General features: G+C 67.8%; 86 protein-coding genes, 1 tRNA gene and 2 pseudogenes (1 of these 89 running past the window's edge). 38 read left to right on the top strand and 51 right to left on the bottom strand.

Going from position 1 to position 113,672, the window contains the following annotated elements; genetic code table 11:
• Window positions 1-1,116: 1,116 nt before the first annotated feature.
• Entirely contained in the window at window positions 1,117-2,328 is a 1,212-nt protein-coding gene (locus JOE48_RS30020) for a hypothetical protein (RefSeq protein WP_210035477.1), read from the bottom strand.
• Window positions 2,329-2,439: 111 nt separating this feature from the next.
• Between JOE48_RS30020 and JOE48_RS30015 the strand changes: the two genes are divergently transcribed.
• Window positions 2,440-3,551, top strand: a protein-coding gene (locus tag JOE48_RS30015; RefSeq protein ID WP_210031638.1) for an IS3 family transposase whose coding sequence is annotated in 2 segments (ribosomal slippage) — window positions 2,440-2,689 and window positions 2,689-3,551 — 1,113 coding nt in all. Because the reading frame shifts where the segments join, the coding sequence is not laid out codon by codon here.
• A 23-nt stretch (window positions 3,552-3,574) separates the two neighbouring features.
• On the opposite strand, the gene JOE48_RS30010 is transcribed toward JOE48_RS30015, so the two are convergent.
• On the bottom strand, window positions 3,575-3,784 hold the full coding sequence (locus tag JOE48_RS30010) for a hypothetical protein (RefSeq protein ID WP_210035475.1): 210 nt from the start codon (window positions 3,782-3,784) through the stop codon (window positions 3,575-3,577).
• A gap of 171 nt (window positions 3,785-3,955) precedes the next feature.
• On the opposite strand from JOE48_RS30010, the pseudogene JOE48_RS30005 reads away from it, so the two are divergent.
• The 4 genes and pseudogenes from JOE48_RS30005 to JOE48_RS29990 all read left to right on the top strand — a co-directional run.
• Window positions 3,956-4,180: pseudogene (locus tag JOE48_RS30005) on the top strand (IS5/IS1182 family transposase); the annotation flags it as partial.
• A 371-nt stretch (window positions 4,181-4,551) separates the two neighbouring features.
• The gene (locus JOE48_RS30000) at window positions 4,552-5,829 is read left to right on the top strand and encodes a site-specific integrase (protein WP_210035473.1); all 1,278 of its coding nucleotides are present in this window, start codon (window positions 4,552-4,554) and stop codon (window positions 5,827-5,829) included.
• 862 nt (window positions 5,830-6,691) lie between these two features.
• Window positions 6,692-6,937: a helix-turn-helix domain-containing protein gene (locus tag JOE48_RS31325; RefSeq protein WP_210035471.1), complete on the top strand. Its 246-nt coding sequence runs from the start codon at window positions 6,692-6,694 to the stop codon at window positions 6,935-6,937.
• A gap of 36 nt (window positions 6,938-6,973) precedes the next feature.
• Window positions 6,974-10,369 carry a bifunctional DNA primase/polymerase gene (locus JOE48_RS29990; protein WP_210035469.1) on the top strand — a complete coding sequence of 1,132 codons (3,396 nt, stop codon included), beginning with the start codon at window positions 6,974-6,976 and terminating at the stop codon, window positions 10,367-10,369.
• 157 nt (window positions 10,370-10,526) lie between these two features.
• On the opposite strand, the gene JOE48_RS30970 is transcribed toward JOE48_RS29990, so the two are convergent.
• The 11 genes from JOE48_RS30970 to JOE48_RS29940 all read right to left on the bottom strand — a co-directional run bounded on the left by JOE48_RS30970 (window position 10,527) and on the right by JOE48_RS29940 (window position 20,760).
• Window positions 10,527-10,703: a hypothetical protein gene (locus tag JOE48_RS30970; RefSeq protein ID WP_312893399.1), complete on the bottom strand. Its 177-nt coding sequence runs from the start codon at window positions 10,701-10,703 to the stop codon at window positions 10,527-10,529.
• Window positions 10,639-11,445, bottom strand: a complete 807-nt coding sequence (locus JOE48_RS31125; protein ID WP_210035468.1) for a hypothetical protein — start codon at window positions 11,443-11,445, stop codon at window positions 10,639-10,641. The genes JOE48_RS30970 and JOE48_RS31125 overlap by 65 nt, the downstream gene beginning before the upstream one ends.
• Before the next feature lie 271 nt (window positions 11,446-11,716).
• A complete protein-coding gene (locus tag JOE48_RS31320; RefSeq protein WP_409518626.1) occupies window positions 11,717-12,028 on the bottom strand; it encodes an integrase core domain-containing protein in 312 nt (103 codons plus the stop codon).
• Window positions 12,029-12,109: 81 nt separating this feature from the next.
• Window positions 12,110-15,208 (bottom strand): type I restriction endonuclease subunit R, encoded by a 3,099-nt coding sequence (locus JOE48_RS29975; protein ID WP_210035467.1) that lies wholly within the window; start codon window positions 15,206-15,208, stop codon window positions 12,110-12,112.
• On the bottom strand, window positions 15,201-16,361 hold the full coding sequence (locus tag JOE48_RS29970; RefSeq protein ID WP_210035466.1) for an AAA family ATPase: 1,161 nt from the start codon (window positions 16,359-16,361) through the stop codon (window positions 15,201-15,203). Before JOE48_RS29970 ends, JOE48_RS29975 begins: the two co-directional genes overlap by 8 nt.
• Window positions 16,362-17,624 (bottom strand): restriction endonuclease subunit S, encoded by a 1,263-nt coding sequence (locus JOE48_RS29965; RefSeq protein WP_210035465.1) that lies wholly within the window; start codon window positions 17,622-17,624, stop codon window positions 16,362-16,364.
• The gene (locus tag JOE48_RS29960) at window positions 17,621-19,168 is read right to left on the bottom strand and encodes a type I restriction-modification system subunit M (protein WP_210035464.1); all 1,548 of its coding nucleotides are present in this window, start codon (window positions 19,166-19,168) and stop codon (window positions 17,621-17,623) included. The genes JOE48_RS29965 and JOE48_RS29960 overlap by 4 nt, the downstream gene beginning before the upstream one ends.
• Window positions 19,169-19,558: 390 nt before the next feature.
• Window positions 19,559-19,726: a hypothetical protein gene (locus tag JOE48_RS30730; protein WP_245253018.1), complete on the bottom strand. Its 168-nt coding sequence runs from the start codon at window positions 19,724-19,726 to the stop codon at window positions 19,559-19,561.
• Complete coding sequence (locus tag JOE48_RS29950) at window positions 19,723-20,004, bottom strand: type II toxin-antitoxin system ParD family antitoxin (RefSeq protein ID WP_210035463.1); 282 nt, start codon at window positions 20,002-20,004, stop codon at window positions 19,723-19,725. Before JOE48_RS29950 ends, JOE48_RS30730 begins: the two co-directional genes overlap by 4 nt.
• A gap of 18 nt (window positions 20,005-20,022) precedes the next feature.
• Complete coding sequence (locus JOE48_RS29945; RefSeq protein ID WP_210035461.1) at window positions 20,023-20,442, bottom strand: hypothetical protein; 420 nt, start codon at window positions 20,440-20,442, stop codon at window positions 20,023-20,025.
• A 105-nt stretch (window positions 20,443-20,547) separates the two neighbouring features.
• Window positions 20,548-20,760 (bottom strand): hypothetical protein, encoded by a 213-nt coding sequence (locus JOE48_RS29940; RefSeq protein ID WP_210035459.1) that lies wholly within the window; start codon window positions 20,758-20,760, stop codon window positions 20,548-20,550.
• 23 nt (window positions 20,761-20,783) lie between these two features.
• On the opposite strand from JOE48_RS29940, the gene JOE48_RS29935 reads away from it, so the two are divergent.
• On the top strand, window positions 20,784-21,434 hold the full coding sequence (locus JOE48_RS29935; RefSeq protein ID WP_312893432.1) for a zinc ribbon domain-containing protein: 651 nt from the start codon (window positions 20,784-20,786) through the stop codon (window positions 21,432-21,434).
• Between the two features lie 13 nt (window positions 21,435-21,447).
• Window positions 21,448-23,034, top strand: a complete 1,587-nt coding sequence (locus tag JOE48_RS29930; RefSeq protein WP_210035456.1) for a transposase — start codon at window positions 21,448-21,450, stop codon at window positions 23,032-23,034.
• A 501-nt stretch (window positions 23,035-23,535) separates the two neighbouring features.
• Here JOE48_RS29930 and JOE48_RS29925 read toward each other — a convergent pair.
• Entirely contained in the window at window positions 23,536-24,114 is a 579-nt protein-coding gene (locus JOE48_RS29925) for a hypothetical protein (RefSeq protein ID WP_210035455.1), read from the bottom strand.
• A 546-nt stretch (window positions 24,115-24,660) separates the two neighbouring features.
• Here JOE48_RS29925 and JOE48_RS29920 point away from each other — a divergent pair.
• The 6 genes and pseudogenes from JOE48_RS29920 (at window position 24,661) to istB (ending at window position 33,234) form a co-directional block, all read left to right on the top strand.
• Entirely contained in the window at window positions 24,661-28,083 is a 3,423-nt protein-coding gene (locus tag JOE48_RS29920; protein ID WP_210035454.1) for a caspase domain-containing protein, read from the top strand.
• A complete protein-coding gene (locus JOE48_RS31120) occupies window positions 28,056-28,748 on the top strand; it encodes a DUF1353 domain-containing protein (RefSeq protein ID WP_210035453.1) in 693 nt (230 codons plus the stop codon). Before JOE48_RS29920 ends, JOE48_RS31120 begins: the two co-directional genes overlap by 28 nt.
• A gap of 776 nt (window positions 28,749-29,524) precedes the next feature.
• Entirely contained in the window at window positions 29,525-29,875 is a 351-nt protein-coding gene (locus tag JOE48_RS29910) for a transposase (RefSeq protein WP_210035452.1), read from the top strand.
• Window positions 29,839-30,672: pseudogene (locus tag JOE48_RS29905) on the top strand (IS3 family transposase); the annotation flags it as partial. The gene JOE48_RS29910 and the pseudogene JOE48_RS29905, both read left to right, overlap by 37 nt.
• A 256-nt stretch (window positions 30,673-30,928) precedes the next feature.
• A complete protein-coding gene (gene istA / locus JOE48_RS29900; protein WP_409518549.1) occupies window positions 30,929-32,413 on the top strand; it encodes an IS21 family transposase in 1,485 nt (494 codons plus the stop codon).
• Entirely contained in the window at window positions 32,410-33,234 is an 825-nt protein-coding gene (gene istB, locus JOE48_RS29895) for an IS21-like element helper ATPase IstB (protein ID WP_053611553.1), read from the top strand. The genes istA and istB overlap by 4 nt, the downstream gene beginning before the upstream one ends.
• Before the next feature lie 125 nt (window positions 33,235-33,359).
• Here the strand turns inward: istB and JOE48_RS29890 are convergent, their stop codons facing one another.
• From JOE48_RS29890 to JOE48_RS29880, 3 genes are all read right to left on the bottom strand, one after another.
• Window positions 33,360-33,644 (bottom strand): hypothetical protein, encoded by a 285-nt coding sequence (locus JOE48_RS29890; protein ID WP_210035451.1) that lies wholly within the window; start codon window positions 33,642-33,644, stop codon window positions 33,360-33,362.
• Window positions 33,616-34,797: a DUF6538 domain-containing protein gene (locus JOE48_RS29885; RefSeq protein WP_210035449.1), complete on the bottom strand. Its 1,182-nt coding sequence runs from the start codon at window positions 34,795-34,797 to the stop codon at window positions 33,616-33,618. The genes JOE48_RS29890 and JOE48_RS29885 overlap by 29 nt, the downstream gene beginning before the upstream one ends.
• A gap of 301 nt (window positions 34,798-35,098) precedes the next feature.
• A tRNA-Glu gene (locus JOE48_RS29880) sits at window positions 35,099-35,174 on the bottom strand.
• 106 nt (window positions 35,175-35,280) lie between these two features.
• Between JOE48_RS29880 and cobU the strand changes: the two genes are divergently transcribed.
• From cobU to JOE48_RS29855, 5 genes are all read left to right on the top strand, one after another.
• A complete protein-coding gene (cobU, locus tag JOE48_RS29875; RefSeq protein WP_210035447.1) occupies window positions 35,281-35,823 on the top strand; it encodes a bifunctional adenosylcobinamide kinase/adenosylcobinamide-phosphate guanylyltransferase in 543 nt (180 codons plus the stop codon).
• Window positions 35,820-36,422, top strand: a complete 603-nt coding sequence (gene cobO, locus JOE48_RS29870; RefSeq protein ID WP_210035445.1) for a cob(I)yrinic acid a,c-diamide adenosyltransferase — start codon at window positions 35,820-35,822, stop codon at window positions 36,420-36,422. Before cobU ends, cobO begins: the two co-directional genes overlap by 4 nt.
• A 23-nt stretch (window positions 36,423-36,445) precedes the next feature.
• Window positions 36,446-37,888, top strand: coding sequence for a cobyric acid synthase (locus JOE48_RS29865; RefSeq protein WP_210035444.1), 1,443 nt, complete (start codon window positions 36,446-36,448; stop codon window positions 37,886-37,888).
• A gap of 78 nt (window positions 37,889-37,966) precedes the next feature.
• Window positions 37,967-39,313, top strand: coding sequence for an MFS transporter (locus JOE48_RS29860; RefSeq protein WP_210035443.1), 1,347 nt, complete (start codon window positions 37,967-37,969; stop codon window positions 39,311-39,313).
• A 101-nt stretch (window positions 39,314-39,414) separates the two neighbouring features.
• On the top strand, window positions 39,415-39,591 hold the full coding sequence (locus JOE48_RS29855) for a hypothetical protein (RefSeq protein WP_210035442.1): 177 nt from the start codon (window positions 39,415-39,417) through the stop codon (window positions 39,589-39,591).
• A 7-nt stretch (window positions 39,592-39,598) separates the two neighbouring features.
• On the opposite strand, the gene JOE48_RS29850 is transcribed toward JOE48_RS29855, so the two are convergent.
• Complete coding sequence (locus tag JOE48_RS29850; RefSeq protein WP_210035441.1) at window positions 39,599-40,513, bottom strand: NAD(P)-dependent oxidoreductase; 915 nt, start codon at window positions 40,511-40,513, stop codon at window positions 39,599-39,601.
• A 173-nt stretch (window positions 40,514-40,686) separates the two neighbouring features.
• Entirely contained in the window at window positions 40,687-41,682 is a 996-nt protein-coding gene (gene cbiB / locus JOE48_RS29845) for an adenosylcobinamide-phosphate synthase CbiB (protein WP_210035440.1), read from the bottom strand.
• On the opposite strand from cbiB, the gene cobD reads away from it, so the two are divergent.
• Entirely contained in the window at window positions 41,674-42,708 is a 1,035-nt protein-coding gene (gene cobD, locus JOE48_RS29840) for a threonine-phosphate decarboxylase CobD (RefSeq protein WP_210035439.1), read from the top strand. The genes cbiB and cobD overlap by 9 nt on opposite strands.
• Here the strand turns inward: cobD and JOE48_RS29835 are convergent.
• Entirely contained in the window at window positions 42,701-43,876 is a 1,176-nt protein-coding gene (locus JOE48_RS29835; RefSeq protein ID WP_210035437.1) for an MFS transporter, read from the bottom strand. The genes cobD and JOE48_RS29835 overlap by 8 nt on opposite strands.
• Window positions 43,877-44,232: 356 nt before the next feature.
• On the opposite strand from JOE48_RS29835, the gene JOE48_RS29830 reads away from it, so the two are divergent.
• Complete coding sequence (locus JOE48_RS29830) at window positions 44,233-44,424, top strand: hypothetical protein (RefSeq protein ID WP_210035435.1); 192 nt, start codon at window positions 44,233-44,235, stop codon at window positions 44,422-44,424.
• 250 nt (window positions 44,425-44,674) lie between these two features.
• On the top strand, window positions 44,675-46,084 hold the full coding sequence (locus JOE48_RS29825; protein ID WP_210035433.1) for a malonyl-CoA decarboxylase: 1,410 nt from the start codon (window positions 44,675-44,677) through the stop codon (window positions 46,082-46,084).
• Between the two features lies 1 nt (window position 46,085).
• Here the strand turns inward: JOE48_RS29825 and JOE48_RS29820 are convergent, their stop codons facing one another.
• A complete protein-coding gene (locus tag JOE48_RS29820) occupies window positions 46,086-46,658 on the bottom strand; it encodes a TetR-like C-terminal domain-containing protein (protein WP_312893398.1) in 573 nt (190 codons plus the stop codon).
• A 53-nt stretch (window positions 46,659-46,711) separates the two neighbouring features.
• Between JOE48_RS29820 and JOE48_RS29815 the strand changes: the two genes are divergently transcribed.
• Both JOE48_RS29815 and JOE48_RS29810 read left to right on the top strand, forming a co-directional pair.
• Complete coding sequence (locus JOE48_RS29815) at window positions 46,712-47,161, top strand: monooxygenase family protein (RefSeq protein ID WP_210035432.1); 450 nt, start codon at window positions 46,712-46,714, stop codon at window positions 47,159-47,161.
• A gap of 74 nt (window positions 47,162-47,235) precedes the next feature.
• Window positions 47,236-48,744 carry a malonyl-CoA synthase gene (locus tag JOE48_RS29810; protein ID WP_210035431.1) on the top strand — a complete coding sequence of 503 codons (1,509 nt, stop codon included), beginning with the start codon at window positions 47,236-47,238 and terminating at the stop codon, window positions 48,742-48,744.
• Window positions 48,745-48,890: 146 nt separating this feature from the next.
• On the opposite strand, the gene JOE48_RS29805 is transcribed toward JOE48_RS29810, so the two are convergent.
• The 4 genes from JOE48_RS29805 to JOE48_RS29790 all read right to left on the bottom strand — a co-directional run bounded on the left by JOE48_RS29805 (window position 48,891) and on the right by JOE48_RS29790 (window position 51,156).
• Window positions 48,891-49,700: a hypothetical protein gene (locus JOE48_RS29805; protein ID WP_210035430.1), complete on the bottom strand. Its 810-nt coding sequence runs from the start codon at window positions 49,698-49,700 to the stop codon at window positions 48,891-48,893.
• A 103-nt stretch (window positions 49,701-49,803) separates the two neighbouring features.
• Window positions 49,804-50,175: a DUF3618 domain-containing protein gene (locus tag JOE48_RS29800; RefSeq protein ID WP_210035429.1), complete on the bottom strand. Its 372-nt coding sequence runs from the start codon at window positions 50,173-50,175 to the stop codon at window positions 49,804-49,806.
• 5 nt (window positions 50,176-50,180) lie between these two features.
• Window positions 50,181-50,606, bottom strand: coding sequence for a phage holin family protein (locus JOE48_RS29795; RefSeq protein WP_210035428.1), 426 nt, complete (start codon window positions 50,604-50,606; stop codon window positions 50,181-50,183).
• 4 nt (window positions 50,607-50,610) lie between these two features.
• On the bottom strand, window positions 50,611-51,156 hold the full coding sequence (locus JOE48_RS29790) for a hypothetical protein (RefSeq protein ID WP_210035427.1): 546 nt from the start codon (window positions 51,154-51,156) through the stop codon (window positions 50,611-50,613).
• A 475-nt stretch (window positions 51,157-51,631) separates the two neighbouring features.
• Between JOE48_RS29790 and JOE48_RS29785 the strand changes: the two genes are divergently transcribed.
• The 7 genes from JOE48_RS29785 (at window position 51,632) to glgB (ending at window position 71,641) form a co-directional block, all read left to right on the top strand.
• Window positions 51,632-53,053: a trehalose-6-phosphate synthase gene (locus JOE48_RS29785; RefSeq protein ID WP_210035425.1), complete on the top strand. Its 1,422-nt coding sequence runs from the start codon at window positions 51,632-51,634 to the stop codon at window positions 53,051-53,053.
• Window positions 53,054-53,107: 54 nt separating this feature from the next.
• Window positions 53,108-55,225, top strand: coding sequence for a glycogen debranching protein GlgX (glgX, locus tag JOE48_RS29780; RefSeq protein ID WP_210035423.1), 2,118 nt, complete (start codon window positions 53,108-53,110; stop codon window positions 55,223-55,225).
• A 383-nt stretch (window positions 55,226-55,608) separates the two neighbouring features.
• Complete coding sequence (gene treZ / locus JOE48_RS29775; protein WP_210035421.1) at window positions 55,609-57,414, top strand: malto-oligosyltrehalose trehalohydrolase; 1,806 nt, start codon at window positions 55,609-55,611, stop codon at window positions 57,412-57,414.
• On the top strand, window positions 57,411-62,318 hold the full coding sequence (locus JOE48_RS29770; RefSeq protein WP_210035419.1) for a malto-oligosyltrehalose synthase: 4,908 nt from the start codon (window positions 57,411-57,413) through the stop codon (window positions 62,316-62,318). The genes treZ and JOE48_RS29770 overlap by 4 nt, the downstream gene beginning before the upstream one ends.
• A 235-nt stretch (window positions 62,319-62,553) precedes the next feature.
• On the top strand, window positions 62,554-65,934 hold the full coding sequence (locus JOE48_RS29765) for a maltotransferase domain-containing protein (protein WP_210035417.1): 3,381 nt from the start codon (window positions 62,554-62,556) through the stop codon (window positions 65,932-65,934).
• A gap of 146 nt (window positions 65,935-66,080) precedes the next feature.
• A complete protein-coding gene (treS, locus tag JOE48_RS29760) occupies window positions 66,081-69,359 on the top strand; it encodes a maltose alpha-D-glucosyltransferase (RefSeq protein WP_210035415.1) in 3,279 nt (1,092 codons plus the stop codon).
• The gene (gene glgB / locus JOE48_RS29755) at window positions 69,356-71,641 is read left to right on the top strand and encodes a 1,4-alpha-glucan branching protein GlgB (RefSeq protein WP_210035413.1); all 2,286 of its coding nucleotides are present in this window, start codon (window positions 69,356-69,358) and stop codon (window positions 71,639-71,641) included. Before treS ends, glgB begins: the two co-directional genes overlap by 4 nt.
• A 259-nt stretch (window positions 71,642-71,900) precedes the next feature.
• Here the strand turns inward: glgB and glgA are convergent, their stop codons facing one another.
• Window positions 71,901-73,439, bottom strand: a complete 1,539-nt coding sequence (glgA, locus tag JOE48_RS29750; RefSeq protein ID WP_210035411.1) for a glycogen synthase GlgA — start codon at window positions 73,437-73,439, stop codon at window positions 71,901-71,903.
• Window positions 73,440-73,885: 446 nt separating this feature from the next.
• Window positions 73,886-75,472: an alpha-amylase family glycosyl hydrolase gene (locus tag JOE48_RS29745; protein ID WP_210035409.1), complete on the bottom strand. Its 1,587-nt coding sequence runs from the start codon at window positions 75,470-75,472 to the stop codon at window positions 73,886-73,888.
• A 313-nt stretch (window positions 75,473-75,785) separates the two neighbouring features.
• Between JOE48_RS29745 and JOE48_RS29740 the strand changes: the two genes are divergently transcribed.
• Window positions 75,786-78,311 carry a glycogen/starch/alpha-glucan phosphorylase gene (locus JOE48_RS29740; RefSeq protein WP_210035407.1) on the top strand — a complete coding sequence of 842 codons (2,526 nt, stop codon included), beginning with the start codon at window positions 75,786-75,788 and terminating at the stop codon, window positions 78,309-78,311.
• A gap of 33 nt (window positions 78,312-78,344) precedes the next feature.
• Here the strand turns inward: JOE48_RS29740 and JOE48_RS29735 are convergent, their stop codons facing one another.
• The 7 genes from JOE48_RS29735 to thrC all read right to left on the bottom strand — a co-directional run bounded on the left by JOE48_RS29735 (window position 78,345) and on the right by thrC (window position 87,404).
• A complete protein-coding gene (locus JOE48_RS29735) occupies window positions 78,345-79,400 on the bottom strand; it encodes a hypothetical protein (RefSeq protein ID WP_210035405.1) in 1,056 nt (351 codons plus the stop codon).
• Between the two features lie 114 nt (window positions 79,401-79,514).
• Window positions 79,515-80,438, bottom strand: a complete 924-nt coding sequence (locus JOE48_RS29730; RefSeq protein ID WP_210035403.1) for a ferredoxin--NAD(+) reductase — start codon at window positions 80,436-80,438, stop codon at window positions 79,515-79,517.
• Window positions 80,439-80,467: 29 nt separating this feature from the next.
• Window positions 80,468-80,845, bottom strand: a complete 378-nt coding sequence (locus tag JOE48_RS29725) for a hypothetical protein (protein ID WP_210035401.1) — start codon at window positions 80,843-80,845, stop codon at window positions 80,468-80,470.
• A gap of 92 nt (window positions 80,846-80,937) precedes the next feature.
• Window positions 80,938-81,351: a globin family protein gene (locus JOE48_RS29720; protein WP_210035399.1), complete on the bottom strand. Its 414-nt coding sequence runs from the start codon at window positions 81,349-81,351 to the stop codon at window positions 80,938-80,940.
• A gap of 66 nt (window positions 81,352-81,417) precedes the next feature.
• Window positions 81,418-84,294, bottom strand: coding sequence for an EAL domain-containing protein (locus JOE48_RS29715; protein WP_409518651.1), 2,877 nt, complete (start codon window positions 84,292-84,294; stop codon window positions 81,418-81,420).
• Between the two features lie 307 nt (window positions 84,295-84,601).
• Window positions 84,602-85,897, bottom strand: a complete 1,296-nt coding sequence (locus tag JOE48_RS29710; protein ID WP_210035395.1) for a M16 family metallopeptidase — start codon at window positions 85,895-85,897, stop codon at window positions 84,602-84,604.
• Between the two features lie 94 nt (window positions 85,898-85,991).
• Window positions 85,992-87,404: a threonine synthase gene (gene thrC, locus JOE48_RS29705; RefSeq protein WP_210035393.1), complete on the bottom strand. Its 1,413-nt coding sequence runs from the start codon at window positions 87,402-87,404 to the stop codon at window positions 85,992-85,994.
• 216 nt (window positions 87,405-87,620) lie between these two features.
• Between thrC and JOE48_RS29700 the strand changes: the two genes are divergently transcribed.
• On the top strand, window positions 87,621-87,938 hold the full coding sequence (locus JOE48_RS29700) for a hypothetical protein (protein WP_210035390.1): 318 nt from the start codon (window positions 87,621-87,623) through the stop codon (window positions 87,936-87,938).
• A gap of 63 nt (window positions 87,939-88,001) precedes the next feature.
• On the opposite strand, the gene JOE48_RS29695 is transcribed toward JOE48_RS29700, so the two are convergent.
• Complete coding sequence (locus JOE48_RS29695; RefSeq protein ID WP_210035388.1) at window positions 88,002-88,412, bottom strand: DUF4864 domain-containing protein; 411 nt, start codon at window positions 88,410-88,412, stop codon at window positions 88,002-88,004.
• A 423-nt stretch (window positions 88,413-88,835) separates the two neighbouring features.
• Between JOE48_RS29695 and rutA the strand changes: the two genes are divergently transcribed.
• From rutA to rutD, 4 genes are read left to right on the top strand one after another with little or no spacing between them, the layout of a single operon-like run.
• A complete protein-coding gene (gene rutA / locus JOE48_RS29690) occupies window positions 88,836-89,930 on the top strand; it encodes a pyrimidine utilization protein A (RefSeq protein WP_210036127.1) in 1,095 nt (364 codons plus the stop codon).
• Window positions 89,930-90,667: a pyrimidine utilization protein B gene (gene rutB / locus JOE48_RS29685; protein ID WP_210035386.1), complete on the top strand. Its 738-nt coding sequence runs from the start codon at window positions 89,930-89,932 to the stop codon at window positions 90,665-90,667. The genes rutA and rutB overlap by 1 nt, the downstream gene beginning before the upstream one ends.
• A 43-nt stretch (window positions 90,668-90,710) precedes the next feature.
• Complete coding sequence (rutC, locus tag JOE48_RS29680) at window positions 90,711-91,097, top strand: pyrimidine utilization protein C (RefSeq protein ID WP_210035384.1); 387 nt, start codon at window positions 90,711-90,713, stop codon at window positions 91,095-91,097.
• Entirely contained in the window at window positions 91,094-91,885 is a 792-nt protein-coding gene (gene rutD, locus JOE48_RS29675; RefSeq protein ID WP_210035382.1) for a pyrimidine utilization protein D, read from the top strand. The genes rutC and rutD overlap by 4 nt, the downstream gene beginning before the upstream one ends.
• Before the next feature lie 7 nt (window positions 91,886-91,892).
• On the opposite strand, the gene JOE48_RS29670 is transcribed toward rutD, so the two are convergent.
• The 4 genes from JOE48_RS29670 to JOE48_RS29655 all read right to left on the bottom strand — a co-directional run bounded on the left by JOE48_RS29670 (window position 91,893) and on the right by JOE48_RS29655 (window position 95,567).
• Complete coding sequence (locus JOE48_RS29670) at window positions 91,893-92,846, bottom strand: DUF2142 domain-containing protein (RefSeq protein ID WP_210035380.1); 954 nt, start codon at window positions 92,844-92,846, stop codon at window positions 91,893-91,895.
• 157 nt (window positions 92,847-93,003) lie between these two features.
• Window positions 93,004-93,972 carry a glycosyltransferase family 2 protein gene (locus JOE48_RS29665; protein WP_210035378.1) on the bottom strand — a complete coding sequence of 323 codons (969 nt, stop codon included), beginning with the start codon at window positions 93,970-93,972 and terminating at the stop codon, window positions 93,004-93,006.
• Window positions 93,969-94,910 carry a glycosyltransferase family 2 protein gene (locus tag JOE48_RS29660; protein ID WP_210035377.1) on the bottom strand — a complete coding sequence of 314 codons (942 nt, stop codon included), beginning with the start codon at window positions 94,908-94,910 and terminating at the stop codon, window positions 93,969-93,971. Before JOE48_RS29660 ends, JOE48_RS29665 begins: the two co-directional genes overlap by 4 nt.
• 24 nt (window positions 94,911-94,934) lie before the next feature.
• Window positions 94,935-95,567 carry a PadR family transcriptional regulator gene (locus JOE48_RS29655; protein ID WP_210035376.1) on the bottom strand — a complete coding sequence of 211 codons (633 nt, stop codon included), beginning with the start codon at window positions 95,565-95,567 and terminating at the stop codon, window positions 94,935-94,937.
• Window positions 95,568-96,187: 620 nt separating this feature from the next.
• On the opposite strand from JOE48_RS29655, the gene JOE48_RS29650 reads away from it, so the two are divergent.
• Together JOE48_RS29650 and JOE48_RS30960 are read left to right on the top strand one after the other, a co-directional pair.
• Window positions 96,188-100,129: a glycosyltransferase gene (locus JOE48_RS29650; protein WP_210035375.1), complete on the top strand. Its 3,942-nt coding sequence runs from the start codon at window positions 96,188-96,190 to the stop codon at window positions 100,127-100,129.
• Window positions 100,126-100,845: a CatB-related O-acetyltransferase gene (locus tag JOE48_RS30960; protein ID WP_210035374.1), complete on the top strand. Its 720-nt coding sequence runs from the start codon at window positions 100,126-100,128 to the stop codon at window positions 100,843-100,845. Before JOE48_RS29650 ends, JOE48_RS30960 begins: the two co-directional genes overlap by 4 nt.
• 3 nt (window positions 100,846-100,848) lie before the next feature.
• Here JOE48_RS30960 and JOE48_RS29640 read toward each other — a convergent pair whose 3' ends face one another.
• From JOE48_RS29640 to uvrA, 12 genes are all read right to left on the bottom strand, one after another.
• Window positions 100,849-101,538 (bottom strand): hypothetical protein, encoded by a 690-nt coding sequence (locus JOE48_RS29640; protein WP_210035373.1) that lies wholly within the window; start codon window positions 101,536-101,538, stop codon window positions 100,849-100,851.
• Entirely contained in the window at window positions 101,535-102,719 is a 1,185-nt protein-coding gene (locus tag JOE48_RS29635) for a DegT/DnrJ/EryC1/StrS family aminotransferase (protein WP_210035372.1), read from the bottom strand. Before JOE48_RS29635 ends, JOE48_RS29640 begins: the two co-directional genes overlap by 4 nt.
• A 2-nt stretch (window positions 102,720-102,721) precedes the next feature.
• Window positions 102,722-103,474, bottom strand: a complete 753-nt coding sequence (locus tag JOE48_RS29630) for a glycosyltransferase family 1 protein (protein WP_210035371.1) — start codon at window positions 103,472-103,474, stop codon at window positions 102,722-102,724.
• A gap of 69 nt (window positions 103,475-103,543) precedes the next feature.
• Window positions 103,544-103,984 carry a hypothetical protein gene (locus tag JOE48_RS29625; RefSeq protein WP_210035369.1) on the bottom strand — a complete coding sequence of 147 codons (441 nt, stop codon included), beginning with the start codon at window positions 103,982-103,984 and terminating at the stop codon, window positions 103,544-103,546.
• A 78-nt stretch (window positions 103,985-104,062) separates the two neighbouring features.
• Entirely contained in the window at window positions 104,063-104,878 is an 816-nt protein-coding gene (locus JOE48_RS29620) for a glycosyltransferase family A protein (protein WP_210035367.1), read from the bottom strand.
• 566 nt (window positions 104,879-105,444) lie between these two features.
• Window positions 105,445-106,650, bottom strand: coding sequence for a Zn-dependent hydrolase (locus JOE48_RS29615; protein ID WP_210035366.1), 1,206 nt, complete (start codon window positions 106,648-106,650; stop codon window positions 105,445-105,447).
• Between the two features lie 49 nt (window positions 106,651-106,699).
• Window positions 106,700-108,127 carry a methylenetetrahydrofolate--tRNA-(uracil(54)-C(5))-methyltransferase (FADH(2)-oxidizing) TrmFO gene (gene trmFO, locus JOE48_RS29610; protein WP_210035364.1) on the bottom strand — a complete coding sequence of 476 codons (1,428 nt, stop codon included), beginning with the start codon at window positions 108,125-108,127 and terminating at the stop codon, window positions 106,700-106,702.
• Between the two features lie 75 nt (window positions 108,128-108,202).
• Window positions 108,203-108,349, bottom strand: coding sequence for a DUF1127 domain-containing protein (locus JOE48_RS29605; protein ID WP_192711280.1), 147 nt, complete (start codon window positions 108,347-108,349; stop codon window positions 108,203-108,205).
• A gap of 276 nt (window positions 108,350-108,625) precedes the next feature.
• Complete coding sequence (locus JOE48_RS29600) at window positions 108,626-108,886, bottom strand: GCG_CRPN prefix-to-repeats domain-containing protein (protein WP_210035363.1); 261 nt, start codon at window positions 108,884-108,886, stop codon at window positions 108,626-108,628.
• A gap of 166 nt (window positions 108,887-109,052) precedes the next feature.
• The gene (locus JOE48_RS29595) at window positions 109,053-110,027 is read right to left on the bottom strand and encodes a S1C family serine protease (RefSeq protein ID WP_210035361.1); all 975 of its coding nucleotides are present in this window, start codon (window positions 110,025-110,027) and stop codon (window positions 109,053-109,055) included.
• A gap of 247 nt (window positions 110,028-110,274) precedes the next feature.
• On the bottom strand, window positions 110,275-111,255 hold the full coding sequence (locus tag JOE48_RS29590) for a transporter (protein ID WP_210035358.1): 981 nt from the start codon (window positions 111,253-111,255) through the stop codon (window positions 110,275-110,277).
• A gap of 528 nt (window positions 111,256-111,783) precedes the next feature.
• Window positions 111,784-113,672: the 3' portion of an excinuclease ABC subunit UvrA gene (gene uvrA, locus JOE48_RS29585; RefSeq protein WP_210035353.1), read on the bottom strand. 1,279 nt of this gene lie beyond the right edge of the window; 1,889 of the gene's 3,168 nt are visible here — the last part of the coding sequence; its start codon lies off the right edge, out of view — the gene reads right to left on this strand; it ends in the stop codon at window positions 111,784-111,786.

Genomic DNA, 113,672 nt, shown 5'->3' with positions numbered 1-113,672 from the left:
GGCCCGAAAGGGCGATATTTATCAATTCAAGAAAAAACACATTGTATCTTGTATTTAAACGGCATATGATTGCCGGTCTTGATTTTCAGATAAATAGTTTTCGTTAGCGCATCGGTGACAACCGTGGTAAACATTGAGAAACTCGATCGTAATGCTGGCGACGAGACAGAGATTAGAGCGGCGGTACGCTCTCACGTCCGCACAGTTCTATCTCGGTCTTTAAGCAGGCTGTCCGGTGAAAAGACTGAACGAGTGCGGGCACAGCCACATCACACAGTGGCACCTCGGGTCGATTGAAACGAGCTTTGTCCTTGTCGGCCAGTCTACACTCGCAACTATCAGTTCCACTTGCCCCAGCACCCCCAAGACCGCCGCCCTCGTCCGGCGTGTTGCGGTGAATGGTGCCCTCACCTGAGAGCACACAGGTTGTGATTGTTGATCGCGCAGGCAAACGAATGACTAACCTCGTCGCCGTCAGACCGGACAAGCTCGGAGGCCCTACGTCACGGCGTGCGATTGCCCTCGACAACATCAGTCGGTTCCGCGCAACGGCGTCCCGGGTGCTCAGAGAAGGAGGACCAAAGGCCGAAGGGCAAGCAGCCAACGCCCGTTCCGTAGCTCGCGCCGTTTTACGTCAGCTTAAGCAACAGGCCCTCGACGCCCGAACAGCCCGCGAGGCCCTGATGGCCGATTTGTAGCGTTCCTACGGGGCCCCGCCTTCAGCGCCTCTTCCACGAGGCGGGGTGACATGGTGGGCCGGCAGGACTCGAGCCCCAAAGAAAAACCTATAAACGCTGCAGTCACTTAGCGATCTTCGACACCACCTTGTTATGCACTTTCGGCTGCTGCATCAAGGCAGAATAACTATTTTCCTGAAACAGCATCTTGGCTTCCTCATCGTCTGTGCGGGGCCTGATCGTTCTCGACCGAGGCTGTCGTCGGCTAATCGCCTCGCATAAATCGAATCCTTTTAGGGTTGCCGGGCTGTCGTTTGCTGGGAGCACGGTCGTCTTCGCGGTCGGCATGAGCCGCCGCATGACAGGTGAGTGGAACGGTAGGGGTGGGCTTTTACATCCCACGCGTGACGGTGGTTTTCTCGACGCTGACCGGACGATCTCACTCGACGGAAACTTTTACGTCGCCCGTTGCTGTTTTCCTGTTGCCGACATTGCCGCCGACCGAGACGTCGAGCTGGAACGTCGTTTCCACGCGGTAGATGCCGGGTCCGCGCGTCTGGAAACGGGTCTCCGACTGCTCCTGGCTCTGTACTATGACCGGCCCGGTGCCACCGGGGCCCTGAACGCCGGCCGGGTGCAGCGGCTCGTTGCGCCAGTCGACGACGCGGACCGTCGTGCCAGTCGGCAGATTGGCGTATGAGACGCGCAGCACCGGGGTGCCTTCCGAGCGCACCATCACGGCGACGACACCCGTCATGTCGGCGGTTGCCGTCGCGCTCGTATCGTGCCCGGTCTTGCCCACCACATGGCCCGCCAGGCAGCCGGCGGTGGTGACGTAGTGGCCGCCCCCGGCGGCGACCGTGTAGGTGAAGCGGAGAGCCCCCTCGCCGACTGCTTCCACCTTGGCGACCGCGCTGGCATCCGAGCGGCGGCGCTCGAAATTATCGTCGCATTCGCTGGTTTCACTGCCGGTGCGCTGCAGGCTGGCCTGCCTGCCCAGTGGCGCCTCGTCCTTGGCGTAAGCGCCGATGCTGCCTCGCCCCCCACCTCCCGTGACAGTCACCACGGACCGGCCGGATGCGCTGAAAAGGACCGGACTCATGCAGGTCGTCCGTCCCTGAAACAGATCCACCGGCATCAGCCGAACGCCGACCACGCGCGGCTCGGCCGACTTCACTGTCGCATCGGCCGATCCCGATACCCCGCTGCCGGCGCCCAGCGTATTGGCCAGCGCGCCGGTGCCGACCGCGACATCAAGGGACAGCGCCTGATTCTGGCTGTTGAACATCTTGTAGTTCAAGCCTCTGGCCACGATGGTCGTGCCGACGACCCGGTAATTCTGCCGGGTCAGGCGCTCGACGCAGCTCAGCTTGACCTGACAGCTCTGCAGCGCATCCGCTGCGCGGTTTTCGTCGAGCATCGTTGCCCAGGCAGCATCGGTCGCCAGCTCAAGCTTCGTGACCTGCTTGAAGTTTGGTCCTGCTTTGAGATGCGCGCCGTCGATTTGTGGCACGGCGAGGTCGACCCCAGCCTGCAGATTGCGATCCACCGCATATGTGAAGCTCGGGATCGAGATGTCCTGGGCTCGGCCGATCTCGGCCTGGATCCCTTCGCCCTCGCTGCCGGGTACCAGACAGGCCGGACCCAGCAAGTCGCCCCGCGGGAGCGGTACCCGGTCCTGCTGGCCAGGTGCCGGGCTGTGACCTTGCCCCCTGGATTGCCCTCGATCTGAAGCTAGGGTCCGTCGATCAGGAGACGGACGATGAAGAAGAGCCGGTTCAGTGAAGAGCAGATTATCGGCATCCTGAAGGAGCAGCAGGCTGGCCTGCCGGTCGCCGATATCTGTCGCCGCCACGGCATCAGCGACGCGACGTTCTACACATGGCGTTCGCGCTACGGTGGCATGGAGGTCTCGGATGCGCGGCGTCTGAAGGCGCTCGATGAGGAGAACCGCAAGCTCAAGAAGCTCCTGGCCGAGGCGATGCTCGACGTGGCCACGCTGCGCGAGGCACTGGGAAAAAACTTCTAACGCCTGGAGCACGGAGAACAGCCGTGAGCTGGGCCATCGAGGAGAAGGGCTATTCGCAGCGTCGCGCCTGTGGGCTGATCGGCCTGGAGCCGAAGACATACCGCTACGCCCCGACCCGTGATGATGATGCGGCCGTGCGGGTACGCCTGCGCAGCCTGGCCGGCGAGCGTCGTCGCTTTGGCTATCGGCGCCTGCTTATCCTGCTGCGGCGGGAGGGCCTTAAGCTGAATCACAAGAAGCTGTTCCGGCTCTACCGGGAGGAGCGGCTGTCGGTGCGCAGGCGGGGTGGGCGCAAACGAGCCCTAGGGACGCGGGCACCGGCCGCCGTGCCGCAGGAGCCGAACCAGCGCTGGAGCCTCGACTTCGTCTCCGACACGCTCGACGACGGACGGCGCTTCCGCATCCTCGTCGTGGTCGACGACTGCACGCGGGAGTGCCTGGCGCTCGTGGTCGACACGTCGCTGTCCGGCCAGCGGGTCGCGCGCGAACTCGACCGGATCATCGCGGATCGGGGCAAGCCGGTTATGATCGTCTCGGACAACGGCACCGAGCTGACCTCGCACGCCATTCTTCGCTGGCAGGAGGAGCGTGCGGTCGCGTGGCACTACATCGCTCCCGGCAAGCCGCAGCAGAACGGCTTCGTTGAAAGCTTGAACGGGCGCTTGCGCGACGAGTGCTTGAACGAGCATCTCTTCCGGAGCCTGTCGGCGGCTCGGACCATCATCGAGGCGTGGCGGGTGGACTACAACACCTGCCGCCCTCACACGAGCCTCGGCGGACTCACCCCGAACGCGTTTGCAACCCGGTCCAAACAGGACCAGAACCAGAACGGACTCTGGTTATGAACGGGGGCAAACAGGGGGCAAGGTCACGGGCTGTAATCCACGATGGCGCCGGGCTTCATGAAGGAATCGCTGGCCAGCACGGCCACGCAATCCATCTTCTGTTCCTTGCGGACGAACTCGCAGAGATGATCTACGACCACGACTGGCGGATTGGGTGAACGCCAGTAGAACAACCCGGCGCCCGCGACCAGGACAACCATGACAACGGCAACGGCGACCGGCTGCCTGCTCATCCGCCACTCCATCCAGGCGCCATTGCGTATGCGCGAATAGCGATGACGTGACTCAGCCGTGGGAATCAATGTCCACGGTGCCGCTCAAGCCAAGCAGGCTGTTGAAGAAGTCCGTGACGTGGCCGCGCCGGGCATGGTCGCCTCCTTCTCGGAAACGCCCGGGGCAGGTGGATGCGGAGTTCGGACCCCCGTTCGGGGGCGTTGTTCTCCTATGTGGACCTGGAAGCGTGGGGCCAGCCCGACAATCAGCTGCGCACAATCCGGCAGTTCACGGTTGTGGCACTCGCAGTGATGAACTGGGACTTCTCTGCGCTCTATGCAGCTCGGATGGTTCGTCGGTCGATCCAGCCTGAGATGCTGCTGCAGGCATTCTACGAGACCAACCACAAACGACAGCGGCATCGTGGTCGTGTGAAACCGCGAGGTTCCCGCCACTGCCTGGCCGGCCACGCTAGCAGCGTCTCACTCGTCGACGCGCGCAAGCTGCAGCCGCACCTGCTGTCGATATCGAGCTATGTGAGATGCCAGTGTGAGCCGCGCCAACAAATTCAGCTAAGCTCTTGATTTTGTTGGCGCGCCCTACGGGAATCGAACCCGTGTTTTCGCCGTGAAAGAGTGTTAACCGCTCGATTTCCGTACAGAGACGAGCTACGGCGTACGAGTAACACGTTGTGAGCAAGCACTATTCCGTGCTTGCGCATCCGCCCGTGTTCGTCCACGTCTTTTCCGTACGATTTCCGTACGTAGGAGCGCAACGGCGTAGCACGATGGCGCGCACTGTACGCAATGCGAAGCTCGACACCCGCTCGGGACGAGCCAAACTCGCGGTCCGCCGTGAGCCGTATTGGACGGTCATTTCGGCCGGCTGCGCAGTTGGCTACCGCCGCGGTGCCAAGGGTGGCACCTGGATCGCTCGCATGCGTGAGGGGAGCCGCCAACACTACGAGGCGCTCGGCGCCGCCGACGACTACCGCGAGGCCGATGGTCTGACTGTTTTCTCGTTTCCGCAGGCGCAGGAGCGAGCACGGACCTTCTTCGCTCAAACGGCGCTCCAGCTCGGCGGCTCCGAGGAAGCGGAGGTGCCCTGGACGGTAGCCACCGCCCTGAGCGACTATCTCGCAGCTCGAGAACGGCGTGGGTCGAAAGGGGTGCGCGCCGATCGGTATGCGGCTGAGGCGCGCATCCTGCCCGCGCTCGGGTCGCTTCAACTATCGGCGCTAACGACGAAGCGCATTCGCGATTGGCACCACGATCTCGCTGAGGCGCCAAAGCTGCGTCGAACTCCAGCGGGAGCGGCCGAACGTCGGGTTTCCGAGGTCGATGCTGCCGACCCGGAGGCCGTGCGGGCCCGGCGCGCGACGGCGAATCGCGTGCTCACTGTCCTGAAGGCCGCTCTCAATCGCTCGTTCCAAGAAGGCAAAGCCGCTTCAGAAGAGGCTTGGCGCCGGGTGAAACCCTACCGTGAAGCAGATGCAGCAAAGGTCCGCTATCTCACCGAACGTGAATGCCAGCGCCTCGTCGGAGCATGCGAGGGCGCGTTCGGGCATCTTGTCCGCGGAGCTCTGGTTACCGGCTGCCGGTACGGTGAATTGATCCGGATGAGGGCCGCCGATTTCGATGCCGCCGCGGGCATAGTGACGGTCGGTCGGACCAAGAGCGGAAAACCGCGGCATGTTGCGCTGAACGATGATGGCGCGGCGCTGTTTGCATCGCTGATCAGCGGAAAGGCTGGCTCCTCGCTGATTTTTGCGCGCGAGGACGGCAAAGCTTGGGGACCTTCACATCAGCAGCGCCCGCTGATTGAAGCCTCTCACCGAGCGAACATCGAACCAGCTTGCACCTTTCACATTCTGCGACACACGTACGCAAGCGCGCTCGCGATGCGCGGTGTACCGATGGGTGTTATCGCAGCGCAGCTTGGACATGCCGACACGCGCATGACGGAGCGCCACTACGCGCACTTTGCCCCGTCTTACATTGCGAGCACCATCCGAGGCGCATTACCATTTTTCGGTTTTGCCTCGTTGCCTGAGGATGCCGGTTAAGAGCCCTTAATAAAATCGATTGTGGTGCGTTGAGGGAGGATGGCGAGACCGCTCCTTCCCGACGCCTTATGGGCCGTAATCGCCCCGCCCTGACCGCCTGAGCCGCCCAAGCCTGTCATAGGCGTCGCCAACCGAGCCCACCGACGGGCGCACGCCCGCCCCTCCGCGCCGCCTTCTGAAGGACAGGGACGTATACCGCGAGCTGCACTACGCTTTTGGACACAGCCGTCATCGCGAGCACAATCCGTGCTGGTTCAACTTTTTTGGATGCGCTAACTGCTTGTTGTTACCAACTCACATAAGCAACGAGGCGTGCCAAATTGAAAGGCCCCGACTTTGCTTAACTCATACCGCCAACCGCAAGCTGAACCACGTGCCTAGAAGAACCAAGCCGCGACCGGTTTTTGAGATTGAGTTTAAGGAGCTGCCTGAAGAGCTACTAAGGCCGCGTTTGCCTGGCCGTCCTCGTGGCTCAGTCAATGATCCTATCGTTGATATAGCTGCAAAGGCGGTCCGTGATGGCTTGTGCCCGTCGGCCTATGCTGCGGCGGCAAAGCACCTCAATCAGTTTAAGTCAGGCCCGTTTACAGCAAACACTAAGGCGATTTTTGAGAGACGAATACGTCGGAGACTGAGGGAGCTTGAGCGCGAGGATCAAGGCTGTGATTAAGGCGAACTCCAAGCCCATTATCACGCAGCTTATGATCGGCATTATCAGCAAGCTTACTGGTTAAGTTGATACGCCGCTTAACGAAGCGATTAGTCTCAGACAAGGTACCAAATTAATCAATTATTGTTCGTATATTTGTCGCCGTTCATTCGTGTACTCCAAGGCTTCTAGCCGGCCGCGGAGTGTTGTTCGATGCACAACCATAAGTATGCAGCTCCCGCATTTACCGTCCAGGAGTTCTGCGAGCTGCATAAAATTGGAAGAACGAGCTTTTACAAAGAAATTCAGACGGGAAGACTTGAGGCGGTCAAAGTTGGATCCAAGACGCTGATCACGTCTGCCGCGGCAGCACGTTGGTTAGCTGACCTGCCGCGGTCAAGGAGCCAGTCGGCTCATGCAGCCGCCGAGAAAGAGCGAAGCCACCTAAAATCTGTCTGAGCGTCTAGCCTTCAGTGCTTAGCGCAGTGCTCCGTCATGGCGATCTCGGCGCCTATCGACGACGCATATAAGAAGCCGAATCGCTCAGGGGTTGAAGGCACATCCCCCACACATATTCGCGCGCAGCTCGCGCGGATGGGGTGGACTGGCACGCTCCCGATCCATTCGCACGACGGCGGTCACTCATCCCGGGGTAAGGCCCCCGGGATCAAGGGCTGGCAGCAACGTGCGCAGTTCGAGGGGCGGGAAACCACCGCGGCCGACCTGAAATTTTGGGAGCGCAAAGAGCGCCAATGGCCAGGCACCGGCATCGCCTGCGGGAACGTAGTCGCGATCGACGCTGACTTTGCGACCGACGCGGCAATGGCCGAAACCGTGACTGCCCTGGCTGTCGAGGTATTCGGCGAAACCCCGTTCATACGCCAAGGACAGGCCCCGAAGGTCGCACTGATCTACCGGGCGGCCGAGGCGATGCCGAGCTTGCACCTCAAGACCGCTGACGGCTCCGGCGATGGCCTCGATATCCTTTGCCAGGGCACGCAGTTCGTCGCCTTTGGCGTCCACCACAAGACGCTGAAGCCTTATACCTGGATCGGCGCTGTGAGCCCGCTGACCGCCAGGCCGGACGAGGCACCCGAGGTCACACAAGCGCAGGTCAATAACTTCGTAGCCCGCCTACGCGGCGTGATCGAGCTAAACGGCACGGGTGGCCGTAAGGGGCAGGGTGGCGGGACTGGCGGGGGTCAGATACTGCGCAATGTCGACGGTTTCGTGATCGACGGCCGCGAGTTCCACCTCACACGCGTGGTCTATGCGACCGCTCTGGCGATGAGGGTCGAGGGGATCGAGATCACGGCGGCAGACCTGACGGCGCGAGCGTGGGAGGCGTTCAGGGCCTCCACTGTGCTGGACGACGCGCGTTGGTCGCCCGAGGCCGCCCGGGTAAAGGCCGCGGCCCTACTCGCCCGTGTGCGGTGCGGACAGGTCAAGCTGGACGCAGCGCCGACCGGAACGAAGGGCGAGCTCATCGAGCCGACGTATTCCGATTTGCGGGTGTCCGTCTCCGACGCTGAGGCTGCGACCGCGGCCATCGTCGCCGGCTTCTTTGAGAAGCATGTTCCGAGCTGGAAGCGTGAAATCTCGCAGTGGCAGGCGAAGGCCGAAGAAGCGAAGGAGCGCGAGCAGGACGAGCCGGTCAAGCCGGATCCGGTTTCGTGGGCCGCGCGCATCGAGACCGCGATCGGCAAGACGGCCCAAGCGATCCAGAGCGCCGCCGCGGCGGCCAAGATTGGGATCAGCATCGTCTACGCAGCCCCGACGCATAGCTTGCTCGGCGAGCTTGCCGAGCGGTTCCGTGCGCTCGGTGTCGAGGCCAGGGTTTATCGAGGCTACACCTCGCCCGATCCCGACGCGCCGGATCAGGCAATGTGCCTTGACCTTCCGGCGATCGACGACGCCAAAGCTGCGGTCCGCCCGATCCCCTCGACGGTGTGCGAGCGGCGGATTGACGGCGCGAAGTTGTTCTGCCGGTTCCACGAACAATGCGGGATGGAGCGCCAGCGGCAGGCCATTGCCCCTGTGTGGCTCGTGCCGCACGCCCTGCTGTTTCACGGACGCCCGGGTGCGATCCCCGCCCCCGACGCCCTGGTGATCGATGAGGGCCTGACCATGGGTGCTCTGCCGGACAAGCCAGCGCGCCTGTCCCTCGACGCGATCAGGCACGCACCCATTGAGCCGGGAGCGAAGGCGCCGCTGTTCTCCAACGCCGCCAACGACCTCGGCACCGCCCGGGAATGCCTGCTGCGGGCCTTGGATGCGCACCAAGACGACGGGCCTTTGCAGCGTGAAATCCTGCTGCGCCACGGCGTGACCGCCTCACTGGCTGCGGGGGCTTACTCACTCGAATGGGGGCGGCTGCGCGATCCCGGCATTGTGCCCGGCATGGACGCGACGGCGCGCAAGGTACTCGCCGTGAGGGTCGGGCAGTACAACACCGACGTGAAGCTGCTGGCCGGTCTCTGGGAGGAGCTGCGCAAGTTCCTCGCCGGCAGCGCAGAAGCGTCCGGCCGCCTGTGCCTTCGCTACGACAACGAGACCCAGACCCGCATTCTAGAGCGTCGGAGCCTCGACATAGTGCGCGATTCCTGGCTCGCACCGGCTCTGCTGATCGATGCGACCTTGCCCGACGCGCCGCTGCTTGAGCCTGTCATGAGCCACCGCGTCGAGGTGAAGGCCGATATTACCGCCAGATGGAGCCCGCACGTGACGGTTCGTCAGATCCTCAGCGCGCCCGTCACGGCTCGCAAGCTCGGCATCGTCGGCAGCGACAGTGATGAGGCCAAAGATACCGCCGGGGCCCCGAAGCGAGTCATCACCGATCTGCTGCGCCTGATCAGGCTTCGGGCCGCCGTGGCCTGGCCGCGGATCGTCGTCGTGATCGCGCCCATGCGCCTTATCGAGGTGCTGACCGCCGCCGGTCTGCCTGAGAACGTCGAGACCGCGCATTTCGGGGCGGTGGCCGGGATTGACCGTTGGGCAACCGCTGCCGGCCTGATCTGCATCGGCCGTCTGCAGCCCGGCCCCGGCAGCACTGAGCCCTTGGCCGGCATCATTACCGGCACGGTGCCGCACGAGATCGAGCCGAACCCGAAAGACGGCGGGCGCTGGTATCGACGGGTCCCAGGCGCCGTGCGGCTCGCGGACGGGCGAGGCGTTTCCGTCGAGCGCGAGCAGCACCCTGACAGTATGGCCGAGGCCCTACGCTGGCAGATAACCGAGGCCGGACTGATCCAAGCCATAGGCCGACTGAGGGCGCTGCGCCGTGGGCCCGATGCGCCCGCCTTTCTCGACATCATCAACGACGTGCCGTTGCCGATCAGCGTGGACGCCACCCCAACGTGGGCCGAGGCCAAACCCGGCGCCTGGGCCGAGATGGCATCCGAGGGCGTGCTTTTGGAGAGCCCCGCCGACATCATGGCCTGCTTTCCCGAAGCCGCGCCGACCCGCGATCGCGCCAAGGAGATGTGCCTTCCGACGTTGGGGGCAACGCCTATAAGGAATGTATCTATAGGCGTTACCCCCAACGTCAGACTGGCCTCGTACAAGCGCCTGGGCCGCTTCGCGCCTGCTCGCGCCGTCCTGCTGCCAAACGCCCCCGCCGACCTGAAATCCTGGCTCTCCGACCGCCTCGGGGCCATCGAGTGGGTGAAGGTTGAGTACGTTGAGGCGCCAACGAAAGCCACGCCGCAAGCGACGCCCGCCACTGCTAGTCGCCGGCGGTGTTGCGCCGATCTCGCCCCAGAGATGGCTGCTGTCTACCGCGCTTCGGTCGACGTGCCTGCGCCGCGTACCGCGCCGTTCGTTCTCGTTATCCCTGAGGTCATTCACTGGTTACCACCAGAAGCCGACGCTTTCCGGGAAGCCGCAGAATGATCCTTGTTACTTTCCGGCGATTGCCCCAATGCGCTAATGCGGGATCTCGCCTAGCACACCGCACTCTTATGCTGCCGACGCGCCGCAGTCCTGCCCACAACTCTACGCCAGAGGCTGAGGCAGAAGGACTAAGGTCTAAATCAATCCTCGAGCTAATCTATGGGATTCTTCTCAGCATAGCGCGGGATGCCGCGAGCCCTTCCTGACACTTAGCCTTGAAAGTGGCTGCTGCCCGTGTCCGCTGACCGTGTTGGTAGTTGTCGTTCTGGCTACCGCTCGGAGCCCCGCTTCCTATCGCCCCTCCGTGCATCCGGCACCGCTTCTTCCCCTTCACCGCTGGCGACCGGCACGGGGTTCCTGATCGGGTCCTTGCTCCGCAGCGGGCCGCTGCCTGCAACGACGGCGGTTCGGTCCTCATCCGTTGCATGGGGTTGTTGTCCATTTTCGCAGCTACCCCCCGGTTTGGCCTCTGACCGGCCGCTCGCGTCGACGTTGCCGACGATTGCCTGACCCCCTTCATACACGTGTACGTGCTCGACCGTGACCTTCTGCTCCCCGCCCCGCCGCAGCTTCGCCAATGCCTCCAGCTGCGCCGTGTAGGTGCGGAGCATCTTGGTTGCGAGATTGCCATTCGCGGCCGCCTGCTCTGGTGTAGCGGCGCAGGCAGCCCGCTGCAGGCACTCCATTGCTAAACGATGCGTCGCAGCCATCTGCACGGCCAGCATACCCTCCAACTCGTTCTCGGGCCGGACCGCCTCGACCGCAGCAAGCATCGTGTTTGCCTCGATCTCAAGCGCGCGTTCGTCAGGTCGCACCATGCCAAGCAGGTTGTTCAGCTGCCCAATCGCGAACGTATCGGAGCGCGTGCCGAAGGCATCGCTAAGCCGGATCTGCCAACCGCGGCCATCGTCATGCGGGCAGTTCAGATCCAAGTTGCCGTCTGCTGCTCGCTGCAGTGAGACCGTAACCGGCTCATGGCGCGCTTTCCGACGCTCATTAGCCTTCAGCATCCGGCTTAGCTCTTCTGCTGATCGCGCCAGATTTACTTCAGCCACATGGATACTTGCGTCACCCATGGCCTCAACTCGCCTCCACCGATTCCAGAGTTCCACACTTCGATAGAATTTTCTCTACGTTCCAGGTCAAACCAAGCAGATGATACCGTACTCATCTGACCAGTATTTGTCTAGCAGCTAAACCTCCAGATGGGATCGATTCAATAATAATTCTTTACACGCATATTCTTGAAACAGGTTCCGCCTGCCAGCGGGTCGACCCTAACGTCTGACGCCAGCGACAGGCGGCCCTCTGGTCTGACCGGTCTTTTGGACCAGGCCGAGTGACAGGCTACTGCATGGTCGCTGCCATGGGTAACCGGGCGGCCGGGGCCGGGTAGCTGACAGGCGCGGGCGGCCGATAGCCCAGGGACGAGTGCGGCCGGACGCGGTTGTAGGTGTTCTGCCAGAGGGCGATCACGGCCTGGGCTTCCTTGAGCGAGCAGAAGATCTCCTGGCGCAGGCACTCGTCACGCAGCTTCTGCTCGGAGATCTCCGCCACCTTGCACGCTAGCGCTAAACTTTTGCCCTGGGCCGTCTGCACCTCAATCTGGCGCAGCTTCAGCACGACCTGCTCCGCACTCGTCTTCTGACCTCGCCGCATGTCCGACTCCTCTGGTCCTGGCTGATCCTCTCAATCAGCCCGGTCCAAAGCCAGCCGGTCAGGTCACAAGATTGACACCAACTAAATTTTTCCACCAACACCTTTAAACTTCTCAACGAAAGCAGAGATGCGTTGGAACACTTCGCGTTTCTTGCTCAGGTATTGTGGATTGAGAGGACTCATTTTCGGTAGTATAGAGTTCAGCTCTGTCCCATTCTCGCTCGCATACTCTCGCTTAATCGATGTCGCGATATAGCGCTTCGCAGCGTCCGGGTTCAGCTTTTCGCCGATAATGAGTTCTTCAGCTTCGCGATGTTGGGCCGCTTGTGCGAAAGCGAAGAAGGCTTCAATCACGCCAGCTTTGTCCCCAAGCTCGTCAAGGTTTGTTTGATTGATGAAATCGACGATCAAACCTTCCTTTGCCCGGCTGCCAATACTGGCGCGGACGAAGCGGCGGATTTCTTCAACAAGCGCCGACTTGCTCTTTGTCTTCGTGTTATGCTCAAATATTAGTTCAAGAATGTAATCCAGGTTGATCTCCTGCGACTTCAAGAGATCCACTTCGAAGACTACATCATCCCAATCGATCGTTGAACTGACTTGCTCCGAACTGGCCCTCTCGCGGCGAAGCCAATCCCTGATATCATTATAGGTTGATCGGTAGTCCTGTATCTTCCGATCAACTGGCATGCGGACAGATTTAAGTTCCTCGATATCGATGTCGCTCAAATGGCGCTGTTCTTTAAACGCGGCGAGCGCTTCCGCATCGCTTTCATCGATCTCTTGGAGCTCCCTCAAGCTTGAAAACTCATCGTAGTTCTGAAGGATATTCTCAACCCGGAGATACTCACCGAACAACTTCACGAAGGCCTTCTTGTCAGCCTCCTTCGCAATCCCCGACGGATCTGGGAAACGCTCTTCAAGCTCTTTCACAACATCCATGAAGCCGCGTCTTGCTTCTCCGGTCGTCTGGTCCGTGAAGCCCTCCATGTACTCCGAGTAGCTTTTTTCCAGGACGACGTTCTTAGTGTTCGCGTTACCGAACAGCGTAATCGCTTTGACAGTCGCCTCTTCGAGGTCGCGGAAGGTGACGATGTTTCCAAATGATTTGGTCGCATCATAAATGCGGTTGGTACGGGAATAGGCCTGAATGAGACCGTGAAAGCGCAGGTTCTTGTCCACGAACAGCGTGTTGAGCTTCGGCGCATCAAAGCCCGTCAGGAACATGCCCACCACGATGAGTAGGTCCACTTCCTCGGACTTCATCCGCGTGGCCAAATCACGATAATAGTTCTGAAAACCTTTGCTATCGACGCTGAAGTTCGTTTTGAACAAGGCGTTGTAATCCGCGATGGCCGCGTTCAGGAATTCCTTGGCGCTGCTATTCAGCGCGGAGATCTCAAAGCTCTCATCGGAAATATCACCAATTGCGTCCTGCTCTTCATTAGCCGAAAACGAAAAGATCGTTGCTATCTTTAATGGTTTGTCGCTGTTTGCCTGCAGCTTGTTCAGGCTCTCATAATAGAGCTTCGCCGCATCGACATTGCTCACGGCAAACATCGCGTTAAAACCCTTATTGGTCCCATACAGTCGATGCGTTTTGCGGCGGAAGTTATCTAAAATGTACTGGGAAATCTCGGCGATTCGTTGGGGGTGCTGAAGAGCTTGCCGGTTTTCCGCGGCAGTTAGCTTCTTTTCGTCCTGTTCGATTTCTATCGCTTTAAATTGCGGGCGCACATCGTTGTAATCGACCTTAAATTTCAGAACCTTTTCGTCACGGATGGCGTCGGTGATAACATAGGAGTGAAGCTCGCTGCCGAATACGCTGGCCGTCGTTTCCGCACCCGAAGCATTCTCTGGAAAGATCGGCGTACCGGTGAAGCCAAACTGGCAGAATTGTTTGAACTTCCGCTTGAGGTTTTTTTGTGCCTCACCAAACTGGCTGCGATGGCATTCGTCGAAAATAAAAACGACGCGCTGGCTATAGACGGGTACGTCTCCTTCGCTTTTCATCAAATTGTTGAGCTTCTGAATTGTCGTGACGATGATCTTGTTGTCGTCCTTAGACAGATTGCGTTTCAAACCGGCGGTACTGTCGGACCCGTTCACGCTGTCCGGAGAGAAGCGCTGATATTCCTTCATCGTCTGGTAATCGAGGTCCTTACGGTCAACCACGAAAAATACCTTATCGATGAACTCGAGTTGGGTGGCGAGGCGGGCCGCCTTGAAGCTGGTCAGCGTCTTGCCTGAGCCTGTCGTGTGCCAAATATATCCGCCGCTTTCCGGCTTGCTGAGCGTCTTGCCTTCGAACGAGCTTCTGATCTTGCGCAAAATGCGTTCGGTCGCCGCGATTTGATAGGGTCGCATCACCAAAAGCGTGTCGCTGACGTCGAAGACAGAATAGTCTAGCAACACCTTCAAGAGGGTGCGCTTCTCGAAGAATGTCGCCGTAAAATCCTTCAGGTCCCGGATTAGGCTGTTATCGGCCTGCGCCCAGTTCATAGTGAAGTCAAAGCTGTTCTTGTCGCGCTTGGTCGTGTTGGCGAAGTAGCGGGTATCGGTGCCGTTCGAGATAACGAAGATCTGTAGGTATTTGAATAGCGAACTGTCCGAGTTGAAACTCTCTTTGCTGTAGCGGTGGAGTTGGTTGAATGCTTCCCGAATGGCGACGCCGCGCTTCTTCAGCTCGACCTGCACCAGCGGCAGGCCGTTGACGAGGATCGTCACATCGTAGCGGTTCGCATGAGTGCCCGCTTGCTCAAACTGTTTGATGACCTGAACTTTGTTGCGGCAGACATTGGCCTTATCGACCAGATGGATGTTCTGGATACGGCCATCATCGAAGACGAAGTCGAAAATGTAGTCGTCATGGAGTTTGCGGGTCTTGTCCGTGGCGCTGTCGCTTGGGCGATCTAGATAGGTCTCAACGAACCGCGCCCATTCCTTCTCAGTAAACTGTACAGCGTTGAGCGCTTGCAGCTGTGTACGCACATTCACCAGCATGGCGTCCGTTGATTTCAGATCTAGAAACTCATAGCCCTGATTGCGCAGATCCTGAACAAGCTCGCGCTCCAGGTCGGCCTCAGACTGATAGCTGTCCGCCGCTTGCCAGGCGCGCGCATATCTATCGAGAACGATAAAGCGGTTGGTCTCGGCGATCGGGATCGTCTGCTCAGTCATTCGGAGCGTCCTCCTGCCAATAGCTGTAATTGCTGCGCAGGTGATTCAGCAGGAACTTCACCGTCTGCTTTTCCTGAGGAGAGGGCTCAGCAATGGCCTCACTGGAAAGCGTGTTATGGCTCGTAAATTGAATGATGCGGTTCAAGTAAAGCTGCTGGTCGCCTGGCAGCAGCTCAGACCATCGTGGATAGCCCAGAAAATTCGATGTCTTTTCATAGAGGTTTCGTAGCAGAGTAAAATGATAGCGCTCAATCTTGTCTGCCGCGATTGCCGCTTCCAGCGTTTGCTTGAGATAAAGGTGATAAGAAAAACTCTGGTTTGAATCGCCATTCTTCTCTGTCAGTTCGGACGTTCCATCCTCGAGCCGTTTCAACATGTAGCAGGTCTTGTTTTTTAGCTCATTGAACAGCACGTTGAAGAAAAGTGGGCTGTGTGTCGTGATGATGAATTTCAGCCCGTTCACCGTGTCGCTTTTCTTGATCAGGTCCGCAACATCGACAGCGAGCTGGATGAGGTGGTTCTCATCAAGGGAACTGACCGGGTCATCAATGAAAACATATTTAAGGTCATTGAACTGATTCGTCTCGCGCTCTTCGACTTCAGCGATGTTACGGGTGCTGATGACCTGATCAAGTAGGCAATAAAAAACGCTCCAGATGAAGTTGCTTTCTTCGCCTTTCGATATTTTGAGACGCTCTGGGTTGGTCTCCGGATCTTGCCCCAGTGTAAAGATCACTTCGGAAAATGCCGGGACGGTAATTTCTTTGTCTTCCTTATCTTTGGTTTTGTACTCCACATTAAAGCGGGGCGTAAGATTCGGCTGGGTGTAACGCTGAAAAACGGTGATCACATTGAGGTCAAGCCCGAGATCTTCGAAGGCGGATCTGGTGAACGCATTCGGCTGGATGCAGAGCTTCCGCTCGGTATCGCCGGTCAGATCATTGTCCCAGTAGAAAAGGTCTTCAGTGAAAGCGTTGTAGTAGAGTACTTTGGGGCGATAATCATCGTCCCGTTCCTCGGTTTTCGGGTCAATCAGCTCTCTAAACGCGCGGGACAGCCGCGTCTTGCCGGAGGCGTTAAACGCGTAGATCAGCTGCACCTTCTTATCGGCGGTCCGCAGCGTTCCGGCGATCTCTGTCAGCGTCTGTCCCATTTACGCCGCCTCCGCTTCCGGTTTGGAAAAGCTCAGCAGCTGATCGCGGTAATAAGCATATTGCTTTTCACGCAGCTTAATCTCGCGGGGCAGGCCTTCGCTGATCGAAGTCGTAAGCGCGTCGAACGTGTCGAGGATTGCGACGATGCGCGTCTGTTCCTGGAGAGACTTAGTAGGGTCGTCAGGGTAAGGAACTGGCAGCCGCACGTTCTTGACCCCATCAATCAAAAGCCTTTTTATCTTACCGCTCGAGACGTATTTCGCTTTCTGATTATGAAACGAATCTGTTTGCATCGCATAGGCGATGAACTTCGGGTTCATGTTGTGGCGGAAAGCATAGCTATCATCGTGGATGGCAACTTCTTCTTTTCCCAGCCACGCAACCGCTTTGCCGACGTCTTCAACTGTTTCGCTGACGCCTGCGATGACCACATCATTTGGCTTAGCATACCGTAACGACGAAGCCATATCGCTTCTGATTTTCGAATATGTTTTGTGCGTGAAGACACCATAGTGGGTGTAGATTTCGCCATAGTGAATCGCGCCCACGCCATCATCTACATAATCGGCTTTCGTAAAGCGCTTGCCACGGATGAACTCACCAATCTCATGCAAAGGTTTCCATTCGGCCTCCCCACCTTCAAAGCTGAGAAGCCAGTTGCGGTAGTGATCGTATTGCTTTTTGCGCAGTTTAAGCTCGGCGGTAAGCTCGGCGGTAAGCTTGGCGGTAAGCTCGGTGAAGCTGTCGAGTATTCGAACAATCTCACCCTGTATTGACAGCGACTTTTCCGGATCATCTGGGCATGGGATCGGCACAAGATATTGTAGAATATGATGTTTGCTTCCACGAGGCATCTTTGCTCCCTTGGAATGCTGAATATTGTACTCGAAGAATTTTTCGTCGGTCAGAACCTGGAAGAGATAGCGCGAGTTCAAGACAGGGTCTATTGGATGAACCACCAGAACGTCTCCATTGGTTCCACCTCTCCGATCCGCCTGCCAGATTTTCCTAAGGTAAGGGCGAATGTTACCGATTAGTACGTCGCCCTTGTTAAATTCTGTTACATTGCCGGACGTAGGAATGTAGTCTGAATCTATCCTCCCAGCCCGGTATTGCAGAAGGTTGTCCACCCCGACATAATTTGATTCATCGAGCTGATCAGAACCGATACGGGTCGTTGAGTACTGAGCAACATCCCCCAACGGCTTCCAAATCACCTCAGCTCCATCCAGCAGCTTCTCTAGAAAACCTGCCGCACTCATGCGTCGATCTCCGCGATGATGGCGTCGATGTCAGTGCGTAGCCGGTTGATCCGCTGAACCGTGGTTTTGATCTCCTCATTCAGCTCACCAATAGCGACGACCTCCCGCGTGTCACGCGGTTCAACGTAAGAACTGACCGAGAGGTTATAGCCTCGCTCCACGACGGTCTCATATTTCACCGAGAAGGCGACATGATCGACATCTTCCTTTTGATCGAAAATTTCCATCACCCGCGCGATGTGATTGTCCGTCATCAGATTGGTGTTGGTGGCTTTTTTGAAAAACTCTGCGCCGCTGGCGTCGATAAATTGGATGGCCGTATCCTTCTTGTTCTTGGCGAGGACCAGGATCGTCACTGCTATGGTCGTGCCGTAGAAAAGGTTGGCGGCGAGCGCAATCACCGTCTCGACATAGTTATTATCGACGAGATATTGGCGGATCTTTTTCTCCACGCCGTCGCGGTAGAAAATGCCGGGAAAGCAGACGATCGCCGCACGGCCCTTGGCCGACAAATAGCTGAGTGCATGAAGCACGAAGGCGAAATCGGCCTTTGATTTAGGTGCCAGCACTCCGGCCGGAGCAAAGCGGTCATCATTGATCAGTGTAGGATCGTCCGATCCGATCCATTTTACCGAATAGGGCGGGTTAGAGACGATGGCATCAAAGGGTTTATCGTCCTGAAAATGCGGCTGGGTCAGTGTATCTCCGCGTTGAATATTGAACTTATCGTAATTGATGTTGTGCAGAAACATGTTCATGCGAGCGAGGTTGTAGGTGGTGTGGTTGATCTCCTGCCCGAAGAAACCTTCCTCGATGATATGTTCGTCAAAGTGCTTCTTGGCCTGGAGTAAGAGCGAGCCCGAGCCGCAGGCTGGGTCGTAAATCTTGTTGACCCTTTCCTGCCCATGCATAGCAAGCTGAGCGATGAGCTTTGAGACGTGTTGCGGGGTGAAGAACTCCCCGCCGGATTTGCCCGCATTGGCAGCGTAGTTCGAGATTAGGAATTCATAGGCATCCCCGAACAAATCGATCTGGCTGTTGTGAAAGTCGCCGAAATCGAGTTCCGCAACGCGTTTCAGGACTTTTGCTAATCGGCTGTTCTTTTCAGTGACGGTACTGCCAAGGCGCGTGCTGGTCGTGTCGAAATCGGCGAAAAGGCCCCTGATGTCCTGCTCGGAAGGGTAGCCATTGGCCGATGATTCAATCGCCGCGAAGATGTGCGCCAGATCGGTGTTCAATCTGTCATTTCTGTTGGCGTTTTTCGCGACATTCACGAACAGCTGACTGGGATAAATGAAATAGCCCTTGGTCTTGATGGCGTCGTCCTTGATGTCATCAGTGATGACGTCATCGGATAAAGCCGCATAATTTATGCTCTCGTCATCCGCCTCGATATAGGCGGCGAAGTTCTCGCTGATGAACCGATAAAAAAGCGTTCCCAGGACGTATTGCTTGAAATCCCATCCATCGACCGAGCCACGTACATCGTTTGCGATGTCCCAGATTTTCCGTTGTAGCGCTGCGCGTTGCTCTTGCCCCGTCATGTTTTCTTATCCTTGTTCGGGCTGACATCTCTATTGATGCTGTCTCTAGTATTCACACGCCGGGACCGTTCCGCAGAGCGAAAGCTCCCGCGAGTGATTGACCGGCGATTCGGTCTGATGGCTCTGGAAGGGTTTGATGCCCTGGAAGAGCCACAGCTTGGCGGGATGCAGCGGGCGCGCGCAGCGGCCCCCTTGCCAAGATTGCGGTTTATTGCACCGCACATCTTGCACGTCGCGCTATCCGCCCTCCTCGTCGGTCGTAAGGTCGTTCTCCCAATCCCTGTCGCCATACATGACCCGCATGATCGTGACCCGCTCTGGCTCCGCCGTGAAGGCAATCGTTACCCGCCGTTCGAAGCTAACGATGCGCAAGCCAGGCCGAACATCGTCCTACCTGGTGCCGCGCTCTGCCACCACGTCGAACCTGCTCAAATGCCGCTCGATCCACTCGATATAGCCAAGCGCAATCTCCGGCGAAGCTGCCCCTCCAATCCAGTCATAAAGGCTGTTCAGGTCGTCTCGCGCTTCCGGCGCGATGATGATCGGTCGGCGCTTCACTTCGGATCGCGAAGGCGCTTGGCGTGGCGGTCTTTGATCTCAGCGAACACGCTCTCAGCCGCAATGCCGCGGGACGGATCAGCGGCCACCGCGTCATAGGTCGGGGCAACCTCATTCTTAAGCCAGCGCTCAATTGCTTCGTCCCGCTCTCTCAGCGCGCGCAAACCAGCCCGGACCACCTCGCTCGTGGAGGCATAATCGCCAGAGGCCACTTTGGCATCGATAAACGCGGCGTGTTCGGATGGCAGGCTGATGGTTCGCTTCTCGACTGTCGTCATGGCGGGACTCCTCTCCCACTATCCTAGCACAACCGGTGTGAAAAAGTCATACTTTTCTCTGGCATAATGTAGATGCGGGGCCCTAACGCGCCGGCCTTGGTGTACCCCCTCATCTCTGTCGAAGAGCGAGGTGCTTCGCGCATCGCGCGCGGCAATCCACCGGTCGAGATGTGCCGGGAGTGCGACGCCGAAACTGCGGCGGTCATCCAGGATCGCAAACAGAATGCGCTCGATCCGCTGCCAAGTGTCAGCTTCGGCCTCGAACCATGGCTCGGCTTCTGGCGGAGTGAGCCCGCCTGCTTCGCCGATCAATTCGACCAGCCGCATCGTGCCGCCCGGCCCAAGCCGCAGGTTCAGACTTTCTATGTAGTGGCGGCGCGCAATCATCCAGGCCGGCAAGGCATCCTTGGGCTGGGCCCAGAACTCCTCCGCCGTCATGACCTTGCGCCGTGGGTTGGGGGTGCTTATCGGCGGCTTACCGTCTCAATCACAGTTGCCCGTCGCCCCTCCGCCAGCTCGCCGCCTCGGCCACTACAGCCCTGCTCAAGGCTCGCTTGGTCGCTGCTGCGTCTGCAGGATTCTCATCAGCACCAGAACGGATAAGGCCAGCCGTCCGGCTTCTTCGCGCAGCTTCGCCTCATCACCATCCCAGACAAGGTCTTTGACGTCGGCGGCCAGCTCTTCGAGCTTAGGCAGGTGCTGTTTGAGTTGCTCATTCATGAGGCTGCAGTGGGCTGGACCACCGGCAAAGATCATACGCGCGATCGGCAGGGACGTGAATCACCAGGCACCGACATAGCCTGCCCGTAGGCTCGCGCTTCCAGCGCATCCAGGATCGTCTTAACGGCCTGCGCATCACCTACCGCACCGATCTCAGCCAGGATTTCCCGCTGCGCGGCTTCGTGCTGTGCGACGATTGCGAAGGGCCCCTGACGGCCTGCTGGTCGATCAGCGGCAGCGCGCAGAAGCAGCGCCATCCCTACTACCAATGCCCGAAGAAGGGCTGCGCCAGCTACGGCAAGGCGATCCGCCGCGACGTGATCGAGGGCGCGTTCGAGACGCTGCTCAAGAGTGCCGAGCCGCAGCCCCAGCTGTTCGCTGTGGCGACCGCAATGATGAAGGAGCTATGGCACAGGAAGCAGGCGAACGTCGCGGGTCAGACCAAGGCGCTAAAGGCGAGCCTCGCCACGGTCGAGGAGCAGATCGAGCAGGCTGTCGAGCGGATTGTCGAGACGACCGTCCCGGCTGTCATGCGCGCCTTGGAAGAAAAGGTGCAGCGGCTAGAGAGCGACAAGCTGCTCTTGCGCGAAAAGATCGAGAACGGGGCGGCGCCACGAGGCGACTTGGACCGACGACTTAGAACGGGCCTCGCCTTCGTAACCGGGGCAGATATCCGGGCGGTGGCGTTTTGCGGTTTGGCCGTGGCGTGATTCAACACCCGGCATGGCGCTGCCGGATCCCGATGGCCTGGATGCCCTCCCGCTGAGCGAACTTCGCGGGCTTGTCGCTGACCTGATCGGTCAGGTCCGCACCTTGACGGACGAGAACCGGGCCTTGCGCGACGAGGTCGCGCGGCTGAAGGGCTTACCACCGCGCCCGCCGACGCGGCCAACCCCGTCCGGGATGGAGAAGGCGAGCGAGCGGGCGCAGGCCAAACCGGGCCAGCGGCGGCGCGGGCCCGTGCACGAGCGGGGCGTGATCACGCGCGAGGTGTTGCTCAAGGCTGCCGTTCCGCCAGGCTCGCGCTTCAAAGGCTTTGAGGATGTCGTGGTGCGCGACCTCGTGCTGGAGGCGGTCGTGATCCGCTACCGGCGCGAGCGGTGGTCCACGCCGTCGGGGATGAGCGTCGTGGCCGCGCTGCCGCCCGGGATCGTCGGCGGGTTCGGGCCGCATCTGCGCCGCTTCCTCCTGGCGGCTCATGTCCAGGGGCAGGTCACGAGCGAGCGCTTGACAGCGATGCTGTCCGGGCTCGGCCTGATGATCTCCAAGCGGCAGGTGGTCCGCCTCCTGAGCGGCCCGCGCGATCCCTTTGTCGCCGAGGAGCAGGCGGTGCTGCGCGCCGGTCTCGCGAGCGCGGCCTGGATCAGCGTCGACGACACCGCCGCGCGGCACGCGCGGACGGACGGCGTGACCACGCAGATCGGCGATGCACGCTTCACCGCCTTCCGCACCACCGCGTCCAAGTCGCGCCTGAACTTCCTCGCGCTGCTGCGGGCTGGTCACGGCGACTTCGTCGTCAATGACGCGGCGCTGGCCTACATGCGCACCCGCGCGCTGGCCGGGCCCTTCCTGGCGGCGCTCGCCGCCCATCCGACCCGGACCTTCCCGGATACCCCGGCCTGGCAGGCGCATCTGGCTGCCCTTGGCTTCGATGCACGCGCGGTCACGCCCGACCCGGTGCAGGTCGCCACCGAAGGCGCGCTGTGGGGTGCGATCCGGCATCATGGTCTGATGCCCGACACGGTCGTGGTCTCGGACGGGGCCGGTCAGTTCCGGGTCGGTCCCCATGCGCTATGCTGGGTTCATGCCGAGCGTCTCGTCCACACGCTGATCCCGACGACCGCGGCTCAGCGCAAGGCCATCGCGCTCACCCGCACCCTGATCTGGTGGTTCTATGCCGACCTGAAGGCCTGGGCCCGCGCCCCTTGCCCCAAACGAGCCCGCGCCCTGCGCGCCCGCTTCGACCGGATCTTCACACGCCGCACCGGCGCAGTGATGCTCGACCGGCTGCTCGCCCGCCTGCACCGGCACAAGGCCGCCTTGCTCCGCGTGCTGGAGCGGCCCGAGATCCCGCTCCACACCAACGGCTCGGAGAACGACATCCGCGCCTGCGTGACCAAGCGGAAGATCTCGGGCGGGACGATGAGCGAGGCCGGCCGCACCGCCCGCGACGTCATGCTCGGCCTGATGAAGACCTGTGCCAAGCTCGGGATCTCGTTCTTCCGCTACCTCGGTGACCGCCTTGGGATCCCGGACGGTGACGCGATCCCGTCCCTACCGGATCTCGTCAGAAACGCCGCAACGGTCTGACCGCCCGGCAATCTGCCCCGGTTACCTCGCCTTCCTCGCAAGTCCTTGGAATTTATGGAGTACGGGCCGGCTTGAGGACCGCCGCGCGGTGCTTAAACTCACCTTTGTCCATCGCCTTCGCTACAAGCGCTGCAAGGGATTTAGAACGCCCGATATGACCTGGCCATTCAAGGTCTTAGGCGATTTTTGTGCGGTGAAAATAGAATGGCGCGCCCGAAAGGATTCGGCGCATAGCAGCTCAGACATTTGATAAATCGGGCTTTTTTCCTTCAGCTCGTAGCGCCAGTGTAGCACATTGGCGTGGCACCGCTACACCGAGAACTCGTCCGCGCAGGCTGCGTCATCAAGCCAGAGTCGCGCGGATCATGGACGCGTGAGCGTCGACAACTATCCCGCCTTCGCGCGGCAGGGAGGTGCCCGCCAGACTGAAACGAGGAGAGCTTATCGTGTGCATCCCCTGTGACCGCGAAGGCCGCAGGGGATACTGTTATGGCCTCAGCCTCAGGCGACGACGATGGCGTCCTCGCCGCTGCGGCGGCCCCGCCCGGCCGCCTCGAGGAATGCGGCCAGCGCGGTCGCCTTCATCACCAGGCAGCGCGGCTTTGCGATGATGCGGCCGTTCGCGCGGTTGACGAGCCGGACGTGGACCTGCTTGCCGCGCCGGTTTCCGTGGCCCGCCTCGATCACGCCTGCCTCCTCCAGGGCACCGATCAACATCGCCGGCTCCGTGATCTCGCCCAGAACCGCTCCGAGACACTCCTGCCGGATGGCCACGAAATCGTCACCCACCTTGCTGAAGCGGAAGCCGGCCGTCCGGCCGTCGAGGATCAGCTCCGTCGCCGTGCTGATGGCGGGGAACACCGCGGCGTCATCTAGGGCGTCGCGCAGGGCCACGAGCGCCTGGACCGGGCAGCCGTCCTGCAGGGCCGCCAGCGCCCGGCGGTAGAGGAGTTTCACGACGCGCCGGGGCAGGCTTGCCTTCCAGGGCAGAAAACCCGTCTCGATCGCAATGGTACCGATTGCGTATATCAGCTCGAACTTGGCGGCGATGCGGCTCTCGTAGGCATCGGCCAGCTGCACCTACAACAACCGCAACATGGTCGAGCGCCTCCCGACACAGCTGAAAGAGCGGTGCGCAATGGCAACCCGCCACGAGAAGACCGCCCCAGCCCTCATGGGCGATCTTTGCCTCGCCGAAGCCCCAGACTGGATCCGGCGCTGATAGTCCCAAGTCGCAGACAAGCCCAAGCCGATAGTGGCCGGAGTTCGGATGGCTAACCGCTGTACTCAGACCCAAAGATGTGCGCAGCCAGCTGCACGTTGCGAAACGGCTTCCAAGCCGATGGCCAAGCAGTCTCCGGTTATCGAGGCAAGCTCTAGATAAGGGTTACTCTGGGCGAGCATCTGCCAACCCATATCAGATGGATTGGCGACCGGTGCCAATCTGGACCAGCCATGCCAATATCCAAATTTAGTGTCAAAGATCCAAACCACCGTATCTGTCTATTTTATAACCTCTGATACAGCTGCCATCACGATTCGAACAGGGCGCCGGCACGCAACGATTGTAAATTTTCATGATCTGTGCTTCCATACTCACGAAATGACAATCAAGAGGACCTACCGATGTGGAATGGCAGGCTGATTGCCGCAATCATCGGAATTTTAATATTACCTATTTTGATGCTTGAGAATGCTTCTAGCCGAGAGATACAGCTGCCATGCAGAGTAGATGAGGCAATCACTCAAATTGAGCCAGATATCAATCCAAATATTAAGGCATTGGATGGCAACCCTTTGTCTGGGGAAGAGTCAAAGATTACGTGGAACTTGCGCGATCAAACTTTGAATGACGATATGTATCTTGTAGTAGCAATGTCAGAGCTTGTCCGATTCAAAGGAGAAGGCTTTGTCGCTTTGCCACCACGCTCGCGCGCTCCCCGTTCGATAAAAGGACTCGAAGACAGGACTCGTGTCGTTATCCCGGTGTCTGGTCATCTTTCAAATATCAACGGCGTTTTTGACGTAACTTTTTATGAACCCGGACCGCAAGTATTGTATTGGCAGATCGTAAGATTGCCAAAGAGCGAAACTTCCATTTGCAAGCAAGTTACAGTTGCGCATGGTAGCCTTGAGATCAACGTGCAGCCGGGTCGGCCGCAGCTCGTAACGCAAAACCGCTTCACAGAGGGGTCTCCGAAAAATATCCAAGAGTCCGATACAGGCCGATACTTGCTCTATGACTATGGCGACCGTTATGAGGTTTTCGACGCGGCGACCGGCGACGTTTTAGTGAGTCACGCAGGAAGCTCCCCACGTTTTTCTAGTCGAGGCCGTTATGTGACGTCTTTCGATGGCTCTAAGCGTCTGGAGATTGTTGATATTATAGCCCAGAAAACCATATTTGCGTCCTCAACTCTTGAACAAGGGGACTTTGGAGGTGTCATTGTAGCAGGCTGGTTGAACGAGGACTCACTCCTTCTGCTTGGGTATGGTCGGAAAGGCGCGGTCGGTGTGACAGTGCCGCTTGTTGACGATCGCAACATTTTCTCTGCCTCAATAAGCTGCAACGCTTGCCAGGCATTTGGCTCAACCTCACTCCTGCTAGACTTGGATAGCCTGACTGTTCAAGCGTCTGACCAAGATTTGTTTCAGTCCTCGTTGGTCGAAGTTGCCGCCTCTCCCAGTGTGATAAAATTTTGGGAGGAGCAAGATCCCAATGACCGCGGTCCTGAACCGCGGCGACCGAAATACCTCCTAAAATTCGCAGATAATGCTATCGTAGATGATAAGCTCGAAATTCCGAGTGACGCCAATGGATTCGGCAGTTTTACATGGGAGCTATCCGATAAGATAACTTTCGTATTCTTTGACGTTTGGAATGGAAATGTCAAAGCGCAACGGGAGATCTTAAATAATCATGCCGCGCAGCAAAAGTTTAAGGACTCTCGAGCACTGTCAGAAAGACAAGCAAGCGGACGAGTGGTCAGAAGAGTTGTCGAAGTTGGAAATACAAGAGTGTCGCCGAAGTCCTACTTCGAGAGAGCGGCTGAATCTATCGCGCAGTTCGGCATAGAGTTGCTACCTAATAAACAGCCAGAGCAATTTAGACCCGCTAAATTTACCGGTGATGACTACGACAAACAAACCGAGTCCGCCCTAAAAATTGTTCGTAAAGTTCTGGCGGAAACCTCAGCCTCGCGAAAGCCAATGCTTTTGACAAAAAAGAACATTCCGCTCGGAGGTGAAGACCGTTTATTCACGCGTGAATATGGCAGATTTGGCGCATGCAATCGCGGTAGAGAGGTCAAGGGATGGAACGAGGATACAGATGTAGAGGAACCGGCGATTATCAGCGCAGATCGGCTACAAAGCGCTTGGCGCGCGCAGCTTCCGACTGGCGTTCTATTTATCTTCCAGCAATTTGATTACTGTGGAACAGCCCCCGATAGATACGGAGATATTATCTCACTATTCATTCCATCCGATACCAAGCTACCTCTTCGGTTTAGAAGGTTGGCAGCATCGTCAACGTCGGGCGGCGAGACGTCGCCCGTTCAGGGGCTCGACGCCGCTCGCTTGTCTCTTGGCAATGCACTTCGACTCGCGGAAACTCCGACGTTATATGTAAATGTAGCGGACAATCAATATCTCATCATCGTTTCAAGAGATGCTTCGAAAGGGGCGGTCTTTCGTCTGCCTTCAATGGAATTTTTATACAATTTGGATAACGTCAGGGAATCTCTGGACTTGCATTCTATGTCCATAACCTCCAATTCTGCCGCAGTAGTCCAGCTAAATAACAGTGGACATATTTCAGTAAATTCTTTCAGCAACAACTCTGAGATCCTATTCGGCCGCTATGTTGATGACGAATTAGTACTCTACGATAGAAGCCTTGCTTTTGAAGCGACTCCCGAAGGCGCGTCGTACGTTTATGTTCGAGTGCCAGGCAGTCCGGGTCTTTTCACTTTGGATCAATTTCGAAGCAAGCTTGAACAGCCTGGACTCTCTCGCAAGCGGCTCATTGGGGAGTACGGCGATGGCAGCCCCCCAGCCGGCCTTGTCCCGCCAACGCTTTCTGCACACAAGCGAGACGGCATTTATGCCCTGGAGGCTCACGCGTTTGGCACACTAGCTAAGTTGCAGATATCGGTAGATGGAAGGCTCGTTAAAACTGTTCCACTGTCGGGCGCGGATGCTAAGATCGAACTACCAATAGAGAAAGAATTTCATGGACGTTGGATTAGCTTTTTTGTGGAAGATGGACGACAGCTGCGCAGCTTAGTCCGATCTTTTCTCGTAAGTCGTGATCCGTACGCGAGTCGTCTGAATATTGTCGCTTTTGGTTCAGACAAATTCAACCGTGCGCGAGTGCAAACCGCCACGGTCGGCGATCTGGCATTTGCTTTCAAAGATGCCCAGCGTTTTGAAGCAGGAATCAAGCAATGGATCGCGCCGGCATATAATGGTTACGACGCTCAGGTCCTCACTGGAACAAATACGGATAGAGCTAGACTACTAAGTGAGATCGAAAAAGCTGCTGATGCGACAGGCCTCAGAGATACACTGGTGCTTTTTCTTGCTACTCACGGAATGAATGGGCCCTCTGGTTTTTCGATAATACTTCCTAGCAAGGAAACAAATGGTCCGGCCGAAGAAATATCATTTGGATCCTTATCTGCAGCCTTACATCGCGCTCACGGTCGGGTCTTCGTATTTCTAGATGCTTGCCATTCAGCGGGCGCCATACAAGACGTGGGATCAGAAGAGCTGGCTTCGACGGATCGAAACGTGACTATCATCTCGTCGTCTAAAGGACGGCAGAGTAGTCTCGAGAACGCTGGCTGGGGCGGGGGCGCCTTTACAAACGCAATTTTAGGCGCTTTGAAGCGCACTTCCTTTCCGGGCTCTGCCACCTTGGATTCCCCTTTGTCGATTGAAGCATTGTATGCGGAGGTTAGACGGGTAGTTGCTGCACAGACAAACGGAAAGCAAACGCCTTGGCTTAGGAGGTCGGTGTGGGTCGGAAGTCAATCATTGAACTAAACGCGGATCATCGCGAGAAGCAGGTTCCTGGATCTTTGACAAGACGCGTATCAATCTCCAGCGTTGCAATTGTCGGTGCAGCACTGGGCATGCAGTTTAAGGTTGGACTTCCTTTGTCAGCGGCGCAGCCTGCTCGCATAAAAAGCATGCAGGCATGGATGGACGCTTGGTCCGGTACTGGCGCGCGCGATCCTGTCGGTGGACTATACGTATACCGCTTCAAAGAGCCGATGTGGGCCTTGACCAAATCAGTTGGCTGGCGTCCGGATCACGAAAGTGCCCCGCTCCAGCCTGTGGACGTACCAACAGGTTTCGTGACAGATTTTGCAAGCATTCCGCGCGCATTCTACTCGCTTCTACGACCCGATGGCGAGTACGCTTATGCAGCTGTGATTCACGACTATCTTTATTGGACGCAGGGCCGGCCAAGGCACGAGTGCGACGAAGTATTCAAAGCTTGTATGCAAGATTTTAAAATTAATAATAAAATTGTAGATATCATTTTCAGGGCCGTGAGAACGTTCGGCGGATCAGCTTGGGAAGCAAATAAGCGGTTGAAAGTGTTAGGGGAGCAGCGTTTTTTAGCTAAATTGCCAGAGGACCCACGTATCACGTGGGCTGAATGGAAAAAAGACAGAACGGTCTTTGCCGACCCGCCGCGCTGATATTGGTAATCGTTGAACATTAAGCTCATGCACATCTAGTACGGTGATTATTGTTCACCTTCCGCCGCGTGATAGCCGGACGTTGCAGCGGTTCGTAGCCGTTGATGATGGGCTCGACCTGACGTGACAAGGCGAGCAACACCGTAGACTAAATAAAGGCGCGGCTGATCTTGGCATGAAGATCGCGGGACATGAATCAGAGAATCAGCTCGCACCTAAACTATCAGTTACACTTTAGCCCAATGGTGGATTGCTCCGGCTGGCCGGATTACGATTTAGCTGCATTCAGCAGTTATGGGTGGCGCGGCAAGTTCGTGCGCATCCCGCTCAACCACCAGCTTCAGGCCGGCTTACAGCGCCGCCAGCCTGTAGAAATGCGACGTCGCGATACACCACCCTATCGATCTCGGTCTGAAGTCGAGCCAGCGAGATCCCAAAGTCAATCGTCCCGTCGGCGCGTCGCTCACGCCCATAACGGCGACCTACCCCGCCGCCGGCATGGTCTGTCAGGGCGTTGTGCACCTCTTCGCTCAATCCCGCGTCGCGGCAGGCCCGCTTAAAAGTGTGACGAAACGAATGGAACGTCTTGGCAGAGTGATCGACGACGTGGACGCCGAGGTAGCGCCCGAACCACTTGGTCCACGCTTTGGCTTTTGGGTCGATGGGCGGGGCAAATGCGGGCCAGAGTGGCGCAGCTGGTGGAGTGGGCCCCTCGGGGTGGACGGATTGGGCAGGGCTGATTGACCGGATGGCCGGGTCTTCGAAGGATGAAGACCATGGCACGACACCGTTCCCACAGCGTCGCGTTCAAGCGTCAGGTCGCGCAGGAGTACCTGTCCGGCGAGACGCTGCACGGCCTGGCCAAGCGCCACGATCTCTCGCGCAACCTCGTGCGGGTCTGGGTGCAGAAGTACGAGACCGGCGCGTTCGACGACGATGCGGCCGCCGCCGACACGATTCAAGCCTACGAGGCGCGCATCGCCGCGCTCGAACGGCTCGTCGGCCGGCAGGCGCTTGAGCTTGAGTTTTTAAAAGGGGCTCTGCGTCAGGGACTGCCGCCGAGAAGCGGGCCTACGTCCGTGATCACCGGCCCGGCAGCCTCTCCGTCACTGAGGGATGCCGGCTGATGGGTCTGGCGCGCTCCACCTACTACGACGCTCCGACGCGGGCTGCCGACGACACCGCCCTCGTCGAGGCGATGGCGGCGATCTGCGACGCGTTCGAAGCCTACGGCTGGCGTCGCGTCCAGGCGGCCCTGTGCCAGCAGGGATGGCGGGTGAATCACAAGAAGGTCCGTCGTCTCATGCGCGCGCATGACCTGCAGCCGCGTGTTCGGCGCCGCTACGTCACGACCACCGACAGCGACCACGAGAGCCCGATCTTCCCGAACCTGGCCCGGGACATCGTGCCGAATGGGCCCGACCAGCTCTGGGTCGCGGATCTGACCTACGTCGCGGTGATGGGCGGCTTCGTCTACGTCGCGATCATCCTGGATGCCTGGTCCCGGCGCGTGGTCGGCTACGCGCTCGGCCAGTCGATCGACGCCCGGCTGACCCTCGCGGCTCTGCACGCGGCGATCGAGCGGCGTCGGCCGGCACCGGGACTGACCCACCACACGGATCGCGGCAGTCAATACGCTGCCGAGGCGTATCGGAAGGCGTTGGTCGAGCACGGGATCGTCGGTTCGATGGGCCGGCGCGGCAATCCCTACGACAACGCCAAGGCCGAGAGCTTCATGAAGACGCTCAAGGTCGAGGGGGTGTACCCGATGGCGTTCGAGACCTTCGCCGATGTGGCAGCCGAGCTACCGCGCTTCATCGACGAGGTCTATAATACCAAGAGGCTGCACTCCGCCCTCGCGTACCTGAGCCCCGTGCAGTTCGAGGAGCAACACGCCCGGCAGACGGTCAAAACCGCCGCCTGATCGTGCCCATCATCAGGGGCCCACTCCATGGCGGTGCAGCGCGGCAATCAGGATGAGACCAGCGCGTCAATCAAGATGAGAGGAACCGCCGATCTGATGACGCAAGGAGGGCAGAGCCCGACCGGAGGCATCGGATCGGCGTCGGCGTGACCTTCAGGGGCACGTCGTCTGGTGATCGCGGCCACCGGGCCAGCTGCGGGTCGTCCTCAGTTTGAGGAGCCTGCCCGTGCCCGGCCGCCACGTGACCGATCACCAGATGAGGCTCTTCATGCAGTTCCGTCAGAGCGACAGCGTCGCTGCGGCCGCCGCCAAGGCCGCCTTCAGTCCCGCCACCGGCCATCGCATTGCCGCCGATCCGCGTCTGCCCTCGGCTAAGAAGACCCCGCGCGGACGGCGTCGGCCCGATCCCCTCGCCGAGGTGTTCGAGGCCGAGATCGTGCCATTGCTCGAAGCCGCGCCCGGCCTGAGGCCGGTGGCCGTCTTCGAGGAGATCCTGCGCCGTCATCCCGATCTCGGTGAAGGGGTCCGACGGACACTGGAGCGGCGTATCCGGGCTTGGCGCGCCGTGCACGGAGCCGACCAGGACGTCATCTTTCGTCAGACCCACGAGCCCGGGCGGATGGGACTGTCGGACTTTACCGACATGGCCGATCTCGGCGTCAGCATCGCTGGGCTGCGCCTCGACCATCGGCTCTACCACTTCCGGCTCGCCTACTCCGGCTTCGAGCACGCCCACGTCGTGCTCGGCGGCGAGAGCTTCGTGGCGCTCGCCGAAGGGCTGCAGAATGCCCTCTGGTCTCTCGGCGGCGTGCCGCGCGAGCACCGCACCGACAGCCTCTCGGCCGCCTTCCGCAACCTCGACGAGGCCGCCCAGGAGGATCTCACCCGCCGCTACGAGGCCCTGTGCGCCCACTACGGCATGACGCCCACCCGCAACAACGCCGGCCTCGCCCACGAGAACGGTTCGGTGGAGGGCCCGCACGGCCACCTCAAGCGGGCCCTCGCCGATGCGCTCCTGCTGCGCACCAGCACCAACTTCCCCGACCTGACCGCCTACCGCACCTTCGTCGACGAGCTCGTCGGACGCCGCAACGCCCGCCAAGCTAAGCGCATCGACAGCGAGCGGGCTGTCCTGGCGCGGCTGCCCGAGCGGCGCTCGTGCGACTACGAGCAGGTCAGCGTGCGCGTCTCCTCGGCCGGCGGGTTCCGCCTGCGCAAGGTGTTCTACACCGTGCCCTCGCGCCTGATCGGCCACACCCTGCGCGTGCGCCTCTACGACGACCGCCTCGACGTCTTCGTCGGCGGATCCCACCTCTTCACCCTGCCGCGGGGGCGGGCTCATCCGGACGGACGGCACGATCAGGTCGTCGACTACCACCACGTCATCCACGCCCTCCGGCGCAAGCCGATGGCGCTGCTCAACCTCGTCTACCGCGACCGGCTCTTCCCGCGGGCACCCTACCGGCACGCCTTTGAGTCCCTGCGCGCCGCGCTTCCGGAACGGCAGGCCTGCCGCATCGCCGTCGATTTACTTGCGCTGGCCCATGACCGCGGCTGCGAGGCCGAACTCGCCGAATGCCTGGCCGTCGAACTGGCCGCCAAGCGCCTGCCCGATCTAGCCGTCCTGCGTGCCCGCTTCGCACCCGATCCGGCTACCATCCCTCACGTCAACGTCGCCCTCGGCTCGCTGGCGAGCTACGAGAGCCTCCTCGACGGCGTCACGACGGGAGGGGCGGCATGAAGGCCCTGGCCCGCACCACCACCGCGGTCGACACCGCCCGGCTCGGGATCATGCTCGGTGAGCTGCGCCTGCCGACCATCAAGACCGTCTGGCCCCGCTTTGCCGAACAGGCCGACAAGGAGGGCTGGCCTGCCGCCCGCTTCCTCGCGGCGCTGGCCGAGCACGAGTTGGCCGAGCGCGACAGACGACGCATCGAGCGTCATCTCGCCGAGGCGCGCCTGCCACCCGGCAAGACGCTCGATGGCTTCGACTTCGCCGCCGTGCCGATGCTCTCGAAGGCTCAGGTCATGGCGGTCGCCGCCGGCGACGCTTGGCTGGCGCAGGGGGCCAACCTGCTCCTGTTCGGTCCACCTGGCGGTGGGAAGAGCCATCTCGCCGCCGCGATCGGGCTCGCTCTCGTCGAGGCCGGCTTCAAGGTGCTGTTCACCCGCACCACCGACCTCGTCCAGAAGCTGCAGGTCGCCCGGCGCGACCTCGGCCTGGAGGCGGCCATCGGCCGGCTCGACCGCTTCGACCTGCTGATCCTCGACGACCTCGCCTACGTCACCAAGGACCAAGCCGAAACGAGCGTGCTGTTCGAGCTGATCAGCGCCCGCTACGAGCGCCGCTCCCTGATGATCACCGCCAACCAGCCCTTCGGCGAGTGGGGTCGGATCTTCCCCGATCCGGCCATGACGCTCGCTGCCGTCGACCGGCTGGTGCACCATGCCACCATCTTCGAGATGAACGTCGAGAGCTACCGGCGTCGCACGGCCCTGGATCGGAAACGCGGTCCTGGTCGACCGCCAACTCGCGCGACAATCAAAACTGCCGATGCGTGACGCTCCGCGACACGAACCTGACCCGACGCCACCTTGCGCCGGTCGATCGACCCGCTCATCATCAACCCGCCGCGACACCGGTCACTCATCCTGATTGTCGCTGACATCTCATCCAGATCGCCGCGCTACAATGGCGGATATAGCTTTGCCTGCGTCGTTGCCACGTCGAGCAACCCAAGCCGGATCAGCTCGCGATGTACCGGCACCGAGCGGGCTGATGAGACCGTCTTCAGGTTCTGATCGGCACCCTCGTTCGTGATGTCGAGGTACCAGATCCCGCCATCTCCCTGACGGATATCCCCAATCTTGAGCTGCGCGATCTCGGTGCGTCGCGCGCCGCTGAACAGGGCAATCAGGGGGAACCAGTAGGCCGCTTCACCCTTACCACAGAGGGCGCTCGCCTCGCTCAAAGACAGGGGAGGCGAACAGGCGCTGCAGCTCGGCGGCGCTGAAGGGCTCGTAGGGATCGCGTTCGGCCGGGGCGACATCGAAGCCCACGTGAAACGGGTTCACCCAAGCGGGCAGCGCCTCGAAAGGGCCATCGCGTTCGGCCCGGGCGAGCACGCCGCTTAGGAGGGCCAGGGTCTTGTTGACCGTTTGCGCATTGCGCCGGGGGTACTTGCCGAGGTCCTCTTGCAGCAGCAATGGCAGCGGCAGCCGCCCGAGGCGAGCTGGAAGCGCCTTTGGCAACCGCACAAGCGCATCCCGGAAAGCACGTGCGTGAGTCTTGGTGACAGCGGTGATCGGCAGGTCGCCGTGGAGTTCGACGAAGCGCCGCGCGGCCCGTTCGGCTTCAGCAATGGAGGACGGCTGAGGTTTCCTTGCCCCTGCGCTGCCAGCTTCCGCCCACAGCCTCAGGGCCGTGGTCAACACCATGCCGGTCGGCTCGCTGACTCGCTCCGGTGCAGGCACCTCGTCGCCATCAAGCCGCGCCCTGATGCCGGCGAGGGCACTGCGTTGGGCCTTGACGAAGGCGAGGTCGAGTTGCCGCCAAGCCGGATCGTCCGGGTGCAGGACAAATCCGCGGGCTTCGACGGCACGGTTGACGAACGAACTGGTGGACTCGCCGGGCCGCATCTGTGCGGCCTGCTGCCGGGTGTAACGATCCAGCTCTGCGACAAGCGTCCGGTAGGCACCCAGGTCATCGCCGGTCATGCCGAACCCATCGTGGGCTCCTTGACCGTCTTCGCGCGTCATATCGAGTCCAATCCCCTTCGCCCGGATCGCCTCGTCGACGCCGAGCAGGTGGATCTCATGGTCGCGGGCTATCGCAGCGATCTGATCAGGGCTGATGCTGGCCTCCGGTCCATCGCGGAGGAAGCGTCGGGCCAGATCGACGAGACCATGCACCTCGGCAATGTGCGGGAGGACGCGCCGGTCGGCAGTGCGGCCGTCATTGGTCTGGAGGGAGCGGACAAGCTCGGTCTTGAAGCGGCCAGCGCGCGCATTGACCAGAGGGGCCAACGCGTCCGAGCAAAAATGCGGGACGGGCTTGCCCGCAAGATCGTCGGGCAGAGGATAGCGAAACTCGTAACGGCCGGCGCGGCGCTGGACGAACTCCATGCGGCCCATCGTACCTGGTCCCGTAGCACGCGAGTGTAGCACGCGCCGAGGGGCAAGCACCTGAAAACCAACAGTTTCTGAGATCACAACGCGTTAAGCGGTGAGTGGCGCGCCCGAAAGGATTCGAACCTCTGACCCCCAGATTCGTAGGCTGGTGGTCTCGATCTCCTAGCGAAACACCAGGATCTGGGAACATGTGAGATCAGTTGCGACCCCTGGCGAGCCGTGACGGCTTTTCCGTATATTTTCCGTACGCAGTCTCGCAACTTCAACAACAACCAAGCTAAGTGCTTGATTTTGTTGGCGCGCCCTACGGGAATCGAACCCGTGTTTTCGCCGTGAAAGGGCGACGTCCTGGACCGCTAGACGAAGGGCGCACTGGTTGGGCCGGCGTTCTATAGTCGGAGCAGACGCGGCCGGCAACCGCTCATGCACGGCAGAAACCAGGTTTGACCGCGAGCCGGGTTGCGGCGATGGAGGACCATGCCCCAGCCCACCCCTCGCATGACCCTCGTCCTCGGTGGGGCCCGGTCCGGCAAGAGCGCCTACGCGGAGGGGCTGATCGAAGCCTGCCCCGGCCCGTGGCTGTATCTCGCCACCGCGCAGGCCTTCGACGACGAGATGGTCGCGCGCATCGCCCAGCACCGCGCCCGGCGCGTCGGGGCGTGGCGCACCCGCGACGTGCCGGTCGCCCTGCCGGAAGCGGTCGCCGCGTCCGACGGGCCGGTCCTCGTCGATTGCCTCACGCTCTGGCTCACCAACCTGATCCTGGCGGAGGCCGACATAGCCGACGCGACGGAGCGGCTGCTCGCCGCCTGCGCCGCTGCGCGGGGTCCGCTGGTGCTGGTCGGCAACGAGGTCGGGCTCGGAATCGTGCCCGACAACGCCCTCGCCCGGCGCTTCCGCGACGCGGCCGGCCGCCTCCATCAGACGCTCGCCGCCCGCGCCGACCGGGTCGTGCTCACCGTGGCCGGCCTGCCGCTGGTCGTGAAGCCGCAAGCCCCCCTCGAAGGAGTCCCCGCATGAGCGACGATGCCGCGCGCCACCGCGAGAAGATGGAGAAGCGCAAGGCCGTTCAGGATGCCGAGGTGGCGGGCAAGACCCTCGAGAAGGGCCTGCTCCTCGTCCATACCGGCCCCGGCAAGGGCAAGAGCACGGCGGCTCTGGGGCTGATGCTGCGGGCGCTCGGCCGCGGCTGGCGGGTCGGCATGGTGCAGTTCATCAAGGGCGGCTGGGACACCGGCGAGCGCCACGCCGTGGCGGCCTTCGGCGACCGGGTCGCGTGGCACACCCTCGGGGAGGGGTTCACCTGGGAGACCCAGGATAAGGCGCGGGACATCGCCGCCTGCCGCCATGCCTGGGCCGTCGCCGAAGGCCTGATGGCCGATCCCGCGATCCGCCTGCTCGTCCTCGACGAGCTGAACATCGCGCTGCGCTACGACTATCTCGACCTCGACGCGGTGCTGGCCGCGCTGACGCGCCGCCGGCCGGACCTGCACGTGGTCGTCACCGGCCGCAACGCCAAGCCGGCCCTGATCGAGGCCGCCGACCTCGTCACCGAGATGGGCAGCGTCAAGCACCATTTCGCCGCCGGCGTGAAGGCGCAGGAAGGGATCGAGTTCTGAGCCCGTTGCGGAAAAAGGCCCTGATGATCCAGGGCACCGGCTCCGATGTCGGCAAGTCGCTGATCGTGGCGGGGCTGGCGCGCGCCTTCACGGAGCGGGGCCTGAGGGTCCGGCCGTTCAAGCCGCAGAACATGTCGAACAACGCCGCCGTCACCGCCGACGGTGGCGAGATCGGCCGGGCGCAGGCGCTCCAGGCCCGGGCCGCCCGGGTGGCGCCCTCCGTGCACATGAACCCGGTCCTGCTGAAGCCGCAGAGCGAGGTCGGCTCCCAGGTGGTGGTGCAGGGCCGGATGGTCGCGACCGTGAAGGCGCGCGACTACCAGGCCTGGAAGCCCCGGCTAATGTCCGCCGTCCTGGACAGTTTCTCACGCCTCGCGGAAGACGCCGATCTCGTCCTCGTCGAGGGCGCGGGCTCGGCCTCCGAGGTGAACCTGCGCGCGGGCGACATCGCCAATATGGGCTTCGCCCGGGCCACCGACACGCCGGTGGTGCTGGTCGGCGACATCGACCGGGGCGGGGTGATCGCGAGCCTCGTCGGCACGAAGGCCGTGATCGATCCCGAGGACGCCGCGCTGATCGCCGGCTTCCTCGTCAACCGCTTCCGCGGCGATCCGAGCCTGTTCGCCGACGGCATGCGGCTGATCTCCGAGAGGACCGGCTGGGCGGCGCTCGGCCTTGTGCCCCACTTCCCCGACGCCGCACGCCTGCCGGCCGAGGACGTCCTGGGGCTCGCGGGCTCGGAATCGCGCCGGCCCGGTTCCGTCACGGTGGCGGTGCCGGTGCTGCCGCGCATCGCCAATTTCGACGATCTCGATCCGCTTCGGGCCGAGCCCGGCGTGTCGGTGGTGCTGGTCCATCCGGGGACGGCGATCCCCGCGGAGGCTGCCCTGGTGCTGCTGCCGGGCTCGAAGACCACCATCGACGACCTCGACCGGTTCCGTGCCGAGGGCTGGGACATCGACCTGCGCGCCCATGTTCGGCGGGGCGGCCGGGTGCTCGGCCTGTGCGGCGGCTATCAAATGCTCGGGCGCACGCTCGCCGATCCGCTCGGGATCGAGGGCGCGCCGCGGACGGTGCCGGGCCTGGGGCTCCTCGACGTCGAGACCGTGATGACCCCGGCCAAGCGCCTCGCCGCGGTCACCGGCACGAGCCTGCCCGATGCCGTGCCGTTCTCGGGCTATGAGATGCATATCGGCATGACCGCGGGTCCCGACGCGGCCCGCCCCTTGCTGCGCTTCGCCGACGGGCGCCTGGACGGGGCGGTCTCGGCGGACGGGCGCGTGGCCGGAACCTATGTCCACGGCCTGTTCGCCGACGACGCCCAGCGGGCGGCCTGGCTCGCGCGCCTCGGGACGGCCTCGGACGGCGCCGGCTACGAGGCCGGCGTCGAGGCGGCGCTCGACGGCCTCGCGCGACACATCGCGGCCCATGTCGACTGCGACCGCCTGCTGGCGCTTGCCCGGTAGACGCGGCCTGAGCCAGGGATAACTCTGTGTAATGCCGGTCCCGCCCCGAAGGGCCGCACGCGCCCGGAGGAACGCCCCATGCCGCCCACGCCATCCCCCGTCGGGGAAGATCTCGCCGCGAGCACCGTGCGCACCGTGACGCTGCGGCTGATGCCGCTGCTCGGCCTGCTCTACCTGATCGCCTATATCGACCGGCAGAACGTCTCCTACGCCAAGCTGGAGATGGTCGGCAGCCTCGGCCTCAGCGAGACCGCCTACGGGCTCGGGGCCTCGCTGTTCTTCATCGGCTACTTCCTGTTCGAGGTGCCGGCCAACGTGTTCCTCGAACGGGTCGGTGCGCGGATCTGGTTCGCACGGATCATGATCACCTGGGGGATCGTCACGGTGCTCCTCGGCTTCACCCAGGGCACAACGATGTTCTACGTGCTGCGCTTCCTGCTCGGGGTCGCGGAAGCCGGGTTCTTCCCCGGCGTGCTGTTCGCCCTGACCCTGTGGTTCCCGCAAGGACACCGGGCCCGCATGATCGGCTGGTTCATGATCGCCAGCGCGATCGCCAACGCGATCGGCGCGGCGATCGGCGGCGCGCTGCTCGGTCTCGACGGGCTCCTCGGCCTCCAGGGCTGGCAATGGGTGTTCCTGGCCACCGGCGCGCCGGCGATCCTCATGGCCGCGGTGGTGCTGGTGGTGCTGCCCGACGGGCCCGAGACCGCGCCCTGGCTGTCGCAGACCCAGCGCGACTGGCTCGCCCGGACGCTCCGGGCCGAGCGCGAGGATGGCGGCCATGTCGACCACGGCAACCCGTTCGCGGCGCTCCTCGACCGGCGCGTGCTGATGCTCGCCGGGGTCTACGTCTCGCTGCCGCTGGCCGCCTACGGCCTCGGCTACTGGCTGCCGACCGTGGTCAAGGGCTTCGGCGTCTCGAACCTGACCAACGGCTTCCTCAACATCATTCCCTGGATGGCCACGGCCTTCGCCCTGTGGTGGGTCCCGCGTCACGCCGCCCGCACCGGCGCGGAGGGCAACGCGCTGACCTGGCACGTGGTCGGGCCGGCTCTGGTCGGGGCGGCCGGGCTCGCGCTCAGCGTCGTCCTGCCGGGCAACGCGGTGAAGTTCGCCTGCCTGTGCGTGGCGGCCGCCGGGACCTTCGCGGCCCAGCCGGTCTTCTGGTCGATGCCCGGGACCTTCCTGCGCGGCGCCTCGGCGGCCGCCGGGATCGCGGCGATCAACTCGGTGGGCAACCTCGGCGGCTTCGTCGCGCAGAACGCCGTACCGTTCATCCGCGACCAGACGCAGAGCAATCTCGTGCCGATGCTGTTCCTGTCGGCCTGCCTGGCCGTGGGCGCCGGCCTGATGTTCGTGGTGCTCTCGGCCCTGCGCCGGGATGCGGCGCGGCGGGCAGTTCCGACGGGGGCGCGGCCCGCCTGAACACGGGACGGGTTCGTGCGTTATCCCTCCTCACGCCGGAACACGCGGCACGATCATGCGGACCCGCGACGCTGCGGGACTCTGCCGAGGAGGGCACCGCGATGAGCCAGGGATTCCCGCTACTGATTCTCGCCCTCGGCACGCTCGGTGGCGTGTGGTTTCTGGCCGCTGCGGCGCGCAAGCAGGTCGCCGACGCGAAGGGCAGCCCGGAACGCTCCAGCCTGATCCACCATCACGGCGATGCTCCGCGCCCGAACATGCCGGGCACCGAGCACTGAGCGCGCGTCAGCCGGCGGCGATCCGCCGGCAATGGTCGAGGGCGGCGCCGATCAGGTTGTCGCTGGCCTCGGGCGTGCGGAACGCCGAATGCGCCGACAGCGTGACGTTGGGCAGGGCCGCCAGCGGGTGATCGGCCGGCAGCGGCTCGACCGTGAACACGTCGAGCCCGGCCCGCGCGACATGGCCGCTGCGCAGGGCCTCGACCAGGGCGGCCTCGTCGAGCAATGCCCCGCGGGCGGTGTTGATCAGCATCGCGCCGGGCTTCATCGCGGCGATCCGCGCGGCCGACAGGAAGCCGCGGGTCGCGTCGGTCAGCAGCAGGTGGAGCGAGACCACGTCGCTCTCGGCGAGCAGGTGCTCGAGCGCGACGAACGCGACATCCGGATGCGTCCGCTCGGTGCGGTTCCAGGCGAGCACGCGCATGCCGATGCCGCGGCAGAGCCGCGCCATCTCGGCGGCGATCCCGCCGAACCCGACGAGGCCGACGGTCTTGCCGGTGAGCTGGATGCCCTCCGTGCGCAGCCAGGATCCGGCGCGCATCGCCCGGTCCATCTCGGGCAGGCCCCGGGCGGCGGCCCACATCAGCGCGAAGGCGCATTCGGCGACCGCGGTGTCGCCGTAGCCCTTGATGGTGTGGACCGCGATGCCGCGCTCGGCCGCGAGCGCCTCCGGGTCCATGTAGCTGCGCGCGCCGGTGCCGAGGAACACCACGTGCTTGAGGCCTGCGCAGGCCCGGGCCACGTCGCCGGGGAGGGCGGTGTGGTCGATCACCGCGATCTCAGCCCCGTCCAGGATCGGGGGCAGGTCCTGCGGGGTGATGCCGGGATCCGCGTGGATCGCGAAGGGCGGATCGTCCGGCCGCAGCAGCCGCCGGGCCACCGCCGCCAGGGTCTCGCTGGCATCCACGAATACAGCGCGCATCGGCGTCTCCCTCATCCAGCCCCGTCCGGCCACGATGCGTCCGGTGCGCGGGCCGTGCCAAGGCCCGATTGAACGGTGCGCCGTGTTTGCGAGCGCCGCGAAGCAAGCCAGGGCTGGGGGCCCTCCGTCTGCGTGGCGCGGCCGGGTTGCTTCGCGGCGCTCGCGAAGACGGCTCAGCCCGTGAGCGACAGGCAGAGAACGAGGAGCGTCAGGACGAGCCCCCCCTGGAGCCAGCAGGCCGTCCGGTAGAGCGCCAGCGCCCCGGCGATGTCGTCGGCCGTGGCCTCGGCCCGGCCGTCGCCCATATGGGCGTCGGGGACGAGGGTGCCGTCGTAGATCCGGGGCCCCGCGAGGCGCAGGCCCAGCGCCCCGGCCATGGCGGCTTCCGGCCAGCCGGCATTGGGCGAGCGGTGATGGCGCGCATCGCGCATCATCGCCCGGAGCGCGCCCCGGGCGTCGGCGCCGCGCAGGGCCGCCGCCCCGGCGATCAGCAGGCCGGCGAGCCGCGAGGCCGGCAGGTTCACGCCGTCGTCGAGCCGGGCCGCAGCCCAGCCGAAGGCGGCGTAGCGCGGGCTGCGGTGGCCGATCATGCTGTCGGCGGTGTTGATCGCCTTGTAGAGGGCGCCCCCGGGCAGGCCGAGGCAGCCGATCCAGACGGACGGCGCCACGATCCCGTCGGAAAAGTTCTCCGCGAGGCTCTCGATGGCGGCGCGGCAGACGGCCGGCGCGTCGAGGCGCTCGGGGTCGCGTCCGACGATCATCGCCACGGACCGGCGCCCGGCCTCCAGGCCGCCGGTCCGCAGGGCCTGCTCCACGGCGGCGACGTGCTGGTGCAGGCTGCGCTGCGCCGGCAGGCTCGCGCAGATCAGGCCGAGGAGGAGCACGGCGGGGAGGTGGCCCGCGAGTCCCGCCAGGGCCGCGACGGCGAGGGCGGGCAGGCCCACCGCGGCGAGCAGCAGCGCCAGCGCGACGCAGCCGGCGATCCGACGGCGCCGGTCGGAGCCGCGGTTGAGGCCGCGCTCCAGGGCGGCGATCAGCCGGCCGATCCAGGTGACAGGGTGACCGACGGCCCTGTAGAGCGCGTCCGGATAGCCGGCCGCCGCCTCGATCCCGAGGGCGACGGCGAGGACGGCGAGCGTGTCGGCAAACGTACCGGGCAGATGGACCATTCGGTGTGGAGCGTTCCCGCGCGTGAGGTCGCCCCGATCGCGCATGGCGGCGATCTCGGCGGCCTGCGAATGGCCTATCCCGATGCGCCGGAGCCCTGGCTCGACCTCTCGACGGGGATCAACCCGGTCCCGTATCGTGTCCCGCCGGTGGAGGCCAGCGCCTGGGCCCGGCTGCCCGGGGCCGCGGAGGTCCGGGCGCTCCGGGAGGCGGCCGCCGCGGCCTACGGCGCGCCGGATGCCGACCACGTCGTGCCCGCCCCTGGTACCCAGATCCTGATCGAGACCCTGCCCCGGCTCCTGGCGCCGGGCCGCGTCGCGGTGCTCGGGCCGACCTATGCCGAGCACGCCGCCGCCTGGGCGCGGGCCGGCCACGCGGTGGACGAGGTTTCGACCGTCGCGGGGCTCGGTGACGCCCGGGTGGCGGTGATCGTCGATCCCAACAACCCGGACGGGCGGACCCATTCGCTGGCGGAGCGCCGGGCGCTCGCCGAAGCGCTCGGCGCGCGCGGCGGCCTTCTGGTCGCCGACGAGGCCTTCGCGGATCTGGAGCCGGTGGCGAGTCTGTGCCCCCACGTCTCCGCACCGGACTTGGCGCCGGGCCTCGTGGTGCTGCGCTCCTTCGGCAAGAGCTACGGGCTCGCCGGCCTGCGCCTCGGCTTCGCGATCGCCGATCCCGCCACGGCGGACCGGATCGCCGCGGCGCTGGGCCCCTGGGCGGTGTCGGGTCCCGCCCTGGCGATCGGGCGCGCGGCGCTGTCGGATGCGGAGTGGCGGGCGTCGGCCGCCCGGGACCGAGCGGCCGACGCGGCCCGCCTCGACCGGATGATCGCCCGGGGCGGCGGCCGGATCGTCGGCGGCACCAGCCTGTTCCGGACCGCCGACTTCCCCGACGGGCCGGACCTCTACCGGCGGCTCGCGGCGTCCGGGATCGCGGTGCGGCGCTTCGCCGAGCGCCCGGAGCGCCTCCGGTTCGGCCTGCCGGCCGGGAAGGCGGCCTGGTGCCGGCTGTCGCGGGTGCTCAGGTAGATTGCACGCCCGGCGGGTGTGGATCGCGGGCCGCCACGATCACGGCGAGCGCCGAGAAGACGAGGCCGACCGCGCAGACCCCCGCCCAGCCGAACAGCAGGAAAGCCTGCGAGCCGGCATAGGCGCCGAGTGCCCCGAACACGAACAGGGTGGTGAACAGCACGGTGTTGATGCGCCCCCGCGCGCCGGGGACCAGCGCGTAGGCCCGGGTCTGGTTGGCGATGAGCGCCCCGTTCATGCCGATATCGATGAGCAGCACGCCGAGCGCGACCGCGATCAGCGACCACGTGCCCCCGGCCCAGAGCACCAGGAAGGACAGGGCGACCAGCAGGCTGCCGCCGAGCACGACGGGCTTCGCCCCCCGCCGGTCGGTGAAGCGGCCCGAGATCGGCGCCACGAAGGCACCGCAGACGCCGATCACCCCGAACAGCCCCGCCCCGGCGGCGGACAGCCCGAAGGGCGGCCCCTCGACCAGCAGCGCGAGGGTCGCCCAGAAGGCGTTGAATCCGGCGAACAGCAGCGCCTGCGACAGGCTCGCGGTGCGCAGCACCGGCTGGGTGCGGGCCAGGTGGAGGATCGACAGCATCAGGGCGCGGTAGCGCAGCGGGTGCGTCTGCACCGTGCGGGGCAGGGTGGCCCGCGCGATACCCGCCATGGCGAGCGCCAGCACGGACGCGACCAGGAAGACCGGCCGCCAGCCGAGATGCGCCCCCAGGAAGCCGCTCGCCGTGCGGGCGAGCAGGATGCCGGTGAGGAGCCCGGTCATGACCTGGCCGACGATCCGCCCGCGGGTCGCATCCGGCGCGAGCTCGGCCGCGAACGGCACCGCCTGCTGGGCCGCGCAGGCCAGCACGCCGACCACCAGATGGGCGAGCGCGAGGCTCGGGAGGTTCGGGGCGAGGCCCACCGCCAGCAGCGCCACGGCGAGGCCGAGGCATTGCCCGACGATCAGGGCGCGGCGCGGCAGGGCGTCGCCGAGCGGCACGAGCCCGACGATGCCGAGCCCGTACCCGACCAGGGCCGTGGTCGGCACCCACAGGGCGGCGCGGTCGCCGAACTCGGCAACGATCAGCCCGAGCAGCGGCTGGTTGTAGTAGATGTTGGCGACGGCGCCGCCGGCGATCAGCGTCAGGCCGAGCCGGGCCTTCGCGTCGAGGAACGTTGTCACGGCTGGATCGGGAACAGGCAGGCGCGCCGCCGCGGGAAGGCCATGGTCGGGTCCGTGTCCGGGAGAAACTAGCAGGGAGAATGGGGCAGGGCGCGAGCGATACGGGCAGAGCGCGCCGCCCGGCAAGCCGCGGCAGCGCATTCCTGCCGGCACGCTCCATCACGCCGCAGACCCTTCACCCGCTCCGACACCGCACCATATGCGAACGATGCGGCTGAGGCCGTCCGCACGCGAGCGGCCGCCGCAGGTCACGTCCGAGGCGTCGAGCCGATCCAGGTTCCGCATCGGATGACGAGCGAAAGGGCGGTTTCGTTCCGTGCGGACGGATCCGGGACCGCCGCAGCAGGGAGTACGGAATGCCGAACTACCGCGTCGACTTCGCCAAGGAGATCCTCGGCGTGCCGTTCACGATCGGCTCGGTCGAGATCGCACGGGCGCGCGATCCCGAGCGCGCCCGCCGCGCCGCCGAGCTCCGCTTCGCCCGCCAGCACGGCGTCGGCGATTGGCGGGAACGGGCCGACCTCGCCACCGTGGCCGAGCGGCTCTGAGCCGCAGCCCGTCACGGGACCTTCATACCGGCCCGACAGGATGCGGACTCCCACCGTCCGGGACGCTCAAGCTCTGGTCGTGGACGGCGCGCCGCCGTAGACTGTCGTCCAGGATCGGGGCGCTGATCCGGCCTCCCCACGGAGGGCCGGCGGTTCACGCACCCGGTTCCGCACGCCTCCGATCGACGAGCCGGCGTCGCGGGGCCGGAGGCGCTCTAGGTCCGAACCGACGGGGGTCAGTGCAAGGGTCATGGCGGCGATCTCCTTCTTCGGCGACCTGCTTCAGACCATCAGCGAGCGCGGCCGCGACCTGATCGGCATCGGGCGCGGCGACATCGCGTCCCGGGCGAGCGCCGGCGACCTCGTCAAGCTGTGCGAGGATCTGATCTCCCGGCGCGGCGAGGCCTCCGGGGTGGCGCTGGCCCGCCTGATCCTCGACCGCTACGCCAGTTTCGGCCAGGCCGAGCGCCACGCATTCCTGCGTGCCATCGCGCTCGATTTCGACGCGGACCACGCCGCCGTCGACGCGGCGATCGCCGCCTACCGGGCCGCCCCGTCGCGCGCGCGGCTCGGCAGCCTGCACGAGGCCGCCGAGCCGCGCAGCCAGGAGCTGATCCGCCGCCTCAACCTCGCCCGCGGCGGCACGCTCAGCCTCGTGCGGATGCGCGAGGACCTGTTCGATCTGCGCCGGGCGCTGCGCGCCGGCGACGAGGCCGACCCGGCCCTGATGGATGCGGTCGACAGCCTCGATTGCGACTTCGAGCACCTGTTCGCCTCGTGGTTCAACCGCGGCTTCCTAGTGCTGCGCCACATCGACTGGACCACGCCGGCGCATATCCTGGAGAAGATCATCCGCTACGAGGCGGTCCACGCCATCGCGGACTGGGACGACCTGCGCGCCCGGATCGAGCCGCCGGACCGGCGCTGCTTCGCGTTCTTCCACCCGGCTCTGGCCGACGAGCCGCTGATCTTCGTGGAGGTGGCGCTCACCGGAGAGATCGCCCCGGCAATCGCCCCGATCCTGTCGCAGGCGCGCAAGCCCCTGCAGCCGCAGGCGGCCAACACGGCGGTGTTCTACTCGATCTCGAACTGCCAGAAGGGGCTCGCCGGCGTCACCTTCGGCAACTTCCTGATCAAGCAGGTGGTCGAGGATCTCACCCGCGAGATCCCCACGCTCAAGACCTTCGTGACGCTGTCGCCGGTCCCGGGCTTCGCCGCGTGGCTGGCGCGGGAGCGCCGCGCCGACAGTCCGCAGGGCCTGCTGCCGGAAGATGTCGAGACCCTGCGGGCGCTGGACGATCCGGACTGGCCCGCCGACAAGGCCCGGGCCGAGACGGTGCGCCGGGCGCTGATCCCGGCGGCGGCGGCCTATTTCCTGCGCGCCAAGAACGAGCGCGGGCGCCCCCTCGACCCGGTGGCCCGGTTCCATCTCGGCAACGGCGCGCGCCTCGACCGGATCAACTTCCTGGGCGACACCTCCAGGAAGGGCCTCGCGCAGTCCCACGGCCTGATGGTCAACTACCTCTACGACCTCGCCGCCATCGAGCGGAACCACGAGACCTACGCCAATCTCGGCACCGTGGTCGCGGCGCCTGCGGTGACCCGGGAGCTGCGCGCCAAGCTGCCGCCGCCGCGGGCCGTGGTGCTCGCCGAGGCCTGACTCAGCCGCGCGCCGTCAGCCGGGCGAAGGACAGGGTGATCCGCCGGGCGGCGGCCTCCGCGGCCGCGCCCTCCAGGGGCACCCGGCGGTCGAGGATCAGCGCGGCGAGCCCGTGGACCAGCGACCAGGCGGCGAGCGTCAGGTCCTCGGCGGACATCCCCGAACCCGCCAGCGCCGCCGCCCGCTCCTCCAGGATCCCGTAGGCCCGCGATTTGCCCGGCGCCCGGCAGGGCCTCATGAACATCAGCCGGAACAGGGCCGGGCGCCGGCAGGCGAAGGCCACGTAGGCCGCCCCCTGCGCGGCCAGCGCCTGGCCCCCCGCCGCGGCGCTGTCGGCGGCCTCCAGGCAGGCGGCGAGATCTTCGAACCCGCTTGCCGCGACGGCTTCGAGAAGATCCTCCTTGTCGGCGAAGTGGCGGTAGGGCGCCATGGCCGAGACGCCGCAGGCCCGGGCCGCCGCGCGCAGCGACAACGCTGTCTCGCCCGCCGTCTCCAGGAGATCCAGGGCGGCGGCGACCAGCGCCGCGCGCAGGTCGCCATGATGATAGGTCCTGTCCGGAATCGATGTTGACACTGTACGCAGACCGCCGCATGTTTACATTGCATACAAGCCTAGGAGGCTGACTCATGCAAGGTGCTCCCGTCCGCCGGTCCGTGGATCTCTCCGGCTATCCCGACCTTGTGGTCGTGTATCTCGGCTTCCGGGTCGCCCGCTGGCGCGGCCTGCTCGCGCTGATGGGCCTCAGCCGCGGCATCGCCGCCTCGGTGCGGAGCCAACCGGACGGGCTGCTGGCGCACGAGAACCTGTTCTTCGGGCTGAACCATGTCGGCATGCGCCAGTACTGGCGCGATCTGGAGAGCCTGGAGACTTTCACCCGGTCGGAGCCGCACCGCACGTGGTGGCGGGACTTCTCCCGGGACTCCAAGGGCTCCGGGTTCTGGCACGAGGCCTATGGGCGGCGCGGCATGGAGGCGATCTATGTCGGCATGCCCGCGCCCACCGGTCTCGGGCTGTTCGCCCCCGAGCGCACCCCGGACGGCGCCTTCCTGTCGTCACGGCAGCGGCTGGCCGCCTGAAAGGGCTCGCCCAAAGGCCCTTCAGGCGGCTATGGGTGCGCGAGACACGCAGCCCGTGATAGCTCAGCCTCACGATGACGAACCACCTCTTCTCCCTGGTGCGGGACGGCGTTCCCGATCCCGCCAAGACCGTGATCGAGACGCCGGAAGGCCGCCGATACAGCTACGCGGACCTGATCGCCCGCTCCGGCGCCTACGCGGCTTCCCTGCGGGCGGCGGGCGTCCAGCCCGGCGACCGGGTGGCCGTGCAGGTCGAGAAGAGCCCCGAGGTGATCTTCCTGTATCTCGGCGTGGTCCGGGCCGGGGCGGTGTTCCTGCCGCTCAACACCGCCTACACCCCGGCGGAGATCGGCTACTTCCTGGGCGACGCCGAGCCCAGCGTGTTCGTCTGCGATCCGGGCAAGCGCGACGCGCTGGCGGAGGCCGCCGCGAAGGTCCGCCAGATCTGGACCCTCGACGCCGCGGGCGGCGGCAGCGCCGCCGAGGCCGCGGACCGGCAGGACGGCGCGTTCGCCGACGTCCCCAGGGGGCCTGAGGATCTCGCGGCGATCCTCTACACCTCGGGCACGACCGGGCGCTCCAAAGGCGCCATGCTGACCCACGACAACCTCGCGTCGAACGCCCGGACCCTCGTCGAGTCCTGGCGGTTCACGGCCGACGACGTGCTGATCCACGCCCTGCCGGTGTTCCACACCCACGGTCTGTTCGTGGCGACCAACACGGTGCTGGCGAGCGGCGGCTCCATGCTGTTCCTGCCCCGGCTCGACCCGAAGCTGATCCTGAGCCTGATGCCGCGGGCCAGCGTCCTGATGGGCGTGCCGACCTTCTACACCCGCCTCCTCAAGGAGCCGGGCCTCACGCCGGAGGCGGCCCGGGGCATGCGGCTGTTCGTGTCAGGCTCGGCGCCGCTTCTGGCGGAGACGCATCGCGAGTGGCAGGCCCGGACCGGCCACGCCATCCTCGAGCGCTACGGCATGACCGAGACCAACATGAGCACCTCGAACCCCTATGACGGGGACCGGGTCGCCGGGACGGTCGGCTTCCCGCTGCCCCGCGTCGCTCTGCGGGTGGTCGATCCGGAGGGCGGGCGCGTGCTCGGCCCGGATTCGGTCGGCATGATCGAGGTGAAGGGCCCGAACGTGTTCCAGGGCTACTGGCGCATGCCCGAGAAGACCGCGGCCGAGTTCCGGGCCGACGGCTTCTTCATCACGGGCGACCTCGGCAAGGTGGATGGCCGGGGCTACGTCCACATCGTCGGGCGCGGCAAGGACCTGATCATCTCGGGCGGCTTCAACGTCTACCCGAAGGAGGTCGAGACCGAGATCGACGCGCTGCCGGGCGTGGTCGAATCCGCGGTGATCGGTCTCGCGCACCCGGATTTCGGCGAGGCCGTCACCGCCGTGGTGGTGGGCGGCGCCGGATGCCCCGACGAGGCCGGCGTGCAGGCCGCCCTGGAGAGCCGGCTCGCCCGGTTCAAGTGCCCCAAGCGCGTCCTGTTCGTGGACGAGCTGCCGCGCAACACCATGGGCAAGGTCCAGAAGAACCTGCTCCGCGAGGCGCATGCGAGGCTGTACCGGGACTGACGCCCCGATCCGGCCGCACCGCCTATGCGAGCGGAGCGAAGCAATCCGGGCCGCGCCACGCCTCTCGACGTCCCGCAGCTCTGGTCACTTCGCTTCTCGCGTGATGACGGGGCCCGGAGCCTGAAGCGGCGCGCGCCCAGCCTGGATCAGAGATTGTGCTGCGTCCGCTCGTCCTCCGGCGGCTTGTGGCCGTCCGGATCCGCCACCTTGCGGGCGGCGGCGTTGAGGTTGTCCGGATCGAGGGCGGTCTGGACGAACTCGCGACCGATATTGGTCACCTCGCGGGCGTAGCGCAGGCCCTGATCGCGCACCTCGTCGGCCCAAGGACCGATGCTCCGGTCCTCCTGGCGGGTGCGCGGCAGCAGCGCGCCGAGCAGCAGGCCGGCGGCGACGCCGACTACGCCGACGAGCAGCGGGTTGTCGTCCACGAACCGCTCGACGGTGGTGCGACCGCGCTGGATCCCGTCGATCCCCTGGCTCGTCAGGTCGTCCAGCGCCCGCATGTTGCGGCGGTGGAGCTGGCCGGCCCGTTCCCGGGCGTCGTCGTAGACCGCGGATGCCCGGTCACGGGCCTGATCAGCCGCCCCGCCGAGGCGGTCGTTGATATCGCTGGCGAAGTCCGACACGGTCCGACGCGCCTGCCCGGCCAAGTCGGCGGCACGGTCGCTCGCCGCCCGGACGCTGTCCTTCGCGGCGGACGCGGCATCCGTTGCCGCGGACGAGCCACCGGATGTCGTGCCGGACGCACCGCCTGCCGAGAGCGGGTCGTGCCGGCCGTGCGGGTCCGGCCGCAGGGTGAAATCGCCCGCCGCCGTACCGGGCGCACCCGGGTCGCCGAGCCCGGCCGGGTCCGGCCGCAGGCCCTTGTCACCGGATCCATGCGGCATCGCGGCCTCGGCGGCGAGCTGCTCGGGAATGCTGGAAGGCGTGGTCGGAATACCCGGCTTGTCGGTCATGGCGCTGTCCTCAGAAATCGGTCTCGGCGGTCCGTGCTCGGCGCCGGTTTGCCCGGCCTTCCGGTCGGGCTCTGTAAGTCTCGTCCCGGGTCCCGCCCGGTCGTCAGATCTCTGTCCTGTCCAGCGGATCGCGGGCCGGGCGCACCGTCGGGAGATCGGGGTCGTAGCCGCGGGCCGCACCGGTGTTCAGCGCGGGCACGCGCTCGGCCGAAACCTCCGTGCGCCGGCGCTGCGCGTCGCGCGCCATCCGGTTGAACAGCAATCCGACACCGGCCGCGATCAGCAGCACCGGCACCGGATTGCGGCGCACCGCTTCCAGGGCCGAATCGTAGGTGCTGTTCAGGGCCGGAACGCGCCGGGCATTGCCCAGCATCTCGTCCACGAGGTTCGGCACCGAGAGCCGGCCCTGGATGCGGTCGATCGTGTCGTCGAGCCGGGCACGGCTCTCCTCGATCTCCTTCTCGAGGTCGTTCATCGTACTCATCCGGACACACGCTCCGACAAGGCCTGGGCATCCTGGCGAACTTGGCGCGTGGTGCGCTTCGGAGCCAGGGTCGAGAGGGAGAGAACGCTGCGCGCCCACAGGGCCATCCCGACGGCGACGACCAGCAGCACGCCGCCGACGATCAGGGCCGAGAGCCATTCGGAGCCCACGACCGTGGCAAGCCACTTCACGAGGGCGCCGATCAGGACCAAGAGGGCGACCACGGCGAACACCGCCGAGCCGACCATGCAGGCCAGGCCCACGATGAGCTGGCGGATGTTGCCCGCCATCTCGGCGCGGAACAGCGCGATCTCCTTGCGGGCGAGCTCGTTGGTCTCCCGCAGGGCGTCGCCGATCAGGCTCTGGATGCTGGAGGCGCCGGCAGAGGGACCGGCTTGGCGCGGATCGGAACCCTGGACCATGACGTCAGGCCCGGAAGCTGTCGCGGGCGTCGCCTTCCGGCGCCTCCGGCGGCAGGCTCGACGACTTGATGAAGCGGGCGGCGATCAGGCCGGCCACGAAGGTGCCCACCGCGACCGCCACCGGCGCACGCCGGGCGAAGGATTCGGCCTCGTTGTAGAAGTCGCCCAGGCTGCGCCGCTCGATCGAGGAGCCGAGCTGCTCCAGACCGTCGGCGGCGCTGTCGAAGAAGGCGCGCACGTTCGGCTTGTCGCCGAGGTCGCGGCCGGAATTGCGGATCGTCTGGGCCAGATCGTGGACCGACTGCGCCGCGTCGCTCTTGCGCTGCTCGACATAGGACTGCGCCTGCAGCCGCGCCGCGTCGAGGAGCCCGCGCCCGCGCTCCGCCGCCACGTCGGCCAGCCCCTCGACATCGCCCTGCAGGGCGCGCCACTGCGCGCGCTCGTCCGCCGTCCCGTGCGGCGCCTCATGGGCCGCCCCGTGCGACGTCTCGCGGAGCGGGTCCGCGAGCGGGTCCCTGGGCGTATCCTGCGGTAACTCGTTGCCGGCCATCTCGAAAACACTCCTCGCGACGCAGGGTCGGCGCCGCTCGCGGCGACCGCGGCCCCCGCGATGGCTGAGTAACCGATTGGGGTGACACCGGTTCCGGTGGGCTCGACGCGCTGAACAGCATCGCGCACCGGCGGTCTTCAGCACCGCTCACTCCGCGTTCAGGCAGCGTCCCGCAGAACAGTGACGCTTGCGCGACGCGCCCCGCCCGACTCGCCGGACGGGGCGCGTCGCGCAAGCCGGTCCGGTTCGGGACGGAGCGGTCGCCCTGTCCGGGAACGGCACGGCCGCGACTTGACCCGGGCCCGGCTTCACGCTTGGGTTGCCCCAGCTTGGGTTGCCCCAGCTTGGGTTGCTCCAAGACACAACAAAGGATCGCGCAGGGCCTACGCGCGTTCTGAGCATAATAGTGAAGTCCCGATGCAGGCGCGGCGAAATTCTCGACCTGACCCGCGCCCCTGATCCGGAGCCGACCCGCGTGGCACGCCTTGTGATCGTATCGAACCGCGTCGCCATCCCGGAAGATGGCGGCAAGGCGGTAGCGGCGGGCGGCCTGGCCGTCGCCGTCAAGGAGGCCTTCTCGGCCTATGAGGGGCTGTGGTTCGGCTGGAGCGGCACGATCACGGACGAGCCCTCCGAGGAACCGACCCTGATCGACCGGGGCCGGGTCCAGTACGCGGTCGTCGACCTTTCACCCCAGGACCACCTGGAATACTACGCCGGCTTCGCGAATCGCGCCCTGTGGCCGATCATGCATTACCGGCTCGGGCTCGGCGCCTTCTCGCGCTCGGATTATGCCGGCTACAGCCGTGTGAACCGCACCTTCGCCCGGGCGCTCGCCAAGCTGGTCGAGCCCGACGACATCATCTGGGTGCACGATTATCACCTGCTGCCGCTCGCGGCCGAACTGCGCGGCCTCGGGCTCGACAACCCGATCGGCTATTTCCACCACATCCCCTGGCCCGCCGCCGACGTGTTCAACTCGCTGCCGGCGAGCACCGAATTGCTGCGCGCGATCGTCGATTACGACCTGATCGGCCTGCAGACCGAGGCGGACGTCCAGAACCTGCAGCGCAACCTCATCGATACCCAGCGGGCGATTCCGCTCGGCGGCGGCTCGCTGATGGTCGACGGTCGCCGCACCCGGATCCGCGCCTTCCCGATCGGCATCGACGTGGCGGGCTTCAAGGATGCCGCCGAGAAGGCCAGCGCCAACAAGGTCGTGCGCGAGACCATCGCGGGCCTGCGCACCCGCAAGCTGCTGATCGGCGTGGACCGGCTCGATTATTCCAAGGGCGTGCCCGAGCGGATGGAGGCGGTGGAGAGCTTCTTCGCCTCCAATCCCGACCAGCGCGGCAACGTCACCTACATCCAGATCACGCCGAAATCCCGCAGCGAGGTGCCGGAATACGAGCAGCTCGCCCGCGACGTGAACGAGAAGGTCGGCGAGATCAACGGCTCGCTGGGCGACCCGGCCTGGACGCCGATCCAGTACATCACCAAGGCCTATCCGCGTCCCGTGCTCGCCGGTCTCTACCGGGCGGCCCGGGTCGGTCTCGTGACGCCGATGCGCGACGGCATGAACCTCGTCGCCAAGGAATACGTCGTCGCCCAGTCGGAGGACGATCCGGGCGTGCTGGTCCTGTCGAAATTCGCCGGCGCTGCCCGGCAATTGCCCGAGGCGCTGCTGATCAACCCCTACGACCGGTTCGAGGTCGCCGAGGCGATCCGCGCCGCGCTCTACATGCCCAAGGCCGAGCGGCTGGCACGCTGGAAGCCGATGGTCGAGCGCATGACCCGCGAGGATGTCGACTGGTGGGCGCGCAACTTCCTGGCCGAGCTCGAGAATTTCCGCACGGTCGAGCGCGAGCCCCCCGCGGCCGCCGCGGCCGCCGAATAGCCGGCGCCGCCCGCTGCTTCCGCCCGCCGCCATCCGTGTGACCGGACGCCCCGCATGATCGCCGTCGATGACGGGATCCCGGCGCCGCTCGGCGCGCATTTCGACGGGCGCGGCGTCAACTTCGCCCTGTTCTCCGAGCACGCCACCGCGGTCGACATCTGCCTGTTCGAGCCCGGCGAGCGGCACGAGACCCGCACGGTCCGGCTGCCCTGCCGGACCGACGACGTCTGGCACGGCTACCTGCGCGGGGTGCTGCCGGGCCAGCTCTACGGCTATCGCGTGCACGGGCCCTGGGATCCGGCGAACGGGCACCGGTTCAACGCCTCGAAGCTGGTGCTCGACCCCTATGCGCGGGAGATCCGCGGCCGGATCCGCTGGCACGACGCGCTCTACGGGCACCGCCGGGGCCGCGAAGACCGGATCGACCGGCGCGACAGCGCGGTCTACATGCCGAAATGCGTGGTCACCGCCCCGGAGGCGCCCAACCTCGCCCTCAATCCGGTGCGCCGGCCGCTCGCCGAGACGGTGGTGTACGAGGCGCACGTCAAGGCGCTGACCCGCGCCCATCCCGATATCCCCGAGGCGGAGCGCGGCACCTACGCGGCGCTCGCCCACCCGGCGATCATCGCGCATCTCGTGAAGCTCGGCGTCACCGCCCTGGAACTCCTGCCGATCCAGGCCTTCGCGGATGACCGCTTCCTGGTCGAGAAGGGACTGGTCAATTTCTGGGGGTATCAGCCCCTCGGCTACTTCGCCCCGGACCCGCGCTACCTGGGGGAGGGCGGCCTCGGCGGCCTGAAGGCGGCGATCTGGGAGCTGAACGCCGCCGGGATCGAGACCTGGCTGGACGTCGTCTACAACCACACCGCCGAGGGCGACCACACCGGCCCGACCCTGTCGTTCCGCGGCATCGACAATGCCAGCTACTACAAGCTGGACCCCGCCGATCCGCGCCGCAATCTCGACTGCACCGGCTGCGGCAACACCTTCGACGCGAGCCACCCGCGGGTGATGCAGCTCGTGCTCGATTCCCTGCGCCACTGGGTGACCGCCTATGGCATCGCGGGCTTCCGCTTCGACCTCGCCTCGAGCCTCGGGCGCGCGCCCATCGCCTTCACCCCGCAGGCGGCCTTCTTCCAGGCGGTGGCGCAGGACCCGGTGCTGGCCCGGGTCAAGATGGTGGCCGAGCCCTGGGACATCGGGGAGGGCGGCTACCAGCTCGGCGGCTACCCGCGCGGCTGGAGCGAGTGGAACGACAAGTTCCGCGACGCCACGCGGGGCTTCTGGAAGGGCGATCCCGGCACGCTCGCCAAGGTCACGCAGGGCCTGACCGGCTCGCGCGAGGTATTCGCGCCGTCGGGGCGCTCGCCGCTCGCCAGCGTCAACTTCATCGCCAGCCACGACGGCTACACGCTGGCCGACACGGTGGCGTACGAGGAGAAGCACAACGCGGCCAACGGCGAGGACAACCGCGACGGCCATAACCACAATGTCAGCCGCAACTACGGCGTCGAGGGCGACACGGACGACCCCGCGATCTTGGCCCTGCGCGCCCGCCAGAAGCGCAACATGCTGGCCACCGTGATGCTGGCCCAGGGCGTGCCGATGCTGCTGATGGGCGACGAGCGCTCCCGCAGCCAGGGCGGCAACAACAACGCCTACGCCCAGGACAACCCGACGAGCTGGATGGACTGGAGCACCGATCCGGATCCCCGGCTCACGGACTTCGTCGCCAACCTCCTGGCCCTGCGTGACGCCCAGCCGGCCCTGCGGCGAAAGCGCTTCTTCACCGGCGCGCTGATCGACCCGGACGAGCCCCTGCGCGACGTGCACTGGCTCGCCCCCGAGGGCACCGAGATGGAGGGGCGCCACTGGTCCGACGACGGGCTGCAGGTGTTCGGCATGCAGATCGGCAATGACGGCGGCCCGGGCGACCGCCTCCTGATGCTGTTCAATGCCGGGGAGGGGGCTCTCACATTCCACCTCACCCCGGTGATCGGCGGCCCGTGGAATCCGGTCTTCGACACGGGCGATCCGGAAGGCGCGCTGCTGCCGGAGGCCCCGGCCTACGAAGCGGGGGCCGCCGTGCCGCTTCCAGGCCGCACGGTCCTGGTGCTCACCGCCGCGGGGACCGAGAACGGGAGCCGGAACGGGTGGGTGTCGGGGCGGTAGGGGCGGGCGCGGGTCCCCTCTCCCGTGCAGGAGAGGCCTGCTGTCGCAGAAAGCCGGGTGAGGGTTGAGCACGCTCCAAACGAAGCACGCTCCGAACGCGCTTCACCGACGTGCTCGATCCTGAACCTTCTCGTCCCTCACCCCAACCCTCTCCCGCCCGGGAGAGGCGGCTTGTCGCGCCTCGCCCGGGTCGGCCTGCGCATGTCGTAGCCCCTCTGCGCGGGACGGAGACCCGCACGCTCCGTCCCCCCATTGCCACACCCCGCGCTCGCCATAGCTGCACTGCGGGAACCGGATCGAACCCGGGGCCTTCTCCCACCACTGGTAGATCCTGCTGCGCTTGTGCCTCGGTGCGCGCGACAAACGACGAGGAATGTGGCCCGATGCGGCGCGCCCACAGCATGGAATTCGGGGCCGAGATGGTCGGGGGCGGGGTGCGCTTCGCCCTCTGGGCGCCCACCGCCCAGAGCGTCGAACTCGTCGTCGACGGCATCGACCATCCGCTGCCCGAATCCGGCGGCGGCTGGCGGCGCACCGCTTTGCCCGGGGTGAAGCCCGGCGCCCGCTACGGCTTCCGCATCGACGGCGGCCTCGTGGCGCCCGATCCCGCCTCCCGCTTCCAGCCCGACGACGTCTCGGGCCTGAGCGAGGTGATCGACCCGCGGGGCTTCGAATGGTCCGACGAGGGCTGGGCCGGCCGGCCCTTCGCGGAGGCGGTGATCTACGAGTGCCATGTCGGCACCGCAACGCCGGAGGGCACCTATGCCGGCCTGCAGGCGCGGCTGTCCGACCTCAAGGCGCTGGGCGTCACCGCCATCGAGCTGCTGCCGCTCGCCGACTTCAAGGGCTCGCGCAACTGGGGCTATGACGGCGTGCTGCCCTACGCCCCCGACGGCGCCTATGGCCGCCCGGACGACCTCAAGCGCCTGATCGACGCCGCCCACGGGCTCGGCCTGATGGTCTATCTCGACGCGGTCTACAACCATTTCGGCCCGGCCGGGAACTACCTCCACGCCTACGCCAAGACCTTCTTCACCGAGCGCCACCAGACCCCCTGGGGCGCGGGCATCAACTTCGACGGCAAGGAGAGCGGCGCCACGGTGCGCCAGTTCTTCATCCAGAACACCTTGTACTGGCTGGAGGAGTACCACTTCGACGGCCTGCGCTTCGACGCGGTCCACGCGATCCTCGACGACTCGCCCCGCCACTTCCTGGCCGAGCTCGGCGAGACGGTCCGCAAGACCTTCCCGAACCGGCAGATCCACCTGATGCTGGAAAACGAGGCCAATCAGGCCCGCTGGCTGGAGCGGGACGCCGCCGGGCGTCCGAAGATGCACGACGCCCAATGGGCCGACGACCTGCACCATTGCTGGCACGTCCTGCTCACCGGCGAGGACGCCGGCTACTATAAGTGCTTTGCCGACAAACCGGTCGAACACCTCGCCCGCTGCCTCGCCGAGGGTTTTGCCTATCAGGGCGAGCCCTTCGCCACGCTCGACAACCACCCCCGCGGCGAGCCCTCCGGGCACCTGCCGCCTTCGGCTTTCGTGACCTTCCTGCAGAACCACGATCAGGTCGGCAACCGCGCCCTGGGCGAGCGGCTCAACCATCTGGCCGACCCGAAAAAGCTCGATCTGGCCCGGGCCGGCTTCCTGCTGGCGCCGCAGATCCCGATGCTCTGGATGGGCGAGGAATGGTCGGCCTCGGCGCCGTTCCTGTTCTTCGTCGATTTCGCGCCGGACGAGGATCTGAACAAGGCGGTGCGCGACGGGCGCCGCCGGGAGTTTAAGAGCTTCGCGGCGTTTGCGGACGACACCTCGAAGATCCCCGATCCGACCGAGCGCGAGACCTTCGCGGCCTCGAAGCTCGACTGGTCCGAGCGCGAGCGCGCGCCGCACCGCGAGGTCCTGGCCGAGACGACCCGGCTCCTCGGCCTGCGCCGCGACGTGGTCGTGCCGCTGGCAAAGTCGGGCTACGACGGTGCCGCCGCCACCCTGCCGCGGGCCGACGTGGTCGATTGCACGTGGCGCTTCGGCGCCGGCACGCTGCGCTTCGTCGCCAATGTCGGGGATGCCCCCTTCGCGCTGGATCCGGGCGGCGCCCAGCTTGTCTGGACCAACGCCCCGGACGGGGCCGGACGCGATCTGCCCTCCTGGACGGGCGTGTTCCTGACGGAGTCCCGCTCGTGAGCGCCCTGGAACAGCTCGCCGATCTCGTCGGCGTCGCCGCCGGCTATACCGATGCCTTCGGCAAGCCGGTCGAGACCGCCCTGGAGGTGCGCCGGGGCCTGCTCGCCGCCCTCGGCTTCGCGGTCGAGGACGAGGCGGCGATCGCCGAGAGCCTCGCCCAGGTCCGGAGCCTGCGCCGCGGCCTGATCCCGCCGCTTCTGCCCGTGGAGGCACGCCGGGCGGCCCGCGTCCCGGTGCGGCTCCAGAACGGCGCGCCCCACACCCTGGTCTGGCGCCTCGTCGACGCGCGCGGCACGGCCCGCGAGGGCAGGGCCAACCCGCAAGGGTCCGAGCCGGGCTTCGAGCTGCCGCCGCTGACGCCGGGCTATCACCGCCTCACCGTCCAGGCCGGGCAGACCCGCACCGAAGCCTGGGTGATCGCCGCGCCGCAGCGCTGCTGGCGCCCGCGCCCCTACACCGAGGAGGGGGCCTCCGACTGGGGCCTGGCCGCCCAGCTCTACGGACTGCGTTCGGCCAGCAATATCGGCATCGGCACCTACGCGGATGCCGGCGAGGCCGCCCGCGAGGCCGCCCTGCGCGGCGCGGCCTTCCTGGGCTTGAGCCCGGTCCACGCCCTGTTCGCCTCGGACCGGACCAAGATCTCGCCCTACTCGCCGTCCTCGCGCCTGTTCCTGGAGACCCTGTTCATCGCCCCGCGCAGCCTGCCGGGGCTCGCCGGATCCCGGGCCGAGGCGCTGCTCGCCGAGCGCGAAGACGCCATCACGGCGCTCCGCGAGGCCGCCCTCGTGGACCATCAGGGCGTGCACGACGTGCTCGATCCGGTGCTCCGGGCCCTCTGGCAGGATTCGCCCGCCCGGGCCGGCACCGATGCGGGCTTCGAGGGCTTCCGCCAGGAGGGCGGCGCGGATCTCGAAGCGCACGCGATCTTCGAGGCCCTGTCGGAGCATTTCCGGGGGCAGGGGGCGCACTGGCTGGGCGACTGGCCGGAGGATTATCGCCGGGCCGGCACCGAGGCCGTGGCGGCCTTCGCGGCGGAGAACGCCGAGTTGGTCGGCTACCATGCCTGGCTGCAATATCTGGCCGATCAGCAGCTCGCCGAGGCCTCCGCGGCAGCGCTCGGTGCCGGCATGCGGGTCGGGCTCTACCGCGACCTCGCGGTCGGCGCCGACCGGGGCGGGTCCGAGATCTGGTCGCATCCCGAGCGCTTCGCCGACAAGGTCTCGATCGGCGCGCCGCCGGACCTGCTGGCGCCCAAGGGCCAGAACTGGGGTCTGCCGGCCTTCGACCCGCTGGCGATGGAGCGCGACGGGCTCGCGGCCTTCCGCGCCCTGGTCCAGGCCAACATGCGCCATGCCGGCGCGATCCGGATCGACCATGCCTTCCAGCTCGCCCGGCTGTTCCTGATCCCGCTCGGCGCGGGCGCCCAGGCCGGCGCCTACATGGCCATGCCGTTCGAGCCGATGCTGGCGGTGCTGCGGCTGGAGAGCCACCGCAACAAGTGCCTCGTGATCGCGGAAGACCTCGGCACCGCGCCCGAGGGGTTCTCCGACGCGCTGATGCGGGCCGGGGTGCTGAGCTACCGGATCCTCGCCTTCGAGCGCGAGGCCGACGGCCGGTTCAAGCCGCCCTCGGCCTATCCGCGCGACGCGCTCACCGCGATCACCACCCACGATCTGCCGACCTTCGTCGGCTGGTGGCGCGGGGTCGACACCGACACCCGACAGTCGCTGGGGCTCTACGATCAGGACCGGGCCGAGGCCGAGCGGGGCGAGCGCGTCGTCGAGCGCCGCCGCCTCGCCGAGGCGCTGGCGGCCGAGCAGCTCATCCCCGCCGCCGAGCCACCGGAGGCCGCGCCGTTCGAGGCCGCCGCCCGCTACCTCGCCCGCGCCCCCGCGATGCTCACAGCCGTCCAGTACGAGGACGTGGTCTCGGAACTCGCCCAGGCCAACGTGCCGGGCTCGACCGAGGGCTATCCGAACTGGCGGCGCAAGCTCGACCGGGAGCTGGCGGACATCGCCGCCCCGGGCGGCCCGCTGGCGAAGCTCGCAGCCGCCCTCTCGGCCGAGGCCCGGGGCCCGCGCTCGGGCGCGGCACGGCTCGCGGCGCCGCCGCCCCGCTCGACCTACCGGCTGCAATTCCACAAGGACTTCACCTTCGCGGATGCGGGCAAGATCATCCCCTACCTGCACCGGCTCGGGATCAGCCACGTCTACGCCTCGCCGCTCCAGAAGGCGCGGCCGGGCTCGACCCACGGCTACGACATCGTCGACCACGGCACGATCAACCCGGAACTCGGCGGCGAGGCGGGCTTCATCCGGCTCTCCGAGGCGCTGCATGCGCACGGCATCAAGCTGCTGCTCGACATCGTCCCGAACCACATGGGCGTCGGCGGGTCCGACAACCCGTGGTGGCTGTCGGTGCTGGAATGGGGCTCCCTGTCGCCGTTCGCCGATGCCTTCGACATCGACTGGCAGCGGCTCGGCGCCGGGCGCAACCTCGTGATCCCGTTCCTCGGCGACCGCTACGGCGAGGCTTTGGAGAAGGGCACGCTGGAGCTGAAGTTCGATCCCGACACGGGCGCCTTCAGCGTCTGGCACTACGAGCACCAGCTGCCGATCCGCCCCTTGAGCTACCCGACCATCCTCAACCGGGTGATCGCCGCCATCGGGGCCGTGGACGACGACACCACCGCGGAACTGCTCGCCATCTCCGAGCGGCTGCGGGCGATGTCGATCGACACCGACGAGACCCGCCGCAGGAGTTTCCCGGAGGAGGCCGAGGAGCTGAAGCGCCGGCTCGCCGAGATCTACGGCGTGTCGCCGCTGATCCAGGAGGCCACCGCCAGCACGCTGGCGCTGCTCAACGGCTTCAAGGGCCGCCCGGACAGTTTCGGGCCGCTGCACCGGCTCCTGGAGGCGCAGGCCTACCGGCTGGCCCATTGGCGCGTGGCGTCGAGCGACATCAATTACCGCCGCTTCTTCGACGTGAATTCCCTGGCGGGATTGCGGGTCGAGCTGTCCGACATCTTCCACCGCTCCCACGAGACCGTGTTCCGGCACGTCCGCGAGGGCCGGATCGACGGCTTGCGGATCGACCACATCGACGGCCTCGCCGACCCGCTGGGCTATGCGCGGGCGCTGCAGGCGGCGGTCGGGCCGGGCTTCTACGTGGTGGTCGAAAAGATCCTGGAGCCGGGCGAGCGGCTGCGGCCCTGGCCGGTGGCCGGGACCACGGGCTACGACGTGCTCAACCAGCTCGACGGCATTCTCGTCGACAAGTCCCGGCGCGGGAAGGTCGAGCGGCTCTACACCTGGGCCACGGGCTTCGACGAGCCCTACGGCTTCCAGCTCCGCGCCGCCAAGGCCGAGATCCTCGAGATCAGCTTCGCGAGCGAGCTGGAGGTGCTGACCACCGACCTCAAGGAGGTCGCCGACGCCGACCGGCGCACCCGCGACTTCACCGTCAATGCCCTGCGCCGGGCGCTGATCGAGATCATCGCGCGCTTCCCGACCTATCGGAGCTACTTGCCGCCGGAGCTGGAGGAGGGCGAGGTCGAGCCCGAGGACGTGCGCCTGATCGAGGGTGCGGTCGCCAAGGCCAAGCGCTGGTCGAGCCTGCCGGACCGCTCGGTCCACGACTTCGCCGCCGAGGTCCTGCTCGGGCGGATCGAGACCACGGGCCCCGGCCGGCCGGACCCGCGGGTGGTGCTGCGCTTCCGCCGCCGGTTCCAGCAGCTCACCGGCCCGGTCATGGCCAAAAGCCTGGAGGACACGCTGTTCTACCGCTACGCCTGTCTCCTCGGCCTCAACGAGGTCGGCGGCGATCCGGGCGAGTACGGGATCGACGCGGAGCATTTCCACGACCTGCAGATCGCCCGCGCCCGCGACTGGCCGAGCGCGATGATCACCACCGCAACCCACGACACCAAGCGCGGCGAGGATGCCCGCACCCGGCTGCTGGCCCTCTCGGAGATCCCGGAGGAATGGGCCAAGGCCTGGGACCTGTGGCAGCGGACAGCCGGCCCGCACCTCGCCCGGATCGACGGCGAGCCGGCCCCCGACGCCAACGACCAGTGGATGTTCTTCCAGGCGATCCTGGGGGCCTGGCCGCTCGCGCTGCTGGAGCGGGACGAGGCCGGGGCGATCACGGATTTCCGCGACCGGCTGATCGCCTACGGCGAGAAGGCCATGCGCGAGGGCAAGCGCCGGTCGAGCTGGGTCAACGTCGACGAGGTCTACGAGGGCGCGGTCAAGCGGCTGTTCACGGCGCTGATCGCCCCGGGCTCGGATTTCCTGAGCGCGCTCCGGCCCTTCGCCCGGCGGCTCGCCCATCTCGGCATGCTGGCGAGCCTCGGCCGGACGGTCCTGAAATGCACCCTGCCCGGCCTGCCCGACACCTACCAGGGCACGGAGATCTGGGACTTCTCCTTCGTCGACCCCGACAATCGCCGCCCGGTGGACTACCCGGCGCTGGAACGGATGCGCGAACAGGGCGGAGATCCGTCGGAACTGCTGGGCCACTGGCCGGACGGGCGGGTCAAGCAGGCGACGCTCACGCGGCTGCTCGCCGAGCGGGCCGAGCGCCCGGACTTCTACGCCAGCGCCGCCTACGAGCCCGTCGACGCAACGGGTCCCCGAGCCGGCCACGTGCTCGCCTACCGGCGGACCGATCCCGGCCAGGAGGGCGCCGACCTGTTCGTGGCGGTGCCGCGGCTGGTGGCGGGTTTGGTCGGCGAGGCGACGTGGTCGGGCGAGGCCTTCGCGGGCACCCGGGTCGAGCTCGGGACGGGGACCCGCTGGCGGGACCTCGCAACCGGGCGGATCGTTGAGAGCCAGGGGGAGGGGACCGATCTCGGCGACCTCCTGCGCGACCTGCCCTACGCGGTGCTGCGGCGGGAGCCGTGACCGGGCCGTCATCGCGAGCGCAGCGAAGCGACCCAGGGCAGCGCGACCTGGATCAGCGTGGCGCTTCTGGATTGCTTCGCTCCGGTCGCAGGGGCGGCGGCAGTCCGGGCGTCTCTTCCGGTGCCGCCTCCGCAGCCCTGTCACGCAACTCTGCTGAGACACGGCGGACCGGATCGCGCGGCACAGCCCGGCGGTTCGGGCGTTACGACACTGGGAACGGGAGCCGAGAGGCAGCATGAACGCACCGACCAAAGCCGCTGCGACGTCCGGGGCCGAGGCCGTCCTGCCGGCCGCGCTGGCGCCCCGGGCCGAGGGGCCGCGGATCTACAATCTGTTCCCGCTCCTGGTCGGGCGCGTCGCGGACTGGATCGCCGAGCTGCCGCGGATCGCCGCGCTCGGCTTCGACTGGGTCTATCTCAACCCGTTCCACCAGACCGGCGGCTCCCGGAGCCTCTACGCGGTGGCCGACCCGGAGCGCCTCGACGCGCGATTCCGCGATCCCGACGGCACGCCCGACGACGAGCAGATCCGCCGCTTCTGCACCGCCGCCGCGGCGCTGGGCCTGTCGGTGATGACCGACCTCGTGATCAACCACACCGCCGACAACGCCCGGCTCGCCACCGAGCGGCCCGACCTGTTCATGAAGGAGCCCGACGGCTCGATCATGCATCCGGCCGCCGTCGACCCGGACGACCCGTCGATCCGCACGATCTGGGGCGATCTGGCCGAGCTCGACTACCACACGCCGGCTGCCCGGGACGAGCTGACCCGGATCTGGGGCGCCTACGTGGCGCATCTCCAGAGCCTCGGCGTCGCGGGCTTCCGGTGCGACGCCGCCTACAAGGTCCCGCCCGAGACCTGGCGCGTCCTGATCGGGGAGGCCAAGGCCCGCGATCCCGCCTGCCTGTTCGCCGCCGAGACCCTGGGCTGCACCTTCGAGGAGGCCCGGGCCACGGCCGGCGCCGGCTTCGACTATCTGTTCAACTCCTTCGCGTGGTGGGACCTGAAGAAGCCCTGGGCGCTGGAGCAGTACGAGCGCCTGCGGGTGCTGGCCCCCTCGATCGCCTTCCCCGAGAACCACGACATGAAGCGGCTCGCCGCCGAGATCGGCGGCGGCCCGGAGGCGGTGGCGGCGCATCTGCGCACCCGTTACGCGCTCGCCGCCTTCTTCTCGGCCGGCGTGCTGATGCCGATCGGCTACGAGTGGGGCTACCGCCGGGCGCTGCACGTGGTCGAGACCACCCCGCGCGACCGCGAGAACGAGACCGGCCTCGACATCTCCGACTCGATCCGGGCGATCAACGCCCTGCGGGCGGAGCTGCCGGCCGCCAATGTCGAGGGCTCGCAGATCCGGATCTCGGCGCCCGACAGCGATCTGGTGGCGCTCGCCCGCTTCGACACCGGCCACCCGGCCTCGGCCCGGCACGGGCTGATCGTGCTCTACAACCCGACCGACAAGCCGGTGCCGGTCGAGGCCGGGTCGCTCATCGCCCGCACCGGCGGCATGCTCGGCACCTTCGTCGACCGGACCCCGGAGGCCGAGCCGATCGCCTTCCACCCCGGCAGCGCCATCGATCTGATGCCGGGCGAGCTGCGCATCCTCGCCGCCAGCGCGCAGGCGGTCGCCCGGCAGCCGACGCGCGGCACCCCGGACGGCGAGGGCCGGGTGGTGATCGAGGCGGTCAGCCCTGAGCTCGACGGCGGTCGCTCGCCGGTGAAGCGGATCGTCGGCGAGTCCCTGCGGGTCGAGGCCGATATCTTCTCCGACGGCCACGAGATCATCGACGCCGCGATCCTGTCGCGAATCGCCGGCAGTGAGGCGTGGCGCGAGGACCCGATGGTCTTCGTCGACAACGACCGCTGGGCCGGGCAATTCCCCCTGGAGCAGAACGCCCGCTACGAGTTCACCCTGATCGCGTGGCGCGACGCCTTCTCGTCCTGGGTGCGTGATACCCTGAAGAAGCGCGCCGCCGGCGTCGACGTGCGCCTGGAGACGATCGAGGGCGTGGCCCTGGTCGGGACCGCCGCGTCGCTCGCCCGCAGCCGGGGCGGCCGCGACGCCGACCGGCTCGCCGCCCTGGTCGCGGCGCTCGCCGCCGAGGAGACGGGCTCGGCCGCCCAGCTCGACCGGATCCTCCAACCCGACGCGTCGAGCCTCGTGCGCCGGAACGCCGAGCGGGTGAACCTGACCCGCTATCCCGTGACCCTGCCGGTGATCGCCGACCGCCTCGCGGCCCGGTTCTCCGCCTGGTACGAGATCTTCCCGCGCTCCCAGTCGATGGACGTCAACCGCCACGGCACCTTCGACGACGTGATCCGGCGCCTGCCGGAGATCCGCGAGCTCGGCTTCGACGTCCTCTACTTCACGCCGATCCACCCCGTGGGCCGGACCAACCGCAAGGGGAAGAACAACACCCTCACGGCCGAGCCCGGCGATGTCGGCTCGGTCTACGCGGTGGGCGCGGAGGAGGGCGGCCACGAGGCCGTGCATCCCGACCTCGGCACGCTCGCGGATTTCGAGCGGCTGGTCGCGGCGAGCCACGCCTACGGGATGGAGATCGCCCTCGATTTCGCGATCCAGTGCTCGCCGGACCATCCCTGGATCAGGAACCACCCGGAATGGTTCGAGTGGCGCCCGGACGGCACGCTGAAATTCGCCGAGAACCCCCCGAAGAAGTACGAGGACATCTCGAACGTCCACTTCTACGGCGGCGCCCTGCCCGCGCTCTGGATCGAATTGCGCGACATCCTGCTCGGCTGGTGCGCAAGAGGCGTGCGCATCTTCCGGGTCGACAACCCGCACACCAAGCCGATCCCGTTCTGGGAATGGGTGATCGGCGAGGTCAACGGCCAGTATCCGGACGCGATCTTCCTCGCCGAGGCCTTCACCCGGCCGAAGATGATGAAGAAGCTCGCCAAGGCCGGCTACCAGCAGAGCTACACCTACTTCACGTGGCGCAACACGAAGCAGGAGCTCACCGATTACGCCCTGGAACTCGCCGGTGAGATGGGCGAATACTACCGCCCGAATTTTTTCGCCAACACGCCCGACATCAACCCGTATTTCCTCCAGACCAGCGGACGCGCGGGCTTCGTGATCCGGGGCACGCTCGCCGCGACCCTGTCGTCGGTCTACGGCATCTACAACGGCTTCGAGCTGTGCGAGGCCGCGCCCTACCCGGGCAAGGAGGAGTATCTCAACTCCGAGAAGTACGAGCTGAAGGCCTGGGACTACGACCGCCCCGGCAACATCCGCGAGCACATCGTCAAGCTCAACAGGATCCGGCGCGAGAATCCCGCGCTCTGGGACTTCCGCAACGTGGTCTTCACCGGGGCCTTCAACGACCAGATCATCGCCTACGCCAAGGCGACGCCCGAGCGCGACAATTGCATCTTCACCATGGTCAACCTCGATCCGAAGAACCGCCAGGAATGCACCTACGAGGTGCCGCTCTGGCTGCTGGGCCTGCCGGACGACGGCGCCGTGGAGGTGGAGGATCTGCTCCAGGGCTACCGGTTCGAGCTGCGGGGCAAGTCCCACCGCATCGCGCTGGATCCGGCCGAGCGATCCTGCGTCATCTGGCGCTTGCGGGCGCCGCGGCGGGTTGCGGGCTGAGGCCGCCCGTGGCACTCGACCATGACTCCTGATCCCGACGACGGGCCCGCCCGTCGCCGACCATTGCCCCGCGCGGCCGACCGCCCGCGCCCCGGCCGGTCCCGACCGCCGGTCCCAGTCCCTTCGACCGATGAGGCAGCGACGCGATGATCGATCGCAGCGACCCGCAATGGTACCGTGACGCCATCATCTACCAGATCCACGTCAAGTCGTTCTTCGACGCGAACAACGACGGGATCGGCGATTTCGAGGGGCTGACCCAGCGCCTCGACTACGTCCGCGACCTCGGCGTCACGGCGATCTGGCTGATGCCGTTCTACCCCTCGCCGCTCCGCGACGACGGCTACGACATCGCCGATTACGAGGGCATCAACCCGTCCTACGGGACCATGGAGGATTTCAGGGCCTTCGTGGCGGCGGCGCACGAGCGCGGCCTGCGGGTGATCACCGAGCTCGTGATCAACCACACCTCGGACCAGCACCCCTGGTTCCAGGCCGCCCGGGAGGCGCCGCCCGGCTCGCCCGAGCGCGACTTCTACGTCTGGTCGGATACCGACGAGCCCTACCGGGATACGCGGATCATCTTCCTCGACACCGAGGCCTCGAACTGGACCTGGGACCCGGTCGCCAAGCAGTATTTCTGGCACCGGTTCTACAGCCATCAGCCGGACCTGAATTTCGACAACCCGAAGGTGCTGGAAGCGGTCATCGCGACCATGCGCTACTGGCTCGACATGGGCGTCGACGGGCTGCGGCTCGACGCGATCCCCTACCTGATCGAGCGCGACGGCACGAATTGCGAGAACCTCGCCGAGACGCACGACGTGATCAAGAAGATCCGGGCGGCGCTCGATGCCAGCTACCCCGACCGGATGCTGCTGGCCGAGGCCAACCAGTGGCCGGAGGAGACCGCCCAGTATTTCGGCGACGGCGACGAATGCCACATGGCGTTCCACTTCCCGCTGATGCCGCGGATGTACATGGCGATCGCCCGGGAGGACCGGCACCCGATCACCGACATCATGCGCCAGACCCCGGAGATCCCGGAGGGCTGCCAGTGGGCGATCTTCCTGCGCAACCACGACGAGCTGACGCTCGAGATGGTCACGGCCGAGGAGCGTGACTACCTCTGGTCGTTCTACGCCGCCGAGCGCCGGGCCCGGATCAATCTCGGCATCCGCCGCCGCCTCGCGCCGCTGCTGGAGAACGACCGGCGCAAGATCGAGCTGATGAAGTCCCTCGTCCTGTCGATGCCCGGCACGCCGGTGCTGTATTACGGCGACGAGATCGGCATGGGCGACAACATCTATCTCGGCGACCGCGACGGCGTGCGCACGCCCATGCAGTGGTCGCCCGACCGCAACGGCGGCTTCTCCCGGTCGAACCCGCAGCGCCTGTTCCTGCCGGCGATCCAGGACCCGATCTACGGCTTCGACGCGATCAACGTCGAGGCGCAGACCCAGGCGCAGACCAGCCTGCTCAACTGGACGCGGCGCATGATCGCGATCCGCAACAACAGCGTCGCGTTGGGCCGCGGCACGATCCAGTTCCTGTATCCCTCGAACCGCAAGGTCCTGGCCTGGATCCGCGAGCACGAGGACGAGCGGATCCTGTGCGTGGCCAACCTGTCGCGCGCACCCCAGGCGGTGCAGCTCGACCTGTCGGAATTGCGCACCGCGGTGCCGATCGAATTGACCGGCGGCACCGAATTCCCGCCGATCGGCGACCTGCCCTACCTGCTGACCCTGCCGTCCTACGGCTTCTATTGGTTCAGCTTGAGCGCCGCGCGCTCCGGCGTGGTCGGCCCGCAGCAGGAGCCGCCGGAGCTGTTCACCCTGGTGCTCACCGGCGGCATCGAGAGCCTGATGTCGGGCCGCGAGCGCGTCGCCTTCGAGCGCACGGTGGTGCCGTCGTTCCTGATGAGCCGGCGCTGGTTCGGCGCCAAGGGCTCGCGGATCCGGGCCGTGAAGGTCATCGACTGCGCCGCCCTGAAGGACGGCGACGGCAGCGCGCGCTTCCTGCTGCCGCGGCTGCAGGTGCAGCTCGCCAACGGCGAGGCCCAGGACTACTTCGTGCCGGTCGGCGTCGAGGAGGGCCGCGAGGACGAAACGCTCCTGCCCTTCGCGGTCGCCCGGGTCCGGCGCGGCCCGCGCACCGGCCTGCTCTACGGCGCGGCCGGCTCCAACAGCTTCGCGGCCTGCCTGATCGAGGACATGCGCCGGGGCACCGAGCTGCCCACGGAGAGCGGGCGGCTGGTCTTTGCCACCACCTCGGCCTTCGACCCGGAGGTCACGGTCGACGTGGCCGACATCCGCCGGCTCTCGGCCGAGCAGAGCAACACCTCGATCGCCATCGGCTCGAAGATGATGCTCAAGCTGCTGCGCCGCCTGCAGCCGGGCATCCATCCCGAGATCGAGGTCGGGCGCTTCCTCACCGAGCAGGCGGGCTTCGCCAACACCCCGGCTCTGCTCGGCACCCTGGAGCACGTGGCCGAGGACGGCACCCGCACGGCGCTGGCGGTGCTGCAGAAGTTCGTCATGAACCAGGGCGACGCCTGGACGCTGATGCTGGAGGGCCTGCGCCGGGACTTCGAGACCGTGGTGCTCACCCCCGAGAGCGAGGCGGCCACCCCCGCGGAGGCGTTCCAGGCCCATGGGCCCTGGGCGGACCTGCTCGGGCGGCGCACCGCCGAGCTGCACGCGGCGCTCGCCATCGAAACCGACGATCCGGCCTTCGCGGCCGAGCCGTTCACCGAGGACGATCTCGCGGTGCTGGCGCGCGACGCCCGCCACCAGGCCGAGCGCGCCTTCCGGGCGCTCAAGGGCTTGGCCGAGCGCGGCCTCGATGCCGGCAAGCCGTCCTGCGCGGCGCTGGCGGGGCGCGCGAGCGAGGTCGAGGCCTTGATCGCGGTGCTGACCGCCGAGCCGCCGGTCGGCGCCCACAAGACCCGCATCCACGGCGACTACCACCTCGGCCAGGTGCTGGTCGCCGAGAGCGACCTGATCATCGTCGATTTCGAGGGCGAGCCCTCGCGTCCGGCCGACGAGCGCCGGGCCAAGTCGATGCCGCTGCGCGACGTGGCCGGTCTGATGCGCTCCTTCGCGTACGGGGCCGAGACGGTGACCCGCGAGATCGCCGCCCGGTTCGGCGACACCGAGGAGCGGGCACGGGACGCCGCCGCCGCGTGGCGGGGCATGATCGAGTCGGCGTTCCTGACCGGCTACCACTCGGCCGTGGAGGGGTCACGGGCGGCCGTGACCGACCCTGGCACACGGGCCCGGCTGCTGCGCCTCTGCCTGCTGACCAAGGCTCTCTACGAAGTCGATTACGAGGCCAACAACCGGCCGGACTGGATCGAAATTCCCGCCCGTGGGGTTCTCACCATTCTGGACACGGACGGACACGAGCCCGGAGCAACGGAATGACGGCGATCGACGAGACCTTCGCAACGCGGGTCGACCCGGAAGCGGCGACGGCGCGGACCGCGGATGTCCCGGGCTCCGGCACCGAGGCTGCGGCGCCGAGCGTCCATCCGGACGCGATCGCGGCGCTGATGGCCGCCAGCCACGGCGATCCGTTCGCGGTGCTCGGGCCCCACCGGGTCGGGCCCAAGGCCTGGGAGGTGCGCGCCGTGCTGCCCGAGGCCCGGGCCGCCACCCTGGTGATGGACGGCCGGACCGTGCCGTTCGAGAAGCGCCACCCGGACGGGTTCTGGGTCGCCAAGGCCGAGGGCGAGCACCGGCCGCTCTACGAGATCGAGGTCGAGTCCTGGGACGGCACCAAGCGCCGCCGCTACGACCCCTACGGCTTCGGCTCGTCGATCGAGCAGTACGACGTCGCCTCCCTGCGCGAGGTCGGCACCAACCTCGTCTACCGGATGCTCGGCGCCCAGTCGGGGCAGCTCGACGGCATCGACGGCTTCCGTTTCGCGGTCTGGGCCCCGAATGCCCGCAAGGTCAGCGTGGTCGGCGACTTCAACGACTGGGACGGGCGCCGCCACCCGATGCGCCTTTGGCAGGACGGCGGCATCTGGGAGCTGTTCGTGCCCGGCCTCAAGGCCGGCGCGCGCTACAAGTTCGAGATCCGCGGGCCCGACGGGTCCCTGGTCCCGCTCAAGGCCGACCCGGTCGCCTTCGCGGCCCAGCACCCGCCGGAGACCGCCTCGGTCACCCATGGGTCGGGCGAGTTCGACTGGCGCGATTCCGGCTGGATGAGCACCCGCGGCGCCAAGGATCCGCGCCACGCGGCGATCTCGGTCTACGAGGTCCATCTCGGCTCCTGGGCGCGGGTGCCCGAAGAGGGCAACCGCTACCTGACCTACCGCGAGCTCGGCGAGCGGCTGATCCCCTACGTCAAGGATATGGGCTTCACCCATATCGAGATGCTGCCGATCACCGAGTTCCCGTTCGACGGATCCTGGGGCTACCAGCCGGTCTCGCTGTTCGCGCCGACCAGCCGCTTCGGCACGCCGGAGGACTTCGCCGCCTTCGTGGACGCCGCCCACGAGGCCGGCATCGGCGTGCTGCTCGACTGGGTGCCGGGCCACTTCCCGCTCGACGCCCACGGGCTCGGCCTGTTCGACGGCACCCACCTCTACGAGCACGCCGACCCGCGCCAGGGCTTCCACCAGGATTGGGGCACCTACATCTACAATTTCGGGCGGACCGAGGTCGCGACCTTCCTCGCCGCCAACGCCCGGTTCTGGCTGGAGCATTACCACCTCGACGGCCTGCGGGTGGATGCCGTCGCGTCGATGCTCTACCTCGACTATTCCCGCCGCCAGGGCGAGTGGATCCCGAACCGCTACGGCGGCAACGAGAACCTCGACGCGATCGATTTCCTGCGCAAGACCAACGAGGCGACCTACAGCCACGCGCCGGGGACGATCACGGTGGCCGAGGAATCGACCTCTTGGCCCGGCGTCTCGCACCCGACCTACACGGGCGGCCTGGGCTTCGGCTTCAAGTGGAACATGGGCTGGATGCACGACACCCTGCATTTCATGCAGGAGGATCCGATCCATCGCCGTTACCACCACCACAACCTGACCTTCGGGCTGCTCTACGCCTTCTCGGAGAATTTCGTCCTGCCGCTCTCCCACGACGAGGTCGTGCACGGGAAGGGCTCGCTGCTCGGCAAGATGCCGGGCGACCGCTGGCAGAAATTCGCGAACCTCCGGGCCTATTACGGCTTCATGTGGGGGCATCCCGGCAAGAAGCTGCTGTTCATGGGCGGCGAGTTCGGCCAGGAGCGGGAGTGGAACCACGACACCAGCCTGGACTGGCACCACCTCGACGACCCGCTGCACAAGGGCGTGCAGAGCGTGGTGCGCGATCTCAACCGGCTCTACGTCTCGACGCCGGCCCTCTACAGCCGCGATGTCGAGCATACCGGCTTCCAGTGGCTGGTGGCGGACGATCAGGACAACAGCGTGATCGCCTGGGCCCGCAAGGGCGCCAAGCCCGGCGAGGTCGCCATCGTGGTCTCGAACTTCACGCCGGTGCCGCGCGAGGGCTACCGGATCGGCGTGCCGCAGGCCGGCTTCTACCGGGAGGCGTTCAACTCGGATGCCGGGGCGTATGGCGGCTCCAACCTGGGCAACCAGGGCGGTTGCCACACCGACGACCAAGCGAGCCACGGCCAGAAGCAGAGCCTGTCGCTGACCCTGCCGCCGCTCGCCACGATGATCTTTTTGCTGGAGGGGTGAGGAGGCTTTCGCCTCCGTCCAGACGTCACGGCGTCATCCCGGGATCGCGCAGCGGAGCCCGGGATCCAGACCCGCGACGCGTCACGGTCCGCACCGACGGCGGATCTGGGTTGCCCCTTCGGGTCCGGGTTCGCCTGCGGCGCCCCGGAACGACGGCCCACAGTGAAGCGGCGCGAAAGGACGCTCCCCCGCTACCGGGAGGGACGATCCGGCGCGAACGGGCTTGCCCCTCCCGCGGGGGGAAGGCCGCGAAAAGTCCCTACGCCGCCCGCCAGCGCAAAGCCGTGCTGTTGCCGATGGCCCGGCCATAGAGCCCGGCATAGTTGTCGGCGGCCTGGTCCCAGCCGAACCGGGCCGACATAGCGCGCCGCCGCATGGCGTTGAGGCGCTTCTTCTGGCCGAAGGCCTCCAGCGCCCGGCGGACCGCCGCGCCGAAGGACGCCGCCGAGGCGTCCGCGAAGGTGAAGCCCGTCACCCCGTCCTCGACGGTGTCGGCCAAGCCCCCGGTCCGGCGCACGATCGGCAGGGAGCCGAAGCGCTGCGCGTACATCTGCGCCAGCCCGCAGGGCTCGAAGCGCGAGGGCATCAGCAGGAAGTCGCTGCCGGCGAACATCCGCCGGGCCTGCGCCTCCTCGAAGCCGACATGGACCCCGACCGCGTCGGGATGGCGCTTGGCGAGTCCGCGGAGCGCCTGCTCGAACCGGCCCTCGCCCTGGCCGATCACCACGAGCTGGCCGCCCTCGGCCACGATGGCCTCGGCCGCCTGCAGGCTCAGGTCGATGCCCTTCTGGTGGACGAGCCGCGACACGATGGCGAAGAGCGGCCCGCGGGAGACGGCCAGGCCGAATTGCTGGCGCACCGCCTCGGCATTGGCGCGCTTGCCCTTCCAGTCATCGACCTCGAAGCGCGTCGCGAGGTGCGGGTCGGCGCTCGGGTCCCAGGTCTCGTCGATGCCGTTGAGGATGCCGGCGAGCCGGCCCTGGCCGGCGCGGGTGCGCAGCAGCCCGTCGAGGCCGCAGCCCATCTCGGCGGTCTGGATCTCCCGCGCGTAGGTCTGGCTCACCGTGGTGACCTGCGAGGCGTAGAAGATGCCGGCCTTCAGGAAGGAGAGCTGGCCGTAGAACTCGGCACCGTCGACCTGGAAGGCCGATTCCGGCACGCCGAGGCGGGGCAGGGCGTCCCGGGGAAACAGGCCCTGATAGGCGAGGTTGTGGATCGTCAGCACGCTGGGAACCCGCCGGCCGCGCCAGGCGAGGTAGGCGGGGGCCAGAGCAGCCTGCCAGTCGTTGAGGTGCAGCAGGTCGGCCGCCCAGTCGGGATCGATGCCGGCGGCAAGTTCGGCCGCCGCGAGGCTGAGACGGGCGAAGCGCAGGTCGTTGTCGCCGAAATCACCCTGCTGGTCGCCATAGGGCGTGCCGTCGCGCTCGTAGAGGTCGGGGCTGAGCAGGACGTAGATGCGCAGGCCGTCGACCGCCTCGACCAGGCCGAGGTCGCAGGCCGGGATTCCCGCGAAGCCCTCGAGGCGGGCGATGACCGGGATCTCAGGGAACGCCGCGCGGACCTGCCGGTAGCCGGGGATCAGCACGCGGATGTCGTAATGCGGCACCAGGGCCCGGGGCAGGGCGGCCGAGACCTCGCCGAGACCGCCGGTCTTCACGAAATCGGCCATCTCGGGCGTGGCGTAGAGGATGCGGCGGCGCAGGGAGGCGGGACGGGCCGGAACCGATACGGGAACGACGCCGTCCTCTTCGCTCGATGACCACTCGGCGAAGGAACCACCACGGCGCGCATCGAGCATCGGCATTGATCCTGGCCGGGCGGAATGCCCCGGTCCGGCAGACGACCGGCCAAGTACGGCTGTCGCGATCTCAACCACGGCTAAAGCTCCTCCGCCGCGACGGTTCCGTTGCGACGCACAAAATAGGCCACCGCGTGCATTAAGCTTCACTTACCTATGTCGCATTGCAACAAGAAATCGCGCCGGATCGACGGTTTTCGATCGATGAGCGCGCCTTTTCGGGTGGAGAGCGCGCTGGCCAGCCGCCTACGGCTGACGGCTTCGGCAGCGCCGCCTGTGCGAGCGGAGCGCAGCTAACCCAGAGGGCGCCAAGCTCATCCTGGCACGCGGCCCTGGGCCACGTCGCGCCGCCTATTCGGACGACGAAGTGCCGTTCCATCAGTGCCGGACCGTTGGACCGGCGTTCCCGATTCGGCGCGTCGCCCGGATGCGCAGATCCGGGCTGCTCACCCGTCGCGGCGCAGGATCACCCCCTCGGCGGGTCCCAGCGCCAGGGTCAGGCCGGCCGTCTCGCCCGCGCGCCCCGCATGGGTCGAGAGCAGCACGGTCCAGCCGCCCTCGGGCAGCGGCAGTTCCTGCGCCACCGCGCCGAAATTCAGGAGCACGCGCAGAACGGCGGCGTCGGCGAAGCGCTCGTAGGCGAACACCTCCGCGATCCCCAGCGGCACCGGCCGGTAGCCGCCCACGGCGAGTGCCGGGTGGTCGCGGCGCAGGCCGAGCAGCCGCCGATGCAGGGTCAGCATCGAGCCAGGGTCGGAGCGCTGGCTCTCGACATTGCGGGTCGTCCAGTCCTCAGCCAGCGGCAGCCAGGGCTCGGCCGTGGAAAATCCGGCCTGCGGGCTGTCGTCCCACTGCATCGGCGTGCGCTCCGGATCGCGGCCGTGCCCGGGCTCGTTGTGCTCCCACGGGTCGCGGGCGCGCTCCGGCGGGATCGGCACGTGGCCGAGGCCGATCTCGTCGCCGTAATAGAGGGTCGGCGTGCCCCGCAGGGTCAGGAGCAGCATCGCGGCGATGCGGGCCTGATCGGCCCCGACGCGGGCGGCGATGCGCGGCTGGTCGTGATTGCCCAGCACCCAGTTCGGCCAGCCGCCCTCGGGCAGGGCCGCCTCGTACTGCGCCACGAGGTCGGCCACCGCGTCGGCCCGCCACGGGGTCTGGATCAGCTGGAAATTGAACGGCAGGTCGGCGCCGGTGAGGTCCGGGCCGTAATAGGCGACCAGCCGCTCCACCGGCAGGTAGATCTCGCCGATCAGCACCCGCTCGCCGTACTGGCGCAGCACCGCCCGCATCCCGGCGATCACGTCGAAGATCTCAGGCCGGTCGGCGGAGTAGACCTGGGTGAAGCGGTTGATCTCGGGCGCGCCCGGCGCGTAGTCGGGATTGGCCGGGTTGTCGCGGAAGCCCGCATCCTTCATCAGGTGCCAGATCACGTCGACCCGGAACCCGTCGACCCCGCGCTCCAGCCAGAAGCGCAGCACGTCGTGCATGGCCGCCCGCACCGCGGGGTTGCGCCAGTTCAGGTCCGGCTGCTCGGCCAGGAAGGCGTGGTAGTAGTACTGGCCGGTGGCCGCGTCGAAGGTCCAGGCCGGGCCGCCGAAATTCGACAGCCAGTTGTTGGGCGGACCGCCGCCCGGCGCGGGGTCGCGCCAGATATACCAGTCCCGCTTCGGGCTCGTGCGCGACGACCGGCTCTCCGCGAACCATTGATGCGCGATCGAGGAATGGTTCGGCACGAAGTCGAGGATCACCTTCAACTTCCGCCGGTGGGCCTCGGCGACCAGCGCGTCGAAATCGGCCAGCGTGCCGAACAGCGGGTCGATCCCGCAATAATCGGCCACGTCGTAGCCGAAATCCGCCATGGGCGAGGGGTAGACCGGCGAGATCCACACGGCGTCGACCCCGAGCCAAGCCAGGTAATCCAGGCGCGCCGTGATCCCCGGCAGATCGCCGACGCCGTCGCCGTTCGTGTCCTGAAAGGAACGGGGGTAGACTTGGTAGACGGTCCCGCGCTTCCACCAGACGGTGTCGGTCATGCTGCGCCTCTCGCTTTGTCGGCCCAGGGTTGAGTACAGAGCCGCGCGCCCGCGACCGGCGGCAGATGCGGCCCGGGCCTATCCGGCGCGTGTGACTGGAATGTCACGGCGGCGCGCCATATGTGCTGCTGCGTGTCCGTGCGCTCCGCCGGGGCGGCGCTGCCACGACTTCGCCGGAAGCCGACCGCACGGTCGGACGCTTCGGGGCACGGATCGCCGTCCGTTCATGCGGCGGCAATCCATCAAGAGAGATAATCCGCCCACGATCCTCCCGGCGCAAGAATCCGGGGACTGACTTTTGGGGGACCCGCACGTGTTGAACGATGTTCTGATCCGACCCGCCCCCCAGGAGGCCTCGCGCGACGAGCGCGCTTCGGAGGCGCCGGCGCCTGCTCCTTGGACCGTCCCGGCGCTCTCCGCAAGCGGCGATGCCGTGGTCGATTTGCGGGAATCGATCCGCGCCAAACTCACCTTCGCGCTGGGCCGCACGCCCGAGACCGCCCGCCCGCGCGACTGGTTCGTGGCGACCGCGCTGGGCCTGCGCGAGCGGGTCGTGGCGGCGGCGCTGGCGTCGGAGCGCGGCGTGCCGAACAAGCGCGTCTACTACCTGTCGCTGGAATTCCTGATCGGCCGGCTGATGTCGGACGCCCTGAACAATCTCGGCCTCACCGAGACCACCCGGGCGGCGCTCCGGGAGCTCGGGGTCGATCTCGACGCCGTGCAGGAGGCCGAGCCCGACGCGGCTCTGGGCAATGGCGGCCTCGGGCGGCTCGCCGCCTGCTTCATGGAGAGCATGGCCAGCATCGGCATCCCGGCCATGGGCTACGGCATCCGCTACGACCACGGCCTGTTCCGCCAGTCCTTCGAGGACGGCTGGCAGCGCGAGGCGCCGGAGACCTGGCTCGCAGAGGGCAACCCCTGGGAATTCGCCCGGCCCGAGGCGACCTACACGATCGGCTTCGGCGGCACCGTGACGCTGTCCTCGCCGGAGGAGGGGGTGATCCGGCGCCACTGGCAGCCGGCCGAGGCCGTGCGGGCGGTGGCCCACGACGTGCCGGTGGTCGGCTGGCGCGGGCGGCACGTCAATGCGCTCCGCCTGTGGAAGGCCGAGGCCGGCGAGCCGATCGACCTCGCCCGCTTCAACGGCGGCGACCATGTCGGGGCGGTCGCGGCGCGGATGCGCGCCGAGGCGATCTCGCGGGTGCTCTATCCGAGCGATTCCTCGGCCGAGGGCCAGGAGCTGCGCCTGCGCCAGGAATACTTCTTCACCGCGGCCTCGATCCAGGATCTGGTGGCCCGGCACGTGGCCGAGCGCGGCGACGTGCGGTCCCTGCCCGACCACGCCGCCATCCAGCTCAACGACACGCACCCGGCGATCGCGGTGCCGGAGCTGATGCGCGTCCTGCTCGACGTCTACGGCCTCTCCTGGGAGGATGCCTGGCACGTCACCACCCACACCCTGCACTACACGAACCACACCCTCCTGCCCGAGGCGCTGGAGACCTGGCCGGTGGAGCTGATGGAGCGGCTGCTGCCGCGCCACATGCAGATCATCTACCTGATCAACTGGATGCACCTGGAGGAGCAGGCCAAGCACGGCCGTCAGGACGCCGCCTACCTCGCGTCGATCTCGCTGATCGACGAATCGCACGGGCGGCGGGTGCGGATGGGGCACCTCGCCTTCCACGGCGCGCGCCGGGTCAACGGCGTCTCGGCGCTGCACACCGACCTGATGCGCTCGACGGTCTTCTCCGACCTGCACGCGCTGGATCCCGACAAGATCGTCAACAAGACCAACGGCATCACCTTCCGCCGCTGGCTGCACAACGCCAATCCGGGCCTCACCCGGCTCGCCGTGGAGACGGTGGGCGCCGGCGTGCTGGACAACCCCGAGCTGCTCCGGGGCCTCGAGGCCCATGCCGAGGATCCGGCCTTCGTGGCGCGCTACGCGGCGGTGCGCCGGGAGCGCAAGGAGGCGCTCGCCGCCCTCATCGCCGAGCGCACCGGCATCGACGTCGATCCGGACGCGCTGTTCGACATCCAGGTCAAGCGCATCCACGAGTACAAGCGCCAGCTCCTCAACGTGATCGAGACCGTGGCGCTCTACCAGGCGATCAAGGCCGAGCCGCACCGGGACTGGACGCCCCGGGTGAAGATCTTCGCCGGCAAGGCGGCGCCGAGCTACGTCCGGGCCAAGCTGATCATCAAGCTCGCCTGCGACGTCGCCAAGGCGGTCAACGACGATCCCGAGGTCGCGGGCCGGCTGAAGGTGGTGTTCCTGCCGAACTATTCGGTGAGCCTCGCCGAGTCGATCATCCCGGCCGCGGATCTCTCCGAGCAGATCTCCACCGCCGGCATGGAGGCCTCGGGCACCGGCAACATGAAGTTCGCCCTCAACGGCGCGCTCACGGTGGGCACCCTCGACGGCGCCAACATCGAGATTCGCGACCATGTCGGGGCGGACAACATCTTCATCTTCGGCCTGGAGGCCGACGGCGTCCGCGCCCGGCAGGCCGAGGCGGATTACGCGGCCCGGGCGATCCAGGCCTCCCCGCGTCTCGCTGCGGCCCTCGACATGATCGCCTCGGGGCGGTTCTCGCCGGAGGAGCCGGGCCGGTTCCGGCCTCTCACCGACGACCTGCGCCAGCACGACCAGTACCTGCTGACCGCCGATTTCGACGCTTACTGGCGGGTCCAGCGGTCGATCGACGCCGCGTGGCGCGATCCGCGCGGCTGGTGGGCCAAGGCGATCCGCAACACCGCCCGGATGGCGTGGTTCTCCTCCGACCGGGCGATGCGCGAATACGCCCAGGAGATCTGGCGGGTCCGGCTGGGCTGAGCGTCTCGGGCCGCGCCCGGGGGCACGCCCCCGTCAGCGGCCCCTGAGCCGCAACCCCGCGCGGCGCAGAGCGCGCTGGAGCCGGTGGCGCAGGAGCGCGGCGCGCGCGGCGAGCCCGAGCCTGCGCCGGCAGAACACGTGCGACACGCGCCCGAGCCGCGGCCCCCGGTCGGGCTCGCCCTTGCGCAGGGGGATGTCCGGCAGGTCCGCCGACTGCGCGACCCGGAGGGACCGGGCCGCCGGAAACCGGACGCTGCGGAAGACCGAGCGCGTGTAGTAGGAGAAGGCGTCGTAGGCGAGGATCGCGCGCGCCCGTCCGGTCGCCGGATCCTCGACCGTCAGCGTGCCCATCTGCGGCCCGTAGGTCACGAGCAGGCCGATCACGTCCCGGGAATGCCCGAGCGGGATCTCGGCGCGTCCGCCCTCCGGAATCTCCAGGAATTGCAGCGGGATGCCGTTGCGCCGCGATTCGAACCCGCAGGTCAGGCCGGGGAGCGTGCGCAGGGGCAGGGATTCGAACCGGCCGGGCAGCACGCGGAACCGGTCGATATAGGCACGGCCCGGCGGCGGGGCGCGCAGGAAGCTGTAGACCAGGGTGCCGTAGAGCTCGGCCCCGGCCGGCGTGACGTGGGTGCCGTCCGTCAGGAGATAGGTGATGTCCCCCGCGCCCGCCTCGGCCGCCGGGGCGGCGATGTCGAGGGACGGGATGCCGTAGAGGGCGCGGTACTCCGCGAGCAGGCCGGCGACGGGCTCGGCCCCGTAATCGACGCCGCCCTGGTGGAGGTTGAGGAAGGCGACGGGCAGGGCGCGCCGGGCGGTCGCCGCGAGGATGTCGTCGAGATAGGCCCGCATCGTCGCGCCGTCGAAGTAGCGGACGTTGCCGGTGAACAGTTCGAGGAGGACGTGGTCGCAGGGCGTCGCGTCCAGGATCTCGTCGATCAGGCAGGCGAGGGTGGGCAGCGAGTGGCCGCCCCAGCCGCACCGCAGGAACGCGACCGGCCGCCCCTCGGCTTCGGCCAGGGCGTTCGCCCGCTCGACATAGCCCGGCAGTTCGGTGACGCTGTAGCCGAGGCAGAGGACGCGGAACATCGGGACGCGGGATCCGCTCGGCTCACGGTCGGGGAGGAGGTCCGGGCGCGGGTATCAGCCGATCCCGCCCGCGTCGAGGCGGAACGGCCCGCGGGCCGTGCGCCGTCGTGACCGTCAGTCGAGCACGATCGGGTAGCAGCGCGCCCCCACCGAGGCGGCGAGCACCTGCACGGCGCCCACCGTCGAGACGTCGCCGGCCACGTGGACGACGTCGGTGGCGCGCAGGCTCGGCAGGTGGGCGGTGAGCGGGCCGGAGCGCACGTCCGGCGGCCGCTGGCGCCCGCGATCGGCGCAGAGCACGATCCGGGCGACGCCGGTGCGGCGCAGCCAGTCCAGGCTCTCGCGCATGTAGAGGTCGAGGGCGTCGCGGGCGCCGACCGCCAGCGCCAGCTCGCGGGCGGGCTCGACGTAGCGGGCCGCCCGGGCGATCGCCCAAATCGGGCCGAAGCCGGCGCCGGCCGCCACCAGCACGAGGCGTCCGCCCCCGGGGCGGTACTGACCCCGGCCCACGGGACCCTTCAGCCGTACGGGCTGGTCGAGCCGGATCGCGTCGACCGCATCGCCCTCGGGGTCGCGGGGGATGTGGAACACCGCCTCGTTGATCTCGGCCGCGCCATCGACCCGCAGCGTCGGGGACAGGGTCATGGCGGGCATCCCCGCGAAGGTCACGAGGGCCTGGTGGCCCGGCTCGCCGGTCGGGCGCTTGGTCAGGGTCGCCACGATTTCGACGATGCCGGGGCTGAGCCGGCGGATCCCGGTGACCGTGCCCTTGCGGAGGCTGACGGGCGCTGCCGCCGCCTCTTCCTGGGCCTGGATCGGGGCGCCGGGCAGGGCGGGCCGCAGGGCTTCGGCGCGGGCGCGGCGGGCGGGCTGCCGGCGGCCGGAGGGCGCCACGGCCCCCTGGCCGGCGAGCAGCATGCCGTTCAGCGACGGGAGCGGCGCGATCATGCCCTCGGCGAGCGCCGCCTCCAGCGGCGTATCGCCGGTCGAGACGCGCACCGACCGGCCGTTGACGACGAGCGAGCAGCGCGCCCCCATGGCTCTCCCCCGCATGCCCTGGTGACGGATCAGCGGGCGCGGATCAGGAGCGTGTCGACGAGGGCCGCCCAGCGCTCCCGGGTCGCGCGGACATCGTCGGTCGGGGCGGAATCCGTGAGGAGCTGGCGCTGCGCGCGCAGTGCCTCGACCTCCTGCCGTTGGGCGCGGAGCACGGCCTTCATCACCTGCAGCTCGGTCTCGAGCCGGGCGATCTCGTCGGCCTCGTCGGCCTCGGCCGAGAGGTCGTCGGCATACGCGTCGACGGATTCGTCGGTGGCGCGCGCCGCGCGGCCGGGCAGGGGCAGCCGGGTCCGGGCCTGCTGCTCCAGCCGCACCGGCCGGGCCATCAGGCGGCGCACGAGGTCAGAGCTGCCTGCCTGCTGAAAACGCCGTGCCGCCTCGGCCATCCGACCCATCCCCTGCGCGGGCGCTGAAAGGCCCATCCGTCAACAGGAGCTTGATCGGACATGGTTAAGGCAGCCTTAAACCGATCGGCGAGTCACGCCGCTTCCGCGGCCGCCTGCTGCATCACCCGGGCGACGAGCGCGTAGGTCTCGGTCCAGGCCTCCCGCACCTCCGGGGTGAAATCCGGGCCCAGGCCCTGCTCCAGGGTCCACAGCAGGGCCGCGCCCACCGGCTCGTAATGGGCGGCCTGCGTGCCGTAGGCCACGTGCTTGCGCCCGAGGTCCTGGAGGGCCGGGACCACGGTCTCCGGATGGGCGAGATTGGCCACCGCCAGTCCCAGCATGGCCATCAGCTTCTGCTTCTGCTCGGTCATGTCGACGGGGAAGAGGCCGCGCACCTGCGGGGCGATCTCGAACAGGCGGCCGTAGAACAGGTCGGCCGCCGTCCCGGCGATGGGCCGCACCTTCGCGAAGCTGTCCTGCACCAGCCTGATCTGTTCGGGCGTCATCGCATCCCCTGCCACCACGTTGATCGTTGGTCGACAGTATACCGGATTCGCCACGCCGAAACGAGATCAAGCGGCTTCCGGGGCCGCTCCGACGATCTGGCGGGCCTGCAGCAGCGTCATGGGCTCACCGAAGGCGGGACCCAGCGCGTATTCGCAGCCGAGACCGGCCAGCGCTTGGGCGTCGGCTTCCGATTCGCAGCCCTCGGCCACGATGGCGAGGGTCAGCTCGCTCGCCATGCGGACGATGGAGCGCAGGATCGCGGTCTGGCCGGTTCCGATCTGGCGCACGAAGGTCGCGTCGACCTTGATCGTGTCGAACGGGAAGCGCTGGAGATACGACAGAGCCGAGTAGCCGGTGCCGAAATCCGACAGGCACAGGCCGGCGCCGAGGTCGTGGATCCGCGCCAGCATCTGGGCGGCGTATTCCGGGTTCTCCATCACGAGGCTCTCGCTGAATTCCAGCTTGAGCGAGCCGGGCAGCGCCCCGGAACGGGCCAGCACGGTCTTCACGTCGTGCAGGAGGTCGTGGCGCAGGAGCTGGCGCGAGGACAGGTTGCAGGCCGCGAAGATCGGCGGCTCGACCTCCAGGGAACGCTGCCACGCCGCCAGTTCGAGGGCGGTGCGCTCCAGGGCGAAGATGCCGAGATTGACGATGAAGCCGCTCTCCTCGGCGAGCGGCAGGAAGGTCGAGGCGGGGATGCGCCCGAGCTTCGGGTGGTCCCAGCGCAGAACCGTCTCGAAGCCCGCCACGGTGCGGTCCTCGAGCCGCACCACCGGCAGAAACAGCACGCGCATCTCATTGCGCTCGATCGCCTTGCGCAGGTCGCTCTCCAGCATCATCCGGTCCGAGCGGTCGGTGCGCATATGGGCCCGGAACACCTCGATCCGGTCGCCGCCGTTGCGCTTGGCCTGGATCATGGCGATCTCGGCGCTCTTGAACACCTCTTCGCGCTTGAGGTTGGCCCCCGCCTCGTAGAGGGCGAGGCCGATGGAGACGGTGAGGAAGATCTCCCGGTCCGCGTAGGTGATCGGGGTCGCGATCGCCCGGCGGATCATCTCGGCGAAGGCCAGGATCCGGTCGGGCTCGCGCTCGGAGAGCAGGATCACCGCGAACTCGTCGCCCGCCACCCGGGCCAGGGTATCCTGCGGACGCAGCAGGCGGCCGAGCCGGCGCGACAGGGTCAGCAGGATCGAATCGCCCGCCGACAGGCCGATCGCGTCGTTGATGCCCTTGAACCGGTCGACGTCGAGCACGATCACGGTGGGCTTGAGGCGCGGGTCCTGGCTGGCGAAGGCCAGAGCCGCGTCGAGGCGGTCGCCGAACAATTCGCGGTTCGGCAGGCCGGTCAGGCTGTCGTGCACGGCGTCGTGGAGCAGGCGCTCCTCGGCGGTCTTGATCTCGGTCACGTCCGCGATGGTGCCGACGACGCGGATCACCTCGCCGTCTGCGCCGATCACCGGCCGCGCCTTCAGCCGGTACCAGAAGAACGTGCCGGCGGCCGAGCGCAGGCGGAAATCGTGGACGATGCGGCCGCGCCGCTCCTCGATCACCGTGTCGAGGGCCGCCGAGTAGCGCTCCACGTCGAACGGGTGCAGCGCCCCGAGCCAGTTGGTGGCCGGCCCCTCCAGGGTGCCGCGGGCGAGGCCGAGCTGGCCCTCGATCTCGGGACCGACGAAGACCCGGTCGGCCGGCACGTCCCAGTCGAACACCACGTCGCCGGCTCCCGTGAGCGCCAGCGCCCGGCGCTCGGTATCGGAGACCAGGGCGTGGCTGAGGCCGCCCCCCGCGAAGGCGTGCTGAAGCACCGTGAAGCCGATCAGCATCACGATCAGCACGAGGCCGCCGATCAGCGCCGGCTGCACGAGGTCGCTGCCGATCTGACCGGTGACCGCGAAGCCCGCCGCCGTCACCCAGACCACCAGCAGCAGCCAGGTCGGCACCAGCAGGATCGCGCGGTCGTAGCCGTTATGGGCGGCGAGGTAGAGGATCAGCAGCAGTCCGATGCCGGCGACCGCCGCGATCGAGATCCGCGCCACGCCCGCCGCCACCGGCGGGTCGAACACCGCGAGCCCGACGAGGCCGGCCAGGAAGGCGAGCCAGAAGAACGCCACGTGGCTGTAGCGCACGTGCCAGCGGGCCAGGTTGAGATAGGCGAACAGGAAGACCAGCAGCGTCGCCCCGAGCACCGCCTCCGCGGAGGCGCGGTAGACCCGCTCGGCCAGTTCGGTGACCGGGAAGACCCGCTGCAGGAAGCCGAAATCGATGCAGGCATAGGCGAGCACCGACCAAGCCAGCGCGGCCGCGGCGGGGAAGATGATCGCGCCCTTGACCACGAACACGATGGTCAGGAACAGCGCCAGCAACCCGCTGATGCCGATGATGATGCCCTTGTAGAGGGTCAGGCCGGCGGCCTTCCGCCGGTAGGCGTCCTGGTCCCAGAGATGCAGCTGGGGGACGTTGGAGCCGCGCAGCTCGGCGACGTAGGTGACGGTCGTGCCGGGATCGAGCGTGATGGTGAACTGGTCGGCTTCCGGGTTCTCGTCGCGTTCCGGGCGGATGCCCTGGCTCGCCGTGATGGCGGCGATCCGCGAGCCGCCGAGATCGGGCCAGATCACCCCGGAATCGACCAGCCGGAAATGCGGCGCGACCAGGATGCGGTCGATCTGCTCGTCGGTGTCGTTGGTGAGCGCGAACACGATCCAGTCGGGCCTTGCGCCGGCGTCGCGCGCCTTGACGACGATGCGGCGGACGATGCCGTCCTTGCCGGGCGCGGTCGAGATCTGGATCAGGTCGCCGTCCGAGCGGTACCGCTCGATCGCGGTGGTCAGATCGATCACCGGCGCGTCGAGGGTGACGCGCACCGCCTCGACCGCCCGGGCCGGCCCGCCCAGCGCGAGGGTACCGACGAGGCCGCCGACCAGGGTCAGGAGGAGGGCGAGGATGCGCAAGGGTATCGTGACTTCCGGCCGTGCGAGAAGCGGCGTCGGCCGCCCGTGCGGCCTCGATCGATAGGCGCGGGCCTGACCCGGGGCAAGCACGCTCCGGGGCCGGTCCACCGCCCGCGGATCGCGCCCCTTTGCGGCCAAATCAAGTTGCGTGGGGCAGGGGGGGGCCGTTCCGGAGCTCTCCGTCATCGCGCGCGGAGCTGAAGCGATCCAGGGCGACGCGCCAGCCTGAGGGCGCGCGCCAGCCTGGGGTGCCTCGCTCCGCCCGCACAGACGGTGGCGCGCCGACCGACCGAAGTTGCCCTCACGCCGCCCGGAGCGCGCCCGCGATCCTGTCGAGGCTGGGCAGCTTGCGGATCGGGCCGATCGCCGCCAGCGTCGGCGTCCCCCGCAGCATCGCGGCCGCCGCGGCGCGGACGTCCTCGACCGTGACGGCGTCGACCTTGTCGATCACCTCCCCGGCGGGAATCACCCGGCCCCAGGCCAGGATCTGGCGGGCGTTGCGCTCGATGCGCCCGCCGGGCGTCTCCAGCGCCGAGAGCAGCGACACCTTCAGCTGCGCCTTGGCGCGGGCGATCTCGACGGCGTCGAGGTCCCGGGCCGCCCGGGCGGTGGCGGCGAGCGTCACGTCGATCAGTTCGGGCAGGTCCGCCCCGGCGGTGCCGGCGCCGATGCCGAACAGGCCGCAATCCGAGAACGGCCAGTGGAAGGCCTGGATCTCGTAGGCGAGGCCGCGGGTCTCGCGCACCTCCTGCCAGAGCCGCGAGGTCAGGCCGCCGCCGAGCACCTGCGCGAACATGTGCAGCGCGTAATAGCCCTCGTCCCGGAACGACAGGCCCGGCAGGCCGATCACCAGGTTGGCCTGCTCGAGCTTGCGCGGCATCCGCCGTTCGCCGCCGCCATAGACACCCGGCACCGCCATCGGCGCGGCCTTTGCGGGGAGGGCGCCGAAATAGCGTTCGGCCGCCGCCACGATCGCCTCGTGGGCCACGGCGCCGGCGCCGGCCACGACGATGCGGTCCGGCGTGTATTCCCGGTCGAGATAGGCGCGGATCCCGGCCTCGTCGAAGCTCCGGATCGTCTCGGGCCGCCCGAGGATCGGCCGGCCGACCGGCTGGTCCGGGAAGGCGGCCTCCGTGAAGGCGTCGTAGACCACGTCGTCCGGGGTGTCCTCGACGGCGGCGTATTCCTGCAGGATCACGCCCTTCTCCCGGGCGAGCTCGCCCGCGTCGAACACCGAATCGGTGAGGATGTCGCCGATCACGTCGAGGGCGAGGCCGACATCCTCGCCGAGCACCCGGGCGGTGTAGCTCGTGCCCTCCGTGGAGGTGGCGGCGTTGATCTCGCCGCCGACATTCTCGATCTCTTCGGCGATCTTCTGCGCCGAGCGCGTCCGCGTCCCCTTGAACGCCATGTGCTCGATGAGGTGGGACAGGCCCGCCTCGTCGGCGCGCTCGTTGCGCGAGCCGGCCCCGACCCAGACGCCGAGGCTGGCGGTGGCCACGCCCGGCATCGGCTCGGTGACCACCGTCACGCCGTTGTCGAGCCGGGTCGTGCGCAAGGAAGGCGAGGCGGCGTGGGTGGAGAAATGCTGGTTCATCGACGGCTCGTCGCTGCGGCGTAATGGGCGGTCCCGGGCCGGCACGCGCCCCCCCTCCCCCCGCAGAGGGGGGAGTGGGACCGGCGCACCAAGCTCACGCACCCCTCGTGATGCGGGCGCGCTCGCGGATGAGTTTTTCCAGGGCGGCCTGGTCGTTCTCCACCCGGGTCATGCGCTCGGGCCGGTCCATCAGGTCGGCGAGGTGCGGGGGCAGGGGCGGGCGCAGGCCGCCGGTGGCCTTGGCGACCGCATCCGGGAACTTTGCCGGATGGGCAGTGCCCAGCGCCACGACCGGGGTCGCGGGATCCTGCTCCAGGAGCCGCCGCCCGGCCCGCACGCCGATGGCGCTGTGGGGATCGAGCACCACGCCGGTGGCCGCCTGGGTCAGGGCGATCTCTTCCATCACGTCGGGCTCCGGCACCGCGACGGCGTCGAACTCGGACCGGACCGTGGCCAGCACCTCCGGGCTCAGCGAGAATCCGCCGGACTGCTTCAGCCCGGCCATCAGCCGCGACAGGGAGGAGGCGTCGCGCCCAAGCGCCTCGAACAGCAGACGCTCGAAATTCGACGAGATCTGGATGTCCATGGAGGGCGAGGTGGTGGGCACCACGCCGCGCAGCGCGTAGGCGCCGTGCTCCAGGGTCCGCACCAGAATGTCGTTGGCGTTGGTGCCGATCATCAGCCGCCCGATCGGCAGGCCCATCTGCTTGGCGACCCAGCCGGCCAGCACGTCGCCGAAATTGCCGGTCGGCACCGCGAAGGAGACCGGCCGGTGGGGCGAGCCCAAAGCCACCGCGCTGGTGAAGTAGTAGACGGCCTGGGCCGCGACCCGGGCCCAGTTGATCGAATTGACCCCCGACAGCCGCACCGCGTCGGCGAAATCCGCGTGCTGGAACAGGGCTTTGACGAGGTTCTGGCAATCGTCGAACGTGCCGTCGACCGCGAGCGCGTGAACGTTCTGCGCCGACACCGAGGTCATCTGCCGCCGCTGCACCTCCGAGACCCGCCCGTGGGGATAGAGGATGAACACGTCGACCCGGTCGAGCCCGCCGAAGGCCTCAACGGCGGCCGAGCCGGTATCGCCCGAGGTCGCGCCCACGATGGTGGCGCGGGTGCCGCGCTGGGTCAGCACGTGGTCCATCATCCGCCCGAGCAGCTGCATCGCCACGTCCTTGAAGGCGAGCGTCGGCCCGTGGAAGAGCTCCAGCAGGAACAGGTTGTCGTCGAGCTGGGTCAGCGGGCAGACCGCCGGGTGGCGGAAGGTCGCGTAGGACGCGTCGATCATCCGGTCGAGATCCGGGCCGGCGATGTCGCCGTCGATCAGCGGGTGCAGGACGCGCTTGGCGGCCTCCGCGTAGGGGCGGCCGGCGAGGGCGGCGATCTCCGGACGGCCGATCTGCGGCCAGGTCTGCGGCACGTAGAGCCCACCGTCGCGGGCAAGGCCCGCCAGCAAGGCGTCCGAGAACGAGAGCGGCGCGGCCTCGCCGCGAGTCGAGACGTGGAGCACAGGGTCCTCCGAGGGGAAGGCGCTTCCTCTACACGATGCCGGCGGGCCTGTCGAAAGCCCGAGCGGCGTGGCCGGTCTGCCCGCAGGACGGAGCTGCCGGTTTAACCGGGGCTGAACGGGCCGGTTCAGGGCCGGTTCGGCGGTATTCGCCCATGACTCGGCCCGCCCCGCGGCGATCGCGCCGGCGGGGCGGATCCCTCTTCGAAGAGAGCCGACATGACCCGAATCATCGCCCTCGCGAGCGTCGCGGCCCTGCTGTCCGGCACCGTGGCCTTCGCGCAGACGCCGCCCCCCGGCGACCCGCAGCCCGGACCCGAGGCCGGCGCACCGCCCCCGCCACCGCCCGGAGGCCCGCAGCGCGGCCCCGATGGGCCGCCACCTCCGCCGCCGCCGAAGGGCGCGCACTTCATCATCGAACGCGGCGATGCCCGCCTCGACGTGAAATGCGTCGACGACGACTCGACGAAGGCCTGCGCCGACATCACCCTGCAGTTGCTCGACAAGCTCACGACGCTGAAGCCGGACGCCCGGTAAGCGCGCGCGCCCCGCCGCGGAGGCGGCGGCCCCCCAGGCTTTCGTGTTTCAGGCCTTCGTGCTTCAGGCGCTCGTGCCCGGCGCCTTGATCAGGCGGCAGCCGGTGATCCGCCACTGACCGTCCGCGTCCCGGACGAGGCTGTACTCGGCGGTCCAATCGACGCCGTACTCGTCCTGGATCGCCACCGACTGGATCACGCCCGCCGCCTCCGTATCCCGCGCCTCGCCGAACACGAAGCTGCGGTGCCGATAGACCGGGCGGTACTGGTTCCGGACCATGCCGATGAACAGGTCGGCGTTCGGGAACAGCGCGCGGATCGCCGGGGCGGCCTGGTCGTAGGCGGTCTGCGCGTCGTCGCGGCCGAGCGCCTGCTCCTGCCGGGCGATGACCGCCCGGGCCGCCGCGCGGGCGCCGTCATCGGCCGCCGCCGGTCCCGCGAGGACGAGGAGGAGGAGGGCGGGCCACGCGCGCATCGACGGTCACTCCGGCTGGACGAATCCGAATTCTATCATCGTGCCCTGGAAATGGTCCCCGGTCCGGCGACGGCAATCGGCGTGCGACCGCGCGGGCAGCGTGACTGCACGAAAACGCATGTCGACCAACCGACCTCTGCGGCCAGAAAGCGCGCAGCGGTTGGGCACGGTCCGCGTTCCATTTGTGCAGGCCGCTGGAATGGTGGGCATTTTCGCGCCGGACCGACGCCACGGGTTTGACCCTCCGCGCGGGTTTTGCAAGCCTCCGGGGCCGACTCGATTCCGGGGGGAACCGGCCGGGCGGAGCGCAGGATGATGACGCAGATCCACGCGGACGACGCCGCGGCCCGAACCGCGCCCGTTCAGGACGCAGGCGCCGGGCCTTCCGCGGCCCGAGAGGCCCGTCCCATGGAGGCCCGTCCCATGAGTGTCGGGGTGTTCATCCCGATCGGCAACAACGGCTGGCTCCTGTCGGAGAACGCCCCGCAATACCGCCCGAGCTTCGCGCTCAACAAGGCGATCACCCTGAAGGCCGAGGGCTACGGGCTCGATTTCGCCCTGTCGATGATCAAGCTGCGCGGCTTCGGCGGCAAGACCGAGTTCTGGGACCACAATCTCGAATCCTTCACGCTGATGGCGGGGCTCGCCGCCGTCACCACCCGGATCAAGCTGTTCGCCACCGCGGCGACGCTGTGCCTGCCGCCGGCGATCGTCGTCCGCATGGCCGCGACCATCGACTCGATCTCCGACGGGCGCTTCGGCGTGAACCTCATCACCGGCTGGCAGAAGCCGGAATACGACCAGATGGGCCTGTGGCCGGGCGACGCGTATTTCGCCAAGCGGTACGAGTACTTGGCCGAGTACACTCAGGTTTTGCGCGAGCTGTGGGAGACCGGGGCCAGCGACCTCAAGGGCACGTTCTTCCAGATGAACGATTGCCGCCTGAGCCCGCGGCCGCAGGCGCCGGTGAAGATCATCTGCGCCGGCCAGAGCGGCGCCGGGCTGGCCTTCACGGCGCGCTATGCCGACTACAATTTCTGCCTGGGCAAGGGGCTGAACACGCCGACCGCCTTCGCGCCGGTCGTGGAGAAGCTCGCGGAGGCCTGCGCGCAGACCGGGCGTCCCGTGACCTGCTACGCCCTGTTCATGATCATCGCCGACGAGACCGAGGACGCCGCCCTGGCCACCTGGGCGCACTACAAGGCGGGCGCGGATTCCGAGGCGATCGCGTGGCTCGGCGTGCAGGGCGCGGCCGACACCAAGTCGGGCGGCGACACCAACGTCCGCCAGCTCGCCGACCCGACCTCTGCGGTGAACCTCAACATGGGCACCCTGGTGGGCAGCTACGCCCAGGTGGCCGCGATGCTCGACGACATCATGACCATCGACGGGGTGGAGGGCGTGCTGCTGGTGTTCGACGATTTCCTCAAGGGTCTCGATGCGTTCGGAACGCGGATCCAGCCGCTGATGCAGGCGCGCCGGCACGTCACCGCGGCGGCGCTGGCGGAGGTCGCCTGATGGCCGCGCCCGCCGGCTTCCGCGATGCCCGGGGCCGTCACGGCGATGTCGTCCTGCCGGCCCGCCCCGAGCCGATCGCCCTCGACCCGGCCGCCACGGTCCTGATCGTCGTGGACCTGCAGAACGCCTATGCGAGCGCGGGCGGCTACCTCGACCTCGCGGGGTTCGACGTGTCGGGCACCGCGCCGGTGATCGCCCGGATCGCCCGGGCAGTGGCGGCGGCGCGGGCGGCGGGGATCCGGATCCTGTGGTTCCAGAACGGCTGGGACCCGGATTACGTCGAGGCCGGCGGCCCGGGCTCGCCGAACTGGCACAAGTCCAACGCGCTCAAGACCATGCGCCGGCACCCGGAGAAGAACGCGCATCTTCTCGCCAGAGGATCCTGGGACTACGCCCTGGTCGACGCCCTGATGCCGGAGCCCGGCGACATCGTGATGGGCAAGCCGCGCTACAGCGGCTTCTACAACACCGCCCTCGACAGCACCCTGCGCGCCCGGGGGGTGAACACCCTGGTCTTCACCGGCATCGCCACCAACGTCTGCGTCGAGTCGACCCTGCGGGACGGGTTCCACCGGGAATATTTCGGCATCGTGCTGGCCGACGCCACCCATCAGGCCGGGCCGGAGAGCCTGCAGGCCTCCGCCCTCGCCAATATCGAGACCTTCTTCGGCTGGGTCTCGGACGTGTCGTCGTTCGAGGCTGCCCTCGGCGCGGGCGCCCGCGTCGCCGCCGAGTAGAGCACCCGCAATCCAGCACCCGCACCGCGAGAGTCAGGAAACGATGCCCAAGCAGGTCGTGATACCGCCGGGAACCGGGAAGCCGCTCGCCCCCTACGTGCCGGGCACGCTGGCCGACGGAATCCTGTACGTCTCGGGAACGCTGCCGCTGGATGCGGAGGCCAACGTGGTCCATGTCGGCGACGCGGGCGCCCAGGCCCGGCACGTGCTGGAGACCATCAAGGGCGTGGTCGAGGCCGCGGGCGGCACGATGGACGACATCACCTTCAACCACGTCTTCCTGAAGGACTGGGCCGATTACGCGGCGATCAACGCCGTCTACGCGGCGTATTTCCCGGGCGACAAGCCGGCGCGCTACTGCATCCAGTGCGGCCTCGTGAAGCCGGACGCCCTGGTGGAGATCGCCTCCGTGGCGCATCTCGGCCGATGAGCCCCGGGACGGCTCCGCTCCATCACGCGGTGGCGGGCCCGGCGGACGGGCGGCCGGTCCTGCTCTCGCCGGGGCTCGGCGGCGCGGCGGGCTACTTCGCGCCGCAGATGGCGGCGCTGACCGGGCGGTTGCGGGTCGTCACCTACGACCACCGCGGCACCGGGCGCTCGCCCGACCGGCTCGGGCCGGACCACGACATCCCGGCCATGGCGCGGGACGCGCTCGCGGTGCTGGATGCCGCCGGCCTCGACCGGGCCGACGTGGTCGGCCACGCGCTGGGCGGCCTGATCGCCCTGCAGATGGCGCTCGCCGCGCCCGAACGGGTCGGGCGGATCGTGGTGATCAACGGCTGGGACGCCCTGGACCCGGCCACAAGCCGCTGCTTCTCGGCCCGCCGGGCGATCCTGGCCGGGGGCGGCCCGGAGGCCTTCGTGCGGGCGCAGGCGATCTTCCTGTACCCGGCCCCCTGGCTGTCGGCCGAGGCCGAGCGGGTCGCGGCCGACGAGGCGCACGCGCTGGCGCATTTCCCCGGACCGGAGACCGTCCTCACGCGCATCGGCGCCCTGGAACGCTTCGCGATCGCCGACCGCCTGGGGGAGATCCCGCACGAGACCCTGGTGATGGCCGCCCGGGACGACGTGCTGGTGCCCTACACGCGCTCCGAGCGCCTCGCGGCGGCTTTGCCCAAGGCCCGCCTCGACCTCGCCCCCGAGGGCGGTCACGCCCATAGTGTCACCCGGCCGGAGGCGTTCAACCGGGTGCTGCTGGAGTTCCTCGACCGGCCCTGAGCCTGCCTCACGCGGACCCGATCAGGACGACCAAAGCCGCAAGGGTCGCGGCGGCCGCGAGCACCGGGAGGAGGGCTGGCCAGGTCAGGGAGTCGGCGGTGCCGATCCGCCCCCGGGCGAAGGCCGGAACCAGCAGCGCTCCCAGCGGCAGCAGATCGCGGACCTGCAGCCCGTCGGCATGACCGGCGGGCGCGAGCGCCTGCGCAAGCCCCGCCAGCCACAGGCCCAGCACCGCGCATCCGACGAGCCAGAGCCGCTCCGCCGGCGGGGGCAGGGGACCGCGCCGCAGGGCGAGGGGCGTCACCAGCAGGACCAGAGCCCAGAGGCCGGAGAGGGCGGGGGGCCAGGACGGGGACGGGGCGGCCTCACCCCCGGCCCCGGCGGCGAGCGACGTCCGGAAGAGGGCGGGCAGAAGGGCGGCCAGAAGCGCGAGAACCGCGGGCGCCAGGCGATCCCGGCCGAAGCGGCCGAACCGCCCCGCGGGCGGGAACGGCACCAGCAGCATCCCGGCGAGCGGCGCGCAGGCCGGCCGCGCCAGCACCGCCAGGGCGATCGCCAGCGTCGCTGCGGCAAGGCGCGCAGGCCGTCCACGACCCGTCAGCGGCCGGGGCGTGAGCAGCGCGGCGGCGAGGGCGGCCAGCGCGACCACGACACCCTCCGGGCCGCTCGCGGCCGCGAGCGAGGCCGGCAGGCAGAGCAGCGCGAACAGCGCCGCGCGTCCCCGGGCGGCCAGCGCCAGGGCGGAGAGGCCGAGAGTCAGGAACAGGGCGACGTTGGCGAGCCGACCGAGCCGCGCGGCATCCGCGGGGCCGGGGCCGAGCGCCGCGCCGGCCAGCCGGCCGACGGCGTCGAGGGCCGGGCCGGGCGGGCCGATCAGTGCCAGGGCGACGCAGACCGGCAGGCCGAGGCCCAGGAAGGCGAGGCCCCAGAACCGGGCGCCACCGGCCGAGGGCCGGTTCATGCCCGCACCGGCGTCGGCGCGGCGCCGCCCTCACGGCCGGCTCCGCCGGTCGGGAGGCAGGCGGCCGTGACGGCGGTGCTCGGGGTCGCGTGCGGCATCGCGGATCCACGCTCGGCGCAGCCGTCCTCCACGGCCCACCGGGCCGTGGCGTACCGGATCAGCCGGCCCTTCGCACGCGCGAAGCGCCCGGAAGGCCCGACCGGAGGCCCGACACGAGATCCGGCAGCGAAGCGGCCAGCAGGGCCGCGGCCCGCAGAACCTCCGCGGCCTCCGCGGGGGAGCGGTGGGCGAGCGCCAGGGCGAGCCGCAGGGGCACCTGCGCGCCGAAGCTCGCCGCGGTCAGCGCGAGGGCCGCGGCCGGGCCGTGATGCTTGCCGGCATACAGGATCTGGCTGCGCAGGAAGTAGAACAGCCGCCGCGCCCGCACCTGCCGGGTCGTGCCCTGGCCGACATGGCGCACGACCGCCCCGGCCACGTGCCGCACGGCGAAGCCCGCAGCCCGGGCACGGGTGCAGAGGTCGACATCCTCCCAGTAGACGAAGAAGCGCGGGTCGAACCCGCCGAGCGCCTGGAACAGGTCGCGGCGGATCATCAGGAAGGCGCCCATCACCTGGTCGACGGCGCGGTCCTCTTCGTGGTCCCATTCGCGGAGGAAGTGCGGCCGCACGAGGCCCAGCCGGTCCAGCGCCAGGGCGCGGCCGAGGAGGTCCGGCGCCGAGGGGGCCCGGGCGCAGGAGCGCGCGGTCCGCCCGTCCGGATCGACCAGCCGCGCCCCGACGATCCCGGTCCGCGGATCGGCCATGAGGGCGGCCCGGGCGATGCGGAGGGCGTCGGGCGCGACCTGCGTGTCCGGGTTGAGGAACAGGATCGCGGGGGCATCGCCCGCCGCGGCGCCCTGATCGCAGGCCCGGCCGAAGCCGAGATTGGCGTCGTTCCGGATCAGCCGGAGCGGGCGGGGCAAAGCGGGCAGGTCCTCGGTGGAGCCGTCCGCCGAGGCATTGTCCACGACGGTGACCTGCACCGCCTCGGCGTCCCGGGCGGCCGCGAGGCCCGCGAGGCAGGCGCGCAGCAGCGCGCCGCCGTTCCAGTTGACGATCACCACGTCGAGGGCAGGGCGGTCGGTCACGGTCGGTCCTGGGGCAGATGCTTGGCAAGTTCTTCGGCAAGATCCTCGGCAAGATCCTCGGGCGGGCCGAGGCGCCCGAGGGCGCCGTCGCGGGCGGCGGCGAGGAGCCGCATCAGCACGGCGGGCCGCCAGCCGGAATCCGCCCAGTACAGCCCGGCCTGGAGCGGCAGGTAGGCGGCCTGGGCAAGCTTCCAGCGCAGCGGCACGTGCGGCAGGCGCCAGGCATAGACGGCGTTGCGCAGGTAGGTCCCCATGCGGAACAGGGGCTGGCGCGGCATGATGATCCCGAAGGCCCGGATCACCCCGCCACCGACCCGGTGGGGGATCGCGACGGCGCGGGCGACGTAGCAGCCGTAGCCGCAGGCCCAGGCGCGAAAGCACCATTCGAGCTCGACCCCGTCGATGAAGAAGTCGGCCCGGAACGGCCCGACCCGGGCGAAGGCGTCGAGGTCGATGAGCGAGCCCGAGGTCGCCAGGAACTGCACCGGGGCGAGGTCGTCGCGCTCCGGCGCGGCCGGGCGGGGCGGGTAGGCGGGCGCCTTGTGGCCGGTGGTGGGCGCGGGGGCCGGTCCCACCACCGCCACGGGGATCCCGGCGTCGCGCAGCCGGTCGCGGGCGGCCAGCAGGGCGGCGGCGAGGTGTTCGGGCGGCTCGGCGTCCTGGTCGAGGAGCAGGAGGGCCTCGGCCCCCGCCGCGCGGGCGGCCTCGGCGATCCGGTTGAGCGCCGCGGCGATGCCGAGGTTCCTCCCGTCCGACAGCAGGGTCACGCCGGCCCGGGCGAGGCGTCCCGCATCCGCGGCGGCGAGGCCGCCATTGTCGAAGGCGATCACCGCGGCGAATCCCGCCGCGGCCTGCCCCACGGCCCGGTCCACCTGGTCCCGCCCCGGCCGGAACAGGGTGATCCCGAGGACGAGGCGGCTCAGGCGCGGGTCAGGCACCGGCGTTCTCCCGATCGCATCGCCTCACGCCTGCTCCACCGCGGCGGTGGCCGCTTCCAGGGCCGCGGTGATCGCCGCCGTCTGGTCCGCGCTGAGCGGCCCGCGGGCGAGCCGCATCTGCAAGGCGAGCTTCAGCCCCTCCTTGGCGCGCACCACGGAGGGCGGCGGCCCGTCGCCGCGCGCCGCCTCCGCCTCGGCCATCCGGGCGAGGATCGCCTCAAGGGTCGAGCGGTTGCCGTCGAGGAAGCTCTGTCCCTCCGGGGTGATCGTGTGCAGCCGCTTGGTCCCCTCCCCGGGGGTCACCGTCACGTGGCCGAGCTCCTCGAGGAGCGTGAGCGTCGGGTAGACCGTGCCGGGGCTCGGGCTGTAGGCGCCGCCGACCCGCTCCTCGATGGCCTTGATGATCTCGTAGCCGTGCCGCGGCTTCTCGGCGATGAGGTGGAGGATGACGAGGCGCAGATCGCCATGGGCGAAGAAGCGCGCGAGATCGCCGCGGCCGCCGCGGCCGAACATCCGCCGGTCGCCGGGCGTGCGGCCGTGAGGCCCGTGGGGACCGTGCCGCCCGCGCGGATCCGCGCCCATCGGGCCGCGATGCGCGCGGACGCGATAGGCGTCGAAGGGGTCGGCACGGAACCAGGGCAGGAACGAGGGGTGCATCTGTTTCGATCCAATTTCGATATGACGTATTTTTAGATATAACGAAATATGGTCACCCGCAAGGGGCGGGGCTGCGGTGCCACGGCCGCGAATGCGGGTTAACGGGTTGCCGCGCTTCCGCGTGGCGCTTGCCGCGCAACAACCACGCCGTCGTTCCGGGAGGCGCCGCAGGCGGGCCCGGACCCGGAGGGGCACGCCGGAAGCGGGCAATCCGGATCCGCCGACCGTGCCATGCCGTCCGCGCGCCGCGGATCTGGATTCCGGGCCCTGCTCCGCAGTCCCGGATTGACGGGATGGCCCCTCCGCGCTGGAGCCAAGCCTCGTTAACCCGAGTTCGGAGCTCTGGCTGCGGTGCGGGGGTTGCTCCGGGGCTCGCTGTCGGGTCGGCGGGCGGCACCTTCCGGTGGACCACGGTTTACGGACTTCGCCGGTTCCGTTAGTGCGACGGGGCATCGACGCCCTCATCCTCTCGCGCGCCCTGCGCTCCCGACGCTGCCCGCCAGCTGCCGCCCATGAACCGATCCGAGACCTGCGCCTCGACCGCGCCCGCCCCGAGGGCGGCCGATGGAGGCCGCGCCCCGTGACGGCCCGCGGCCAACGTGCCTCCGCAGAGTCCTGAGATGCGCCGCGGCTCCGACGGAGATGGCCCGGTATCGGCCGTGCGGCGGATCGGGCGCCGCCTCGGCCGGCTGTGCGATCCGCTGGCCAGCCCGGCGGCCGTGCACCGCCTCTGGGCCGGTGCGGACGCGACGAAGGCCGACGAGCTCGAGACCCGTCTGGTCGCGGCGCTGGCGCCGTGTTTCGACGCGGCGTTCTACGCGAGCTGGTACGGGATCACGGCCGATCCGGTGCGCGACTACCTGGTCCAGGGCTGGCGCGAGGGCCGCGACCCGCGGCCCGACTTCTCCTCCGCCGCCTACCTCGCCGCCCGGCCCCATCTCGCCCGGGCCGGCATCAACCCGTTCCTGCACGCCCTCGCGGCGCACAAGCGCCGGGCCGGTGCGGCCGGCGGCGCGGACACGGGCGCGGCCCTGCCGAAGCCCGACACGGCCGAGGCCCAGCGCCTCGCCCGCCGCCTCGTGGACGGGCCGTTCTATCTCGCCGGCAACCCCGACCTCGCGGCCGCCGGCGTCGATCCGGTCGACCACTACATGGCCTCGGGCTGGCGCGAGGGCCGCGAGCCGTCGCCCCGGTTCGACACCCTGGCCTACTGCCTGACCCGCGGGATCACCTACGCCACCCAGAACCCGCTCGTGCACTACGTCCTGCACGGCGGCCCCGCCCGGCCGGAGGCCGCCGAGGCGCTGGCGCTGCGGGTCGCGACGCTCGCGCCCTATTTCGACGCTGCCCATTACCGGCGGGGCCTGAGCGCCGCGCAGGCGGAGGCCCTGGCCGGCGCCACGGACGCGGCGCTGCTGCGCGCCTACGTGGCGGAGGGCTGGCGGCGGCTCGTCGGCCCGCGTCCGGACTTCGACCCGGCCGGCTTCGTGCAGGCGCGCGCCGGCAGCCGGGCGGTGCGCGACGACCCGTTCTTCCGCTACGTGGCCGAGACGCGTCTGGCCGGGCGGGAACCGTTCGCCGAGCCGGAGCGGCTGAACGTGCCGGCGGTGGATGAGGCGTGGTACCGGGCGACCTACCCGGATGTGGGTGGCCGTGAGCCGTACCTGCACTTTGCCGGCATCGGCTGGCGGGAGCTGCGCGATCCGGGCCCGGGGCGCTCGACGCTGGCGGCGCTGCTGCGGGTCTGCGGCTTGCGTCCGGCGCGGGCGCCGGTCGAGGACACGGGCTGGCTGGGGGCGATCGGGGCCGGGCCGGTGGAGCGGGCGGCGCTGCTGGACCTGCAGGCGCGGCTGGTGGCGGGGCATGTCGACCACGCCTTCTACCGGGCGCGCTACGGGCTGCCCGCGGATGCCGACGCGGTGCGCGACTATTGCGACACCGGCTGGCGCAGGGGCCGGAACCCGAGACCCGACTTCAACGGGCAGGCCTATCTCGAGGCCCATCCCGGCGTGCGCGAGACCGGCTTGGCGCCCTTCGTCCACTTCCTCGCCACGGCGCTGATGCACGGCACCGACATCTCGGCCGGGGCCTTCGACCCGCGCTACGGCGCGCCGGATTCGCGGGAGGCGGCGCTCGCCGACGAGGCCCGGGAGATCGCGCCGTTCTTCGACGCCGCCTACTACGCCAAGCGCAATCCCGACGCCGCCGCCGCCCAGGGCGGGCCGCTCGCGCATTTCGTCGCCTACGGCCAGCACGAGGGACGCGACCCCAGCGCGGGGTTCTCCACGATCTTCTACAAGGAGACCTACGGTCACCTGTTCGGTCCTGGGGAGTCGCCGTTCCTGCACTACGTCCGGACCGGCCGGGCGGCCGGGCTGATGGCCGCGCCGGAGGATCTGGGCACCGCCCCGCCCATGACCGCCCCCGCGCCCGAGGACTGGGACGGCCTGCCGCAAGCCCTGCCCATCGACCAGGCCCGCGTCGTCGTCATCGTGCCCGTCTACAAGGGCCGCGGCGAGACCCTGCGCGCCCTCCACGCCTGCCTGGCGGCCCCGCAGACAACCCCCTTCACCCTGCTGGCCGTCAACGACCGCTCCCCCGACCCGGAGCTCGCCGCCGACCTCGCGGAGCTCGCCCGCAGGGGCCTGTTCCACCTCGTCGAGAACGCGCAGAACCTCGGCTTCGTCCGCTCGGTCAACCGCGCCCTCAGCCTCCGCCAGGGCCGCGCCGTCGTCCTGCTCAACTCCGACGCCCAGGTCTTCGGCGACTGGCTCGACCGCCTCGTCGCCCATGCCGAGCCTGATGCCGAGCCTGACGCCGAGCCTGATGCCGAACCCGCGGGCGCCGCCCGCCCGCGGGTGGGCAGCGTCACGCCGCTGTCCAACAACGCCACGATCTGCTCCTACCCGCGCTTCAACGCCAACAACACCATGCCGCTGGAGATCGACCGGCCCGATCTCGACCGCTTGGCCGCGCAGATCAACCGCGGCCGCGCCGTGCCCGTGCCCACCGGCGTCGGCTTCTGCATGTACATGAGCGCCGACGCGCTCGACGCCGTCGGCGCCCTCGACGCCGAGGCCTTCGGCAAGGGCTACGGCGAGGAGAACGACTGGTGCCTGCGCGCCAGCAAGGCCGGCTTCACCAACCTGCTCGCCGAGGACGTCTACGTCTACCATGCCGGCCAGATCTCGTTCGGGCTGGATGAGGGCGGCGAGTACGACCAGGGCCAGGCGGCGCTGCTGGCCAAGCATCCGGACTACCCGGCCCGGGTCGGGCAGTTCGTCCAGGCCGATCCGGGCCGGGGCGGGCGGGCGCGCCTCGACCTCGCCCGGCTGGCCCGGCACTGCGCGGGCCGGGCGCTGCTCTACGTGACCCACAGCTGGGGCGGGGGCATCCAGCGGCACATCGACGACATGATCGCCAAGGCCCGGGCCGAGGGCCTCGCGGTGGTGCTGCTGCAGATCGACCGGACCCGCAACCTCGAGGTCCGGGTCGCGTATCGCGGCGCCGCGTTCCTGTACCTGCCCAACCTCGGCAGCCTGTACCTGCCGCGCGACGCCGAGGCGCTGTCGGGCTTCATCGCCGCGCTGGCGCCGGTCCTGATCCACGTGCACTCGCTGGCGGGCCTGCGCTGGGCGGCGGCGGGGGCGCTGATGGACCTGGTGGCGGGCTCGGGCCGGCCCTATGCCTGGACGCTGCACGACTACTCGCCGGTCTGCCACCGCAACCACCTGGTGCAGCCGGACGGGCGCTATTGCGGCCTGGCGCCGGTCGCCGAATGCCGGGCGTGCCTGGCGGCGGATGCCGAGGGGTTCGAGGAGCCGGATCCGGGCGAGCGGCGGGCGGCGTTCGGGGCCTTCCTGGCCGGGGCGGCGCGGGTGTTTGCGCCCTCGTCGGACACGGCGGCGCGGATCCGGGGCGTGTACCCGGACCTGGCGATCACGGTGCGGCCGCATCTGGAGCCGGAGCGCGCCGTGCGCGACACCGCCCTGCAGCGGCCCGGACGCGTCCGGCGCGTCGCGGTGCTCGGCGCCATCAGCGCGACGAAGGGCGGCCTGTTCCTGCAGGCTCTGGCGACGGACGCGCAGGACCGGGGCTTGCCGCTGCGGTTCTCGATCGTGGGCTTCTCCGACCCGGCCCTCACGGGCGGCCTGGAACGCGCCGGCGTCACCGAGACCGGACGCTATGTCGGCGACCACGAGGCCCTGGACATGGTCTGGCGCGTCTCGGCCGACCTGGTCCTGCTTCCGGCGATCTGGCCGGAGACGTACTCGTATGCGCTGACCCTGGCCCTGCGCACCGGCCTGCCGGTGGCGGCCTTCGACCTCGGCGCCCCGGGCGAGCGGCTCCGCGCCTACCCGAACGGCCATTGCCTGCCCTACGCGCTGGCCACCGACCCGGCCGCCTTCAACGACCGGCTGCTGGCCATCGACATCTCGGAAACCGGCCGGCTCTCCGGGCCGATCCAGGCTGCCGAATACGGCGACCTGAGGCACGCTTATTACGGTCTGGACCCGGCGCCGGCCGGGACGGAACGCCCCATCGACGAGGACGCCGCATGATCTCCGTCAACGAGGACATGAAGCAGGAGATGCTGCGGCGCGGCATCTCGGTGCTGCACCCGGCCCCGTTCGGCCTGCCGGAGGACTGCACCTTCGAGCCGCCGTGCAGCATCAAGTGGATGGGCATCGATTACTGCCTCACCATGGGGGCCTTCTCGTACGCGGTGAGCGGCTACTATTTCGGCGCCGACATCGCCCGCTACTGCTCGATCGGCGAGAGCGTCCAGGTCGGGCGCGGCAGCCACCCGGTCCATTGCGGCTCGACCTCGCCGCTGTTCTATACCCACCACTCGGCCGTGTTCGACCGCCTCGACCCGCGGGCGGAGGATTACGAGATCTGCGGCCCCTACCTGTGGCCCAAGCGCGTGCGCATCGGCAACGACGTCTATATCGGCCACGGCGCCTTCCTGATGCCCGACATCACGATCGGCGACGGGGCGATCATCGGCGCCATGGCGGTGGTGACCAAGGACGTGCCGCCCTACGCGATCGTGGCCGGCAGCCCGGCCCGGATCGTGAAGATGCGCTTCCCCGACGCGCTGATCGAGCGTTACCTGAAGGTGCAATGGTGGCGCTACGCCTTCTGGGACCTGCGCCAGTGCTCGATCACCGACCCGGAACAATTCCTCGACGCCGTGGAGGAGCGGATCGCCGGCGGCATGCAGGAATACCGGCCGGAGCTGATCCCGATCCAGTCGCTGGTGCCGCAGGGATGAGGATTACGTATCTTCTTCCAAGGTGACGGACCAAGTCCGGCGCACCGTCGCCGGATTACCGTGCAACAGGCATCCATCACCGGCTGGCCGCTTGAGCACAGATCCGGCCGAGAGCTTGCTATAGGCCCCCAGGCGCATTTTCGGCAGGATTGATGCGCCCGTTCCCAGGAATGCGGCCGTCCCGCACACGGTATGACCGCACAAGAGCGCGCCAGGTGACAGAACGACAGAGGCGTCAAGACGTGCGTCGTGATGAACCGCGACCTGCGCATGCAACACCACGTTGGCGCCGAGTTGCACCAGGGGACCGACAAAAACGCCAGGATAGATGATCGCCCCGGCCCCGATCACCGCTGACGGCGCGACGTAAGCCATCGGGTGGACGATACGCGCCAGGGTCAGATCCATGCTGACCAGTTCACGGTAGATCTTGTGCCGGATCGCCGGGTCACCCGTGCAGACGATGAATTCCTTCTGATTCCGGTCCGGAATCGAGGCGATGTCCGCATGCGTCGTGAAGGAACTGCCGCATAGGGCCGTCAGGTCTGCGGTCCGCACCGGTCCGGGGGCGACCACATCCGTGATCACGTAGCCGTCGCCGTTCACGCGCCCACGCTCGCCGAGGTCGCGCAGGAGAGCGGCGACCTCCACCGCCAGACTGCCGCCACCGCATATTACGAGCCGCTGCGTCATCGAGCGGCTCGGGGACGTCTGGCCTCGGGTTCGCGAACCTCACTCGGCGGTGCGCCGGGGAACACGTCGGCATATCGGGCGATGGCCCGCCGCAAGGATGCGCAGACCGCCGCGACATCGGCCTCGGTCATGGCCTCGAAGGTCGGCAGGTTGAGTCCTCGGGCCGACCATGTCTCGGCGACCGGATAGTGGGTCTCCTCGTGATAGGGCGCCTGCTGGTGCGTCGGGTAGAAGATCGGACGGCTGTCGATGCCGTCGGCCAGGAGCGCCGCCATGACTGCGTCCCGCTCGCGGACACCGCCTCCGGTGAGCAGCACGGTGACCAGCCAGGGTACGGGCACCGCCCATGGCTGGGAACCGAGCAGGCGCAGGCCTTCGATCCCGGCGAGTCGCACGGCGTACCAAGCGGCCACCTGGCGGCGGGCGGCCAGGATCGTGTCGATCCGCTCGAGCTGAGCGAGGCCGATCGCGGCGGCGATGTTCGTCATCCGGTAGTTGAAGCCGACCACTGGATGTATGTAGCGGCGCTGCGGGTCGAGGCCTTGCCCACGGTAGAGACGCAGCCGCGCCGCGAGAGCCGCGTCGTCCGTCACCACCATGCCGCCCTCGCCGGTGGTGATGATCTTGTTGCCGTAGAAGCTGAAGGTCGCACAGGCCCCGAAGGAGCCGACCGGCCGCCCCCGATAGGTGGCCCCGTGCGCCTCCGCCGCATCCTCGACCACGTGCAGGTCGTAGTGCGCCGCCAGCCTCACGATCCGGTCCATATCGGCCGGATGGCCGTAAAGGTGGACCGGCATGATGGCCCGGGTGCGCGGGGTGATCCGCGCCTCGATACAATCCGGATCGAGGTTCAAGGTCAGGGGCTCGCAATCGACGAAGACCGGCTTGGCCCCGCAATAGGTCACGGCATTCGCCGAGGCGATGTAAGTGAGGTTCGGCACGATCACCTCATCGCCGGGGCCGATTCCGAGGGCCGTGAGCGCGAGGTGCAGCGCGGTGGTGCCGTTGTTGACCGCTACCGCATGGGAGACGCCGCAGAAGCGCGCGAAGGCGGCCTCGAAGGCATCCAGGAAGCGGCCGCTGGACGAGATCCAGGTGCTGTCGAGGCATTCGAGCACGTAGGCACGCTCGTTTCCTCCCAGGGTCGGAGCGGCGACGGGAATGAAGTTGCGGTCGGCCATGATCAGACCGCCGCCCCGGTGGCGACCAGCGCTTCATCCGCTGCGCTCAGAGGCCGGCCGGCCGCCCTGCGGTAGAGAACGCCAAACCGGCGCGCCACCGACTCCCAGGTGTGCCGGGCGACGATCGCCCGGCCCCGCGCCGTGAGCTGGTCGCGGAGCGGGGCATCCGACCACAGCTTGACGATCGCTCCGGCGATGTCACCGCTGTTGTTGGGATCGAACAGGAGCGCGCCGCCATCCGTCTGCGACGGCAACGATGTGACATTGGAGCAGGCGACGGGACACGCGGTCGCGAAGGCCTCCCAGATCGGCGCGCTGGCGGCCTCGAACTTGGTCGGCACAACGGCGCCCCGGGCCAGATGGTAGAGCAGAACCAGATCGCGCTGGGTGATGTAGCCGGCCCAGCGGAAGCGATCCGTCACATTGAGGGCGGCCGCCCGCTCCAACACGCGCAACGAGAACGGCAGGAGCGCCCCCGTGAAGACCGTGAGGGGCGGCTCGATACCCTGGGCTCGCAGGATTGCGGCGGCCTCCACGAGGCCGATATGGTTCTTGTGCTCCCAACCGGCCGCCGGGTAGATCAGGAAGCCGCCCGGCCGGATCCGGAAGCGTTCACAGAGGTCCTGCACCTCTGCGGATGTCGGAGGCGTGCGGTCGGCCGCCGGCGGCGCGAACGAGATGACGGCCAGCTTCTCGGCCGGTACGCGGTATTGGCGTTGGAGATCCTCCGCGATCCAGCGCGAAGCTACCGGCACGATCGCCGCCGAGTTGCAGAAATATTGATAGATGACCTCACGCTGCTCGAGCTCACCGTCAGAAAAATTCTATGGGAGATGAAGGTGCTGGAGGTCGTGGGGGTGGTAGAGGAACGGCAGGTCCGAATCGAGCGCGAATTGCGACAGGGCGTGCACCACCGCCACGCCCGCTTCCCGCAAGGGTCCCGTCGCGTCGTGGAGGTTGATCCGGAGGTTCGCACTCTCGTCCTGAAATTTGAAGATCCGCTGGGCCAGCGACGTGCCAGCCAGCCTGAACGCGCGCTCGCGGATCGGCAGGGCGCCGGTGTTCAACGTCAGCAGCTTGCAATGATCCGGCATGATCGCACGCAGATCGTCGCGCGCGTCCGAGTCCACGATCAGGGAGAAGCGATACTCGTCCGCCGGAAGGTGATCGAGATGGCTGATCAGGCCACGCGTGACCTCGGCTACACCGCCAGCAGCACCCAGGGCCGGTCGCGCATCGATCGCGACGTGAAGCTGCTCTGACACGGCATAAGTCCTTTTGGTCGTCCTGCGCGCCCGCTCCGGCGCACGATTCATCAATCCCGATCCTTGTCCGGAGCTGTCTCACCAGGGGATGCGGCCGTACCGGCGCGTCAGAACCGCGTATTCCGCCGCACTCTGCTCCGCGAAGGTCGGATCGGCGGCGATGCGGGCCATGCCGGAGCGGGAATGGACAAGCCGGGTCACAAGGGGCGCCAGCATCGTGTGGCGCTGCAGCTCCAGGCTCGCTCCACCGAAGCGCACGACATGGGTGATCCAGGGTCGGACCTGTTCCGCCATCGCGAAGGTCGCCGGCGCCAAGGCGTCGATGAGGTGGCAGCGTTTCAGGCCGCTGTCGCCCAATCGACCAAGCCATTCGTTATCGAGATGCCAGCGCATGGCGGGATCGAACGATCCGATCCGCCGGAGGGTGCTGGACGGCATCATCCACCCTGAAGGCGTCGGGAAGTCGTTGATGCGCATGATCGTGCCATGCTCATCGACCTCGAGCTGGGTCGTGGAAACAAAGTCATAGCGTTTCAGAGCATTGAGACCCCAGGTGAGGTAATTCGGGTCCCACCAATCGTCGTCCTCCAAGAAGGCGATGTAGTCGAAACGATCCGCCGCCGCGTCGATCCCGGCATTCAGGGCGCCGGCCTGCGAGCAGGTCCCGCTCCGCGCCCAGATGACATCGCTCCGCTCGGCAAGAGACGCGGGGATGTCCGCATCGGCATCGATGCCGATGATGAAGGTGAGCCGGGCGCGTCCTTCCGCAACGGCGGTTTGGGCGAGCGCGCCGGTGATCGCCCGGTCGACGAAATATGCGTCGGTCTGTGCCCCGACGGTGATCCGCTGAAGACGGGTCGGCGTGATCACCCCGACCGACGAAGGCTGCGACATCGCGAATTGTTCCCGTATAATTCCACATTCCGTGGTTGCGATTATATCTGTTCAATATATCAGTAATCGCGTACTATCTTTTAATTCTAGCGATTAATTAATATACGCCTGTGAATGTCTGAAATCATATTTTTCTCTTTCGACTCGATAATGATCTGCGATTATCCTCTTACGGTCCGAAGAGTTATCCGTCAATCCTACGAACTTGAGCCATTCTGGTCTGTATTGACGGTTTTCACGGCTATGAATGCTTTGGATATAAATCTGTTTCGTTCAATACTGACGAATTTTACAGCCTATGCGGTTGAATGAGATCTGGAAGCCGGAAGCGGGCCTTGCCCGAACGCCGTGTCCGGGGGCCAGATGCAGAATTGGTTTCCTGCATCGCTACGGAATCCGAAGGATCCGGCGGATTCTCCGATCCCGGGTGGCGTTCCGCCGCCCTCCCGTCCGGGCGGAGAGGCGCGCCGCGATCTGCGACGTCCCGCAGCTTGTTGGAACGGCGCGGCGATCCCGCTCGGCGCAGGTTCCGGTGCCTCGACAGGCGGTCCCGCAGGCCGCGCCCGCTATCCCCGCGCCAGCACCCGCGCCGCTGCCTCACCGAGCGCCCGGACGCCCGAGACCAAGTCGGCGTCGCCGGTATCCTCCGCCCAATGGTGGCTGATGCCGCCGATCGAGGGCACGAACAGCATCGCGGCCGGCAGGATCCGGGCGACGTTCTGCGCGTCGTGGCCGGCGCCCGAGGGCATCACCTGCCAGCCGCCGGGACTGACCGCCTCGGCGGCGTCCGAGAGCGCCCGCATCAGCTCCGGGTCGCAGGGGGCGGGGATCGCCTTCGCCAGGGCCGTCAGCGTGGCGGGGCAGCGCTCGCGCCGGTTCGATTCGCGCACCAGCGCCTCCAGGCAGGCTTCCATCCGCTCCAGCACCGGCATCGACACGTCGCGGAACTGGAAGAACACCTCGGCGCGGCCGGGGATGATGCTGAAGCCGCCGGGATCCAGGGTGATCCGCCCGGTGGTCCAGGTGCTGCGCGGGCCGCAGACCTTCGGGAACTCCCGGTCGATCGCCGCGAGCAGCCGCACCGCCGAGAGGCCCGCATCCCGGCGCTCCGCCATAGTGGTGCCGCCCGCATGGTCCTGGTTGCCGTCGAACACGATCCGGAACTGCCAGATCGCCACGATGCCGCTCACCACCCCGAGATGCAGCCCGGCGGATTCGAGCTGCGTGCCCTGCTCGATATGCATCTCCAGGAAGCCGCGGTAGCGGCCCGGGTCGAGCCGCATCCGGGGCAGGCCGGCAAGCCCGGCACGCGCCAGGGCGTCGCGCAGCGGCGTGCCGTCGGTGCGGTTGCGGGCGGCGTCGATCTCGGCCTCGGTCAGGTCGCCGATCGCCGAGCGGCTGCCCAGGAAGCCGCCCGAGAAATGCCCCTCCTCGTCGGCGAAGGCGACGACGTCGACGGGCAGTCCGGCGCGGGCGAGCGCCACCCCGGCCACGACCCCCAGCGCCCCGTCGAGCCAGCCGGCCTCGTTCTGGGTCTCGATATGGCTGCCGACCAGGAGATGCGGGCCGGGGCCGCGATGCCGCCCGAGGACGTTGCCGATCCCGTCGATGGAGGCCTCGAGCCCGCATGCCTCCAGCTTGGCCATCAGCCAGCGGCGGGATTCCATGTCCGCGGCCGAGAAGGTCGGGCGGTGGACGCCGGTCCGGAACCGGCCGATCTCGCGCAGGGCGTACAGGTCGGCCAGGAAGGCTTGGGTGTCGATCTCGGTCATGCGGTCCCCGGGGCTGGAAGCTCCGGCCGTGCAAGCCCCGTGCGGCGGGCTATTCCGCGGCCGCAGGTCTCGACGCGGCGCCCTGCGCATCGCCCATCCAGGCGGCGAGGTCGGCCCGGGCCCGGTCGGTCAGCGCGCGCTTCTTCAGGGCGGCCTTCTCGGGCCCGCGCAGGCGGCGGCCGGTCTCGTTGCGGGGCGCCCGCTCCAGGGGCGGGAACAGGCCGAAATTCACGTTCATCGGCTGGAACGAGCGCGGGGCGTTGGCCTCGCCGTCCGCCGCCACGTGGCCACCGGTGATGTGGGCGATCAGCGCACCCAGAGCGGTCGTCTGGGGCAGGGGGGCGAGGGGGCGGCCGGCGGCCTCGGCCACCGCGAAGCGGCCGGCCATCAGCCCCACCGCGGCGCTCTCGACATAGCCCTCGCAGCCGGTGATCTGGCCGGCGAAGCGCAGGGCGGGGCGGGCCTTCAGCCGGAGGGTGGCGTCGAGGAGGCGCGGGCTGTCGAGATAGGTGTTGCGGTGCAGGCCGCCGAGGCGGGCGAATTCGGCCCGCTCCAGGCCGGGAATCGTGCGGAAGATCCGCACCTGCTCGGCATAGGTCAGCTTCGTCTGGAAGCCGACCATGTTGTAGAGGGTGCCGAGTGCGTTGTCCTGGCGCAGCTGCACGATCGCGCAGGGCTTGACCAGCGGATCGCGCGGGTTGGTGAGGCCAACCGGCTTCATCGGGCCGTGCCGCAGGGTCTCGGGGCCGCGCTCGGCCATGACCTCGATGGGCAGGCAGCCGTCGAAATAGGGCGTGCCCTCCCACTGCTTGAACCCGATCTTGTCCCCCTTCACCAGGGCGTCCACGAAGGTCTCGTACTGCTCCCGGGTCATCGGGCAGTTGAGATAGTCGGCCCCCGTGCCGCCGGGGCCCGGCTTGTCGTAGCGGGACTGGAACCACGCCACGTCCATGTCGATCGAGTCGCGGTGGACGATCGGCGCGATGGCGTCGAAGAAGGCGAGGGACTCGGCCCCGGTGAGCCCGCGGATGCCCTCGGCGAGCGCCGGGGCCGTCAGCGGGCCGGTGGCGACGATGCAGGGGCCCCATTCCTCCGGCGGCAGGCCCTCGACCTCCCCGCGGACCAGGGTGACGTTGGGGTGCTGCTCCAGCGCCCGGGTCACCGCGACGGAAAAACCCTCGCGGTCGACCGCGAGCGCTCCGCCCGCCGGCACCTGGTTGGCGTCGGCCGCCCGCATGATCAGCGAGCTCAAGCCGCGCATCTCCTGGTGCAGCAGCCCGACGGCGTTGCCCTCCGGATCGTCGGACCGGAACGAGTTCGAGCAGACGAGTTCGGCCAGCCCGTCGGTCTGATGGGCCTCGGTGCCGCGCACCGGGCGCATCTCGTGGATGACGGCGCGGTGGCCGGCCTCCGCCACCTGCCAGGCCGCCTCGGATCCGGCGAGACCGCCGCCGACGATGTGGATGGTCTGTGTCATGTCTGAGAATAGCGAAGGACCGCCACCCGGATCAACGGGTGGCGGTCCTTCGGTCGGCTCCCGCGGTGGCTGGGATCAGACGCGGGCGATGCCGCGGATCTCGCTGCGGTTGATGCCGAGATCGGCGAGGTCGCGATCCGACAGGCGGGAGAGCTGGGTGATGGTGTCGCGGTACCGGAGATAGGCGCGGACGCGGCTCAGGACGCTACGGGCGGCGGACATGGTGTGCTGTGACCTCTGCTTGGGCAGACGATGGCGCCCCATTGCGCATCGCTGCCTCTTGTTGGTGCAACGCACATATAGGCCGACCGCAGCGCAACAGGAGTCGAAAGGTCAAGCATCAGACCTGCGGAAATTGCATAACTGGCTTAAGAAACCGCCAACCATTCCGGATGGTCATTCTTTGGGCGCATGCAGAACTGCGGTCCGGGACGCGCGAAGGGCGTCCCGCCGCGCGGCGGAACGCCCCCCGATACGCCGATCGACCGCGCCTGGGTCTCAGTAGAACGGGCGCGGCCCGTAGAAGCCGTAGGGCCTGTAGAACGGGCGCGGCCGGACATAGCCGCCATAATAGACCGGCCGGCGCCAGTAGCCGTAGGGGCGGGGCCCCCAGTTCGGGCGGCAGAGGCCCCAGGGATTGGGATGAAAGCCGGGGCCGCAGCCGCCCGCCGCCTCGGCGGTGCCCGCGAGCCCAAGGCCGCCGGCGATCGCGGCGGCCATCACGAGCGCCTTCGCGCGCGGTGCGCTCAGAATCGTCATGACTCGATCTCCTCAATACGTCCGGCGGATCGGTAGCCGGTCGATGAAGATTCGGCCCCGCCGCCTGAACCGACGCTGAGCCAGAGGTTGTATTCCGTACAGGCTCGCGGCGGCACCCCGGCAACGCCGTCCGCAGCGCGCAGGTTGCGGCGCAGCGATGGCGGCCTCAGTGCAGGGACGGGGTGCGCAGGAACCGTTCCCGATCCCCGGAGACCAGGGCCAGCTTCACGCCCCGCCCCTCGCGCCGGACGGTGAGCGGCACCCGCACCCCCGCCTCGCCGAGCGCCCAGACGCTGCGGAACAGGGCGGCGAGGTCCGCGACCGGCTCGCCCGCCACCGCCTCGATCACGTCGCCGGCCTGGAGGCCGCCGGTCTCGGCCGGGCCGCCGTCGGCGAGCCCCATCACGACGATGCCCTCCTCGCTCTCGGTGGCGTAGAGGCCGAGCCAGGGTCGGGGCGGACGGTTCGCCCGCCCGCGCGTGGCGAGGTCGTCGAGGATCGGCGGCAGCAGGTCGATCGGCACGACCATGTTGATCGGGCGCGCGCCGCTGGCGCCGCCCTGCTGCAATTGCAGGGAGCCGATCCCGAGCAGGTCACCCTCCGGGCCGATCAGCGCGGTGCCGCCCCAATGCGGGTGCGCGGGGGCGGTGAACAGGGCCTCGTCCAGCACGTATTCCCAGTAGCCGGCGAATTCCTGCCGGGCAACGACCTCGACGGCGACGCAGCGCTGGCGTCCGCCCGCACCGGCCAGCACGGCCCGGTCTCCGGTCTTCAGCCCGGCCGAACGGCCGAGCGACAGGGCCGGGACCCCGAGATCGGCCAGCGCCTGGACGAGGCCGAACCCGGTGGCGGCATCGAAGCCGAGCACATGGCCCGGCACCGAGCGGCCGTCCCGGGTGGTGAGCCAGACGCTCTCGGCCTCGGTGACGAGGTAGCCGATGGTGAGCACCAGCCCGTCCTCGCGGATCACCACGCCGTTACCGGCCCGCTCGGTGCCGAGGGTCTCGGCCGTGAAGGCGCCCTCCGGAATCCGCGCCGAGAGGGCCAGCACCGCCGACAGGGCCCGGTCGAGGTCGTAGCCGTAATCGGCAGGCCTGGGCTGGGCCTGCGCGGGGATCTTCCACTCGCCCTGCGTCGCCATGATCGTCCTTCGGCTCGTCCATCCGCGTCCTGGCTGGCACTGCCCTGGCTGGGACCGGCCGCGCGAAAGGGCACAAGATAGGATGTTCGCGCGGCCCGTGACACCCAGGGAGCGGCACCGGCACGCCATTCGCCGCACGGGCACGAACGAAAACCGCCCGGCCGGAGCCGGGCGGTGCGCCGTCCGGAGGGACGGCGTGTTCGGAGGGACCGGATCTCCCGCCGGATCGCGGCGGGAGACCGGAGCCTCAGTACTTGCGGACCAGCGGGGCCGGGATCGGCGCCGCGGCCGGGGCCGGCGAGTAGAGCGGCACGATGAACCGGATCCAGCCGTCGGTGGAGTAGTCGCTGCGGGTGCGGCCGAACGCGGTCTGGTAGGTCGCGCCGGTCACGACGTCGCGGGCGACGTAGGCCTGGACGGTGAAGACCTTGAAGTCGTAGCCGATCAGGCCGCCGATGGCGAAGCGGCCGCGGTTGTTGGCCGCCGCGCTGAACGGGCCGATGTCGAAGTTGTAGGTGCCGTAGGCGACCGGACCGATCTCGAAGTTGCCGAACTTCTTGGTCGCCGTGAGGTCGAAGTTCAGGGCGTTCGAGAGGTTGATCGGGCCGATGGCGGCGCCGACCGGACCGCCGAAACGGCCGGGCGAATCGTAGATGTTGGCGGTCAGGTTGGCGGTGATGTTCCAGCCGTCACCGGTGTAGCTGCCGGCAACGCCGAAGCGGTAGGTGTTGGAGGAGAGCTGCGGAAGGACCGGGGTGGCCGTCGTGCCGTTCGCCGTGATGATCGAACCGCGGTCGCCGTTGAGATCGTTCAGGTACGCGCCGCCGAGCAAGCTGACGCCGAAATTGTTGCCGAGGTCGAACGCCCAGATGCCGCCGACGAAGGTGCCGACGTTGATCGAGATGTCCTTGTTGCGCACGCCGGCCGGGTTGCGGGTGAAGGCGAACACGGTCGGGGGCGCCACGAGAAGCTCGACGCGGCCGCCGAACGGCACGAACGGGGTCGACCACACCAGGACCGGGATGTTGACGGCCGTGTCGGGATCGTTCCGGCCGTCGGTGCGGCGGTAGGTGAACGTGTTGATGGCGTAGATGCCTTCCGGCAGCGGCGCGCCGACGGCGAGACCGACCTGCTCGCCCGGAACCGTCGTGGTCTGCGCCTGCGCGATCGTCGAGGCCATGCCGACCGTGAGCGCGACCGTGCCGGCCGCGAGCCAGTTCTTCATCATTTTCTCATTCCTTCCCAAGGTCTCAAGGCATCCGTCCCGCATTCGGCATTTCCCTGCCGGTCTGCTCGCCTATCGCGGCTGCCGGCTTCGGATCTGCCGAGCGCCCCCACGGAGCCTGCCCGTCTCAACGTCTGCGACTATTCTACAGAGACCTGCGGAAAGACAGTGGAATGCTCGCCGAAACGGCAAAACCGGCCGAACCGTTGCGCAAAAGCCGCATTTTTGCGGCGATGCAACACTGTCCACAGGCGCCACCCGCGGCCGTCGGTTCGGCAAAATATCGTTGAATGGTCAAGCTGTTGTCCCCCCCCGATCACGGGAGAATCCGGCAAATCCGGCGCAGGCAGCAGGCCGTCGGGAGGACCGGGTGTCAGGACCGGAACCGCCGCCCGGAAAGGGCCGCGCGGGACCCGGACGGGGATCCGGCAGCCCCGAATCAGGTTCGGCCGCGGGTGCCCGGTCCGGGCTTGGCGCCCCGGGCCGGGCAGAATTTGCCGCGCCGCTTCCGGAAGACGGGGACGCCCTGGACTACTCGGCGGCGCTGCGACGGGCGGCGCGGGTGGCGGCCTGCGGGGCAGGGCGCCTTTCCAGCACCTCGCGCAGGAACCGGCCGGTATGGCTCGCGGTCGCGCGGGCGATCGCCTCGGGCGTGCCCTGCGCCACCAGCCGTCCGCCGCCGTCGCCGCCCTCGGGGCCCATGTCGATCACCCAGTCGGCGGTCTTGATCACTTCGAGGTTGTGCTCGATCACCACCACGGTGTTGCCCTGGTCGACCAGCTCGTGCAGCACCTCCATGAGCTTGGCGACGTCGTGGAAGTGCAGGCCGGTGGTCGGCTCGTCGAGGATGTAGAGGGTGCGGCCGGTGGCGCGCTTCGACAGCTCCTTGGAGAGCTTCACCCGCTGCGCCTCGCCCCCCGACAGGGTCGTGGCCTGCTGGCCGACATGGACGTAGTGCAGGCCGACCCGCTTCAGGGTCTCGAGCTTGTCGCGGATCGCCGGCACCGCCTTGAACAGCTCGGCCGCCTCCTCGACGGTGGAATCGAGCACGTCGGCGATCGACTTGCCGCGGTACTTCACCTCCAGGGTCTCGCGGTCGTAGCGCTTGCCCTTGCAGACGTCGCAGGTGACGTAGACGTCCGGCAGGAAGTGCATCTCGATCTTGATGACGCCGTCGCCCGAGCAGGCCTCGCAGCGCCCGCCCTTGACGTTGAACGAGAAGCGGCCGGGCTGGTAGCCCCGCGCCTTGGCCTCCGGCAGGCCCGCGAACCAGTCGCGGATCGGCGTGAACGCGCCGATATAGGTGGCGGGGTTCGAGCGCGGCGTGCGCCCGATCGGCGACTGGTCGATGTCGATGACCTTGTCGAGATGCTCCAGCCCCTCCAGCCGCCCGTAGGGCGCCGGATGCTCCAGGGCGCCGTTCAGCTTCTTGGCGACGGCCTTGTAGAGCGTGTCGATCACCAGGGTGGACTTGCCGCCCCCCGAGACGCCGGTGATGCACGTGAAGGTGCCGAGCGGGATCTCGACATCCACGTCCTTGAGGTTGTTGCCGCGCGCCCCGAACAGCCCGAGCTTGCCCTTGCGGCCTTTTCGGCGCGCGGTGGGCGTCCGGACTGCCATCTCGCCCGTGAGGTATTTCGCGGTGAGCGAGGCCGGGTTGGCCAGGACCTCGGCGGGGGTGCCCTGCGCGATGATCTCGCCGCCATGGATGCCGGCGCCCGGACCGACATCGACCACGTAATCGGCCTGCAGGATCGCGTCCTCGTCATGCTCGACCACGATCACCGAATTGCCGAGGTCGCGCAGGCGCTTGAGCGTACCGAGCAGCCGCTCGTTGTCGCGCTGGTGCAGGCCGATCGAGGGCTCGTCCAGCACGTAGAGCACGCCGGTCAGCCCCGAGCCGATCTGGGAGGCCAGCCGGATGCGCTGGCTCTCGCCGCCCGAGAGCGAGCCGGAGCCGCGGGCGAGCGTCAGGTATTCGAGGCCGACATCCACCAGGAAGCTCAGCCGGTCGCGGATCTCTTTCAGGATCCGGACCGCGATCTCGTTCTGCTTGGGCGTGAGCTTCTCCGGCAGCTCCGAGAACCAGCGGTGGGCGTCGGAGACCGACAGGGCGGTCGCATCGGCGATATCGGCCATGGCGACCTTCACGGCCAGCGCCTCCGGCTTCAGCCGCTTGCCGCCGCAGGTGGCGCAGGGCGTCTCGCTCATGAAGCGCCCGATCTCCTCCCGGACGGCGTCCGAGTCGCTCTCCTTGTAGCGGCGCTCCAGGTTCGGGATCACGCCCTCGAACGGCTTGGTGACCGTGTATTTGCGCAAGCCGTCGTCGTAGGCGAAGCGGATCGACTGGTTCCCCGAGCCGTACAGCACGATGGCGCGGGCCGTCTCCGACAGGCCCTGCCAGGGCACGCTGGTCTTGA

Source organism: Methylobacterium sp. PvR107, assembly GCF_017833295.1.
Classification (GTDB): Bacteria; Pseudomonadota; Alphaproteobacteria; order Rhizobiales; family Beijerinckiaceae; genus Methylobacterium.
The sequence above is the reverse complement of the archived record's forward strand: the minus strand, read 5'-3'. Positions and strand labels throughout refer to the sequence as shown.

Coding starts and splice junctions, on each gene's coding strand:
- rutC (WP_210035384.1), top strand. CDS start 90,711: ATGCCCAAGCAGGTCGTGATACCGCCGGGAACCGGGAAGCCGCTCGCC.
- JOE48_RS29920 (WP_210035454.1), top strand. CDS start 24,661: ATGTGGAATGGCAGGCTGATTGCCGCAATCATCGGAATTTTAATATTA.
- glgB (WP_210035413.1), top strand. CDS start 69,356: ATGACGGCGATCGACGAGACCTTCGCAACGCGGGTCGACCCGGAAGCG.
- JOE48_RS29650 (WP_210035375.1), top strand. CDS start 96,188: ATGCGCCGCGGCTCCGACGGAGATGGCCCGGTATCGGCCGTGCGGCGG.
- cobO (WP_210035445.1), top strand. CDS start 35,820: ATGAGCGACGATGCCGCGCGCCACCGCGAGAAGATGGAGAAGCGCAAG.
- JOE48_RS30010 (WP_210035475.1), bottom strand. CDS start 3,784: ATGAGCAGGCAGCCGGTCGCCGTTGCCGTTGTCATGGTTGTCCTGGTC.
- JOE48_RS29965 (WP_210035465.1), bottom strand. CDS start 17,624: ATGAGTGCGGCAGGTTTTCTAGAGAAGCTGCTGGATGGAGCTGAGGTG.
- JOE48_RS29720 (WP_210035399.1), bottom strand. CDS start 81,351: ATGACGCCCGAACAGATCAGGCTGGTGCAGGACAGCTTCGCGAAGGTG.
- JOE48_RS29885 (WP_210035449.1), bottom strand. CDS start 34,797: ATGGAGTTCGTCCAGCGCCGCGCCGGCCGTTACGAGTTTCGCTATCCT.
- JOE48_RS29810 (WP_210035431.1), top strand. CDS start 47,236: ATGACGAACCACCTCTTCTCCCTGGTGCGGGACGGCGTTCCCGATCCC.
- JOE48_RS31320 (WP_409518626.1), bottom strand. CDS start 12,028: ATGCGGCGAGGTCAGAAGACGAGTGCGGAGCAGGTCGTGCTGAAGCTG.
- JOE48_RS29745 (WP_210035409.1), bottom strand. CDS start 75,472: ATGACCGACACCGTCTGGTGGAAGCGCGGGACCGTCTACCAAGTCTAC.
- JOE48_RS29950 (WP_210035463.1), bottom strand. CDS start 20,004: ATGACGACAGTCGAGAAGCGAACCATCAGCCTGCCATCCGAACACGCC.
- JOE48_RS29930 (WP_210035456.1), top strand. CDS start 21,448: ATGGCGCTGCCGGATCCCGATGGCCTGGATGCCCTCCCGCTGAGCGAA.
- JOE48_RS29655 (WP_210035376.1), bottom strand. CDS start 95,567: ATGCACCCCTCGTTCCTGCCCTGGTTCCGTGCCGACCCCTTCGACGCC.
- JOE48_RS29860 (WP_210035443.1), top strand. CDS start 37,967: ATGCCGCCCACGCCATCCCCCGTCGGGGAAGATCTCGCCGCGAGCACC.
- JOE48_RS29830 (WP_210035435.1), top strand. CDS start 44,233: ATGCCGAACTACCGCGTCGACTTCGCCAAGGAGATCCTCGGCGTGCCG.
- JOE48_RS29595 (WP_210035361.1), bottom strand. CDS start 110,027: ATGGCGACGCAGGGCGAGTGGAAGATCCCCGCGCAGGCCCAGCCCAGG.
- JOE48_RS29960 (WP_210035464.1), bottom strand. CDS start 19,168: ATGACGGGGCAAGAGCAACGCGCAGCGCTACAACGGAAAATCTGGGAC.
- JOE48_RS29725 (WP_210035401.1), bottom strand. CDS start 80,845: ATGGCCGAGGCGGCACGGCGTTTTCAGCAGGCAGGCAGCTCTGACCTC.
- JOE48_RS31325 (WP_210035471.1), top strand. CDS start 6,692: ATGCACAACCATAAGTATGCAGCTCCCGCATTTACCGTCCAGGAGTTC.
- JOE48_RS29975 (WP_210035467.1), bottom strand. CDS start 15,208: ATGACTGAGCAGACGATCCCGATCGCCGAGACCAACCGCTTTATCGTT.
- JOE48_RS29865 (WP_210035444.1), top strand. CDS start 36,446: ATGATCCAGGGCACCGGCTCCGATGTCGGCAAGTCGCTGATCGTGGCG.
- JOE48_RS29855 (WP_210035442.1), top strand. CDS start 39,415: ATGAGCCAGGGATTCCCGCTACTGATTCTCGCCCTCGGCACGCTCGGT.
- JOE48_RS29735 (WP_210035405.1), bottom strand. CDS start 79,400: ATGTTCCGCGTCCTCTGCCTCGGCTACAGCGTCACCGAACTGCCGGGC.
- cobU (WP_210035447.1), top strand. CDS start 35,281: ATGCCCCAGCCCACCCCTCGCATGACCCTCGTCCTCGGTGGGGCCCGG.
- JOE48_RS29800 (WP_210035429.1), bottom strand. CDS start 50,175: ATGAACGACCTCGAGAAGGAGATCGAGGAGAGCCGTGCCCGGCTCGAC.
- JOE48_RS30000 (WP_210035473.1), top strand. CDS start 4,552: ATGGCGCGCACTGTACGCAATGCGAAGCTCGACACCCGCTCGGGACGA.
- JOE48_RS29670 (WP_210035380.1), bottom strand. CDS start 92,846: ATGAACCGGCCCTCGGCCGGTGGCGCCCGGTTCTGGGGCCTCGCCTTC.
- JOE48_RS29940 (WP_210035459.1), bottom strand. CDS start 20,760: ATGATCTTTGCCGGTGGTCCAGCCCACTGCAGCCTCATGAATGAGCAA.
- istB (WP_053611553.1), top strand. CDS start 32,410: ATGAAGGCCCTGGCCCGCACCACCACCGCGGTCGACACCGCCCGGCTC.
- rutA (WP_210036127.1), top strand. CDS start 88,836: ATGAGTGTCGGGGTGTTCATCCCGATCGGCAACAACGGCTGGCTCCTG.
- rutB (WP_210035386.1), top strand. CDS start 89,930: ATGGCCGCGCCCGCCGGCTTCCGCGATGCCCGGGGCCGTCACGGCGAT.
- JOE48_RS29695 (WP_210035388.1), bottom strand. CDS start 88,412: ATGCGCGCGTGGCCCGCCCTCCTCCTCCTCGTCCTCGCGGGACCGGCG.
- JOE48_RS29795 (WP_210035428.1), bottom strand. CDS start 50,606: ATGGTCCAGGGTTCCGATCCGCGCCAAGCCGGTCCCTCTGCCGGCGCC.
- JOE48_RS29805 (WP_210035430.1), bottom strand. CDS start 49,700: ATGACCGACAAGCCGGGTATTCCGACCACGCCTTCCAGCATTCCCGAG.
- JOE48_RS29590 (WP_210035358.1), bottom strand. CDS start 111,255: ATGATGAAGAACTGGCTCGCGGCCGGCACGGTCGCGCTCACGGTCGGC.
- JOE48_RS29765 (WP_210035417.1), top strand. CDS start 62,554: ATGAACGCACCGACCAAAGCCGCTGCGACGTCCGGGGCCGAGGCCGTC.
- JOE48_RS29710 (WP_210035395.1), bottom strand. CDS start 85,897: ATGAACCAGCATTTCTCCACCCACGCCGCCTCGCCTTCCTTGCGCACG.
- JOE48_RS29990 (WP_210035469.1), top strand. CDS start 6,974: ATGGCGATCTCGGCGCCTATCGACGACGCATATAAGAAGCCGAATCGC.
- JOE48_RS29605 (WP_192711280.1), bottom strand. CDS start 108,349: ATGTCCGCCGCCCGTAGCGTCCTGAGCCGCGTCCGCGCCTATCTCCGG.
- cbiB (WP_210035440.1), bottom strand. CDS start 41,682: ATGGTCCATCTGCCCGGTACGTTTGCCGACACGCTCGCCGTCCTCGCC.
- glgA (WP_210035411.1), bottom strand. CDS start 73,439: ATGCTCGATGCGCGCCGTGGTGGTTCCTTCGCCGAGTGGTCATCGAGC.
- JOE48_RS29825 (WP_210035433.1), top strand. CDS start 44,675: ATGGCGGCGATCTCCTTCTTCGGCGACCTGCTTCAGACCATCAGCGAG.
- JOE48_RS29945 (WP_210035461.1), bottom strand. CDS start 20,442: ATGACGGCGGAGGAGTTCTGGGCCCAGCCCAAGGATGCCTTGCCGGCC.
- JOE48_RS29790 (WP_210035427.1), bottom strand. CDS start 51,156: ATGGCCGGCAACGAGTTACCGCAGGATACGCCCAGGGACCCGCTCGCG.
- JOE48_RS29700 (WP_210035390.1), top strand. CDS start 87,621: ATGACCCGAATCATCGCCCTCGCGAGCGTCGCGGCCCTGCTGTCCGGC.
- JOE48_RS29730 (WP_210035403.1), bottom strand. CDS start 80,438: ATGGGGGCGCGCTGCTCGCTCGTCGTCAACGGCCGGTCGGTGCGCGTC.
- JOE48_RS29615 (WP_210035366.1), bottom strand. CDS start 106,650: ATGACCGAGATCGACACCCAAGCCTTCCTGGCCGACCTGTACGCCCTG.
- treZ (WP_210035421.1), top strand. CDS start 55,609: ATGCGGCGCGCCCACAGCATGGAATTCGGGGCCGAGATGGTCGGGGGC.
- JOE48_RS29815 (WP_210035432.1), top strand. CDS start 46,712: ATGCAAGGTGCTCCCGTCCGCCGGTCCGTGGATCTCTCCGGCTATCCC.
- JOE48_RS29640 (WP_210035373.1), bottom strand. CDS start 101,538: ATGACGCAGCGGCTCGTAATATGCGGTGGCGGCAGTCTGGCGGTGGAG.
- trmFO (WP_210035364.1), bottom strand. CDS start 108,127: ATGACACAGACCATCCACATCGTCGGCGGCGGTCTCGCCGGATCCGAG.
- treS (WP_210035415.1), top strand. CDS start 66,081: ATGATCGATCGCAGCGACCCGCAATGGTACCGTGACGCCATCATCTAC.
- JOE48_RS31125 (WP_210035468.1), bottom strand. CDS start 11,445: ATGGGTGACGCAAGTATCCATGTGGCTGAAGTAAATCTGGCGCGATCA.
- glgX (WP_210035423.1), top strand. CDS start 53,108: ATGATCGCCGTCGATGACGGGATCCCGGCGCCGCTCGGCGCGCATTTC.
- cobD (WP_210035439.1), top strand. CDS start 41,674: ATGGACCATTCGGTGTGGAGCGTTCCCGCGCGTGAGGTCGCCCCGATC.
- rutD (WP_210035382.1), top strand. CDS start 91,094: ATGAGCCCCGGGACGGCTCCGCTCCATCACGCGGTGGCGGGCCCGGCG.
- JOE48_RS29850 (WP_210035441.1), bottom strand. CDS start 40,513: ATGCGCGCTGTATTCGTGGATGCCAGCGAGACCCTGGCGGCGGTGGCC.
- JOE48_RS29635 (WP_210035372.1), bottom strand. CDS start 102,719: ATGGCCGACCGCAACTTCATTCCCGTCGCCGCTCCGACCCTGGGAGGA.
- JOE48_RS30960 (WP_210035374.1), top strand. CDS start 100,126: ATGATCTCCGTCAACGAGGACATGAAGCAGGAGATGCTGCGGCGCGGC.
- JOE48_RS29620 (WP_210035367.1), bottom strand. CDS start 104,878: ATGTCGCAGCCTTCGTCGGTCGGGGTGATCACGCCGACCCGTCTTCAG.
- JOE48_RS29910 (WP_210035452.1), top strand. CDS start 29,525: ATGGCACGACACCGTTCCCACAGCGTCGCGTTCAAGCGTCAGGTCGCG.
- JOE48_RS29600 (WP_210035363.1), bottom strand. CDS start 108,886: ATGACGATTCTGAGCGCACCGCGCGCGAAGGCGCTCGTGATGGCCGCC.
- JOE48_RS29970 (WP_210035466.1), bottom strand. CDS start 16,361: ATGGGACAGACGCTGACAGAGATCGCCGGAACGCTGCGGACCGCCGAT.
- istA (WP_409518549.1), top strand. CDS start 30,929: ATGAGGCTCTTCATGCAGTTCCGTCAGAGCGACAGCGTCGCTGCGGCC.